The 115,343-nt window shown below is 49.2% G+C and carries 112 protein-coding genes, 1 pseudogene, 1 riboswitch and 1 other annotated feature (1 of these 115 cut by a window edge); of the genes and pseudogenes, 49 read left to right on the top strand and 64 right to left on the bottom strand.

What is annotated here, in order from left to right:
- Positions 1–136 precede the first annotated feature (136 nt).
- From purB to rluE, 5 genes are all read right to left on the bottom strand, one after another.
- Positions 137–1,507 carry an adenylosuccinate lyase gene (gene purB / locus DUT67_RS11770; protein WP_048260383.1) on the bottom strand — a complete coding sequence of 457 codons (1,371 nt, stop codon included), beginning with the start codon at positions 1,505–1,507 and terminating at the stop codon, positions 137–139.
- Positions 1,508–1,698: 191 nt separating this feature from the next.
- Positions 1,699–2,337: a high frequency lysogenization protein HflD gene (gene hflD, locus DUT67_RS11765; RefSeq protein WP_011093994.1), complete on the bottom strand. Its 639-nt coding sequence runs from the start codon at positions 2,335–2,337 to the stop codon at positions 1,699–1,701.
- 2 nt (positions 2,338–2,339) lie between these two features.
- Positions 2,340–3,446: a tRNA 2-thiouridine(34) synthase MnmA gene (mnmA, locus tag DUT67_RS11760; RefSeq protein WP_010275749.1), complete on the bottom strand. Its 1,107-nt coding sequence runs from the start codon at positions 3,444–3,446 to the stop codon at positions 2,340–2,342.
- A 138-nt stretch (positions 3,447–3,584) separates the two neighbouring features.
- Complete coding sequence (locus tag DUT67_RS11755; RefSeq protein ID WP_113625871.1) at positions 3,585–4,031, bottom strand: NUDIX hydrolase; 447 nt, start codon at positions 4,029–4,031, stop codon at positions 3,585–3,587.
- Positions 4,024–4,680, bottom strand: a complete 657-nt coding sequence (gene rluE, locus DUT67_RS11750; RefSeq protein ID WP_113625872.1) for a 23S rRNA pseudouridine(2457) synthase RluE — start codon at positions 4,678–4,680, stop codon at positions 4,024–4,026. Before rluE ends, DUT67_RS11755 begins: the two co-directional genes overlap by 8 nt.
- A gap of 101 nt (positions 4,681–4,781) precedes the next feature.
- On the opposite strand from rluE, the gene icd reads away from it, so the two are divergent.
- On the top strand, positions 4,782–6,035 hold the full coding sequence (icd, locus tag DUT67_RS11745) for an NADP-dependent isocitrate dehydrogenase (RefSeq protein ID WP_113625873.1): 1,254 nt from the start codon (positions 4,782–4,784) through the stop codon (positions 6,033–6,035).
- A gap of 117 nt (positions 6,036–6,152) precedes the next feature.
- Here the strand turns inward: icd and DUT67_RS11740 are convergent, their stop codons facing one another.
- From DUT67_RS11740 to DUT67_RS11730, 3 genes are all read right to left on the bottom strand, one after another.
- Positions 6,153–7,262: a 4Fe-4S binding protein gene (locus DUT67_RS11740; RefSeq protein ID WP_113625874.1), complete on the bottom strand. Its 1,110-nt coding sequence runs from the start codon at positions 7,260–7,262 to the stop codon at positions 6,153–6,155.
- A 498-nt stretch (positions 7,263–7,760) separates the two neighbouring features.
- Entirely contained in the window at positions 7,761–8,111 is a 351-nt protein-coding gene (locus tag DUT67_RS11735) for a Mor transcription activator family protein (protein ID WP_113625875.1), read from the bottom strand.
- A gap of 449 nt (positions 8,112–8,560) precedes the next feature.
- Positions 8,561–9,295, bottom strand: a complete 735-nt coding sequence (locus DUT67_RS11730; RefSeq protein WP_048260370.1) for a helix-turn-helix transcriptional regulator — start codon at positions 9,293–9,295, stop codon at positions 8,561–8,563.
- A 393-nt stretch (positions 9,296–9,688) separates the two neighbouring features.
- Between DUT67_RS11730 and DUT67_RS11725 the strand changes: the two genes are divergently transcribed.
- From DUT67_RS11725 to ihfA, 20 genes are all read left to right on the top strand, one after another.
- On the top strand, positions 9,689–9,946 hold the full coding sequence (locus DUT67_RS11725; RefSeq protein WP_048260367.1) for a hypothetical protein: 258 nt from the start codon (positions 9,689–9,691) through the stop codon (positions 9,944–9,946).
- A 392-nt stretch (positions 9,947–10,338) separates the two neighbouring features.
- Entirely contained in the window at positions 10,339–12,507 is a 2,169-nt protein-coding gene (locus tag DUT67_RS11720) for an EAL domain-containing protein (protein ID WP_113625876.1), read from the top strand.
- Positions 12,508–12,654: 147 nt separating this feature from the next.
- Positions 12,655–14,397 (top strand): sensor histidine kinase, encoded by a 1,743-nt coding sequence (locus DUT67_RS11715; protein WP_113625877.1) that lies wholly within the window; start codon positions 12,655–12,657, stop codon positions 14,395–14,397.
- On the top strand, positions 14,394–15,143 hold the full coding sequence (locus DUT67_RS11710) for a LytTR family DNA-binding domain-containing protein (protein ID WP_113625878.1): 750 nt from the start codon (positions 14,394–14,396) through the stop codon (positions 15,141–15,143). Before DUT67_RS11715 ends, DUT67_RS11710 begins: the two co-directional genes overlap by 4 nt.
- A 184-nt stretch (positions 15,144–15,327) precedes the next feature.
- A complete protein-coding gene (locus DUT67_RS11705; RefSeq protein ID WP_113625879.1) occupies positions 15,328–16,551 on the top strand; it encodes an OFA family MFS transporter in 1,224 nt (407 codons plus the stop codon).
- Positions 16,552–16,880: 329 nt separating this feature from the next.
- A complete protein-coding gene (gene ugpB / locus DUT67_RS11700; protein WP_262983462.1) occupies positions 16,881–18,170 on the top strand; it encodes a sn-glycerol-3-phosphate ABC transporter substrate-binding protein UgpB in 1,290 nt (429 codons plus the stop codon).
- Positions 18,171–18,200: 30 nt separating this feature from the next.
- Positions 18,201–19,049 (top strand): glycerophosphodiester phosphodiesterase family protein, encoded by an 849-nt coding sequence (locus DUT67_RS11695; protein WP_113631926.1) that lies wholly within the window; start codon positions 18,201–18,203, stop codon positions 19,047–19,049.
- A 164-nt stretch (positions 19,050–19,213) separates the two neighbouring features.
- Positions 19,214–20,095 (top strand): protease HtpX, encoded by an 882-nt coding sequence (gene htpX / locus DUT67_RS11690; RefSeq protein WP_048260355.1) that lies wholly within the window; start codon positions 19,214–19,216, stop codon positions 20,093–20,095.
- 342 nt (positions 20,096–20,437) lie between these two features.
- Positions 20,438–21,604 (top strand): oligogalacturonate lyase, encoded by a 1,167-nt coding sequence (gene ogl / locus DUT67_RS11685; protein WP_039322626.1) that lies wholly within the window; start codon positions 20,438–20,440, stop codon positions 21,602–21,604.
- 214 nt (positions 21,605–21,818) lie between these two features.
- Entirely contained in the window at positions 21,819–22,610 is a 792-nt protein-coding gene (gene kdgR, locus DUT67_RS11680; protein ID WP_048260353.1) for a DNA-binding transcriptional regulator KdgR, read from the top strand.
- Between the two features lie 184 nt (positions 22,611–22,794).
- Positions 22,795–23,058, top strand: coding sequence for a YebO family protein (locus DUT67_RS11675; protein WP_113631927.1), 264 nt, complete (start codon positions 22,795–22,797; stop codon positions 23,056–23,058).
- Between the two features lie 113 nt (positions 23,059–23,171).
- Positions 23,172–24,578 carry an amino acid permease gene (locus DUT67_RS11670; protein ID WP_113631928.1) on the top strand — a complete coding sequence of 469 codons (1,407 nt, stop codon included), beginning with the start codon at positions 23,172–23,174 and terminating at the stop codon, positions 24,576–24,578.
- A 259-nt stretch (positions 24,579–24,837) separates the two neighbouring features.
- Positions 24,838–26,766, top strand: a complete 1,929-nt coding sequence (gene thrS, locus DUT67_RS11665; RefSeq protein WP_048260347.1) for a threonine--tRNA ligase — start codon at positions 24,838–24,840, stop codon at positions 26,764–26,766.
- A 2-nt stretch (positions 26,767–26,768) separates the two neighbouring features.
- Positions 26,769–27,311, top strand: coding sequence for a translation initiation factor IF-3 (infC, locus tag DUT67_RS11660; protein ID WP_011093973.1), 543 nt, complete (start codon positions 26,769–26,771; stop codon positions 27,309–27,311).
- A 95-nt stretch (positions 27,312–27,406) separates the two neighbouring features.
- Positions 27,407–27,604, top strand: coding sequence for a 50S ribosomal protein L35 (rpmI, locus tag DUT67_RS11655; protein WP_005968897.1), 198 nt, complete (start codon positions 27,407–27,409; stop codon positions 27,602–27,604).
- Between the two features lie 43 nt (positions 27,605–27,647).
- Entirely contained in the window at positions 27,648–28,004 is a 357-nt protein-coding gene (gene rplT, locus DUT67_RS11650; RefSeq protein ID WP_005968887.1) for a 50S ribosomal protein L20, read from the top strand.
- Between the two features lie 104 nt (positions 28,005–28,108).
- Positions 28,109–28,233, top strand: a sequence feature (Phe leader region).
- On the top strand, positions 28,115–28,159 hold the full coding sequence (gene pheM / locus DUT67_RS11645) for a pheST operon leader peptide PheM (RefSeq protein WP_106120997.1): 45 nt from the start codon (positions 28,115–28,117) through the stop codon (positions 28,157–28,159). Its footprint overlaps the feature before it by 45 nt.
- Before the next feature lie 89 nt (positions 28,234–28,322).
- Positions 28,323–29,306 (top strand): phenylalanine--tRNA ligase subunit alpha, encoded by a 984-nt coding sequence (pheS, locus tag DUT67_RS11640; RefSeq protein WP_011093972.1) that lies wholly within the window; start codon positions 28,323–28,325, stop codon positions 29,304–29,306.
- Between the two features lie 14 nt (positions 29,307–29,320).
- Positions 29,321–31,708 carry a phenylalanine--tRNA ligase subunit beta gene (gene pheT, locus DUT67_RS11635; RefSeq protein ID WP_113631929.1) on the top strand — a complete coding sequence of 796 codons (2,388 nt, stop codon included), beginning with the start codon at positions 29,321–29,323 and terminating at the stop codon, positions 31,706–31,708.
- Positions 31,709–31,712: 4 nt separating this feature from the next.
- Entirely contained in the window at positions 31,713–32,009 is a 297-nt protein-coding gene (ihfA, locus tag DUT67_RS11630) for an integration host factor subunit alpha (RefSeq protein WP_009112984.1), read from the top strand.
- 41 nt (positions 32,010–32,050) lie between these two features.
- Here the strand turns inward: ihfA and DUT67_RS11625 are convergent, their stop codons facing one another.
- The 4 genes from DUT67_RS11625 to nadE form a co-directional block, all read right to left on the bottom strand.
- On the bottom strand, positions 32,051–32,485 hold the full coding sequence (locus DUT67_RS11625; protein ID WP_072062032.1) for a nitrous oxide-stimulated promoter family protein: 435 nt from the start codon (positions 32,483–32,485) through the stop codon (positions 32,051–32,053).
- A gap of 134 nt (positions 32,486–32,619) precedes the next feature.
- Positions 32,620–34,338: an ABC transporter ATP-binding protein gene (locus tag DUT67_RS11620; protein WP_113631930.1), complete on the bottom strand. Its 1,719-nt coding sequence runs from the start codon at positions 34,336–34,338 to the stop codon at positions 32,620–32,622.
- A 114-nt stretch (positions 34,339–34,452) separates the two neighbouring features.
- The gene (gene yddG / locus DUT67_RS11615; protein ID WP_113632008.1) at positions 34,453–35,340 is read right to left on the bottom strand and encodes an aromatic amino acid DMT transporter YddG; all 888 of its coding nucleotides are present in this window, start codon (positions 35,338–35,340) and stop codon (positions 34,453–34,455) included.
- Positions 35,341–35,484: 144 nt separating this feature from the next.
- Positions 35,485–36,309 (bottom strand): ammonia-dependent NAD(+) synthetase, encoded by an 825-nt coding sequence (nadE, locus tag DUT67_RS11610; RefSeq protein WP_113631931.1) that lies wholly within the window; start codon positions 36,307–36,309, stop codon positions 35,485–35,487.
- A 226-nt stretch (positions 36,310–36,535) separates the two neighbouring features.
- Here nadE and osmE point away from each other — a divergent pair, with 226 nt between their 5' ends.
- Positions 36,536–36,865, top strand: coding sequence for an osmotically-inducible lipoprotein OsmE (osmE, locus tag DUT67_RS11605; RefSeq protein WP_048260337.1), 330 nt, complete (start codon positions 36,536–36,538; stop codon positions 36,863–36,865).
- A 110-nt stretch (positions 36,866–36,975) separates the two neighbouring features.
- Here the strand turns inward: osmE and DUT67_RS11600 are convergent, their stop codons facing one another.
- From DUT67_RS11600 to DUT67_RS11550, 11 genes and pseudogenes are all read right to left on the bottom strand, one after another.
- Positions 36,976–38,370, bottom strand: a complete 1,395-nt coding sequence (locus DUT67_RS11600; protein WP_113631932.1) for an L-cystine transporter — start codon at positions 38,368–38,370, stop codon at positions 36,976–36,978.
- A gap of 177 nt (positions 38,371–38,547) precedes the next feature.
- The gene (locus DUT67_RS11595) at positions 38,548–39,123 is read right to left on the bottom strand and encodes a metal-dependent hydrolase (protein ID WP_113625889.1); all 576 of its coding nucleotides are present in this window, start codon (positions 39,121–39,123) and stop codon (positions 38,548–38,550) included.
- Between the two features lie 110 nt (positions 39,124–39,233).
- Positions 39,234–40,196 carry a pectin acetylesterase PaeX gene (paeX, locus tag DUT67_RS11590; RefSeq protein ID WP_113631933.1) on the bottom strand — a complete coding sequence of 321 codons (963 nt, stop codon included), beginning with the start codon at positions 40,194–40,196 and terminating at the stop codon, positions 39,234–39,236.
- A gap of 338 nt (positions 40,197–40,534) precedes the next feature.
- Entirely contained in the window at positions 40,535–41,263 is a 729-nt protein-coding gene (locus tag DUT67_RS11585) for an oligogalacturonate-specific porin KdgM family protein (RefSeq protein WP_039472925.1), read from the bottom strand.
- A gap of 248 nt (positions 41,264–41,511) precedes the next feature.
- On the bottom strand, positions 41,512–42,801 hold the full coding sequence (locus DUT67_RS11580) for an ABC transporter substrate-binding protein (protein ID WP_048260327.1): 1,290 nt from the start codon (positions 42,799–42,801) through the stop codon (positions 41,512–41,514).
- Between the two features lie 15 nt (positions 42,802–42,816).
- Complete coding sequence (locus tag DUT67_RS11575) at positions 42,817–43,944, bottom strand: ABC transporter ATP-binding protein (protein ID WP_048260325.1); 1,128 nt, start codon at positions 43,942–43,944, stop codon at positions 42,817–42,819.
- A 13-nt stretch (positions 43,945–43,957) separates the two neighbouring features.
- On the bottom strand, positions 43,958–44,863 hold the full coding sequence (locus DUT67_RS11570; RefSeq protein ID WP_048260323.1) for a carbohydrate ABC transporter permease: 906 nt from the start codon (positions 44,861–44,863) through the stop codon (positions 43,958–43,960).
- Positions 44,856–45,746 (bottom strand): carbohydrate ABC transporter permease, encoded by an 891-nt coding sequence (locus DUT67_RS11565; RefSeq protein ID WP_005968854.1) that lies wholly within the window; start codon positions 45,744–45,746, stop codon positions 44,856–44,858. Before DUT67_RS11565 ends, DUT67_RS11570 begins: the two co-directional genes overlap by 8 nt.
- Before the next feature lie 45 nt (positions 45,747–45,791).
- Positions 45,792–47,423 (bottom strand): pectate disaccharide-lyase PelW, encoded by a 1,632-nt coding sequence (pelW, locus tag DUT67_RS11560; protein WP_113631934.1) that lies wholly within the window; start codon positions 47,421–47,423, stop codon positions 45,792–45,794.
- 273 nt (positions 47,424–47,696) lie between these two features.
- The gene (kduD, locus tag DUT67_RS11555) at positions 47,697–48,458 is read right to left on the bottom strand and encodes a 2-dehydro-3-deoxy-D-gluconate 5-dehydrogenase KduD (RefSeq protein WP_048260318.1); all 762 of its coding nucleotides are present in this window, start codon (positions 48,456–48,458) and stop codon (positions 47,697–47,699) included.
- An 81-nt stretch (positions 48,459–48,539) separates the two neighbouring features.
- A pseudogene (locus DUT67_RS11550) lies at positions 48,540–48,722 on the bottom strand (5-deoxy-glucuronate isomerase); the annotation flags it as partial.
- Positions 48,723–49,034: 312 nt separating this feature from the next.
- Between DUT67_RS11550 and DUT67_RS11545 the strand changes: the two are divergent.
- Positions 49,035–49,367, top strand: coding sequence for a cupin domain-containing protein (locus DUT67_RS11545; protein ID WP_048260592.1), 333 nt, complete (start codon positions 49,035–49,037; stop codon positions 49,365–49,367).
- Between the two features lie 81 nt (positions 49,368–49,448).
- Here DUT67_RS11545 and hxpB read toward each other — a convergent pair whose 3' ends face one another.
- Positions 49,449–50,114 (bottom strand): hexitol phosphatase HxpB, encoded by a 666-nt coding sequence (gene hxpB / locus DUT67_RS11540; RefSeq protein ID WP_113631935.1) that lies wholly within the window; start codon positions 50,112–50,114, stop codon positions 49,449–49,451.
- A 307-nt stretch (positions 50,115–50,421) separates the two neighbouring features.
- Between hxpB and DUT67_RS11535 the strand changes: the two genes are divergently transcribed.
- The gene (locus DUT67_RS11535; protein ID WP_113625895.1) at positions 50,422–50,970 is read left to right on the top strand and encodes a YniB family protein; all 549 of its coding nucleotides are present in this window, start codon (positions 50,422–50,424) and stop codon (positions 50,968–50,970) included.
- Positions 50,971–51,041: 71 nt separating this feature from the next.
- Here the strand turns inward: DUT67_RS11535 and DUT67_RS11530 are convergent, their stop codons facing one another.
- The 5 genes from DUT67_RS11530 to DUT67_RS11510 form a co-directional block, all read right to left on the bottom strand.
- The gene (locus DUT67_RS11530) at positions 51,042–51,902 is read right to left on the bottom strand and encodes a fructosamine kinase family protein (RefSeq protein WP_113631936.1); all 861 of its coding nucleotides are present in this window, start codon (positions 51,900–51,902) and stop codon (positions 51,042–51,044) included.
- A 256-nt stretch (positions 51,903–52,158) separates the two neighbouring features.
- On the bottom strand, positions 52,159–53,016 hold the full coding sequence (locus DUT67_RS11525; protein ID WP_113631937.1) for a metal ABC transporter permease: 858 nt from the start codon (positions 53,014–53,016) through the stop codon (positions 52,159–52,161).
- The gene (locus tag DUT67_RS11520) at positions 53,013–53,876 is read right to left on the bottom strand and encodes a metal ABC transporter permease (RefSeq protein ID WP_113625898.1); all 864 of its coding nucleotides are present in this window, start codon (positions 53,874–53,876) and stop codon (positions 53,013–53,015) included. The genes DUT67_RS11525 and DUT67_RS11520 overlap by 4 nt, the downstream gene beginning before the upstream one ends.
- Positions 53,876–54,766: a manganese/iron ABC transporter ATP-binding protein gene (locus tag DUT67_RS11515; RefSeq protein WP_048260304.1), complete on the bottom strand. Its 891-nt coding sequence runs from the start codon at positions 54,764–54,766 to the stop codon at positions 53,876–53,878. The genes DUT67_RS11520 and DUT67_RS11515 overlap by 1 nt, the downstream gene beginning before the upstream one ends.
- Positions 54,763–55,677, bottom strand: coding sequence for a metal ABC transporter substrate-binding protein (locus DUT67_RS11510; protein ID WP_113631938.1), 915 nt, complete (start codon positions 55,675–55,677; stop codon positions 54,763–54,765). Before DUT67_RS11510 ends, DUT67_RS11515 begins: the two co-directional genes overlap by 4 nt.
- Positions 55,678–56,626: 949 nt before the next feature.
- Here DUT67_RS11510 and DUT67_RS11505 point away from each other — a divergent pair.
- From DUT67_RS11505 to rlmA, 3 genes are all read left to right on the top strand, one after another.
- Positions 56,627–56,743 carry a DUF2627 domain-containing protein gene (locus DUT67_RS11505; protein WP_085996916.1) on the top strand — a complete coding sequence of 39 codons (117 nt, stop codon included), beginning with the start codon at positions 56,627–56,629 and terminating at the stop codon, positions 56,741–56,743.
- A 41-nt stretch (positions 56,744–56,784) separates the two neighbouring features.
- Positions 56,785–56,994 carry a transcription antiterminator/RNA stability regulator CspE gene (gene cspE / locus DUT67_RS11500; protein WP_005968829.1) on the top strand — a complete coding sequence of 70 codons (210 nt, stop codon included), beginning with the start codon at positions 56,785–56,787 and terminating at the stop codon, positions 56,992–56,994.
- A 127-nt stretch (positions 56,995–57,121) separates the two neighbouring features.
- Positions 57,122–57,952 carry a 23S rRNA (guanine(745)-N(1))-methyltransferase gene (rlmA, locus tag DUT67_RS11495; RefSeq protein WP_113631939.1) on the top strand — a complete coding sequence of 277 codons (831 nt, stop codon included), beginning with the start codon at positions 57,122–57,124 and terminating at the stop codon, positions 57,950–57,952.
- Between the two features lie 247 nt (positions 57,953–58,199).
- Here the strand turns inward: rlmA and mntP are convergent, their stop codons facing one another.
- The 5 genes from mntP to manX form a co-directional block, all read right to left on the bottom strand.
- Positions 58,200–58,772, bottom strand: a complete 573-nt coding sequence (gene mntP, locus DUT67_RS11490; protein ID WP_048260298.1) for a manganese efflux pump MntP — start codon at positions 58,770–58,772, stop codon at positions 58,200–58,202.
- A 428-nt stretch (positions 58,773–59,200) separates the two neighbouring features.
- A complete protein-coding gene (locus DUT67_RS11485; RefSeq protein WP_223254588.1) occupies positions 59,201–59,635 on the bottom strand; it encodes a DUF986 family protein in 435 nt (144 codons plus the stop codon).
- Between the two features lie 96 nt (positions 59,636–59,731).
- Positions 59,732–60,574: a PTS mannose transporter subunit IID gene (locus DUT67_RS11480; RefSeq protein ID WP_113631941.1), complete on the bottom strand. Its 843-nt coding sequence runs from the start codon at positions 60,572–60,574 to the stop codon at positions 59,732–59,734.
- A gap of 14 nt (positions 60,575–60,588) precedes the next feature.
- A complete protein-coding gene (locus DUT67_RS11475) occupies positions 60,589–61,386 on the bottom strand; it encodes a PTS mannose/fructose/sorbose transporter subunit IIC (protein ID WP_039291647.1) in 798 nt (265 codons plus the stop codon).
- A gap of 177 nt (positions 61,387–61,563) precedes the next feature.
- Complete coding sequence (gene manX, locus DUT67_RS11470) at positions 61,564–62,532, bottom strand: PTS mannose transporter subunit IIAB (RefSeq protein ID WP_113631942.1); 969 nt, start codon at positions 62,530–62,532, stop codon at positions 61,564–61,566.
- 569 nt (positions 62,533–63,101) lie between these two features.
- Here manX and DUT67_RS11465 point away from each other — a divergent pair.
- Complete coding sequence (locus tag DUT67_RS11465) at positions 63,102–64,658, top strand: TerC family protein (RefSeq protein ID WP_048260288.1); 1,557 nt, start codon at positions 63,102–63,104, stop codon at positions 64,656–64,658.
- 199 nt (positions 64,659–64,857) lie between these two features.
- Here the strand turns inward: DUT67_RS11465 and DUT67_RS11460 are convergent, their stop codons facing one another.
- Together DUT67_RS11460 and DUT67_RS11455 are read right to left on the bottom strand one after the other, a co-directional pair.
- Positions 64,858–65,688 (bottom strand): isochorismatase family protein, encoded by an 831-nt coding sequence (locus DUT67_RS11460; RefSeq protein WP_223254581.1) that lies wholly within the window; start codon positions 65,686–65,688, stop codon positions 64,858–64,860.
- 30 nt (positions 65,689–65,718) lie between these two features.
- Entirely contained in the window at positions 65,719–66,351 is a 633-nt protein-coding gene (locus tag DUT67_RS11455) for an NADPH-dependent F420 reductase (RefSeq protein ID WP_113631944.1), read from the bottom strand.
- A gap of 102 nt (positions 66,352–66,453) precedes the next feature.
- Between DUT67_RS11455 and DUT67_RS11450 the strand changes: the two genes are divergently transcribed.
- Positions 66,454–67,395, top strand: coding sequence for a LysR family transcriptional regulator (locus DUT67_RS11450; protein WP_113631945.1), 942 nt, complete (start codon positions 66,454–66,456; stop codon positions 67,393–67,395).
- 158 nt (positions 67,396–67,553) lie between these two features.
- On the opposite strand, the gene sdaA is transcribed toward DUT67_RS11450, so the two are convergent.
- The 3 genes from sdaA to pabB form a co-directional block, all read right to left on the bottom strand.
- A complete protein-coding gene (sdaA, locus tag DUT67_RS11445; RefSeq protein WP_048260281.1) occupies positions 67,554–68,918 on the bottom strand; it encodes an L-serine ammonia-lyase in 1,365 nt (454 codons plus the stop codon).
- 339 nt (positions 68,919–69,257) lie between these two features.
- On the bottom strand, positions 69,258–69,851 hold the full coding sequence (locus DUT67_RS11440; RefSeq protein WP_048260279.1) for a CoA pyrophosphatase: 594 nt from the start codon (positions 69,849–69,851) through the stop codon (positions 69,258–69,260).
- Entirely contained in the window at positions 69,852–71,306 is a 1,455-nt protein-coding gene (pabB, locus tag DUT67_RS11435; RefSeq protein ID WP_113631946.1) for an aminodeoxychorismate synthase component 1, read from the bottom strand.
- A gap of 130 nt (positions 71,307–71,436) precedes the next feature.
- Here pabB and DUT67_RS11430 point away from each other — a divergent pair, with 130 nt between their 5' ends.
- Positions 71,437–71,679 (top strand): YoaH family protein, encoded by a 243-nt coding sequence (locus DUT67_RS11430; RefSeq protein ID WP_048260587.1) that lies wholly within the window; start codon positions 71,437–71,439, stop codon positions 71,677–71,679.
- 29 nt (positions 71,680–71,708) lie between these two features.
- Here the strand turns inward: DUT67_RS11430 and DUT67_RS11425 are convergent, their stop codons facing one another.
- Complete coding sequence (locus tag DUT67_RS11425; RefSeq protein WP_113627566.1) at positions 71,709–72,053, bottom strand: RidA family protein; 345 nt, start codon at positions 72,051–72,053, stop codon at positions 71,709–71,711.
- Positions 72,054–72,248: 195 nt separating this feature from the next.
- On the opposite strand from DUT67_RS11425, the gene DUT67_RS11420 reads away from it, so the two are divergent.
- The 5 genes from DUT67_RS11420 (at position 72,249) to rnd (ending at position 79,061) form a co-directional block, all read left to right on the top strand.
- Complete coding sequence (locus DUT67_RS11420; RefSeq protein ID WP_113627565.1) at positions 72,249–74,168, top strand: ATP-dependent DNA helicase; 1,920 nt, start codon at positions 72,249–72,251, stop codon at positions 74,166–74,168.
- 114 nt (positions 74,169–74,282) lie between these two features.
- Complete coding sequence (gene tsaB, locus DUT67_RS11415; RefSeq protein ID WP_113631947.1) at positions 74,283–74,984, top strand: tRNA (adenosine(37)-N6)-threonylcarbamoyltransferase complex dimerization subunit type 1 TsaB; 702 nt, start codon at positions 74,283–74,285, stop codon at positions 74,982–74,984.
- Positions 74,985–75,108: 124 nt separating this feature from the next.
- The gene (locus tag DUT67_RS11410; RefSeq protein ID WP_189339481.1) at positions 75,109–75,711 is read left to right on the top strand and encodes a Slp family lipoprotein; all 603 of its coding nucleotides are present in this window, start codon (positions 75,109–75,111) and stop codon (positions 75,709–75,711) included.
- Positions 75,712–76,109: 398 nt separating this feature from the next.
- On the top strand, positions 76,110–77,795 hold the full coding sequence (gene fadD / locus DUT67_RS11405) for a long-chain-fatty-acid--CoA ligase FadD (protein ID WP_113632009.1): 1,686 nt from the start codon (positions 76,110–76,112) through the stop codon (positions 77,793–77,795).
- 141 nt (positions 77,796–77,936) lie between these two features.
- On the top strand, positions 77,937–79,061 hold the full coding sequence (gene rnd, locus DUT67_RS11400; RefSeq protein ID WP_113631950.1) for a ribonuclease D: 1,125 nt from the start codon (positions 77,937–77,939) through the stop codon (positions 79,059–79,061).
- Positions 79,062–79,281: 220 nt separating this feature from the next.
- Here rnd and minE read toward each other — a convergent pair whose 3' ends face one another.
- Genes minE through minC form a run of 3 tightly spaced genes read right to left on the bottom strand, consistent with a single transcriptional unit; the run spans position 79,282 to position 81,074 of the window.
- A complete protein-coding gene (gene minE, locus DUT67_RS11395) occupies positions 79,282–79,551 on the bottom strand; it encodes a cell division topological specificity factor MinE (RefSeq protein WP_011093926.1) in 270 nt (89 codons plus the stop codon).
- Positions 79,552–79,554: 3 nt separating this feature from the next.
- Positions 79,555–80,367 (bottom strand): septum site-determining protein MinD, encoded by an 813-nt coding sequence (gene minD, locus DUT67_RS11390; RefSeq protein ID WP_048260266.1) that lies wholly within the window; start codon positions 80,365–80,367, stop codon positions 79,555–79,557.
- A 20-nt stretch (positions 80,368–80,387) separates the two neighbouring features.
- On the bottom strand, positions 80,388–81,074 hold the full coding sequence (gene minC / locus DUT67_RS11385; protein WP_113631951.1) for a septum site-determining protein MinC: 687 nt from the start codon (positions 81,072–81,074) through the stop codon (positions 80,388–80,390).
- Positions 81,075–81,210: 136 nt separating this feature from the next.
- Here minC and DUT67_RS11380 point away from each other — a divergent pair, with 136 nt between their 5' ends.
- The 3 genes from DUT67_RS11380 (at position 81,211) to DUT67_RS11370 (ending at position 83,019) form a co-directional block, all read left to right on the top strand.
- Positions 81,211–81,468 (top strand): YcgL domain-containing protein, encoded by a 258-nt coding sequence (locus DUT67_RS11380; protein ID WP_048260261.1) that lies wholly within the window; start codon positions 81,211–81,213, stop codon positions 81,466–81,468.
- A 341-nt stretch (positions 81,469–81,809) separates the two neighbouring features.
- A complete protein-coding gene (locus DUT67_RS11375) occupies positions 81,810–82,466 on the top strand; it encodes a fumarylacetoacetate hydrolase family protein (protein ID WP_039300151.1) in 657 nt (218 codons plus the stop codon).
- Positions 82,467–82,572: 106 nt separating this feature from the next.
- Positions 82,573–83,019: a YcgN family cysteine cluster protein gene (locus DUT67_RS11370; protein WP_113631952.1), complete on the top strand. Its 447-nt coding sequence runs from the start codon at positions 82,573–82,575 to the stop codon at positions 83,017–83,019.
- A 75-nt stretch (positions 83,020–83,094) separates the two neighbouring features.
- Here DUT67_RS11370 and DUT67_RS11365 read toward each other — a convergent pair whose 3' ends face one another.
- Complete coding sequence (locus DUT67_RS11365; protein WP_053075312.1) at positions 83,095–83,505, bottom strand: hypothetical protein; 411 nt, start codon at positions 83,503–83,505, stop codon at positions 83,095–83,097.
- 365 nt (positions 83,506–83,870) lie between these two features.
- On the opposite strand from DUT67_RS11365, the gene DUT67_RS11360 reads away from it, so the two are divergent.
- A complete protein-coding gene (locus tag DUT67_RS11360) occupies positions 83,871–84,068 on the top strand; it encodes a DNA polymerase III subunit theta (RefSeq protein ID WP_010275471.1) in 198 nt (65 codons plus the stop codon).
- A gap of 95 nt (positions 84,069–84,163) precedes the next feature.
- Here the strand turns inward: DUT67_RS11360 and dsbB are convergent, their stop codons facing one another.
- Entirely contained in the window at positions 84,164–84,694 is a 531-nt protein-coding gene (dsbB, locus tag DUT67_RS11355) for a disulfide bond formation protein DsbB (protein ID WP_048260256.1), read from the bottom strand.
- 194 nt (positions 84,695–84,888) lie between these two features.
- Positions 84,889–86,469: a sodium/proton antiporter NhaB gene (gene nhaB, locus DUT67_RS11350; RefSeq protein ID WP_113631953.1), complete on the bottom strand. Its 1,581-nt coding sequence runs from the start codon at positions 86,467–86,469 to the stop codon at positions 84,889–84,891.
- A gap of 230 nt (positions 86,470–86,699) precedes the next feature.
- On the opposite strand from nhaB, the gene fadR reads away from it, so the two are divergent.
- On the top strand, positions 86,700–87,419 hold the full coding sequence (gene fadR / locus DUT67_RS11345) for a fatty acid metabolism transcriptional regulator FadR (protein WP_039300136.1): 720 nt from the start codon (positions 86,700–86,702) through the stop codon (positions 87,417–87,419).
- Between the two features lie 106 nt (positions 87,420–87,525).
- Here fadR and DUT67_RS11340 read toward each other — a convergent pair whose 3' ends face one another.
- The 8 genes from DUT67_RS11340 to DUT67_RS11305 all read right to left on the bottom strand — a co-directional run bounded on the left by DUT67_RS11340 (position 87,526) and on the right by DUT67_RS11305 (position 94,197).
- Positions 87,526–89,067 (bottom strand): SpoVR family protein, encoded by a 1,542-nt coding sequence (locus DUT67_RS11340; RefSeq protein WP_113632010.1) that lies wholly within the window; start codon positions 89,065–89,067, stop codon positions 87,526–87,528.
- A gap of 241 nt (positions 89,068–89,308) precedes the next feature.
- Entirely contained in the window at positions 89,309–90,208 is a 900-nt protein-coding gene (locus DUT67_RS11335) for a tagatose-bisphosphate aldolase (RefSeq protein WP_113631954.1), read from the bottom strand.
- A 36-nt stretch (positions 90,209–90,244) separates the two neighbouring features.
- Entirely contained in the window at positions 90,245–90,778 is a 534-nt protein-coding gene (locus DUT67_RS11330; protein WP_113631955.1) for an AAA family ATPase, read from the bottom strand.
- A complete protein-coding gene (locus tag DUT67_RS11325) occupies positions 90,775–91,212 on the bottom strand; it encodes a PTS sugar transporter subunit IIA (protein WP_113631956.1) in 438 nt (145 codons plus the stop codon). The genes DUT67_RS11330 and DUT67_RS11325 overlap by 4 nt, the downstream gene beginning before the upstream one ends.
- A 6-nt stretch (positions 91,213–91,218) precedes the next feature.
- Positions 91,219–91,497, bottom strand: a complete 279-nt coding sequence (locus DUT67_RS11320; protein WP_113631957.1) for a hypothetical protein — start codon at positions 91,495–91,497, stop codon at positions 91,219–91,221.
- A 64-nt stretch (positions 91,498–91,561) separates the two neighbouring features.
- Positions 91,562–92,899 carry a PTS sugar transporter subunit IIC gene (locus tag DUT67_RS11315; RefSeq protein ID WP_113631958.1) on the bottom strand — a complete coding sequence of 446 codons (1,338 nt, stop codon included), beginning with the start codon at positions 92,897–92,899 and terminating at the stop codon, positions 91,562–91,564.
- 13 nt (positions 92,900–92,912) lie between these two features.
- Positions 92,913–93,206: a PTS sugar transporter subunit IIB gene (locus DUT67_RS11310; RefSeq protein ID WP_011093910.1), complete on the bottom strand. Its 294-nt coding sequence runs from the start codon at positions 93,204–93,206 to the stop codon at positions 92,913–92,915.
- Positions 93,207–93,216: 10 nt separating this feature from the next.
- Complete coding sequence (locus tag DUT67_RS11305; protein WP_113631959.1) at positions 93,217–94,197, bottom strand: 6-phosphofructokinase; 981 nt, start codon at positions 94,195–94,197, stop codon at positions 93,217–93,219.
- Positions 94,198–94,944: 747 nt separating this feature from the next.
- Here DUT67_RS11305 and DUT67_RS11300 point away from each other — a divergent pair.
- The gene (locus DUT67_RS11300) at positions 94,945–96,198 is read left to right on the top strand and encodes a D-amino acid dehydrogenase (RefSeq protein WP_048260235.1); all 1,254 of its coding nucleotides are present in this window, start codon (positions 94,945–94,947) and stop codon (positions 96,196–96,198) included.
- 31 nt (positions 96,199–96,229) lie between these two features.
- Here the strand turns inward: DUT67_RS11300 and DUT67_RS11295 are convergent, their stop codons facing one another.
- From DUT67_RS11295 to yeaG, 4 genes are all read right to left on the bottom strand, one after another.
- Positions 96,230–97,429, bottom strand: a complete 1,200-nt coding sequence (locus DUT67_RS11295; RefSeq protein WP_101781238.1) for a multidrug effflux MFS transporter — start codon at positions 97,427–97,429, stop codon at positions 96,230–96,232.
- A 197-nt stretch (positions 97,430–97,626) separates the two neighbouring features.
- Entirely contained in the window at positions 97,627–98,037 is a 411-nt protein-coding gene (locus tag DUT67_RS11290; protein WP_048260231.1) for a hemerythrin domain-containing protein, read from the bottom strand.
- A 145-nt stretch (positions 98,038–98,182) separates the two neighbouring features.
- Positions 98,183–99,457 carry a YeaH/YhbH family protein gene (locus DUT67_RS11285; protein WP_048260579.1) on the bottom strand — a complete coding sequence of 425 codons (1,275 nt, stop codon included), beginning with the start codon at positions 99,455–99,457 and terminating at the stop codon, positions 98,183–98,185.
- Between the two features lie 36 nt (positions 99,458–99,493).
- Positions 99,494–101,428: a protein kinase YeaG gene (gene yeaG, locus DUT67_RS11280; RefSeq protein WP_005968768.1), complete on the bottom strand. Its 1,935-nt coding sequence runs from the start codon at positions 101,426–101,428 to the stop codon at positions 99,494–99,496.
- A 453-nt stretch (positions 101,429–101,881) separates the two neighbouring features.
- On the opposite strand from yeaG, the gene DUT67_RS11275 reads away from it, so the two are divergent.
- Both DUT67_RS11275 and DUT67_RS11270 read left to right on the top strand, forming a co-directional pair.
- Positions 101,882–102,631 (top strand): MipA/OmpV family protein, encoded by a 750-nt coding sequence (locus DUT67_RS11275; RefSeq protein ID WP_048260230.1) that lies wholly within the window; start codon positions 101,882–101,884, stop codon positions 102,629–102,631.
- A 136-nt stretch (positions 102,632–102,767) separates the two neighbouring features.
- On the top strand, positions 102,768–103,619 hold the full coding sequence (locus DUT67_RS11270) for an aldo/keto reductase (protein ID WP_113631960.1): 852 nt from the start codon (positions 102,768–102,770) through the stop codon (positions 103,617–103,619).
- Positions 103,620–103,700: 81 nt separating this feature from the next.
- On the opposite strand, the gene DUT67_RS11265 is transcribed toward DUT67_RS11270, so the two are convergent.
- Together DUT67_RS11265 and gapA are read right to left on the bottom strand one after the other, a co-directional pair.
- Positions 103,701–104,570 carry a D-hexose-6-phosphate mutarotase gene (locus DUT67_RS11265; RefSeq protein WP_113631961.1) on the bottom strand — a complete coding sequence of 290 codons (870 nt, stop codon included), beginning with the start codon at positions 104,568–104,570 and terminating at the stop codon, positions 103,701–103,703.
- Positions 104,571–104,677: 107 nt separating this feature from the next.
- Positions 104,678–105,673: a glyceraldehyde-3-phosphate dehydrogenase gene (gene gapA, locus DUT67_RS11260; RefSeq protein WP_048260224.1), complete on the bottom strand. Its 996-nt coding sequence runs from the start codon at positions 105,671–105,673 to the stop codon at positions 104,678–104,680.
- Positions 105,674–106,030: 357 nt separating this feature from the next.
- On the opposite strand from gapA, the gene msrB reads away from it, so the two are divergent.
- Together msrB and DUT67_RS11250 are read left to right on the top strand one after the other, a co-directional pair.
- A complete protein-coding gene (msrB, locus tag DUT67_RS11255; RefSeq protein ID WP_048260223.1) occupies positions 106,031–106,450 on the top strand; it encodes a peptide-methionine (R)-S-oxide reductase MsrB in 420 nt (139 codons plus the stop codon).
- A 132-nt stretch (positions 106,451–106,582) separates the two neighbouring features.
- On the top strand, positions 106,583–106,855 hold the full coding sequence (locus DUT67_RS11250; protein ID WP_048260221.1) for a YeaC family protein: 273 nt from the start codon (positions 106,583–106,585) through the stop codon (positions 106,853–106,855).
- Positions 106,856–106,975: 120 nt separating this feature from the next.
- Here the strand turns inward: DUT67_RS11250 and pncA are convergent, their stop codons facing one another.
- The 3 genes from pncA to sppA all read right to left on the bottom strand — a co-directional run bounded on the left by pncA (position 106,976) and on the right by sppA (position 110,618).
- Complete coding sequence (gene pncA / locus DUT67_RS11245) at positions 106,976–107,623, bottom strand: bifunctional nicotinamidase/pyrazinamidase (RefSeq protein ID WP_113627548.1); 648 nt, start codon at positions 107,621–107,623, stop codon at positions 106,976–106,978.
- 19 nt (positions 107,624–107,642) lie between these two features.
- Positions 107,643–108,662 carry an asparaginase gene (gene ansA / locus DUT67_RS11240; RefSeq protein ID WP_113627547.1) on the bottom strand — a complete coding sequence of 340 codons (1,020 nt, stop codon included), beginning with the start codon at positions 108,660–108,662 and terminating at the stop codon, positions 107,643–107,645.
- Positions 108,663–108,767: 105 nt separating this feature from the next.
- Entirely contained in the window at positions 108,768–110,618 is a 1,851-nt protein-coding gene (gene sppA, locus DUT67_RS11235) for a signal peptide peptidase SppA (protein WP_113627546.1), read from the bottom strand.
- A 268-nt stretch (positions 110,619–110,886) separates the two neighbouring features.
- Here sppA and DUT67_RS11230 point away from each other — a divergent pair, with 268 nt between their 5' ends.
- The 3 genes from DUT67_RS11230 to DUT67_RS11220 all read left to right on the top strand — a co-directional run bounded on the left by DUT67_RS11230 (position 110,887) and on the right by DUT67_RS11220 (position 113,744).
- Positions 110,887–111,438, top strand: a complete 552-nt coding sequence (locus DUT67_RS11230; protein WP_113627545.1) for an NAD(P)H nitroreductase — start codon at positions 110,887–110,889, stop codon at positions 111,436–111,438.
- 96 nt (positions 111,439–111,534) lie between these two features.
- Positions 111,535–113,460, top strand: coding sequence for a DNA topoisomerase III (locus DUT67_RS11225; RefSeq protein ID WP_048260205.1), 1,926 nt, complete (start codon positions 111,535–111,537; stop codon positions 113,458–113,460).
- Positions 113,457–113,744: a YnjH family protein gene (locus DUT67_RS11220; RefSeq protein WP_113627544.1), complete on the top strand. Its 288-nt coding sequence runs from the start codon at positions 113,457–113,459 to the stop codon at positions 113,742–113,744. The genes DUT67_RS11225 and DUT67_RS11220 overlap by 4 nt, the downstream gene beginning before the upstream one ends.
- A gap of 104 nt (positions 113,745–113,848) precedes the next feature.
- Here the strand turns inward: DUT67_RS11220 and xthA are convergent, their stop codons facing one another.
- Complete coding sequence (gene xthA / locus DUT67_RS11215) at positions 113,849–114,655, bottom strand: exodeoxyribonuclease III (RefSeq protein WP_113627543.1); 807 nt, start codon at positions 114,653–114,655, stop codon at positions 113,849–113,851.
- Between the two features lie 326 nt (positions 114,656–114,981).
- Positions 114,982–115,077, top strand: a riboswitch (glycine riboswitch).
- 21 nt (positions 115,078–115,098) lie between these two features.
- Between xthA and DUT67_RS11210 the strand changes: the two genes are divergently transcribed.
- Positions 115,099–115,343: the beginning of a trimeric intracellular cation channel family protein gene (locus DUT67_RS11210; RefSeq protein WP_113627542.1), read on the top strand. 382 nt of this gene lie beyond the right edge of the window; only the first 245 of its 627 coding nucleotides appear in the window; the start codon lies at positions 115,099–115,101; its stop codon lies beyond the right edge, outside the window.

The following is a 115,343-nucleotide window of genomic DNA, read 5'->3' as shown; positions in this document are numbered from 1 at the left end:
GGTCAAATTCGTTCCCGACGAGTTTGTCCTTCGCTTGCCGCCTACCTGAAACCCGAATTATTTAGAGTATGGTGAGCGAGAAAACTGGCGGGCAGGGCGCCCGCCAGAGGGAGTACGAAATTTTGTTTGAGAACGCTTATTTCAGGTCATCGACCATGGCGATAGCGCGGCCAATATAGTTGGCTGGCGTCATCGCTTTCAGACGCGTTTTTTCCGCTTCAGGTAATTCCAGACCATCGATAAATGCCTGAATACCCGTCGCATCAATACGTTTGCCGCGTGTCAGTTCTTTCAGTTTCTCGTACGGTTTTTCAATCCCGTAGCGGCGCATCACGGTTTGAATCGGCTCTGCCAACACTTCCCAGTTGTGATCCAGTTCGTCAGCCAGACGATCGCGGTTCACTTCCAGTTTGCTGATGCCTTTCATCGTGGCCTGATACGCAATCAGTGCATAGCCCACACCCACGCCTAAGTTACGTAGCACGGTAGAGTCGGTGAGATCGCGCTGCCAGCGAGAAACCGGCAATTTGCTGGCCAGGTGCGCCAGTACGGCGTTCGACAGCCCCAGATTGCCTTCCGAGTTTTCGAAGTCAATCGGGTTAACCTTATGTGGCATGGTAGAGGAACCGATTTCGCCCGCAATGGTTTTTTGTTTGAAGTGATTCAGTGCGATGTAGCCCCAGATATCACGGTCAAAGTCGATCAAAATGGTGTTGAAACGTGCGATGCAGTCGAACAGCTCAGCGATGTAATCGTGCGGTTCGATCTGTGTGGTGTACGGGTTCCAGTTGATGCCCAGCGAGGTAACGAAACTTTCGCTGAACTGATGCCAGTCTACTTCCGGGTAAGCTGCCAGATGGGCATTATAGTTGCCGACAGCACCATTAATTTTGCCCAGAATCTCAACCTGTTGCAGCTGACGATATTGGCGCTCCATACGGTAAGCCACGTTAGCGAACTCTTTACCGATGGTGGATGGCGTGGCTGGCTGACCGTGTGTACGGGAAAGCAGCGGGATATCGCGGTATTCCTGTGCCAGCGTTTTCAGCGCATCAATAATCTGGCGCCAGTGCGGCAGGATGACGTCGCGGCGAGCGGTATCAAGCATGAGTGCGTGAGACAGGTTGTTGATGTCTTCTGAGGTACAGGCGAAGTGGATGAATTCGTTAACGGCATGCAGTGCTGGAATAGCAGCGACTTTCTCTTTCAGAAAATACTCAACGGCTTTCACATCGTGGTTGGTCGTACGCTCGATCGTTTTAATGCGGGCCGCATCTTCTTCGCTAAATTCGGCGACAATTTTATCAAGGAAAGCGTTTGCGTCAGCGTCAAATGCAGGAACTTCCTGGATCTCTGCACAGGCTGCCAGTTTTTGCAACCAACGTACTTCAACCTGCACACGGAATTTCAGCAAACCGAATTCGCTGAAAATGGTGCGCAATGTGCTGACTTTATCGCCGTAGCGTCCATCAATAGGGGAAACGGCGGTCAGTGAGGATAATTCCATCGCAAGCAACTCCTGAGATTGGTTTCAATAACAATTATTTTCAAGAACAATTGGTTTTAAGAACACGTAGTTTCGATAATAACGAGTTTCAACAACTGACTGATTTTGAACCAGCCAGTTTTAGTACTAAATCGAGTATTGCAACGCTGGCCTTAATCACACCAGCGTCAGCTATAACGGCAAGAATACCATCAAACGGATGGGCAACGCGCCAATATCTGTTTCGCTTCTTTGACCAGTTGACTGCGTGAGAACATCAATTGTAAGCGCCCACCACCAATCTGTTGCCAGAGCACCGTAGAACGGATACCGGCCAGCAGCGCGGCACGGACTTTAGCTTGCACCTGGCTGTTTTTCAGCACTTCTGGTGAGCCAGTAACCTGAATACGTGGCCCCAGCGTACTGATGACATCCACGTAAATCGCGGCGAGCGCGCTAACAATCGTTTCGGAAAGCAGCTCAAAATGCTCCAGTTGGCGTTCCAACTGCCCGATGCGCTTACCTAATTCGTCAAGCGCAGCAGATTTCGCATTCAGCTTGCGTTCTAGCGCGATCAGACTGAAGGTATAGCGCGATAATTCTGCACCCGCGCCTTTGTTACTGCTGGTATTCAGAATACCCAATAGCGTTTCCAGCCCAACCTTCAGGTTTTGCTCGTCATTGCCGTAAACGGCCAACGTGGATGCCGGATTGAGGTTCAACACGCTGTTCAGCGAGGTATGCAGCACATCGTTATTACAGTTTCCCGTGTGGGCCAACTGCTGAACTAAATGTGCTGATTGGCAAATGCCTGCGAGCGCCAGCGTGATTTCATAATAATTCTTAGCCACGGTTACTCCTGTAAGCGTTCTTCGATGATGCCGCCGCCAAGGCAAACGTCGTCCAGGTAAAAGACAGCGGATTGGCCCGGAGTGACGGCAGCGACGGGCTCATCAAAACGCACGGTAATGCGATCGTCGCCAAGTGGGGTGACGGTGCAGGGAATATCCGCCTGACGGTAACGGGTTTTCACCGTGCAGCGTAATTCAGCGGTCAGCGGTTGGCGATCGACCCAGTGTAACTGCTGTGCGATTAAGCCGTACGACATCAGGCGAGGGTGTTCGTGACCCTGCGCGACATACAGAATATTGTTGGCTACATCTTTATCCACCACGTACCAAGGATCTTCGCCGCCGTCTTTGACGCCGCCAATCCCCAGTCCTTTGCGCTGCCCTAGCGTGTGGTACATCAGTCCCTGATGTTGTCCCATCGGTTTATTGTCGTCGACGGACAGAATCGGGCCGGGCTGTGCGGGAAGGTAACGCGCCAGAAAATCGGTGAATTTACGTTCGCCGATGAAGCAAATACCCGTAGAGTCTTTCTTCTTCGCGGTAGCCAGTTCAAGTTCTTCGGCGATCTTGCGCACCTGTGGCTTTTCCAGTTCGCCGACGGGGAACAGACTTTGTGCAATCTGTTCATGGCTCAGCGTATAAAGAAAATAGCTCTGGTCTTTGTTGCCATCCATGCCGCGCAGCAAACGGCTTTTGCCGTCAACGTCGTGACGACGGACATAGTGGCCTGTCGCGATATAGTCCGCCCCGAGATCCTCGGCAGCGAACTCCAGGAAGGCTTTGAATTTGATTTCTTTATTGCACAGGATATCGGGATTGGGGGTGCGGCCCGCTTTATATTCTTCAAGGAAGAGTTCAAAAACGTTATCCCAATATTCCGCGGCAAAATTGACGGTATGTAATTCGATACCCAGTTTGTCGCAAACGGCCTGTGCATCAGCAAGGTCAGTGGCCGCTGAGCAATATTCCGTGTCGTCATCCTCTTCCCAGTTCTTCATGAACAGGCCTTCAACATGATAGCCCTGTTGCTGTAACAGGTAAGCGGAAACGGAGGAATCAACACCGCCGGACATACCGACAATCACTTTTTTCTGGCTGTTATCTGACATGGGAGTCTCACGAACTGAAATTTACTGGCGCATTGATGCGAAAAACAAGCGGCATATTTTAGCATGTTGAACCGAGGGCTGCATCGCTATTCCTGCCGCGTGGTGGTTAGCTCACGCGTGGCAGGAATGGCAAGATGTCTAAAAAGGCCAGTTAAACGCGCCCAATACGGTTAACGGATAGCGTTCTGGCTGCTGATAGCAGCGAATACTTTCGGCCACTAGCGGTGAACGAAGCTGACGAGAATGCAGAATTTCTTCGGCGGTCACCCAGCGACAGCATTCGATGTCGCTGTCGTGCGGTTGGGTGTCGACCCGCTGAGGCAGATCGAGCGCGAAGCAAAAGCGTAAAAACGGTGTGTTATCTGGGGCAATCCATTGATGCAGACGCAAGAAACTGTGTGGCGCTGCCTGAATGCCGGTCTCTTCCCATAGCTCACGGCTCGCCGCCTGAATCAGCGTCTCGTCGGCTTCCAAATGGCCCGCGGGTTGGTTCCACAATAATTTGTCGTTAATTAACTCTTCGACGACCAGAAAATGGTTCTCGGCCTGTACCACACAGGCAACCGTTACATGGGGTTTAAACATCCGCTATCTCCTTCCATTCTCCGGGTAACAGGTTTTCTACGGTTTGATTGGCCATGCCGTATCGAATCAGACGCAGGGTAGGATACCCGATATTCGCCGTCATACGACGGACTTGCCGATTACGACCTTCATACAGCGTAATTTTTAGCCAGCAGTCAGGAATGCTTTTACGTTCGCGTATCGGAGGATTACGTAGCCACAGCCAGTCAGGTTCCGGCACGATCTCCGCGCCTGCAGGCAGCGTTTTACCGTCATTCAGTTCCAAACCGGTACGAAAGCGCGTCAGTGCGGCCTCATCAGGAATGCCTTCAACTTGAACATAGTAGATTTTGGCCGTTTTTTTCGTCGGCTGAGTTAGCCGTGCCTGAAGCTTGCCGTCATTGGTGAGAATCATCAGGCCTTCGCTGTCGCGATCCAGACGTCCAGCGGCATAAATGCTGCTAATCGGAATGTAATCTTTCAGCGTGCTACGCCCGGCTTCATCAGTGAATTGCGGCAAGACATCGAAGGGCTTGTTGAACAAAACAATCCGGCGCGGCGTATTCTCAGGCTGCCTTTTTCTTGCTGGCTGTGAGCTGAATCGTTTAACTTTGTGATTTTTAACAGGGAATTTATTCATCATCTTTATAGTCGCGGATAACAAAAGCATTATACTCGAAATGGTTTGCGATTGGCGCGGGCTAAATATTCAAGTAGTATTGACACGCATCTTACAAGTCATTAACAAAATTGCGCTCGAAGGAGAGGTTAATGGAAAGCAAAGTAGTTGTACCGACAGAAGGTCAGAAAATCACGGTTGATGTTCAAGGCAAACTGGTTGTTCCGAACAATCCGGTTATCCCGTTTATCGAAGGTGACGGCATTGGTATCGATGTAACGCCAGCCATGATCAACGTAGTGGACGCCGCCGTGAAAAAAGCCTATCAGGGCAAGCGCGCGATTTCCTGGATGGAGATCTACACAGGTGAGAAATCCACGCAAGTTTACGGTAAAGATGTCTGGCTGCCAGATGAAACGCTGGATCTGATCCGTGAATATCGTGTGGCGATTAAGGGCCCGCTGACAACGCCAGTCGGCGGTGGCATTCGTTCTCTGAACGTTGCACTGCGCCAACAGCTGGATCTGTATGTTTGCCTGCGTCCGGTACGCTACTACGAAGGTACACCTAGCCCAGTTAAACAGCCTGAACTGACTGACATGGTGATCTTCCGCGAAAACGCCGAAGACATCTATGCAGGTATTGAGTGGAAAGCGGGTTCTGCTGAAGCAGACAAAGTGATCAAATTCCTGCGTGAAGAAATGGGCGTTAGCAAAATCCGTTTCCCTGAGCAGTGTGGCATCGGCGTGAAGCCGTGTTCCGAAGAAGGTACCAAACGTTTGGTTCGCGCTGCGATCGAATACGCGATTACCAACGACCGTGATTCCCTCACGCTGGTACACAAAGGCAACATCATGAAATTCACCGAAGGCGCGTTTAAAGACTGGGGTTACCAGTTAGCGCGTGAAGAATTCGGCGGTGAACTGATTGATGGCGGTCCGTGGGTGAAGATCAAGAACCCGAACACGGGCAAAGAGATCGTTGTAAAAGACGTGATCGCCGATGCATTCCTGCAACAAATTCTGCTGCGTCCTGCTGAATATGACGTGATCGCCTGTATGAACCTGAACGGTGACTACATTTCTGATGCGCTGGCAGCACAGGTTGGCGGTATCGGTATTGCTCCGGGCGCAAACATCGGTGACGAATGTGCACTGTTTGAAGCCACGCACGGTACCGCACCGAAATATGCTGGTCAGGATAAAGTGAACCCAGGTTCCGTTATTCTGTCTGCTGAAATGATGTTACGTCACCTGCAATGGTTCGAAGCGGCTGACCTGATTGTTAAAGGCGTTGAAGGCGCGATCAAGAACAAGACCGTGACTTACGATTTCGAACGTCTGATGGAAGGCGCTACGCTGCGTAAATGTAGCGAGTTCGCGCAAGACATCATCGATAATATGTAATCTGCAGTTAAGCGCAGATGACTATCAGGGGCCGATTTGGCCCCTTAATTTTTCCCTCAGATTCCTTTCCCCAAAACTATCCTATTTTGTATTCATCACCGTTGGCCTAATTATCCTTTACGGGTGACCAATGCCCTGTGAACCGGGGATGAGCTGGAAGTACATCTGTTCTGGAATCGGGCTGTCCCAGCCTCCCGTATACATTGCGAAACCGATTATGCCGAAAAGGATGCCGAGCACGAGTACAGTCATCGCAATACCGGACAGTGCGGTTTGTCGCCATAGCGGTTTGGCTGCGTCACTGTCTTTTTCCTGCGATCCTGAAGGCTGAATCAGTGAGAAATGGAGCGTCGATGCCACCGGACAGGATTCGACGCAGGTCATGCAGGCTGTGCATTCTGCGGTTCTCACCTGAATTAGCTTATCCACTGGAATGTTAGAGGGACAGGCCTTCGCACATTTGCCGCAATCGATACAACTGGTGGTGTTGCGGCGGATCTTGAAGGGGGACAGCAGCGAAAATACGCCCAAGAGCGCACCATAAGGACATAGGTAGCGACACCAAAAATGACGGACAAACAGGCTGGCAAGCATAAAGAGAAAAATACAGACCAGCGTGACGGTGCCGATATTGCGGAAAAAACCGAGCATTTTGACGTCAGCGATCAGACCGTAAGGTGACATCAGAAACATATAAATGCCCTGCGCTGGCATTGATAAGGCGATGTAGAGGAAAAAACTCAATAATAGATATTTTAGGCTACGTAGCGGAATGTCCAGCCATCTTGGAAGAATGAAGTGGCGGCCAAACATTTTTTTCCCCAATGCACCTACCCACTCGGAAATCGTGCCGATAGGGCAGAGCCAGGAGCAGAACGATTTTTTCAGCAACAGGCTGGTGAGAATAAATGCGAGAAGTAATAGCATTGATGCAAGGTGGATAGGGGGGGAATTACCCGTTTCCCAGGTGAACTTAACGTTCATCAATCCTGCAATTGGCAGCCAGCCTTCGATACCGCCAGGCCTCGACATATAAAGCGTCGTGCCGCCAGTTTCAAAGTAACGTACCCAAAAATAGAAAGTGACGCCGATATAGACATTGACCGTCAGTAGCAGGATCTGTGTTGCTCTGCGCCAAGTCAGTGCGTTACGCCAGTCGTTCCAAGGACGTTTACCGCCGACGGTTCCGGGTCGGCGTTGCCACCGCTTTCTTACTTTCTCGCTCATTGCTTTCAATTGCCCCATTTATTTTTTTTCACTCGGCGTTTTCAACACGCCGAAGGGATCGTGGGGCAACGTTATCATGCTCTTAACGGTCAAAAATTGATTTGTGCATTACAAATGCATGTTTTTGAGGTTTTTAGCTGCTTGATTTGTATAAGAAGATAGGTAGTAACGTGAGCGACATTGCATATGTATTGAATGACTCAATATAGTGTTGGAGGGGTTTTTCTGAAAAAAAAACGGGGTGTTAGATATATAAAAATGATGGGCACGCAAGCGTACCCATTCTATTAATTACCTGGTGAAAATATAGTTGAATATATCTGTTATATTTAAAATTCCGTGCATTTCCTGAATCATCGAATAGAATGTCTTGTTGCATTCACTGCAACTTGAGTTTTTAATTAATTTTTAATTGAGGTTATAAGTTTTTTTTATTAAACTGTATTTTTATTTCTTTATTTAATTTCTGCGCGAAATTATAATTTATTATTCTTTATATTACGCTAGGTTTTTTTGCTTTTCCTGTAGCTCATCCTTTCTCATGGTTCTGACAATTTTATAAATCCATTGCAGTGAGACATTATATTTCTTCGCAAGAGCACTATGATTGCGCCCATCGAATTCTTCATATATTTGGAGATCCCGCTGAGAGGCACGCCAAGAAATCCCCATCGGGAAATAAACATTTTGTCCGCCCCATACGGTCATCATATGTTTGGCAACGGCATTGCCGACCAGTTCGGCGGTTTGTGGATCCAACTCAGTGACGTTTTTGACTGTATCGGCAACGTGTTGAGAAAGTTCGACCAGAAGCTCAGGGCCTTTACTGCGAAATTGTTGCTCAGTCATAAATCACCTTATCCTTAAAGAAAATAATTATTGCTTATGTGGGGATTTGTTCATTGCTATCTCTGGGATAGCAATCGCGTTACGTGTTCATTTAAAACTATAGTTGTTTTTGTGTCAACATCTTTAGTTTTAATTCGAGTTGTTTTTGGTTGTTAATGGAAGTGGGCGCAGTAACGCGATATGCAGACAAGAGGCCAACGAGCAGCAAAAAAAATCCCGCCATAGGGCGGGAAAGCAACACATAGACAGGAGGAATAACACAACATCAACAAGGGGTGATAAAACCATAACATGGTGATTGTATAAAACTGTTATGCGTGGGTAAGGTTATCTGGGAGAGGGTAAACGTTTTTGAAGTACGGAACAAAGCTGGTGTCCGCATTGGCTCACCGGCTTTGGTTAGATGAAAAACGCGATAGAGACGTAAGCGAAGAGCTATCTAAGCCGTGCTATAACAGTACCGAATACCAGAACACACGGCCGATGATTTCGACCTCGGATTCGTAGGCTTCTTCGTCAGCATCTCGGTTAAAGCTATGGATGACAAGGAGGCCGCCAGGCTTGCGGTAAAGTTGTTTGATTCGCTTGAGCTTATCGTTGCCACTGCCTTCCTGAGCAATGGCGTAGAGCTTTCCATCAATGATGCGTTTGTTGTTAGTATCAACTGCAACGGTGGTGCCATCCGGGATGATGGGTTCCATACTGTCACCCGCTGCCGGGAAACAAAGAACACCTGAACCGTCAGTATTTGCACCGACCTTACGCAGCGTGGCTTTGGAAAAACGGAGCTTAAAGCCGTTGTAATCCTCACTTTGAATGCGCCCGTCGCCGCATGCAAACTCAATATCCTTTAAAAAAGGCACTTCCACCTCGTCCTCTGATAGTTCTGTCGTGCTGTCCCAAGCGGATACGGTGCCCCATTTTGATGTTGGCGGAATGCTCGATTCCTGGAGTGATCGAACCACCCTGTCGCTACGCATTGGGCCTTCGCCATTTGCCAACCATTCAGGTCGAATATGTAGTGCATTGGAAAGCTCAACAATTTTGGTTGTCTGCGACGCTTTCCCCACCTCAATCTTCTGTATGGCGGCCTGAGATACACCAATCATGTCGCCAAGTGCTTTTTGGCTAAGCCCTTGTGCAGTCCTGGCGGTCTTTAATCGTTCTGCAAGTGTCGTTTTCATTCGTTCAATTTACAACCTAGGTTGTAATTTATCAAGTGGATATTAATCTTGTTTAAAAAAACCAAAGCTATGTATCGTTGGTGTGCGAAGGTCATCATAAATACAACCATAAAAACAATTTAAGTTGTTATTCCGCGAAGTGAAACCTGTGCGGATGTATGAGACAGCATCAAAATAATGCTATCGCCTGACTATCAAAAATTCTAATAAATGTCAGGCTGTCATAGTATCGTCTTATTCCATCTACTGATTTGACTTAAACATGTGTGTAGCTTGATCTAAATCACAATCTGACTGTATGCATTTTGCTCTTATGAAAATCCCGTTGTGGGAAATACAACCAATAAATTCGTTTCATTAAGCATGCGCATGACTGCGTGTCGCGGAGGATGTATGTCTGTAATTCGCACGTGTTTAAGTCTGTTTGGCGGTGATACGGTAATTGTCCGGTGTGCTAATACATTTGAAGTACAAATGAGTAATGGTGAACAGGAATCGATGACCGAAGAGAATAGTGCTACACAGGATTCTATTTTCCGTCATGCTGAAGGCGAAGTGTATTTAACCGTGCCTTATACAGGAACTTGGGATGTCGTTATTCGAGCAAAAAATGACACGCCTGAACACTCGATAACCTATTTTCCCGCCTGATAATCCCTTGGTTGGTTATATTCTGTTAATAACTTGATAATATATTGTCGTTATCCGGTAGTGAGTCTCTGAATATACCAACCTTCCCCTTTCTTTTCTGCCGGCATTGCTCAACGTTGTGAGTGCGTCGGTATCTTTCTATTTCGTTTTTCATCTATCATCTTAATTGATACGTCCATTTGTTATTATTAATGATTCTAAGGGATGATAGAGTCTGGATCTTTTGCCATACTCACACTCAGCCACCATGCGTCTTGGCTCTTGGCAAGAGAGGGAGCGTTGGTTTACTCATGCTGGCCTGTTGCTCTTGTCGTGCTCATTGCTGCAACATTTTGGATTTATAGCTAAATTTTGTCTAATCTGAACATTAATACGATGGGAGGGGGGAACCCATGAGCCGTGCCCCAATAAGCAAAGATGAAGACAAACGTCTTGCTGCTCTTCGTGAGTATGGCATTAAGAACGTATTATTTGACCCAGGTTTGAGTAACCTGATTAGCTTGGCCGCTAACATCTTTAGTGCGCCTATTGTTTTGGTATCGTTGGTAGAGGCTGAACGTCAACTGTTTGCCGCCAGCGTCGGGGTTCCTTTTTGTGAAACGTCTCGCGATATCTCTTTTTGTGCCCACACGATCCTAAAGAAAAAGATCATGGTGGTGCCTGATGCGCTCAACGATGCGCGTTTCAAAAATAACCCGCTGGTTGTAGGCATTCCCTACATTCGTTTTTACGCGGGCATCCCATTAATTACGCCGTCCGGACATGCTATTGGCACACTGTGCATTATCGATTTGAAGCCCAGAGCGACATTCACCAAGCGTGATGAGCACAATATGCAGGATCTGGCTTCATTGGTCATGGACAAGCTGGAAATGCGACGTCTTGAACTCGCGCGTAAAGCCAGTCAGATTCGTTTTGAAAATATCGCTAATACCTCACCTGATACGATTTTGTGTGTTAATGAGAAGGGGATGATTACCTTCTGGAATACCGCTGCGGAAAATATGCTGGGATACAGTGATGAGGATATTATTGGTCTCAATATTAATACCATTGTTCCTGATGCCTTTATCGTGCAGCTCAACCATTTAGTGACCGACCGTGATTCGCTGATGAAAGGTGTGACGTTGGAACTGAATGTGCAAGCTAAAAGCGGCAGCCTAGTACCGGTTGAATTGTCGGTTTCTATGTGGGAAGACAACGACAATGTTAGCTATGGTGCGATATTGCGTGACATCACAGAACGTCGCCGCAATGAAGAACGGCTGTTTTTGTTAGCGCACATGGATCCGCTTACGGGGTTGGCAAACCGGACATTATTAACATCCAATCTCGAAACCGCGCTAAAGAATGAACCTGCTGTCTGTATCATGATGGTCGATCTGGATGGATTTAAAGATGTTAATGACAGTCTGGGGCATTCCAGTGGCGATGATATTCTGGTGCACGTCGCTAAAAAAATAAAAGCGACGGTCCGTTCCGGCGATGTCGTGGCACGAATGGGCGGGGATGAGTTCGCACTGCTGTTTCCTGGCCTGAATGATAAAAGAGTCGCAGGAAAAATTGCCGAGCAAATTATTCATGAAATTTCTCAGGCGATGATTATTGACGATCACCAAATCAATATTAGTGCCAGTATTGGCGCAGTGCTGTATCCCGACTATGGATTGACGGTGCAAGATCTCTTGACCAGCGCCGATTTAGCGCTGTACCAAGCGAAGTCCGAAGGTCGAAATTGTTACCGTTTTTTCACGCGTGAGCTGCTTGAGGTGTTTCAAGCCAAGCATGCTTTTCAGCTCGAATTTGTGCGGGCTTACGAGCAGCATGAATTTGAAATGTTCTATCAGCCACAGGTAAAACTGGCGACAAATGAGATTGTTGGTGCGGAAGCACTGCTGCGTTGGCGTCACCCTGAAAGAGGATTGCTTGGCCCAGCCGCATTCCTCACCGCACTGGAAAATGGCCCGTGGGCGGAGCGAGTCGGCGATTGGATCGTAGAAACAGCATGTAAGCAGGCCGCAGAGTGGTGTCAGGCTAGCGACAAATATTTTCGTATCAGCATTAACCTTTTCAGTGCGCAGTTTCGTACCGGCCTTTTGGCGCAGAAAATTATGGATACCCTCACTCGAACAGGGTTGGAACCCAGCTCGCTGGAACTGGAGATTACAGAAAACATCATCCTGCGTTACGACGAGAATATGATGCAACCGTTAAAGACGCTGCGGGAAGCGGGAATCGGCATCGCATTTGACGATTATGGAACGGGCTATGCCTCTCTCAGCATGCTTAAAAACTACCCAGTGACTCGATTGAAGATCGATCAAACCTTTGTCAGAACCATGTGCGAATCTCCGCCGGATGCGGCGATTGTCAGGGCGATCTTGTATCTTGGAAAAAGTTTTGGCCTGGGTGTGATTGCCGAGGGTGTGGAAACATTAGAGCAGAGCGAGCGACTACGTGGCAAGGGGTGTGAGGAGGCGCAGGGATATCTGTTTGGGCATCCGATGCCTGCGGAGGAGTTCACTCAGCTACTGAAATTGAATAAGCCGATAGACGTGTAAATGGTCGTACTGTGCCAATCTTCCTTAAAAGCCAGCGTCTGCTGGCTTTTATACTTTGCGCTTCCTACTCGGTTAACAGACTAAAAAGTGGAATGTGGATCACATTTTTTCTATAGTGCTGGCTTGTAACCCAGTACCGGATGTCCCGTGCACGAAATATTTGAAATGCTCCTTGCGGTCTTTGACCGCGCTGCCCTGATGCTGATTTGCCTATTCTTCCTGACAAGAACGCGCCAGTTCCGGCAATTACTGCAAAAAGAGCAACATTCGCCGAGAGAGCGAGTGACGGTGACGGCCATCTTTTCTCTGTTTGCTTTGTTCGGTACGTATTCCGGAATTAATGTTGAAGGATCGCTCGTCAACGTGCGGGTGATTGCCGTGATGTCTGGCGGTATTCTCTTCGGCCCTTGGGTGGGGATCGCGACGGGTATCATTGCGGGAGCACACCGTTATTTAATTGATATTGATGGCATTACCTCTGTACCTTGCCTGATTACCAGCATCATCGCGGGTATCACTTCCGGTTACATCAATAAGAAAATCAAAAAAGAGCAGCAGTGGAGTATCGGAATTCTGGGCGGAATGCTGTGTGAGTCATTAACCATGCTGCTGGTTGTTGCATGGGCGACGCCGATCGAGTTAGGGCTGGATATTGTTTCAAAAATTGCCGTGCCGATGATTCTTGGCTCCATCTGTATTGGCCTGATTGTACTGCTGGTGCAGAGCGTCGCGAATGAAAAAGAGGTGATTGCTGCTAGGCAGGCCAAACTCGCGCTGGATATCGCACACAAAACACTGCCGTATTTCCGCAACATTAACAGCGATTCACTGACGGCTATTTGTAGGATCATTCGTACTGAAATTAATGCGGACGCAGTGGCGATAACGAACACGCAGCACATTCAGGCCTATGTGGGGATTGGAGAAGACAAATATAATATCGGCCACGACATTATCAGCCCGATGACACAGCAGGCGATCCATGACGGTAAAATCATCATTAAAAATAATGATGAACAGCATCTTACGCCGGAAATTCATTCGATGATTGTCATCCCGCTGTGGGAACACGGGCAGGTGACTGGCACGCTGAAAATCTATTATCGCCATGCCCATAAAATTACTTATTCATTACGCGTGATGGCTGTCGGCCTATCGCAAATCATGTCAACGCAAATTGAGGTTTCTCGTACAGAGCAACTGCGTGATATGGCAAATAAGGCGGAACTGAGAGCGCTGCAAAGTAAAATCAATCCGCACTTTCTTTTTAATGCTCTGAATGCGATTTCCTCGTCCATTCGTATTAATCCCGATACGGCGCGCCAGTTGGTCATCAATCTGTCTCGCTATTTGCGCTATAACCTCGAACTCAACGACGATGCGCTGATTGATATAAAAAAAGAGCTGTACCAAATTCAAGATTATATCGCGATTGAACAGGCGCGGTTTGGCGCGAAGTTGACGGTGATTTACGACATTGACGACGATGTGGCGTACAAAATTCCTAGCTTATTAATTCAGCCGCTGGTGGAAAATGCGATAGTGCATGGTATTCAGCCTTTCAAAGGGAAGGGAACCGTGGTGCTGTCCGTGAAAGATCAGGGCGATAAGTTGCTGGTGGCGGTAAAAGATACGGGCCACGGCATCAGTCAGGAAACGATGGATCGCGTTGCGCGCAATGAATTGCCGGGGAATAAAATCGGCCTGCTGAATGTTCATCACCGGGTCCGGCTGCTCTATGGTGATGGCCTGCATATTCGCTGTTTGGAACCCGGGACTGAGATTTATTTCTACATCCCACGAGACGATAAAACCCCGTCGGCGCTGCCGGATGCCGTGCAAGTGCCGTCATCAAGCTATGCTGCTGAGCAAACAGGAGGCAACCCATGAAAGCCATCATTGTTGAAGATGAGTTCCTCGCGCAGCAAGAGCTGAGTTATCTCATCAAGCAGCACAGTGATATTACGATTGAGGCAACATTTGATGACGGGTTGGATGTCCTGAAGTATCTGCAACATAACGAAGTCGATGCGATCTTTTTGGATATCAATATTCCGTCGCTAGACGGCGTTTGGCTGGCGCAAAATATCAGCAAATTCGCGCACAAGCCTTACATCATTTTTATTACGGCGTACAAAGAACATGCGGTCGAGGCATTTGAAGTCGAGGCTTTCGATTACATTCTCAAGCCGTATCATGAATCTCGCATCATTACGATGTTGCGTAAGCTGGAAGCGACCTGGCAACAGCGGCAAATTGCACCCGCCGTTGAAGCAGGCGCGCATTCGAGCGCACCAAGAGGCGCACAGCAAACGATTAATTTAATGAAAGACGAACGGATTATCGTCACGGATATTAACAATATCTACTACGCTGCCGCGCAAGAAAAGGTCACTCTGGTTTATACCCGCCGTGAGGAATTCATCATGCCGATGAATATTACGGAGTTTTGTAGTCGCCTACCGGAAGACTATTTTTTCCGCTGTCATCGTTCTTACTGTGTCAACCTGACGAAAATCCGTGAAATTGTGCCGTGGTTTAACAATACGTATATCCTGCGTTTGAACGATCTGGATTTTGAAGTCCCGGTCAGCCGGAGCAAAATAAAGGAGTTCAGGTCATTGATGCGCCTTTAAAGGCATTTCATTCCGCGTTTCAGGCATCTCATTCCCCATTCGATCAATCACTGTCAGCCCGCTTGTATACTGGCCTCAGCCCATAAGCTGACAGTGTTTTGATGGCTTTTCTCTTCTCCACATCAGCTTATATTTTTTAGCGTGCCGAGTGAATCGGACCCATTTTTGATGTAGGGGAAAACCCATGAATACTAAACCTGTTAATCGGGGATTGATTGTCCTCGGTACCATTATCACCCAAATGGGACTTGGCACGATTTACACCTGGAGTTTATTCAACCAGCCGCTGGTGGACAAATTTGGCTGGACGTTGAGTTCCGTTGCAACGACGTTTTCAATCACCAGTTTCTGTCTGGCATTTGCAACGCTATTTGCCGGTAAATTTCAGGAACGTATTGGCCTGCGCCGCTTGACCATGATCGCCGGCATCGCGCTGGGTGTCGGTCTGATGGCGAGTGCAGTGAGTCCGTCGCTGACGCTGATTTATCTGCTGGTAGGGGTTGTTGTCGGTTTTGCTGACGGCACGGCTTACATTACGACGCTGTCCAATTTGATCAAATGGTTCCCCAATCGCAAAGGGCTAATCGCGGGCATTTCGGTTGGCTCATTCGGTACCGGAAGTCTGTTGTTCAAATATGTAAACAGCTTTTTGATTTCGGAAGTGGGTGTATCAGAAACCTTTTTCTACTGGGGAATTATCGTTATGGCGATGATTCTGGTCGGGAGTTCATTGCTGAAAGAGCCTGCTGCGGTGCCGGTACAGCAAGCTGCGATTCAGGGACAGGCACGCGATTTCTCGCTGGCTGAGATGTTGGCAACCAAAGAGTCGTATTTGCTATTTATTATCTTTTTCACTGCGTGCATGAGCGGTCTGTATTTGATCGGTATTGTGAAAGATATCGGTGTGCAAATGGCAGGAATGGATATGGCAACGGCGGCAAATGCCGTGTCTGCGATTGCGATTTTTAATACCGTTGGGCGTATTGTGCTTGGGGCGCTTTCCGATAATGTCGGGCGTATGCGGGTTATCACCTTTACGCTGTTTGTGACAATTCTGGCTGTGTCCGTGATGACGTTCCTGCCGCTTAATCCAATTCTGTTCTTTACCTGTGTCAGCGCGATTGCCTTCTGCTTTGGCGGCAACATCACGGTGTTCCCAGCGATTGTTGGTGACTTCTTCGGCCTGAAAAATCACAGTAAAAATTATGGCGTGATTTATCAGGGATTTGGTATCGGCGCGTTGTCTGGCTCGTTTATCGCCGCACAACTCGGTGGATTCCAGGCGACATTTATGGCAATCATCATTATGTCAGTCATCTCTCTGCTGATTACCTTGTGGATTAAACCGCCTAAACATCAGCCTGTTGCTGCCTCAATGCGCGCTGATATGGCGCACGCACAGAGCTGATAGAACGCCACGTTAACAGAACATTGCGCTGGGCCTCATATGTTGCCCAGCGCAAAATACTTCCTCTTTTCTGCCTCAAAATCTCTTCCCTTTAGTTGCTGAAATATCGCGATACAGTTCATCACTTTCCCAGTCATCCACGTGTCACAGGCGAACCCTAGCGTCGTTATCGGCACGTCTTTTCCCTGAAGCGGGCTTCCTTAAAAACAACCGATCTTAAAAATGACGTCCTTTAAAAATGACGTCCCTTGAAAATGAGAATAGTAACCGGAGAAAACACCATGATGATTCGGTTTAGGTTCACATCTGTTTTTTTGATGCTGTTGAGTATGGTTTTACTTGTCCCGCTGTCTGCCAGAGCGGCCGTTGAACTGACATTTTGGCATGGCATGGACAGCAACCTGAACACGGAGTTGATACGGCTGGTCAATCGGTTTAACGAATCTCAGACGACGTACCACGTTGAACCTATCTATAAGGGCAGCTATGAGCAGACGCTTGCCGCTGGCATTGCCGCCTATCGCACCGGTAACGCGCCGGATATTTTGCAGGTTTATGATGTCGGTACGCCGAATATGATGCACAGCGGGGCGATTGTCCCAGTGTATGACCTGTTCAAACAGGTTGGTATCGATAATGACGAAAAAGCCTTTCTGCCCGCCGTGGCGCTGTTTTACAGCGACAGCCAGACTGGGCATCTGATTTCCCAGCCGTTTAATAGCTCAACGCCTGTTCTCTACTACAACAAAGATGCGTTCATCAAAGCGGGACTCGATCCCGATAAACCTCCACGTACCTGGAATGAGCTAGCGTACGATGCGGCACGACTGCGTCAGAGTGGGATGACATGCGGCTATACCAATGCAGGACAGCAGGGGTGGGTATTATTGGAGGCTTTTAGCGTATGGAACGGGCTGCCGATTGCGACGAAAAACAATGGTTTCGATGGTGTTGATGCGCATCTGTTGGTGAACGGCCCGTTGCAGGTCGCGCACATTGCTCAGCTTGCAGAGATGATGAAGAAGAAGGAATTCAGCTATTTCGGCCGCAATGACGAGGGCACTACCCGCTTTTATAACGGCGATTGCGGCATATTGACCACCTCATCGGGTGGGCTACGCAAGATTCAGAACTATGCCAAATTCCATTACGGTGTAGGGATGTTGCCTTACAGCGAAGAGGCTAAAGGCGCGCCGCAGAATACGTTCATCGGAGGGGCAAGCCTCTGGGTTATGAAAGGCCAAACGGCCTCTCATTATCAAGGGATTGCTGAATTCCTGCATTTCCTTACGCTGCCGGAAAATGCTGCCGAATGGCATCAGATGACAGGCTATTTGCCGGTGACGCAGCCAGCCTACGATCTGACGCGCGAGCAGGGGTTTTATGCCAGATACCCCGGCAGTGATGTTGCCATGAAACAGATAACCAATAAGCCACCATTGCCTTATACGCGCGGGTTTCGATTAGGCAATATGCCGCAAATTCGTACCATCATGGACGAAGAGTTGGAGAAAGTTTGGGCAGAACAAGAAACGCCCCAGCAGGCGCTGGATAATGTGGTTTCGCGCGGTGATCTTCTGTTGCAGCATTTTGCGCAGTCGGTGTCCCGTCATTCGTGATATATCCCGTTTATGTGGAGTTTTCGACTGATGACAAAGCAAGGTAAAGGTATAACTCAGGAATTAATTACGGCGCAAAACACGGCGGTTCTGGCAGTAGCACATCGCGGTGTTTGGGCATCGGCGCCGGAAAATTCGCTGGCGGCGCTGCGAGAAGCTATTCATCTGGGTGTGGATATCGTGGAGATCGATGCGCAATTAACGGCAGATAGTCACGTTGTCGTGATTCATGATGATACGCTTGATCGCACGAGTAATATGAGCGGCCGCATTGGCCAGATGACGCTGGAGGAGATTCGTCAGGCGCGCTTACGTGGGAGTGACGGCGGTTCGGCATGGCCGCTGAGTAACGAAAAGGTCCCACTGTTATATGAGATTCTCGAAGAGGCGCGAGGGCGTGTGATCATCAATGTAGATGTGAAGCACGATCGCGAATGTGGTGTGATCGCACGCGATATTCGTGATAAAGGACTTAGCGCGGGCGTAATCATGAAAAGTCCGGTTAATCTTTCTTCAGCCTGTTTTCCTATCTTATCGCCGTCTCAGGATACCCAGATACCGTATATGCCGTTGATTCACCTTCAGCGGGGGATAACTGTTGATATTCTGAGGCAGGTTGACGATTTCGGCGTTGCCATGGTGGAAGCTAATTTTGACTACATTGAGGCGTTGGTTGAGACGTCTGCTGAATTTCAACGACTTGGCGTACGAATTTGGGTGAACTCGCTGGATTGCGCGCATTCGCTCGATTATAACGATACGCGAGCCTTAGCCGATCCTGATGCGGTATGGGGAGCATTAATTCGCGCTGGCGTGGGTGCAATTCAGGTAGATCACGCGGCAGCATTTATTGATTTTCGGTCAACGCTGTCGCGCTGATGCATAAGGATTATCAGTAGGCAGGGGGCCGCTTTCCTTTTGAAAAGTGTAAAGTTATGTGGATTTAGTAACTGAAAAGTTAAGAATGCTTGAAAATGCCACGGCAACCCATACGATGTAGGTGTTGCAAACTTTATCTTTCTGCGAGAGGAAATCAGACTTTTATGATGCGTATTGCGCTTTTCCTGATCACCAACCTGGCGGTGATGTTGGTTTTCGGGCTGGTACTCAGCCTGACGGGAATTCAGTCCAGCAGTGTCCAGGGCTTAATGATTATGGCTGGGCTGTTTGGCTTTGGCGGTGCGTTTGTTTCACTGCTGATGTCTAAATGGATGGCGTTACGGTCCGTTGGCGGTGAAGTCATTGAACAACCACGTAACGAAACCGAACGTTGGCTGGTGGAAACCGTGCGTTCACAGTCACAGCAGGCTGGGATCGCGATGCCACAGGTGGCAATCTACCATGCACCTGACATTAATGCGTTCGCAACGGGAGCCCGTCGTGATGCATCGCTGGTGGCAGTAAGCACCGGTTTGCTGCAAAACATGAGCCGTGATGAGGCCGAAGCGGTTATCGCGCACGAAATCAGCCACATCGCGAATGGCGACATGGTGACGATGACGTTGGTTCAGGGGATAGTAAACACCTTCGTTATCTTTATCTCTCGTCTGATCGCTCAGGTTGTTTCCGGCTTTCTTTCTGGCAACCGCGATGAAGGTGAAAGCAGCAACGGTAATCCGTTGGTTTATTTTGCTGTCGCAACCGTGCTTGAGCTGGTGTTCGGTATTCTTGCCAGCATTATCACCATGTGGTTCTCACGCTACCGTGAATTCCATGCGGATGCCGGTTCTGCCAAGCTGGTGGGGCGTGAGAAAATGATTGCTGCACTACAACGCTTGAAGACCAGTTATGAGCCGCAGGAAGAAGGCAGCATGATGGCCTTCTGCATTAACGGCAAATCGAAGTCCTTCAGCGAACTGTTCATGTCACACCCGCCGTTGGATAAGCGTATTGAAGCGTTGCGCTCCGGCGAATACTTGAAGTAATTCACGCTATTATCTTCCCAAAGGCCCATTCGGGCCTTTGTTATTTCTGCGGTTGCTGATTCACCAATCCTGTACTTTCTTCGTCTGACTGTTTTCATTAGATCTGAAACAGGTGGTGAAAATATGAAGAATGTTTTATAAAATAAAACCACGATCACGGAAAAATGAAACATTGTTTCTATAATGCCGATATAACAGGCGTCTCGCGTGAGATTGGTGGCCTGATTTTTGAACAACCGCTGTCGGGGTGACCGATTGGTCGGACGATCAGGAATGTCAGGTTATCGGAGAGTATGCGCGTGTGGCGTCAAATTCTTCATGATAAGTTCTAAGGATTTACGGATGGCCAAAGGTAACAAGATCCCCCTAACGTTTCATACCTACCAGGATTCAGCAACCGGCACCGAAGTTGTGCGTCTAACCCCGCCCGATGTTATCTGCCACCGCAATTATTTCTACCAGAAGTGTTTCTTCAATGACGGTAGCAAACTGCTGTTTGGCGCTGCATTTGATGGCCCATGGAACTACTATCTGCTGGATTTAAAAGAGCAGAACGCCACACAGTTGACGGAAGGCAAAGGCGACAACACCTTTGGTGGTTTCCTGTCTCCGAATGACGATGCGCTGTATTACGTGAAAAATACCCGCAATCTGATGCGTGTTGATTTGGCTACTCTGGAAGAGAAAACGATTTATCAGGTGCCTGACGACTGGGTCGGCTACGGTACTTGGGTTGCCAACTCCGATTGCACCAAAATGGTCGGTATTGAGATCAAGAAAGAAGACTGGAAGCCACTGACCGATTGGAAAAAATTCCAGGAGTTCTACTTCACTAACCCTTGCTGCCGTCTGATTCGCGTCGATTTGGTAACGGGCGAAGCAGAGACTATCCTTCAGGAAAACCAATGGCTGGGTCACCCAATCTACCGTCCAGGTGATGACAACACGGTTGCTTTCTGTCACGAAGGCCCGCATGACCTGGTTGATGCCCGTATGTGGTTCATCAACGAAGATGGTACCAACATGCGTAAAGTGAAAGAGCATGCTGAAGGCGAAAGCTGCACTCACGAATTCTGGGTGCCAGATGGTTCAGCGATGATTTATGTCTCTTATCTGAAAGACGATACCAACCGCTATATCCGCAGCATCGATCCCGTTACGCTGGAAGATCGCCAACTACGCGTCATGCCGCCGTGTTCTCACCTGATGAGTAACTATGATGGCACTCTGTTGGTCGGTGATGGTTCCGATGCACCGGTCGACGTGCAGGATGATGGTGGCTACAAAATTGAGAACGATCCGTTCCTGTATGTTTTCAACCTGAAAACGGGCAAAGAACATCGTATTGCGCAGCACAATACATCCTGGGAAGTGTTGGAAGGGGACCGTCAGGTCACTCACCCGCACCCATCTTTCACGCCGGATAATAAACAGGTTCTGTTTACTTCTGACGTAGATGGAAAACCAGCGCTGTATCTGGCGAAGGTTCCTGATTCAGTCTGGAACTAATAATACTAATAAATCCGCGTCACGTTTCATGGCGCGGATTATTTTAAAATATTTACTTACATATTACTTTATTAAGTCTCTGACGCGGTTATTTCTCAAACTTAACTTGATTATCGTTATTGCTCCATTGCCATAATCAAAGCGTTCCCTTTATACTAAAACCATTGTTCTATTTTTTTTAAAACAAAAAAACCTGAGTAGGGTAACCACAAAAATGGCTATTGCAGATTTAGATAAACAACCCGATTCCGTGTCGTCCGTTTTAAAGGTTTTTGGTATTTTGCAGGCATTAGGTGAAGAGAGAGAAATTGGTATTACCGAGCTTTCTCAGCGAGTCATGATGTCTAAGAGTACCGTTTACCGCTTCTTGCAGACGATGAAATCCCTGGGCTATGTCGCGCAGGAAGGTGAATCAGAGAAATATTCGCTGACGCTCAAGTTGTTTGAACTTGGTGCAAAAGCATTGCAGAACGTAGATTTAATCCGCAGTGCGGATATACAGATGCGCGAGTTGTCTGTGCTGACGCGGGAAACGATCCACCTTGGCGCGTTGGATGAAGACGGCATCGTTTATATCCACAAGATTGATTCTATGTATAACCTGCGCATGTATTCGCGCATTGGTCGCCGTAATCCATTGCACAGTACCGCAATTGGTAAAGTGCTGTTGGCGTGGCGCGATCGTGGTGAAGTGGAAGAGGTTCTGTCTACTGTCGAATTCACGCGTAGTACGCCGCACACGCTGTGTACTGCTGAAGATCTTCTCAATCAGTTGGATGTCGTGCGCGAGCAAGGCTACGGAGAAGATAAAGAAGAACAGGAAGAAGGGCTGCGTTGTATCGCTGTGCCAGTATTCGACCGTTTTGGCGTGGTGATTGCTGGCCTCAGTATTTCTTTCCCAACGATTCGTTTTTCGGAAGACAATAAACACGAATATGTGGCCATGCTGCACACCGCAGCCAGAAATATCTCTGAGCAAATGGGCTACCACGATTACCCTTTCTGATATTCCCTATCGATTCTTGAGCCTGTCTTTACCGACAGGCTTTTTTTTATTTTTGTACCAGTACCATAGCGATGTGCATCAACATGATGCGGTTAACGGATGGGTTTGGGTATCGAACTTGGCTATGCCACGGTGTTAAGATAGCCGACAGGTACTGTCATAGGTGGTTATAAGTGGAGTCGTTGTGAACATATTAGAAGTGGTTTTTGTCTTGCTGGTTGTGTTGTTGGCGGCGCTGGTCTGGTTTTTTGTCAATCGGGCGAGTGTCAGAGCGAATGAGCAAGTGAAATTGCTGCAAGAGATCGTAGAGCAGCAACGTCAGCAGTTAGCATTATTGAAGAAATTGCTGCCCCATAATGTAGAGAAAAGTGAGCCTGAAACGCTTGCTGCCGAGCTCGATAGTGATGATGTGGAGCTAACGTTTAAAAGTGTCATCCCTGAACGTTAATGGCTCAGTCACTGTGTCGCGCCTTTGCCTGTTTACGCCATCTTTCATGCTGATGATGCGAACAGGTATTGAGATAAAAAGAAAGAAGGCTTTACAGGAAGCTCAAAAATAACATGGCAAATGCTCAAAACAACATAGCAGATGATCAACAGGAAATGGTTTTAAAACGAGGGTTAAAAAACCGACATATTCAGCTGATTGCGCTGGGTGGTGCGATTGGTACTGGATTGTTTCTAGGAATATCGCAGACTATCCAAATGGCAGGGCCGTCCGTTTTATTGGGCTACGCTATCGCCGGAATGATTGCGTTTCTGATTATGAGACAGTTGGGTGAGATGGTGGTGGAAGAGCCCGTTGCGGGTTCGTTCAGCCATTTTGCCTTTAAATACTGGGGTGACTTTGCAGGATTTCTGGCTGGCTGGAACTACTGGGCGATGTTTATTCTGGTCGGGATGGCTGAGCTGACGGCCGTAGGGATTTACATCCAATATTGGTGGCCTGAGACACCGACCTGGCTGTCCGCAGCGATATTCTTCGTGCTGATTAACCTTATCAATCTGGTTAATGTGAAGATGTTTGGGGAAACAGAATTCTGGTTCGCTATTATCAAAGTGCTTGCCATCGTCGGGATGATTGTCTTCGGCAGTTGGCTGTTGCTGAGTGGTAATGGCGGCGAAACGGCAACGGTACGTAACTTATGGATCCATGGCGGATTCATGCCGAATGGTGCAAGCGGATTGATCATGGCAATGGCAGTGATCATGTTTTCATTCGGCGGTTTGGAGTTAGTCGGGATCACGGCTGCTGAAGCTGCCGACCCGAAACGCTCTATTCCTCAGGCAACCAATCAGGTGGTATATCGCATCCTGATTTTCTATATCGGCGCGCTATCGATTTTATTATCGCTCTATCCATGGGGAAATGTGGTTGGCGGCGGTAGCCCGTTTGTTCTGATTTTCCATGCACTGAACAGCAACATAGTGGCAAACGTACTTAACGTTGTGGTGCTGACGGCGGCGCTATCGGTGTATAACAGCGGTGTATATTGCAATAGTCGGATGCTGTACGGCTTGGCAAAACAGGGCAATGCGCCGAAATCTCTCGCCAAGGTCAATGCACGTGGTGTTCCCGTTCGTTCTATCGCGCTATCAGCGCTAGCGACTTCACTGGGTGTGGCGATTAACTATCTGATGCCGGGTAAAGCCTTTGAACTGTTGATGGCGCTGGTGGTTTCAACGCTGGTGATTAACTGGATCATGATCTGCTTTGCACACCTGCGTTTTCGTCAGGCAATGATAGAGAAGGGGATTGAGCCTGCGTTTAAAGCCTTCTGGTATCCGTGGGGTAACTATCTGTGTCTGGCGTTTCTGGCGGGGATTTTGGTGATTATGCTGTTGTCGCCGGGGATTCGCATTTCGGTATTGTTAATTCCGTTCTGGATTGCTGCCATTTGGCTTGGCTTCCGGTTCTCCCGCAAAAATAGTGCTAGTGCTGCGTTGAAGTCGACTCAAACGCAGTAAACCGTCTTGTGGCCTGTTCGTCACGATGCAAAGGTGAGCAGGCTACCCATCCGGCTTTAACACACAACTTATAAGGTGTATTATTGCCTCGACGTTATCCATGTCACGCTAGTGCGCGCCTGTCGTCGTGTGCATCATGTGTATATATTTCGCAGAGTACAGAGAAATAGCATGGTTAACACTTTTGATTTTCAATTGATATGCGATTTTTTGCATGTGAGCTTTCGTGTGGCTCACCACTGTAAATAAGGGAATTATAATGCCAGTTATCACCCTTCCTGATGGAAGTCAGCGTCATTACGACCACGCCGTTTCTCCACTGGATGTTGCACTTGATATCGGTCCCGGTCTGGCAAAAGCCTGCATCGCGGGACGCGTCAATGGCGAGCTGGTTGACGCCAGCGATAAGATCGACACCGATGCGCAGTTAGCCATCATCACAGCTAAAGATGACGCAGGTCTGGAAATTATTCGTCACTCCTGTGCGCACCTGCTGGGTCATGCGATCAAGCAACTATGGCCAGATACCAAAATGGCGATTGGTCCGGTTATCGACAACGGTTTTTACTATGACGTTGACATCGACCGTACCCTGACTCAGGAAGACATCGAGCTGCTCGAAAAGCGTATGCACGAGCTTGCTGACACCGACTATGACGTAATCAAGAAAAAAGTCAGTTGGCAGGAAGCGCGCGATGCGTTCGCTGCACGCGGTGAGACCTACAAAATTGCGATTCTGGATGAGAACATCAGCCACGACGATCGTCCAGGTCTGTATCACCATGAAGAATACGTCGATATGTGCCGTGGTCCGCACGTACCGAATATGCGTTTCTGCCACCATTTCAAATTGCAGAAAACCTCCGGTGCTTATTGGCGTGGCGACAGCAAAAACAAAATGCTGCAACGTATCTACGGCACAGCATGGGCGGATAAAAAGCAGCTGGCTTCTTACCTGCAACGTCTTGAAGAAGCGGCTAAGCGCGATCACCGCAAGATAGGCAAACAGCTTGACCTGTATCATATGCAGGAAGAGGCGCCGGGTATGGTGTTCTGGCACAACGACGGTTGGACGATCTTCCGCGAGTTGGAAGCGTTTGTGCGTATGAAGCTGAAGTCGTACCAGTATCAGGAAGTAAAAGGTCCATTCATGATGGATCGTGTAATGTGGGAAAAGACCGGTCACTGGGATAACTACAAAGAAGCGATGTTCACGACTTCATCAGAGAACCGTGAGTACTGCATTAAGCCGATGAACTGCCCAGGCCACGTACAGATTTTCAATCAAGGATTGAAATCCTATCGCGATCTGCCGCTGCGTATGGCTGAGTTCGGTAGCTGCCACCGTAATGAACCGTCAGGCTCTCTGCATGGTTTAATGCGTGTGCGCGGTTTCACTCAGGACGACGCGCACATCTTCTGTACGGAAGAGCAGGTTCGTGATGAAGTGAACAGCTGCATCAAGATGGTGTATGACATGTACAGCACCTTCGGTTTTGAAAAAATCGTGGTGAAACTGTCTACGCGTCCTGAAAAACGTATTGGTAGCGATGAGATGTGGGATCGCGCTGAAGCCGATTTGGCAGCAGCGTTGACTGAAAATAATATCGAATTCGACTATCAGCCGGGTGAAGGGGCGTTCTACGGCCCAAAAATTGAATTTACCTTGCACGACTGTTTGGATCGCGCGTGGCAGTGTGGTACGGTGCAGCTCGACTTTTCATTACCGGGTCGTCTGAGCGCGTCTTACGTTGGCGAAAGCAACGAGCGTCAGGTACCGGTTATGATTCACCGGGCTATTTTGGGATCAATGGAGCGTTTCATCGGTATTTTGACCGAAGAGTTCGCTGGCTTCTTCCCAACTTGGTTAGCTCCGGTTCAAGTGGTGATTATCAATATCACAGATAGCCAGTCTGATTATGTCAACGAATTGACTCAAAAACTGCAAGAAGCGGGCATTCGTGTAAAAGCAGACTTGAGAAATGAGAAGATAGGCTTTAAAATCCGAGAACATACTTTACGGCGTGTTCCCTATATGCTGGTTTGTGGCGACAAAGAGGTCGAGGCAGGAAAAGTTGCTGTCCGTACTCGTCGTGGTAAAGACCTGGGGAGCCTAGACGTCAGTGAAGTTATCAGTAAGCTGCAGCAAGAAATTCGCAGCCGTAGTCTTCATCAATTGGAGGTATAGGTATTAAAGGCGGAAAACGAGTTCAACCGGCGCGTCCTAATCGCATCAACAGAGAGATTCGCGCAAATGAGGTACGCCTAACTGGCGTCGAAGGCGAACAGCTGGGCATCGTAAGTCTAAATGAAGCATTAGAAAAAGCCGAAGAAGCAGGTGTTGATTTAGTTGAAATCAGTCCGAACGCCGAGCCGCCGGTTTGCCGAATTATGGATTACGGCAAGTTCCTTTATGAGAAGAGTAAGGCTACAAAGGAACAGAAGAAAAAACAAAAAGTTATTCAGGTCAAGGAAATCAAATTCCGACCTGGTACCGATGATGGTGACTATCAGGTCAAACTACGCAACCTGATTCGCTTTCTGGAAGATGGTGACAAAGCTAAAATCACACTGCGTTTCCGCGGTCGTGAAATGGCACACCAACAGATTGGTATCGAAGTGCTTAACCGCGTTCGTGACGATCTGAGTGAACTGGCAGTTGTCGAGTCCTTCCCATCGAAGATCGAAGGCCGCCAGATGATCATGGTGTTAGCACCGAAGAAGAAACAGTAAGGCATTCAAGTAGCAATGCCGTGGGGCCTCTGTGTCGTGCGGTTTTGTTCGCCTTATCTGATTCGTTTTATTAACAATGCGAAGTGGAAATAACAATGCCAAAGATTAAAACAGTACGTGGCGCCGCTAAACGCTTTAAAAAAACCGCCGGTGGTGGTTTCAAGCGTAAGCATGCTAACCTGCGTCATATTCTGACCAAAAAGTCGACTAAGCGTAAACGTCATCTGCGTCCTAAAGGTATGGTTTCCAAAGGGGATCTGGGCCTTGTGATTGCATGTCTGCCGTACGCATAAGTAACCTTTTTTTAATTCAGAATAAGACTTTAGGAGAGAGCATATGGCTCGCGTAAAACGTGGTGTAGTTGCCCGTGCACGTCACAAGAAAATATTGAAACAAGCGAAAGGTTACTACGGTGCCCGTTCGCGCGTTTATCGTGTTGCCTTCCAGGCAGTAATCAAAGCTGGTCAGTACGCTTACCGCGACCGTCGTCAACGTAAACGTCAATTCCGCCAGCTGTGGATTGCACGTATCAATGCAGCAGCCCGTCAAAATGGCTTGTCTTACAGCAAATTCATCAATGGCCTGAAAAAAGCCTCTGTTGAAATTGACCGTAAGATCTTGGCTGATATCGCAGTATTCGACAAGTTAGCGTTCAGCGCTCTGGTCGAAAAAGCGAAAGCGGCACTGGCGTAAGTCAGTTGAAAGAGGGAGCTTTGGCTCCCTCTTTTCGTCAAGCTCTATCGTCAAACACCACTGTTTTTGTATTAACAGACTTTTTATTTACAAGACAAGGTAACGCAAGTATGAACGCTGCTATTTTCCGTTTCTTTTTTTACTTTAGCGCCTGAACTCAGGGGGCTTTGCGCATAAGAAAAGAAACGAAAAGTAGCGCTTAAGCCTCCCTCAGGGAGGCTTTTTTGTTTATAATTATCGGTTTTTACTATCGTTTTTAGTAAAACGACATTCTTCAATCATGACCGTTGGCCGCATAGGCAGAAAAAGAGGAACACAATGCCACATCTCGCAGAGCTGGTTGCCAAAGCCAGAACAGCTATAGAAGAGGCTCAGGATGTTGCCGCACTGGAAAATGTGCGTGTCGAATACCTGGGTAAAAAAGGTCACTTAACCCTTCAGATGACCTCGCTGCGCGAGTTGCCGGCTGAAGAACGCCCTGCCGCTGGCGCTGTTATAAATCAGGCCAAGCAAGATGTTCAGGACGCGCTGAATGCGCGTAAGCAAACGCTGGAATCCGCTGAGCTAAATGCGCGTCTGGCGCAGGAAACTATCGATGTATCTTTGCCGGGACGCACCATTGAGAATGGTGGTCTGCACCCAGTGACGCGTACCATCGATCGTATCGAGACTTTTTTCGGCGAGCTGGGTTTTTCCGTAGTAACCGGGCCAGAAATCGAAGACGACTACCACAACTTTGATGCGTTAAATATTCCAGGTCATCACCCTGCACGTGCCGACCATGACACATTCTGGTTCGATGCTAAACGCCTGCTGCGTACACAGACTTCTGGCGTTCAGATCCGCACCATGGAAAAGCAGCAGCCACCTATTCGTATCATCGCACCGGGCCGCGTTTATCGTAACGATTACGATCAGACCCACACGCCGATGTTCCATCAGATGGAAGGATTGATCGTCGATAAAGACATCAGCTTCACCAATCTGAAAGGCACGCTGCATGATTTCCTGCGTAATTTCTTTGAGGAAGATTTGCAGGTTCGCTTCCGTCCGTCTTATTTCCCGTTTACCGAGCCATCCGCAGAAGTGGATGTCATGGGTAAAAACGGCAAATGGCTGGAAGTATTGGGTTGCGGCATGGTGCACCCGAATGTCCTGCGTAATGTCGGTATCGACCCAGAAGTGTATTCCGGTTTCGCGTTCGGTATGGGTATGGAGCGTCTGACGATGCTGCGCTATGGCGTGACCGATCTGCGTGCATTCTTCGAAAACGATCTGCGTTTCCTCAAACAGTTTAAGTAAGGCGGGTATACATCATGAAATTCAGTGAACTCTGGTTACGCGAGTGGGTAAACCCGGCAGTCGACAGCGAAACGCTATCCGAACAAATCACGATGGCCGGGCTGGAAGTGGACGGTGTTGAGCCCGTTGCTGGCGCATTCCACGGTGTGGTTGTCGGTGAAGTGGTTGAATGTGGGCAGCACCCAAATGCAGATAAACTGCGTGTGACGAAAGTCAATGTAGGCGGTGAGCGCGTGCTGGACATCGTCTGCGGCGCGCCGAACTGCCGCCAAGGCCTGAAAGTGGCGGTAGCGACAGTCGGTGCCGTGTTGCCGGGTGATTTCAAAATCAAAGCAGCCAAACTTCGTGGCGAACCGTCTGAAGGCATGCTGTGCTCATTTTCCGAATTGGGTATTTCCGACGATCACGATGGCATCATTGAACTGCCAGCAGATGCACCGATTGGCACGGATATTCGTGACTATCTAAAGTTAGATGACAACGCGATTGAAATCAGCGTGACGCCAAACCGTGCGGATTGTTTAGGCATCATCGGCGTGGCACGTGATGTCGCTGTGTTGAATCAGTTGGCGCTGAATGAACCGGTTGTTGAGCCCGTTGCCGCGACGATTCAGGATACTTTCCCGATTCAGGTCGACGCACCGCAGGCATGTCCGCGTTATTTAGGCCGTGTAGTTAAAGGCATCAACGTTAAAGCGGCAACGCCATTGTGGATGCGTGAAAAACTGCGTCGTTGCGGTATTCGTTCTATCGATCCCGTGGTTGACGTGACTAACTACGTTTTGTTGGAACTCGGCCAGCCGATGCATGCATTCGATCTTGACCGTCTCAACGGCGGCATTATTGTGCGTATGGCAGAAGAAGGTGAAACGCTAACGCTGCTGGATGGCAACAAAGCGACGCTGAATGCGGATACGCTGGTTATTGCTGACCAACAGAATGCGCTCGCAATGGGCGGCATCTTTGGCGGCGAGCATTCTGGCGTCAACGAAGAAACGCAAAATGTTCTGTTGGAATGTGCCTATTTTAACCCGCTGTCGATTACCGGACGCGCACGTCGTCAAGGTTTGCACACCGATGCTTCCCACCGCTACGAGCGTGGCGTCGATCCGGCGTTACAACACAAAGCGATTGAACGCGCCACTCGTCTGCTGATCGATATTTGTGGTGGCGAAGCAGGTCCGGTCGTTGATGTCACTAGCGACACTGATTTGCCAACGCGTGCAACGATTACGCTGCGTCGTGAGAAACTGGATCGTCTGATTGGCCATGTGATTGCCGATGAGCAGGTGAGCGATATCCTGCAACGTCTGGGCTGTAACGTGGTGAAAACCGACGCGGGTTGGCAGGCGACTGCACCTAGCTGGCGCTTCGACATGGAAATTGAAGAGGATTTGGTTGAAGAAGTCGCGCGTATTTACGGCTACAACAACATTCCGAATATTCCTACTCAGGCTCCATTGATCATGACCTCGCATCGCGAAGCGTCGCTGTCATTGAAGCGCGTGAAGACATTATTAGTCGATCACGGCTACCAAGAAGCAATTACTTACAGTTTTGTTGACCCGAAAATTCAGGGACTAATTCATCCGAATGAGGCGTCACTGAGCCTGCCGAGCCCGATTTCCGCAGAGATGTCGGTGATGCGTTTATCGCTGTGGAGCGGCTTGCTGAGCGCAGCAGTGTATAACCAAAACCGTCAACAAAGCCGCCTGCGTCTGTTTGAAAGCGGTCTACGTTTTGTACCGGATGTGGGTGCTGACCTGGGTATTCGTCAAGATCTGATGCTGGCGGGTGTGATTACTGGCTCGCGTTATGAAGAGCATTGGGATCTGGCGCGTCAGGCCGTTGACTTCTATGATTTAAAAGGCGATTTGGAGGCGGTACTCGCGTTGACGGGTAAGTTGTCTGAGGTTGAATTCAAGGTCGAAAACAATCCGGCATTGCATCCAGGGCAAAGTGCTGCTATTTATCTGTGCGGAGAACGCATTGGATTTATTGGCGTTATTCACCCAGAACTGGAGCGCAAGTTGGATCTTAACGGGCGCACCGTGGTGTTCGAATTGTTGTGGGATAAGGTCGCAGACCGCGTATTGCCTGATGCGAATGAGATTTCCCGCTTCCCTGCGAACCGTCGCGATATTGCCGTTGTGGTCGCTGAAAATGTCCCTGCGGGCGACATTTTGGCTGAGTGTAAGAAAGTTGGCGCAAATCAGTTAGTTGGCGTAAACTTATTCGACGTGTACCGAGGGAAGGGCGTAGCGGAAGGTTATAAGAGTCTGGCTATCAGCCTGACCCTGCAAGATACCACGCGTACACTGGCAGAAGAGGAAATTGCCGCTACCGTTGCAGAATGCGTAGCAGCATTAAAACAGCGATTCCAAGCATCCTTGAGGGATTGAACCTATGGCGCTTACTAAAGCTGAAATGTCAGAATACCTGTTTGAGAAGCTCGGGCTGAGCAAACGGGATGCCAAAGAGCTAGTCGAGCTGTTTTTTGAAGAAGTTCGTCGCGCTTTGGAAAATGGCGAGCAGGTCAAGTTGTCAGGTTTTGGCAATTTTGATTTGCGAGACAAGAACCAACGTCCGGGGCGTAACCCAAAAACTGGCGAAGATATTCCGATTACGGCGCGCCGTGTGGTCACGTTCCGTCCGGGGCAAAAGCTAAAAAGCAGGGTAGAGAACGCCTCTCCCAAAGAGTAACCGTGTCACCCAAAAAGGCCGCGCAAGCGGCCTTTTCCTATCTATACACTTTTCACTTTATCAGCGTCATTGTCTGCTGATGCAGCATGCCGCGCGGCTAAACGAACGGTTCGTTCGGTTGCCATCTTTGGCGATGTTTCTCTTTTGGGGTAATCCGGCACTGGTCGATGATCGTCAATTAAATGGCGTATTGCCAGAATCGGGTGACGTAGCAACATCCGTGGTCCCGACCAGCGCATAATCGCTTTGATCGCCTCGCGTTTTGCGGGTTGGTAGCAGTGAATAGGGCAATGCTTACACGCGGGTTTATCTTCACCGAAATGACAACGCTCCAGACGTTTGATGGCGTAGCTGAATAAGTCCTTATACTGTGCACTCGCTCCGGTTTCAGGGTGATGTTTTTCATACAAATCGATCATCAATCCGACGGTACGGATCTCCCGCTGTCGATATTTTCCCAGGGGTTTTCTCGCCATGTTCGTCATGTCCTGATGAAATCACAATAGGTGTATTTTAAATGCAATTTATTGCAAGGGAAACCACTGAAGTCACATCTATGTTTAAAAGGAAGAGGAAAAAGGCGAGGTGGACCCTCGCCGAAAGTAGGTAATCAGGCCTGACCGAACTGTGCCTGATGCAATCTGGCATAGATACCACTTTGTTCCAGCAGCGTTTGATGGCTACCTTGCTCAATGATACTGCCGTTATCCACCACCACAATGCGTCCCGCGTTCTGTATGGTTGCCAGTCTGTGGGCGATGATTAACGTGGTACGGCCCGTGGAAAGCTCACTGAGCGACTGCTGTATCGCCTGCTCCGTTGCTGTATCCAGTGCGGATGTCGCCTCGTCTAGAATCAGGATCGGCGGATTTTTTAGGAAAATACGCGCAATAGACAAACGCTGTTTTTGCCCGCCTGACAGCTTAACGCCGCGCTCGCCGACCACCGTATCCAGCCCTTCAGGTAAATTCTCGATCAACTCATCTAAGCGGGCTCGTCGTGCGGCTTCCATGATTTCCCCGTCGCTGGCACCCAGCTTGCCGTAAGCGATATTTTCCCTAATGGTGCCGCCGAACAGGAAGACATCCTGTTGTACGATACCGATTTGGCTACGTAACGATGCCTGCGTCATCTGGCGGATATCCATGCCGTCAATGGTGATGGCACCATGGGTTAAATCGTAGAAACGGGGTAGCAGAGAACAAAGCGTGGTTTTGCCTGCACCGGATGGGCCGACAAACGCCACCGTTTCCCCCGCGCGAATCGACAGGTCGATATTGCGTAGAATCGGGCGATCGGCGGAGTAGCCAAAGCTTACCTGATTAAACTGGATGTCACCTTTCAACGGACCGGCATCACGCGCATTGGGTGCATCGGTAATTTCAGGAACCGTATCGATCAGTTGAGTAAAGCGCTTGAATCCCGCAATGCCCTTGGGATAGCTCTCTAGCACGGAGGTAATTTTGGCGACCGGGCGGAAGAATACTTCAATCAGCAGCAGGAAGCCGATAAAACCGCCATAGGTGAGTTCGCCCTGAATGACATACCAAATACCGGCTAGCATCACGATAAGCTGTATCAGGCGCGTGCTGAGGTAGCTGAGCGTCATGCTGGCTGTCATGATGCGGTAGGCCTGCAATTTGGTACGGCGGTAGTTTTCGTTATCGTGAGAGAACAGTTTCTTCTCATGGTCTTCATTGGCAAAAGCCTTAACGACACGGATACCGCCCACACTCTCTTCGATTCGGGCGTTGAAATTGCCCACCTGACCGAAGAGTTGGCGCCAGGTTTCCGTCATGCGTGCGCCATAGCGGCTGACGAGGTACCCCATGAAAGGCACGATAATAATCGTCAGCAGCGCCAGATTCAGGTGAACCGTTGCCATCAGAATGAACGCGCCAATAAACGTCATGATAGCGAGGAAGAGGTCTTCCGGGCCGTGGTGGGCGATTTCACCGACTTCTTCCAGATCTTTGGTGACGTGAGTGATGATATGCCCGGTCTTCATATTGTCGTAGTAACGGAATGGCAAATTTTGCAGATGCTCAAATGCCTGTCGACGCATGTCGGTTTCAATCCCCACACCCAGCGCATGTCCCCAATAGTTGACGATGGCCATCAGTGCGGTATTTAGCAGATAGACCGCCAATAGCGCCACCGACGCTAACAGGATCAGAGACCAATCCTGAGCCGGCAGCAGTTTGTCGATGAACGCTTTAATCGCCATCGGAAACCCTAGTTCAAGCAGGCCTGCGATAATGGCGCAGCCAAAATCGAGGACGAATAACCCTTTGTAAGGGGAGTAGTACGAAAAGAAACGCCTTAACATGTATGACTTTTTTAGGTAACGAAATGTGAGGGTGACTATAACAGGTTAGTGAGAGGAATGTGACCGCGGGCAGATTAAGGTTTTTATTGGCTGGGAAGCCCAGCCGAAAACGGATCAGCGTGTGGGCGACCGTGTCGCATACCAGCAAAGCAGTGAGCCTATTGTGACCATTGCGACGCCTTGCCAGAATGAAAGGGCGGGCGTGATGTTGAGCCAGATTGCCGCCAGCAATGTAGAAAGCACGGGCGTAAAGTAAGAGGCGGTTGCCAGCAAGGTCAGATTGCCATATTGAATACCGGCATTCCATGCTGAATAGGCCAATGCGGCTGAAGCCCCCATAAAGATCAATTCCAGCGAACTTGGCAATGTTAATGAAATTGGCCCTTCGGCACTGAAGGAATACTGAATCCATAACACGAGTGACGCGATGAAAAAGAACAGCGATACGCCACTTTTCCCCTGCCCATAACGCTTGGTAATATTGCAGTATAGCGCCCAGGTCAAGGCCGCAGAGAACGCCAAACTGTAGGCTAAGGGGTTAGCAAGAATGTTGTTCCACAGTAGCCCAGGTGTCCAGTCGCTTTCTCCTTTCATAATCCACACAATGCCGCCCAGCGCGAGCGCAAGGCCGGGCCAGAGTAGAAAGCGGCTTTTCTGCTGATTGATAAAAAGAGAAAAGAGTATGGTCAAACTGGGCCATAAATAGTTAATCATTCCGATTTCCATCGCCTGCATACGGCTATCGGCTAATCCGATGGACAGGGACAGAAATATTTCATAGCAAACGAATAATGCGCCACCCGCGAACAAATAGATTCTGGGTAACGTTTTAATACGTGGAAGACCATAAAAGATCAGGAGACACAACGTGCTGGTGGAGTAAATCATCGCTGCGCCGCCAAGAGGGCCTAGCACTTCGGTCAGGCTACGAATAAGCCCAACGGATGTGCTCCATAGGACGATAGCCAGTAGGCCCGTGAGTGTGGCGCGCTGTGGCGTCATGTTTATACCCGTCATGCTTCACGTTGCCTGTACGTTGGTTTTTCTGCTACTCGAATGATGAAGGGATCGATGAAGAGTGCGCAGAAGGAATTAATAGCAAGCCGGACGCCATTATCCGCGTCCGGTGATGGTCATAGCGATAGTTTACTGCCAGAAGTCATCAAAAACAGTAATGGGTGGACGACGCTTGTGCTCGGTTTTGCGATACCAGTTTTCGATAGTCGCCGCATCATGAGCATCGATCTGTTGGCCTTCCAGATAATCGTCGATCTTTTCATAGGTGACGCCCAATGCGACTTCATCGGGGAGCGAGGGTCGGTCTTCTTCCAGATCGGCGGTTGGGGCTTTGGTATAAAGATGAGAAGGGCAGCCAAGTTCGCGCAGCAGCGCTTTACCCTGACGCTTATTCAGTCGGAAAATCGGATTGATATCGGTACCGCCATCACCGTACTTGGTGAAAAAACCCGTTACCGCTTCCGCCGCATGGTCGGTACCCACAACAAGTCCGGCATTCATGCCTGCGATGCTGTACTGCGCCTTCATGCGTTCTCTGGCTTTCTCGTTGCCTTTTACAAAATCGGAAAGCTCCAAGCCAATGGCACGTAAGGTGGCTTCACTGGCCTCGATAGCGGGCTTGATATTTACGGTTAATACGCGGTCAGGTTGGATAAAGGCGATGGCATCTTGGCAGTCAGCTTCATCAGCCTGCACGCCGTAAGGCAGTCGAACGGCGATGAACTGATAGCCAGAATTCCCGGTTTCATTACGTAATTCCGTGATAGCCGTCTGGCACAACTTTCCTGTTAACGTAGAATCCTGACCGCCGCTGATGCCCAAAACTAACGACGTAACGAACGGGTGAGCATTCAGATAATTCTTTAAAAAATCAACGCTAACACGGATTTCCTGTGCTGGATCGATGCTACTTTTCACACCCAACGCAGTGATAATGTCGTTTTGTAATGACATGCCATCTCCCTCCTGAACCTATTGATACTGCAAAAGAATTATTATGATTACTTGAGTGTAAAACGAATCGACGTGAAGAAAAAGGACAAGCTGTCAGGTAGTCGTTTTCCCTATAGATAACCCGTTTTAGACTATCGGCCAATATGTTACATACCCGCGTTATGATTTGAAAAAGTGGTCGCAGCCGACTAGCCTTAGTGTGACCCATTAATAATGAGGTGATGAAATGAAGAATAACAGATTACTGATGTGTATTGCGGCAGCAGGTGCTGTCATGTTGGCGGGATGTTCGGCTTATAACAAAGCAGAAAGCTATGTCAATGAGCCTGTGGTGAAAGATGTGAAAGTGGGAATGACGAAGCAGCAGGTGCATCAACTCGCAGGCAGCGGAATGGAAAAACGGCTGGTGAATGCCAAGGGAACCTGTAGTGATTATCTGCTGAAAAACCGCGATGGGACTGCGCAGAACTATTTCGTGAGTTACAACGACACGGGACATGTTCTCAATAAAGGTTTCCAGACCTGCCAGGCTTATGACACAAATCCACAGCGCTAAGTAACCTGATTGCTCGAAATTGTCATCAAAAAGAGCATATGAAGACGTTATAAATAAAAAACGCCGACAGCATCAGCCGTCGGCGTTTTCTTTTGTGCGGCAAGCGCAGCTTAGCGGTGTGTCAACTCCGCGTCATCCTGTGCGTTGAAAACCGTTTTATCCGTTTGCTTCATCAACTGGCTGGTGACGGTACCGGCTGTCATCGAGCCGCTAACGTTAAGCGCAGTACGACCCATATCGATAAGCGGTTCAATGGAGATCAGCAACGCGACGAGGGTCACTGGCAGCCCCATCGCGGGCAGGACGATTAACGCGGCAAAGGTTGCGCCGCCGCCCACACCGGCCACACCGGCAGAACTGATGGTGACGATACCTACCAGCGTCGCGATCCAAACAGGATCCAGCGGGTTGATTCCCACCGTTGGTGCGACCATCACAGCCAGCATCGCCGGGTAAAGTCCCGCACACCCGTTCTGACCAATAGTGGTACCGAAAGAAGCCGCAAAGCTGGCGATAGATTGCGGTACGCCAATACGGCGTGTTTGTGCCTCAATGCTGAGAGGGATCGTTGCGGCGCTGGAGCGGCTGGTAAACGCGAACGTCAGTACTGGCCATACTTTGCGATAAAAACGCGCTGGATTGATGCCCGTGAAAGACAGGATCAATGCATGGACACCGAACATAATCGCCAGTCCCAGATAGGACGCGACAACGAAGCTGCCCAACTTGAGGATATCTTGCAAGTTAGAGCTGGCGACCATTTTTGTCATTAGCGCCATAACACCATAAGGTGTCAACTTCATCACCAGACGAACAAGTTTCATCACCCAAGATTGTAGTGTGTCAATCGCGATTAACACACGTTCGCCTTTCACTGCGTCATCTTTCAGCAGTTGTAGCGCAGCAACGCCAAGGAAAGCGGCGAAGACGACAACACTGATAATAGACGTTGGGTTTGCACCGGTCAGCTCAGCAAACGGGTTTTTAGGAATGAATGACAGGATAAGCTGAGGAACGTTAAGGTCGGCGACTTTACCGGCATAGTTGCTTTCAATCGCTGTTAATCTCGCGGTTTCCTGCGCACCCTGCACGAGTCCGGTTGCCGTCAAACCAAACAAGTTGGTGACAAAAACGCCGACCAATGCAGAAATTAGCGTGGTGATCAGCAGGGTAGACAGCGTCAAGACGCTGATTTTCCCCAATGATGAGGCATTATGCAGTTTGGCAACGGAATTAAGAATGGAAATAAATACCAGCGGCATCACGATCATTTGTAATAGCTGCACATAGCCATTACCGACGATGTTAAACCATGAGATTGACTGCTTAACAACCGGGTTGTCACCGCCATAAATCAGATGCAGCACCAGACCAAATAACACCCCAACAACCAACCCTAACAACACTTTCTTCGCCAGACTCCAGGATGGGTTGCGACTGGCGTAACCTAATCCGAGTAGTAATGCGACAAATAGCAGAATATTTATGAGTAGCGGAAAATTCATCCGGCTTTGCTCCCTATCAGTGAATCGCTTTGCGTCACACTATCTACGGATGTGCAATGACGCACAGTGCCGTAAGCGACAGCCCGATCTTTCGCGATAAAAAATAACAAAGACGCACAGAATAACAGTTCTTTTGCCATCACGTTACAGAGATATGTCTGACGGCGACCAACGCTGTTATTTCATGTATTGAAAGAGGTACGTTTGTGCCGACTGGAAAAAGCGAAATGATTGCTCGTAGGTGCAGCAATCCAAATTTTTTTGCGGTTGATACAGTGAAAAGCCGATGCAGGCAATACACAGAAAGCGTTCTAATTGGTTACCTTTTTGACTGTTTAAAATCGGCAAACGGAAACGCCACCGGCAGGGCCAGAGCAGGGGGACACCGGAGGGGGTCAACATATCAGCGAGAATGTGGCTTAGATAGCCGACAATCATGGCATGGTAGGCATCCGTCGGAATCGGCCAATCTTGCGGCAGACGCGTCTGAATAAAAAAAATACCCGCGGCGATAGCAAGAAAACTGTGGGTAAAACCTCGATGTCCGAAGAGGCGGGCGATCGGCGCGGAAAGCCACTTCAGGCGTTGTCCGAGAACGGATTTTGGGTGATCGATGTCGGGCAGCAGCGCGGTAAGGAGTGCTCCGGGGATAATGTGCCACCAGTCTCCGGCAGCCAGCGCTGGCGATAGCTCAACTTTTTTAGCCAGAATCGCGCAGGCAACAGAAAACAGCAGGTGTCCTTCCGCAGTCATGAAACTTCTCAAATAAAACTGTTATTTTATACAGTATAAGAGATTATCCCTGCCTGCGGAAGCGGTGACGGCGTAACGATTTATTTCGGTTACGGTGTTCGCTATACCTTTTATGGCGCGGCTTTCGGCAATTCGTTGCTTGCAGGCAACGCGCGCAGCCAGTTATCCAACAGTTGAGGCCAAGCAGCGGCAGGAAGCCCCTTAGTACCGCGTAGACCAAAACCGTGTTTACCTTTCTCAAAGAGATGCATTTCTACCGGAATCTGCTTTGCTCGCAGCGCGCTAAACATCACTAGGCTGTTATCAACCGACACTGACGGATCGTCAACCGCATGTACCAAAAACGTGGGGGGAGTCTGATCGGTAACCTGCTTCTCAGGAGAATAACGCACCACTTGTGCTTCCGTGGGTTGCTCGCCGATTAACTGTTTGCGCGAACCGGCGTGCGCAATATCCGCCTGCATAGAAATAACGGGGTACATCAGCACCATGAAGTCAGGGCGTGCGCTGACGCTATCAACGGTGTCCATCGCGGGGTAAACGGACTGTGCGAATCGAGTTCCAAGGCTGGCTGCAACGTGACCACCCGCGGAGAATCCCATGATACCGATACGCTGTGGGTTAATGTGCCACTTTTCGGCGTTGGCTCTCAGGGTTCTGATGGCGCGTTGGGCATCGGCTAGCGGGGCGTCAGCGCCTTCTTTATGGCCTTCACCGGGCATGCGATAAGTCATCACGAAAAGGGTGTAGCCCTGTTGATTAAAGAAAGGCGCTAGATCGCTGCCTTCTTTGTCCAGCACGACGCGTTGGTAAGAACCGCCTGGCGTAATGAGCAATGCCATGCCATTAGGTTTCTCTGCCTGATAAACGGTAATTTCAGGGCTTCGAATGCCCGTTGCGGCTCGATCGGGAAGAGATGGATCTTTACTCCGTTCGACCACTTGCGGCTGTGACGTTGAAGAAGAGGCACCCGGTGCTTCACCGTGTGGCCAAACAGGAAAAACAGGTTGGGCGTAACTTAATCCATTTACAGACATCATAATGGCCCCGACAAGCAGAGAACGAACAATCATGATAGATCACCTGACAAAGGGAATGAGGGGGGAGTCGTTGGACGGTGGTAAAAATAGGGTAGCCATCACATCGGAGAAAAAATGACTACCCTGAACCGCAAATTTTAATAAAGAAATAACATTCATACACGAAGAGGGTAAATCAGACACAGCAATTCCAACTGCTAAAACACATGTTGCTAAATCAGATATAACAAAGAAACGTAACTAACCTGCTTAACCTACGACGGACATCATAATAAAGGGATGTTAATGATAAAAATGAAACTGAATAAATCGATTAACAATAACATCCCTTTTTCCAACTAATAACGCTTATTTAAATAACAAGATCATTATTAGAAGCTGTACTGCACACCAACACGGTAACGAGTTTGACGCTCGTCGGTATTCTTATCGCCGACAACGTTACCAACTGCCATATAAGGCTTCCAGTTTTTGTCTAACTTATAAGCCAGTTTGACATCGTGTTCGATCTTCCAGTTTTCTTTGTCTGCTTGAAAACCGCTCGGTCCTGCTTTGTTGGCTTTTTTGTAGTCCAATTCGTAATCAATCTGATAATCTTTCAGGAATTTGTAGCTAACAACGGCTGTTAAATTATAACCCGTTTCTTGGGTATAGTTGCTTGCTCCAGTTTTATTCGTATTCCCGCTTTTTCTTAAATAATAAGGACGATAGCGAAGGGAAGTTGACAAATCGTCAGTAATATTTACTTTACCACGCAGGTAAGGGCGGTAGTTGTTGGAATCAGAGCTTGAATCTAAAGAGAAACCTGGTTCCAGAGAGAAGGTTTTGTTGAAGTTGTAAACATAGCTGGCGACAACTTCAGTGCCATTGCTGACGGTTTCATTAAATGGCTTATTCGGTGTATTGTCAGAACCGGATTGTTTCCATTTTGCTTCAGCAGATAAACCGAAACCATTAGCGAAACGGTGAGACATTGAAAGACGATCTTTATGGTCGTTTTTGACAGTGTCTTGCATTTCATGACGATAATCAATTGTTACGGCCATTGCATTTACACTAATTAATGACGTAACAGCCAGAGCTAATAATTTAAATTTCATTGTTATATTCCCTATTGGTTAGGTTGTCGCTTAATAAAAAACACGCATTATGCTTTTTGGGACAAGTTCTATTCTATTTATTATTAAATTACGTTCTGTGATCGAGATCGGTTTGAGTAACAAAAAGTAAAATAGGGTTTCAAATTGTGAGGGAGATCGAGTTGAATATAGCGGGTGTTTTAATTTAAATGAAAAATCCCTGCCGGCAGTGCGGCAGGGATGAATTACAGGATAAATCGAGGTCTACATTATTTCATTGCACGTTTCAGAATACGCTCTGATTGACGCTGGAAATATTTCGCTGCGTCTTCAACAGATTTCTGACCGTAATCGATAGACTGGATGGTATCACCAAACAGAGAAACGATTTGTGGGTCGTCGAAATAAGGAGAAACAGCAACGTCATGTGGCAGAGACAGCGCCAGCTTCAACCCGGCAACAGCTGGAGCATCATCTTTGATGACGCCATCAGCAGTCAACTGAGCCACTGCCGCTTTACTCAACGGTACACCACGTTCCAGACCCAGAGCCTGAGCACCTTCTTTGCTATTCAGCAGGAAGTTGATCAGCTGAGCAGACTCTTTAGGATGCTTGGTTGACTTACCAATAGACAGCATCTGTGCAGGTTTGAAGAACAAACCAGAGTCTTTCGCGCCTGGCAGCATTGGGTAGTTACCCAATTCCAGTTTTGCTGGTGGTTGCAGGTTGTCAGAGTACTTGGTAATAGTGGAGTTCCACATGTAAGTACCAGACCATTCACCATTGATCCATGGCTTCATCTCATACATGTTGCTCTTACCGAAAGAAGCATAGTATTTCGCATCAGGCATGACATGGCTGTCGATCAATTTCTTATACATGCCAAAGAATTCAACCCATTGTGCATCGGTATAGGCGAATTTCTGACTTTTAACATCAATAGCTGGAATGTTGTATTTCTGAACCATGTAAGAGTTCAGCAGTGCCAGAGAATCCTGATGCTCCAACACGATAGGGTAGTATTGGTCGCCCAGTTTTTCTTTGAACACTTTACCGGCAGTCAACAACTCGTCCCACGTCTTAGGATATTCCAGACCTGCTTTTTTCCAGCTTTCGGTGTTGAAATAGAACACGCGAGCGGTAACAGAGATTGGAATACCATTCAGTTTGCCGTTAACTGTGGTGTTTTGCAGTTCTTTTGCATCGAACTGGGTCAGATCCAGAGAATCTTTAACCTTGTTCAGATCGTAAAAACCATCGCCGTTTTTGGAGAAAATCGGCAGCCAGTTCCAGTTGGTCTGCATCACATCTGGCTCAGTGTTACCGGCAATCTGTGTTGTCAGACGAGACAGGTGACCATCCCACCCGGTGTATTCCGCTTTCACTGTGATGTCTGGGTGCTGCTTATGGAACTCTTCAATTGCCTTGAGCGTCTGTTGGTGACGGCTGTTGCCGCCCCACCAGGACATTCTCAACTCAACCTGATCGGCTGCCAGAGATGGCATTGCAACTAATGCCAAAGATGAAGCTATTAACGTGTGTAGGATCGCTTTTTTCATCGGTTACTACTCCTGTTAAAGAGAGATATTTTTTTCTGTTTTTGCATCAAAAATATGGCATTTTTCCATGTCGAACTGGAAATATACCGGACGATGCAGTCCCTTCTCGATAATCAGCCGACCTTCGTCATAAGGAATGCGGCTGGTTAATTCAAAGCCATCGACTTTAATGTACATAAAGAATTCGTGACCCATGTTTTCTACGCGAACCAGTTCACCCTGTGAGTGGTTGCCTTCAAATGGCGTATCTGACACGGAAACATAGTCTGGGCGAACACCGAAGAATACGTCTTGTCCTACATAGCTACGGACTTTGTCTTGCTTCTCGCTGTTCAATACCAGCGCGTTATTACCCACAACAACGCCAATCTGACCGTCTTTCTCGACCAGTTTGCACGGCTTAATGTTCATTTCTGGTGAGCCAATGAAGCCAGCAACGAACATGTTGACTGGGAAGTGGTACAGGTTATCCGGCGTATCGACCTGCATGATGTGACCGAGTTTCATCACGCAGATACGGTCACCCATGGTCATGGCTTCAGTCTGGTCGTGGGTAACATATACCGTCGTTGCCGCTTTACCGCTTTTCTTCAACTGCTTATGCAGGTCAGAAATACGGATACGCATGGAAGCACGCAGTTTGGCATCCAGGTTAGATAACGGTTCGTCAAACAGGAACACATCCGGCTTTTTAACGATGGCGCGCCCTACGGCCACACGCTGTGCCTGACCACCAGACAGCTGGCGTGGCAGACGATCCATTAGGTCTTCCAGTTCCAGAATTTTGGAAGCTTCAGCGACCTGCGCTTCAATTTGCTCTTTAGGCATTTTGCTCAGTTTCAGACCAAACGCCAGGTTCTCTTTTACCGTCATGTGAGGGTAGAGGGCGTAGTTCTGGAACACCATGGCAATCCCGCGATCTTTCGGCACCAGGTTGTTAACAACGCGCTCACCGATACGTACTTCACCGCCGCTGATGGTTTCCAGACCCGCCAGCATACGCAGCGTAGTGGATTTCGCACAGCCAGACGGGCCGACGATAACCATGAATTCACCGTCTTTAATCGTCAGGTCGATGCCGTGAACGGCTTTGAAACCGTTGGAGTATACTTTTTCCAGTTTATTGAAAATAACTTCAGCCATGATAAATCCTCTATTAACCTTTAATTCCGCTGCTGGTCACGCCTTGTACGAAGTAACGCTGTGCCAGGAAGAAAACAATAATGGATGGCAGAATGGAGATGCTGGACATGGCCAGGATTTCATTCCACGGAGCGCCTTCAGTAACGTCGATAGACATTTTCAGCGCCAGCGCAATCGGATATTTATCCACGCTATAGACATAAATCAGCGGACCGATGAAGTCGTTCATTGACCACATGAACTGGAACAGCGCAACAGAGATGATGGCTGGTTTCAAAATCGGTACGACCACATACCACAGTACCTGGAAGGAGTTACAGCCATCGATCTGGGCCGCTTCTTCCATATCACGTGGTACACCACGCAGGAACTGGATCAGCATGAACACAAAGAACCCTTGTGTTGCAAACGCCAGCGGTAAGTACAGTGGCAGATAGCTGTTCAACATGCCCATTTCGCGGAACATGAGGTACTGCGGAATCAACAGTACGGTGCTTGGCAATAGCATGGTGGTGATCAGTGTCGCAAACCAGAAGCCCTTCCACGGAATGTCAAAGCGAGCGAAGCCATAAGCCACAATCACCGAGGAAATAACGGTCAGAGCCACTTTCGGAATCACGTACTGGAAAGTGTTAATCATGTAGTGACCGAAATTGTATTCCGTACCGGTTTTCCAACCGTTAACGAAACCGTCCCATGTGGCGTGTTCTGGCCACAGGCCTAGTGTCGTGAAGATCTCATTGTTCGGTTTGAACGAGGCTGAGAACATCCACGCCAGTGGGTAAAGCATCAGTAAACCAACGAACAGCAGTATCACGTAACGGATAACGGCACTGATTTTTTCTTTACGCAGCGTGCGGCGTACTTCTGCAGCAGCAATTTCTTGTGCTGTAGTCAGGTTTGAATGCATGTCAGCCATTTTTTCCTCCTTTATCAGCGGAGTAGAACACCCAGTATTTCGACGACTTAAAGGAGATCGACGCAAATACTGCAACAACCAGGAACAGAACCCATGCTAACGCAGCACCATAGCCCATATCGAAATACTTGAACGCCGTATCATAGATATAGAGTGAGAACAGGTAGGTGTAGTGCGTTGGACCGCCGCCGGTAATGACGTAAGGTGCCGTAAACTCCTGGAATGCCTGAGTGGTCTGCATGATAAAGTTAAAGAAAATAACGGGTGTAATTAGCGGTACTGTTACTTTCAGGAACATTTGCCATTTGGATGCACCGTCGATCATGGCGGCTTCATACTGTGATTGCGGAACGTTCTGCAATGCAGCCAGGAAGATAACCATCGCGGAACCGAACTGCCATACGCGCAGCAGGGTTACCGACATCAGTGCCAGCGAAGGTTCACCCAGCCAGTTGATGGCGTCAAAGCCAAACACACCGAGGAAGCTGTTTAACAAACCATCGATGGCGAACAGTGCACGCCACAAAACGGCGATTGCCACGCTGCTGCCCAGAATAGAAGGCACATAGTAAGCAGTACGGAAGAAACCGATACCACGTAATTTGAAATTAAGTACAAACGCAATTAACAGCGCGAAGATTAATTTCAGTGGAATGGTCAGAAATACATAGGCAAAGGTGACGCCCATTGATTTCCAAAAGAGATCATCCTCCAGGAACATGCGGTGATAGTTTTCTAGCCCCGTAAATTCAGGTGGATTTATCAAATCATACTCAGTAAAACTGAGGATAAATGACGAAACAAAGGGGAAAGCGGTAAAAACTATCAGCCCTATAATATAGGGGGAGATATAGGCTAACCCCAGCATTCTGTTTTCATTCATAATGCTTACCTATTTGTAATTGTGAATCATTAAAAAAATATAAAATTAAGCCGTTAATAACTCTGGATAAATTAACTCCACGTCATAAACAATTCTATTTTCCCCGTTAACGCAAAAATCACCGTGAACATATCCACCTTGCGTCAAGAACGGTGGAATAGCGTTTAATTTGTTGCGACAAGCGGCAACGAAAGTCAGTAGAGCCAGCGGATAAGTATCATCCAGACGAACATAACGATGCTGTGCAGAGCGAACAAACAAGCCACGATGGAAATGTTGTTCAAACAGAACGCCAGCCAGCTGCGCGGCGTAATGTGCCCAGGATTCTGATTGCTTGTGATCGGCCAGTTCGATAACGGTCAACAAAAGCAGCGGACTGGCGATGTGCTGAATGTCTTCTTTATTCAGCCGTGTCAGCATGGTGTTAACCAGTGCGTACAGATCTTCATCACCACTCAAGCGATAAGCGCGAACCAGCGGTAATAAATAATCGCCTTCTAATGCGAACGGTTTTAGTTCCGTTCCCGCTTTGCCGTAATAGCCATCGCGTTTAAAGCGGTAGCCTGTCATGTCCTGGCCGTTGTTCCACATCGGGCGCAACGTATTGCTGGTGACATCGTAGGCGTACTGATAGTAATTTTTTAACCCTGAAATAACCCAGTTCAGCATTTCTGCATCAGGCTGCGTGCGGAGGATATCCAGCATCGCCAGCGGGTTATCAATCAGCAGTGGACGCATATCGCGGAACAGCACATTGGCTTCACGCGCGATTTCACCGAACTCTGGGCCAAACTGGCGTTGAGCACGATCGCCAAACCAGGACTGCGTCTGGTTGTCGTCTTCCGGTACCGGTTGACGCTGCTGTGGTGAACTGAATTGATATACCGGCATACCGGTTTCTGGGTTGCGCGCCAGAACGTATTGGTGATAAAGATGTTTACCCCATGCTGCGGCATGGCTATCGCCCGTGTACTCTGCATATTTGAACGCGGCGTAAATCAGATCCGTGCCAGCATTAACAAACGTCAGTCCTTTCGTTAACGGCAGAACGGGCCACTGTGCTGGATCGACGACATCATGGCGAGCATGCAGGAAAACATTAGGATCGCGTTTTTTGCTGTAATCGCCATGACGACCCAGATCCAGAGAATCCCAGTCTTCAACGTGCGCGTTCCAGAAACCCTGAAAGAAATTCAGCGTCTTTTCCGCATTAACACGATGCAACAGCGCGTAATAGGGCAGGTGATGTTTTAATTCATGCACCTTAGCTTTGGATTCTGGCCCTTCGCCTTCCAGCGTATCCAGATTAATAAAGCGGTGACCGCCCCAGTAGAACAGGCCGCTATTATCATCAACGAAGTGATCCAGGAAATATTCGCTTTGTGCGATAGCGTGCTGTTGGTAACTATCATCACCCGTAACGACACTCATGGCGCACAGTGTTCTTAGCCAATTCTGCTGGCTGGCAAAATTAGAAATAGGTGCGCTGTGCCCATCTGGGAATTGCCATACGGCTGGCGCATAATTTTCCACATCAAAACCATCAGCCAATAATTGCGTTGGTTTACTTTGGCTGCGGCCTTTTTCCTGAACGCAGGCTATGTGGCTATCTAGTGCTGCAACCCATTCGTCGAGCTGCGATTTCCTGCTGGTGTATAAGTTTTCAAAAATACTCATGGAGTACCTTCTTATGGAACCGTGCGAACAGTTCCTTATAAATAGAAACACTGTTTTGATTGATTATATTGCGCTATTAACCTTGTCGTCATGCACGCAATCTCGAAAGTGTGATCAAAGTCGGAACGTTGTTTTGATTTTTTTTAAGAAAGGATTTTGGCAGGAGAAAGAATGATGAAAAATGAAATAAGAAATTGAAAAATAAATAAAAAGCACAACCTAAATTGTGCTTTTTATCGAAAATTGGCGAAACGCCGCTAAGAAAAATTACACTTAGCGAGCCAGCCAACCACCATCAACGGCAATTGTGTAGCCATTAATGTAATCAGATGCGCTGGATGCCAGGAAGACGGATGGGCCCATCAGGTCCTGCGGTAAACCCCAACGGCCAGCCGGGATACGATCCAGAATCTCTTTGCTGCGGTCTTCATCGGCGCGCAGTTGCTGAGTATTGTTGGTTGCCATGTATCCTGGAGCGATGGCGTTAACGTTGATACCGTGTTTTGCCCACTCGTTAGCCAGCAGACGGGTTACACCCATTACTGCGCTTTTTGATGCGGTATAAGAAGGCACGCGGATACCGCCCTGGAAGGACAGCATAGACGCGATGTTGATGATCTTGCCGCCTTTACCTTGTTTGATGAACTGGCGCGCAACGGTCTGAGACATAAAGAAAACACTCTTAATGTTCAGATTCATGACGTCGTCCCAGTTTTTCTCGCTGAAATCGATCGCGTCTTCACGACGGATGATACCGGCGTTGTTGACCAGAATGTCAACGTGGCCAAATTCAGCAACGGCTTTTTCTACCAGCTCGGCATGACCAGACACGTTGCTCATGTCAGCGGTCAGGCTGAGGAAACGGCGTCCCAGTGCAGTGACTTTTTCGATAGTATCTTTCGGTTCAACGATGTTGACGCCGACGATATCACAACCAGCTTGCGCCAGACCGATAGCCATACCCTGACCCAAACCCGTATCACAACCTGTGATAAGAGCAACTTTACCTTGCAAATCAAAAGAATTTAAAATCATAGCTGTAATCTCTCTGTAAGCGACAATACTTAGTCGTTAGCTGTTACTGTAGGGAACACCGGTAATTCCGGTTGAAAGCGATTAACGTAACTCGCTAACCTTGACGTGATCCATGTCACCGAAAACTTGATTCTCGCCAACCATGCCCCAGATAAAGGTGTAGCGTCTGGTGCCAACACCGGAATGAATCGACCAGCTCGGTGACATCACCGCCTGCTCATTTTTTATCACTATGTGACGGGTTTCCTGCGTTTGTCCCATCATCCATCATTCCTGGCGAAAGCGCCGGGCGAAACAGATGATGCCGCGTGGCAGTGACAACGTCACCTGTTCCTCAACATGCCCGGTTCTTTCTTGTTATGCGGGATGATAGTTTGGATGGGATGTTAATTCAATAAAAATGAAATAATGTTTTATTTATTTCTTGAGGGCCGTCATGGTTTTGCTTATTTTATGTTTCTTCTGGTACTGATGTGGCTAAAATGTCGCAATCCATAGCCATACATTCATTGTCGTGCACGGTTTGTTGACGCAATAGAAGGTATGGGCAATAAAAGCGTTAGAGGAGAGATGATGATGAGAAGATACTTTATTGATGATGAAACGCCATGGGAAGAACTGGGCGGTGGCATTAAGCGTAAAATCATGACCTGGAGCGATGAGCTGATGATGGTTTACGTGCACTTTGATAAAGGTGCAATTGGTACGCCGCACTTCCATGAGATTCACGATCAGATTGCTTATGTTGCCGCTGGCAGCTTTGAAGTTGTGATCGAAGGTGAGAAACGTATCCTGAAAACGGGCGACGCCTATCTGGCGGTGAAACACGAGATGCACGGCGTGGTGTCGCTGGAAGACGGTAGCGTACTGATAGATGCTTTCTCGCCTAAGCGAGCTGATTTCCTGTAATTCCTCAAAGCGTGGCCGGGATATACGTCGGCCACGCTTTCGTCATATCTTGCGACGTCTGCTTTTCTATTCTTCTTATTCCTACACTAAATGTTCAGCAGTCAGTTGATTCAGAGAATCCAACTGATAGTCAGCCAGCACCCAGCGTGCGTCAGCGCGAAACTCAGCCTGTGGAATAACGATGGAACGCATGCGCGCTGCTTTGGTTGCGATCATGCCATTCACCGAATCTTCCAATGTCACGCATTGCGCAGGAGATACGCCGAGTCCGTTTGCTGCATTTAAATACACTTCGGGGTGAGGCTTACTGTACGGCAGCGCCTCGGCAGACATCAGGACATCAAAATAGTGTTCCAGATTAAACATACGCAGGACCTGCTGCTGCATGTGGAGCGGCGAAGCTGAAGCGAGTCCAATCTTGAGATTCTGTTCACGACACAGTTGCAGCGCATGTTCGACGCCAGGCAGAAGAGGACGCTGCTCGGCAACGAGTTCGATGGCGCGATCGATAATACGTCGGACAACCTCATCCCGACTCGGGGTAGCCCAGGGAGAATGCTGATACCAGAGCTCGACAACCATATCGATGCGTAAACCCAGCGTATCTTTCATTGCGTGTCGTAACGAAATATCTACGCCCAGTGAGGCGATAACCTCCAGCTCGGCCTTATCCCACAATGGTTCTGAGTCGATCAGCAGCCCATCCATATCGAAAATTGCCGCGCGTATAGAAGAATTAAAGGACATACCACTGGCTCCGTCCGCAAAGAAAAAGAAAATTTAAGGGTAAACTATACCCTAATAAATCGAGTTGCAGGACAAAACGCTAGCGTTTTGAACAACGCGAAGTGTTGACCCGTCAGGGCGAGGCTATGGAAGGACTGCGTAATACAGTTAACACACGTTGCGTGAAGTATGGCGGGTATGACGTTGCTATTGTGGCTTATCAGGCGGTGCGGGAGATAAAGTATTGACTGCACGTAAACTTACAGTAGGCTACCCGTCGTACTAAAACGATACATTACTAATGTTGCGTCGCTAAGAAGGGGTTCTCATGACGTATCAACAGGCTGGCCGTATTGCCGTCGTTAAACGCATTGCCGGATGGATCCTTTTTATTCCTGCGCTGCTTTCAACGCTCGTCTCGCTGGCTAACTATCTCTACGCTTATACCCAGAAAAAACAGGGCATCGATGCTGTTCTTCTGGATTTTCTGCATCTAATGGTCGACATGGTGCGCTTTAATACGTCTTTCCTGAACATTTTTTGGTACAACTCGCCAGTACCGGATTTTACGCGTTTTTTCAGTGCGGCGACGCTGATGTTTTGGCTGATCTACATCCTGATTTTCATTGGCCTGGCGTTGCAGGTATCGGGTGCTCGGATGTCTCGTCAGGCGAAGGCAATTCGGGAAGGTATTGAAGATCAACTGATTTTAGAGAAGATGAAAGGTGATGCAGGAAACACGCGTGAGACGCTGGAGTCTCGAGTTGTGGTTCCTGGGCACACGATTTTTGTGCAATTCTTTCCGCTTTACATCCTACCGGTGATTATCGCGGGTGCTGGCTATATGGTATTACGCCTACTCGGGTTGCCAGTCTGAATGACGGTCTGGCGCAACTTTTTGCGCCAGATGCTGAAATACCCTACCTGCCTTAGATCAAACATCTCACATTAGATCAAAAGCTGTCGCTCTATAAGCTGTTGTGCCTCAACAATGTGCTTGCCGCCGAAAAGATTGGCGCGGTTAAGCAGATAGTAAATCTGGTAAATGGGTTGGCGATCGATAAAGCCTTTATCCAGCGGCCATACGCTCTGGTAACCATCATAAATCTGCGCGGGTAGGGACGGATAGCGTGGCAACATTGCCAAATCGCACTCTCTGTCTCCCCAATAGCAGGCCGGATCGAACAGATACGCCCCGTCCTGACTATTCGCACAATTATCCGGCCACAGGTCACCGTGCAAGAGGGACGGCTGTGGCTGATGCCCAGCGAGGCGTTCATCGACACGAGCGATCAGTGTTTCAATGTGGCCAAAATGCATCCCTTTTTCCGCCGCTAGCTGCAATTGCCACCCGATTCGCTGTTCGGCAAAAAAGGTCGCCCAGCGTCGCTGCCAGCTGTTTGGCTGTGGCGTTGTCGAGAGGTCATTATCTAAATCCAACCCAAATTGTGGCTGATCGCTCCACTGGTGTAGACGTGCTAATTGTTCGCCCAAACACCAGGCACTGTGGGCATCCAACGGTTTGACCGGAAGATATTGCAGAAGCAGGAAACTGTAATCGCGTGAACTCCCGACACCATAGACCTTGGGCACGCGAACGGTATTACTGCGGCTCAGTAAGTGAAGCTGATCGGCTTCAGCAGTGAATTTAGCCAGCATTTCACGACTATCGCATTTTACGAAGACGTCATGCTCGCCGTAGCGGACGTACCAGGCTGGGTGTATTTCACCGCCGGGTAATTCGCGGTGTTCCTGAATATCCGCAGTACCGTGATGCTCTTCCAAAAGTCGGCTGATAGCTTGCCACATAAGGTCATCCTCCCGTTGATGTTGCCCGATAACGATGCTGTTCACTGGGGTGATTCGTTTACGGTAACCCATTGAGCGCAATAAAAATGGAAAGTGAGAACCGATAGGTTGAGATAGCGAGAAACAAGTATAGTCGGAATTAACAATAGCGGAGTTAGGATGACGCTCAATCCGGCAGATAAGGCAGTGAAATAAAGCATTTAATGACGTAACCGACGGCTATTTCCGGTTACGCCATGCTAAAAGGCTGAGGATATTACAGCGCGTCGGTGACAGCCTGAGATGCCGCCTGACGACGCTGTTTAAGCTGGTGGTAAGTCAACGCCAGTGTGAAGAACACCGCCTGAACGATGACGATGCAAGGGCCGGTTGCGCCATCAATATAGAAACTAATCAGGGTGCCAGCAATACAGGAAACGACGGAAACTAACGTGGCGACAAGCACCATGCGTTCGAAACGTTTACAGACCATGAAGGCAATAATGCCCGGCGCAATCAGCATCGCGATAACTAAAATAACGCCGACGGCCTGTAAGGATGCGACGATGGTCATCGCCAGCAGGCTCAGCAACCCGTAGTGCAGTAGCTTAACAGGGAGGCCAATGACGCGAGCATGATTGGGATCGAAGCAGTACAGCATGAAATCTCGACGCTTTAACAAGATGATAGCCAGCGTCACTCCGGCGATCAGTAATATTTGCGTCAGTTCTTGCTGAGTGATGCCCAGAACGTTACCAAACAGAATATGGTTCAGATGCTGATCGGTATCGATGCGCGCAAACATAACGAGCCCTAGCGCAAACATGCCAGAAAAGATAATCCCCATTACGGTATCTTCTTTGACCCGGCTGTGTTCTTTCACGTATCCCGTCGCTACCGCACAAAAAATACCGGATACGAAAGCCCCAATAACCAACGGGATCCCCAGCAAGAAGGCGACAACGATGCCGGGCAGCACGGCATGAGAAATGGCATCGCCCATTAGCGACCAGCCTTTCAGCACCAGATAGCATGACAACACCGCACAAACGGTTCCTGTTACCACAGCGGCGAGTAGCGCACGCTGCATGAACGGGTAGGACAGGGGATCAATTAGCCAGCTAATGAGCGTCATAATGCATCTCCTGATTGATCGCGTAACCGCAGGCGGCGCGATGCGAGTAACCCATGCTTGGGTGCAAAGACAAACGCCAACAGGAAGACGATGGTTTGTAAGGTGACAATCACGCCGCCAGTTGCACCATCAAGGAAGAAGCTCAGATACGCGCCTGCTGCGCTGGTGATAGCGCCGAGTGCAATAGAAATCACAACCAGACGACCAAAGCGGTCGGTGAGCAGGTAAGCCGTCGCACCCGGCGTAATCACCATCGCGATGACTAAAATCGCCCCGACGGTTTGCAGCGCTGCGACAGTGCAAGCACTCAGCAGCGTAAAGAACAGAATTTTCAGTTTCAGCGGGGAAAGACCAATCGAGCGTGCGTGGTTCTCATCAAAGAACACGGCCAGCAGATCCTTCCACAGCAGACAGAGAATCACGAACGTCACGCCGATAATGATTTCAACTTGCAGGACATCTTCGTCGGCGATGCCTAAAATATTGCCAAAAATGATGGACTGCACGTTAACCGATGTCGGATTGAGCGAAATAATCAGCAGGCCGACAGCAAAAAACGTTGAGAAAATAAAGCCGATAATCGCATCTTCGCGTAATCGGGTAATGTGGCGGATGAGAGTCATTGCCAAGGCTGCGAGCATACCGGTAAAAAACGCACCGGCCGCGTAGGGCAGGCCCAATGCATAGGCACCAGCAACCCCAGGAACGACGGAGTGGGAGAGTGCATCACCCATCAGCGACCAGCCTTTCAGCATCAGGTACGCTGAAAGAAAAGCGCACACGCCGCCGACTATCGCGCTGACCCAAATCGCTTTGACCATGTAGTTATAGCTGAATGGCTGCAACAGGATATCGATCATCAGGGCTTTTTCTCCTCCGGTATCACGCGTGACGCTGGAGGGTCGCTCTTGGTCGAACCATAGAACACGGCCGGACGCTCATCATCTGTCAACACCGTCACAGAGCGGACATCGTCGTCATCGTGAAGGTGAGCTCCCCCGAGGTTAATGTGCCGTAGAACGCCGCCGAACGTTTTCTCCAAATTGCTTTGGGTAAAGGTACTGTGCGTCGGTCCTGCGGCTAAAACGGTGCGATTGACCAAAATAACGTTATCGCAAAACTCGGGAACGCTGCCGAGGTTATGCGTTGCCACCAGAATCAAATGCCCTTCGTCGCGCAAGGTGCGAAGCAGATCGATGATCGCGTTCTCTGTTTTGACGTCTACACCGGTAAAGGGCTCATCCAGCAGCAAAACACTGCCCTGTTGAGCCAATGCCCGCGCCAGGAAAACGCGCTTTTTCTGCCCACCGGACAGTTCACCGATCTGGCGATGTTGCAGCGATGAAAGTCCGACACGCTCCAACGATTCCGCCACAATCGCACGGTCTTGTTTACTGGGAATACGCAGGAAATTCATTCTTCCATAGCGTCCCATCATGACCACATCGGAAACCAAAACGGGGAAGTTCCAGTCCACATCCTCTGTTTGTGGAACATAGGCAACCAGATTCTGTTTCAGCGCTTGATAAATTGGTTGCTGATTGAGCAGTACCTGCCCTGAGGTTGGTTTGACCAACCCCATGATGCTTTTGAACAACGTCGATTTTCCGCTGCCGTTTACGCCAACCAAGGCGCAAATCGTTCCGCCAGTCAGAGAAAATGAGGCGTGGCGAATGGCTTGATGCCCGTTGCTGTAGGTAACCGAAACATCATTGACTTCTAATGACTGTACTGCTCGATCACTACTCATTGATTAAATCCTTTAGCGATGGTTTCCACCGTCACTTGTAACAGGTCGATATAGGTCGGCACGGGGCCTTTTTCTGTAGAAAGCGAATCAACATACAGCACGCCGCCATATTTCGCCCCCGTTTCTTTGCTGACCTGTTTTGCTGGCTTATCGGAAATCGTGCTCTCGCTGAATACCACAGGGATAGCTTTTTCACGCACGGTGTCAATTACTCGGCGTACCTGCTGAGGTGAACCCTGCTCATCGGCATTGATTGGCCAGAGGTAAACTTCATTGAACTGATAATCCTTCGCCAAATAGCTGAATGCACCTTCACTGGTGACTAACCAACGCTGCTGCTCTGGGATACGGGCGAGACGTTCACGTAGTGGTGCGTCGAGAGCCTTAATTTTTTCAGCATAGGCTTTCGCGTTACGGTTGTATGTCTCTGCATTAGCCGGATCGGCTTGAACCAGACCTTTGCGGATATTTTCAATATAAATTAACGCATTGGAGGGTGACATCCAGGCATGCGGGTTCGGATTGCCATTATAGGCACCTTCACGGATAGGAAGCGGGGTGATGCCTTCCGTTACCACAACGGCGGGGACATTTTTCACATTCTCGAAAAAGCGCGTAAACCAGCGTTCGAGATTCATACCGTTCCACAGCACCAGTTGTGCCGACTGTGTCTTCACGATATCGCGCGGTGTCGGTTGATAATCGTGAATCTCTGCGCCGGGTTTGGTAATGGACTCAACGGTTGCGGCATCGCCTGCGATGTTTTGTGCGATATCCTGAATGATGGTAAAGGTGGTGATGACTTTAAGTTTTTCAGCCGCCTGAGCGGATGTGTTGGCTAAAAGCAGCAATGCGCACGGCAGCGCAACACGGCGAAACAGAGCGGACAAAGGGAGGTGAAAGCCAATCATGCGGATATCCTTACAAACCGTGAAAGAGTTATATGAGAATAATTATCAATATCATTTAAGTCAAGAGGCAGAAAAGAGCGGGGAGTTAATATTGAAGGGTGTCTCATGACACAAGAAATCACTGTTCGCAGGCTCGCAGCACGCGCTTGCGTAGGTAAGGAACGCATCATGCTCCTTTAGTAACAGAAATGTTGCTTTAATTTAATGAATCGTACTTAAGGTTACAACGAAAGTCTAACGGTAACAGTAGTGAACTGTCTTGCAACTATACATAGCTATACACATGGTGAAATTTACGCCAAAAAGCGAGATAAATCTTCTATAGGCTTAAGAAAATTCTGATGCTTGCCGATAAACCATAAAGAATGTGAGAGATGTCTCTATTTTATACAAAAGGATTGTCAGTGATATGAGCACAAAATCAGAACGACGTTGGAAGTTGGCAAGTTTGGTCTTATTGACTTTTTTGATGGTACTAATAGCACTGCTGGTTCAAGCAAGTTAATTTCCAGCATAATGAAAGGTTAGGCTATAAATAATTTCTATTATGTAATGTATTAATGCAAAAGATATAGATAGCATAAAAATGACAATCGATTTTAAACATTGATATAAGCGTGGTCGATGTCTGGCTCGCTTTTCGCTAGTGGTCAATATCTCTTCATATAAGAACGTTAATTATAGCTTTTTGTTATGATTGCATGGGCGTTTTGGCTCGAATTGCGACAGTCGTCGCGTATTTTTTTACATAATAGAATCTGAAATTCACTTATTGCTTAGCGTCAGAAGGTGCATGTGAATATAGGCAGACAGACTGCGTTATCGCGTATTAATGAACCAATGATGATGTGAATTTGTGCGGCACATCCACGACTGATAAAAAAGCCCTTGCCATCGTTTACATAGTGTGTAATAACGCTTCTGGGTAAAACGAGGTACAGTTCTGTATATGAATGGCATTTTCAGTAAAGAAGACTTAAGTACAACCTTTAGCGTTGCATGTTGCTTCTCTGCCGATCCTTATCTTAGTGCCTCAAGCAGTAACGACTTTGGTTTGTCTGTATAACGCCTTTTTGGCGGTTTAAACAATTAAAGGAAATATTTGAAATGGCAAAGATTAAAGGTCAGGTTAAGTGGTTCAACGAGTCTAAAGGCTTTGGTTTCATCACTCCTGCTGACGGCAGCAAAGATGTATTCGTACATTTCTCTGCAATTCAAGGCAACGGCTTCAAAACTCTGGCTGAAGGCCAGAACGTAGAATTCGAAATTCAGGATGGCCAGAAAGGTCCTTCCGCAGTAAACGTCACTGCGCTGTAATTTACAGCTCTGTTGCAAAACCCGCCATGGTGCGGGTTTTTTGTTGTCTGCGTTTTATATGCACTCGTGATACTTTTATCTACACCCGTAATACGATAAAGACGTTTTTAATGAGGAAAATGTGCCGATGAGTTATCAGTGTCCGCTATGCCAGTTACCTCTGGAGCGACACCCGCGGCAATGGACGTGCGGTAAACATAGCTTTGACTGTGCGAAAGAAGGGTACGTCAACCTGTTGCCAGTACAGTTTAAGCGTTCGAAACAACCCGGCGATAGCGCGGAAATGATGCAAGCCCGGCGCAACTTTCTGGAAGCCGGCCATTATCAACCGCTGCGCGATGCAGTCTCACAACATATTGATAATATTGTTGTGGATGATGCCGCTGCGTTGCTGGATATCGGCTGTGGGGAAGGGTATTACACCGCAGAGCTTGCACATCGTCTTACATCGCGCAGGGCGATGACGATATATGGGTTAGATGTCTCCAAAGCAGCGATTCAGCGTGCGGCAAAGCGGTATGACAACGTTGAGTTCTGTGTTGCTTCCAGCCAGAGGTTGCCTTTTCGCGATCAATCTCTTGATGTTGTGGTAAAGATTTATGCGCCGTGTAATGACGCGGAGTTGCAGCGTACGATTAAGATTGGCGGCTGGGTGGTGACGGTGTCTCCGGGGCCACGGCATCTTTATCAACTGAAGTCGGAAGTCTACGACGAGGTGCTGTTGCACCCGAGCAAAGATGAAGTGCTCGCAGGCTTTCAACTGATGGATCGGCAGACGCTCGCGTACCCCATGCAGTTATCTGGAAGTGAGGCTGCTGCGCTATTGCAAATGACACCTTTCGCCTGGCGGGCAACACCTGACGTGAGCGAGCTGTTGCAGGCAACCACAGCGTTTAGTTGTGAAACGGATTTTATTATTCGCCTGCATCAGCGTGTTGAGAGCGATGTTGACGCGTGATCGGGAAGAATAAAAACGGGCAGCGCGGTAGTGGGCTGCCCATTGCTTTTATACCCTAAATAATTCGCGTTGCGTGACAAAACGCTAGCGTTTTGAACAACGTCAAAGCGTTGGCCCTCTAGGGCAAGGCTCATTTATGGGCCTTGTAACGCGGCAACTGCGCGAATCCCCAGGAGCTTACATAAGTAAGTGACTGGGGTGAGTAAGGGCTGCCAACGCACAAGCAACGTGAAGTATGACGGGTATATCAGGCGGCGTAGCCGAGATGTTCGTACAGGATATTACAGCCGATACCAATCAGAACCAGCCCACCTATAATTTCTGCTTTTTTACCGAGAATTGGACCGATATAGCGGCCAATCATCATCCCAATCGTAACCATAATCATGGTGGCGCAGCCAATAACCATCGCAGTATGGAAGATATTGACTTGAAGAAATGCTAAACCGACGCCAATTGCCATGGCATCCAGGCTAGTGGCGATCGCAGTACAAACTAACAGCGCCAAACTATGATTTTTGACTGGTTCGCAGCGACAGTCTGAGGAACCTTTAAATCCTTCAACGACCATGCGGCCACCGAGAATCAATAACAGCGTAAAGGCAACCCAGTGATCCCATTCGAGAATATATTGGCTGGCAAAAAAACCAAGCGCCCAGCCGATGAGCGGGGTAATGGCTTCGATAACGCCAAAAATGAGACCAGTACGGATCGCATCACGGAAACGAGGATTATGCAGGACGGCACCTTTACCGATTGACGCGGCGAAGGCATCCATTGACATACCAAATGCTAGGATAAGTGTTGCTGACATATTCATTGTAAAATAGCCTCGGCTGGACGATTAACCATATACACGCAGATCATCCCCAACCCGAATGATGATCTTACGTGTCTATGGTCTCGCCTGCCAATCACGCTTGGCCGCCCGCACCACGTTTTATACCCCAGTAATATGGATATAGAACGAGTATGTTGATACGAGCATTTCTGAAAGGTTACTAATGAGTATTTACTAATCAGAAATCGGCTACTCCCCAATGACGGCGCAACCTTACCATATTATTTATGATGCAAACAACACTAAAAGTTTTAAGTGTTAACAATGCAATTGATAATTATTTTCATTTGCTTGTCGGTGACGAGGGATCGTATAAAATAACGACAATGTTATTGGGGTTAAAATACCATCAAAATATAAGGTGTATATCTGAAGATATTTTAGATAATTTGAAAGGTAAATTTACCTCATTGATTTTCAATCATAAATTTATATATTTTTTCTAAATCATCGAGCTGAGTAACCTGTATCAATAAACGGCGTTTCTCAAGATCGATAACTAACACCCCATCTTCAGATAAATTCATATTTTTAATTCTGGTATAAGGAATGAATATATTTGCATAAAAGAAACCGGTCGATTTAAAAAGTAGTTTGGGACGGCGAATATAGGCCAGATAGCATGCCATGAAGGCTAGGGAAATCAAAAGATAGGTTGTGATAATGGCACCATTACTCATCACATTCTGATAAATAAGAATACCCACTAAACCAATGAAAATCAGCGTGTCGAGCCGGTTCATCCGCTTTAAAGGAACGAGGAGTTTTGTTTTCCCTTTAAGTTTATCCATGATGAATTCGTCATAGATGGCATACGTCAGTGCTAAAGCAATCAGTACCACTAGTGCGATGTCCGTTATCGTCATCCGTATTACCTTTGTCGGTTCGTATCAGTGAATAAAAAACAGCCGGACGCATTGACGCCCGGCTGTTGGATTCTACACGCCTAGCAGGCCGATCCAGTATCCGAAGATACCAATGGCGAAGAAGCCCATAATCAGCCACAGCGCGTTCACCTTGCGCCGTAACAGCCACATACAGCCGAACGTCAGCAGCAGGGGAACGAGCCCCGGCATGAGCTGGTCAAGAATGGATTGAACCGTGGTTACCGTGGTTTCCCCGTTCTGGTTCGTCACTGTCGACACCACCATCGGTATATTGACGTGGGTCCATTTATTGACCAATGCCCCCATGACAAACAAGCCTAGGATTGACGCCGCTTCGGTCATTTTTTGCAGGAAGCCGCCGCCCATATCACTGACGATATCGATCCCTTTGCGGTAACCGTAGGCGACGCCATAGTAACGCACCAACAGGCGAATCAGGTTAAACAGGACAAAGAAGAGAACCGGCCCCAGCAGACTGCCGCTCATGGCAATCCCCGCGCCTAGCGCAGCGAATACCGGACGTGCGGTGCCCCAGAATATCGGGTCGCCAACGCCAGCCAATGGCCCCATCAGCCCGACTTTTAGGCCGTTTATCGCTGCGTCATCAATGGGGGCACCGTTAGCTCGTTGCTCTTCCATTGCCATGGTTACGCCGAGTATCGGAGCGGCAACAAAAGGCTGTGTGTTGAAGAATTCGAGATGGCGCTTGATCGCTTGCTTACGCTCTTCCGAATTTTCAGGATAAAGACGACGAATCACTGGCACCATGGAAAAACAGAAACCGAGTGCCTGCATACGTTCAAAGTTCCAGGAACCTTGAAATAGGTTGGAACGGATAAACACCGCGCGGATGTCGCTGTCAGTGAGTTTTTTGACATTCTTATTTTCGACCATTTTTCTCACTCCTGTTAATCCAGTTCGTTATCAAGACCGTTATTGCCTGATGTAACAGACTGGCCTTGAACCTTGTTATATTTCGGGCTGAGTTGGATATACAGCACCGCCATCACAATACCGATTACGCCCAGAGCGACCAGGTTGAACTCAGTGAACGCAGCGGTAACGAAGCCAAGATAGAAGAACGGCATCAGGTAGCCCGCACGCATCATGTTGATGACCATCGCGTAACCGACGACAACAATCATCCCACCTGCGATATTCAGGCCATTGGTGACAACGTCTGGGATGGAGTTCAGCAGGGCGTGAACGGCGTCAGTACCGACAGAGACTGCGACAATAACCGCAGGAATCGCGATACGCATCGCCTGAAGTAGCAGAGCAGAAACATGAATCCAACTGATAGCCGTCAGGTTACCTCGCTCTGCCGCACTGTCTGCCGCATGTTGGAACGCGACGGTGATGGTACGAACAATAATGGTCAATACTTGCCCAGCGGCAGCGAGTGGAATCGCCAGAGCAATCCCTGCACCAATCCCCTGACCACCAGCAATCACCAGAATGGTTGAGATAATGGAAGCCAGCGCCGCATCGGGTGCGACTGCCGCACCGATGTTCATCCAGCCTAATGCGATCATTTCCAGCGTACCGCCAATAATGATCCCGGTTTTTAAATCACCTAATACTGCGCCAATCAGCGTACAAGCAACGAGTGGACGGTGGAACTGAAATTCATCGAGAATTGAACCCATCCCCGAAACACACGCGACGATAAATATCAGCACAATTTGAAGTGTGGTAATCTCCATCGTACTTCTCCTATAAAATGCGTCTGAGTAAAAATAAATCGCCATCCCCATTGATTTTCTATGTCGACATAAAGCTTTTCAATATCGACATAAATGCATATTTTGAAAATCGCCAGGTCTATAAAACTATTATTGATGGTGATGTTAACGTTAATAGCCTTCGTATCGAGACAGGCATCAACGCGGCATTTTGTTAATCAAGTCCATCATTTTAATCCGGGAATCGGTTGATACTTTCCGAACCTCCAATTCAATACCGCGTTTATCTAATTCACGAAATGCCACAATATCCTTCTCATCGATAGAAACGGCATTATTTACCTGCGTTTTCCCCTGTTTGAACGCCATGCCGCCAATATTGACCGAGGTGATTTTTACGCCATTTTCGATCAGCGTTAATACATCCGTCGGATTGGTGAACAGTAACATCACACGATCGGTGGCATATTTCGGGTTGTCATAAACACGAACGGCTTTTGCCACATCCACCACGTGTGCGGTAACGCCCGGTGGCGCAACCTGAGTCAGCAACGTTTTACGCACGTGATCGGCAGCGACTTCATCGCTGATAACAATAATACGCGAAACATTGGTTTCTTTCGTCCAACGGGTGGCGACCTGACCATGAATCAGACGGTCGTCGATGCGTGCCAACCCAATCTTCATATGTTCGCCGGGACCTGCCGGTGTAGGTACAGCGTTGGCTTTGGGGGGCGGTGGAGGAGAAAGAGGGGGGGCTTTGGGTTTTTCCTGATGCTTCAGCGCCTTGACGCCATCTCTGCCAGCTTCGAGTGCAATAGAAACCAGATCGGAGAAGGACGGATTATCATCCCGAGCCATAAAGGTTTCCGCCAGCATGGGGATATTCACGCCGGCGATAACATCATGGTTTTCTTTATCTGTGACGAGGCGACTGGCGGCGTTAAACGGGCTGCCACCCCAGGTATCAACGAGAAACAGCACGCCTTGCGATGTGTCTAAGTGCGTGAGTTTTTCCTGATATTTTTCTATCAATGTTTCGGCGTTTTCTCCGGGAACGAAATCAATCCAGGCGACATTACTTTGTTCACCAAGAATCATTTCTGCTGTCTTTAACAGCGGTCCCGCAGTGGCGCCGTGAGTGCATAACATGATTGCAATACTCACTTGCTACCTCCTCACGTTCACGATCAAAAAGAGTCAATGTGTCAGGAAACAGAGTTAACGTTCCGGTAGTGAAAACGTTAACCGTCGCGGTATTAGTATGGCTGCAAGAAAAAATTTTACCGTGGATTCATGACATTCACTGTATTCCTCCAGGTTGTCAGGCGAGAAATCGTGACTGACGGATTTATTTTACTTATCGAAAAAATAAATAGTGTGATGATGCTCTAATGCTGACCAGTTAAGCAGGGGACTAAAATGGCGCGGAATAGGAAAATTTGAACGTGTTATCAATGCGAAGCGGGTCTACGAAATTCTTTGTGAAAAATGGTAACAACCTGTTAGAGTAAACATCCCAATAATTGCTTAGGAGCACCGGGCATCAGCCCTTCCCATGGACTGTCACCGACAAACTGTTCTCTGTTTCCCCGCTAATGCTGGCGGTTTTCTGTACTCAGCTGGTCACTCCGACCACATTCAGAATCTCTCTGATTCACACCAACTCTTTTTATTACCATTCAATGCGGCTCATGCATTGATGTCATCTGCTCGTTCATTTTCTGGAGTCTGACATGGAATTTTTGCTAGATCCTTCAATCTGGGCAGGCCTATTGACGCTGGTGGTACTTGAAATTGTTCTGGGTATCGACAATTTGGTGTTTATCGCTATTTTGGCGGATAAATTACCCCCCAAGCAGCGAGATAAAGCCCGCATTATCGGTTTAAGCCTGGCGTTGTTCATGCGTCTGGGCCTGTTGTCTTTGATTTCCTGGATGGTCACACTGACGCGTCCATTGTTTAGCGTTGGCGATTTCAGCTTCTCGGGTCGTGACCTGATTCTGCTGTTCGGTGGGGTATTCCTACTATTTAAAGCCACAGTGGAGTTGCATGAACGGCTAGAGAATAAAACGCACGATGGCAATGGTAATCGCGCGCATGCCAGCTTCTGGGCCGTGGTTGCGCAGATCGTCGTGCTGGATGCGGTGTTCTCGCTGGATGCCGTCATTACCGCGGTGGGGATGGTGGATCACCTGGGCGTCATGATGACGGCAGTGATCATTGCTATGGGCGTCATGCTGATTGCTTCTAAACCACTGACCAACTTCGTCAACGAGCACCCAACGGTGGTTGTCCTGTGTCTCAGCTTCTTGCTGATGATTGGTCTGAGCCTGATGGCGGAAGGTTTTGGCTTCCATATTCCGAAAGGCTACCTGTATGCAGCGATTGGTTTCTCTATCCTGATCGAATTGTTTAACCAAATTGCCCGTCATAACTTTATGAAGCATCAGTCGCACCGTCCTTTGCGTGAACGTACCGCAGAGGCCATTCTGCGCCTGATGGGCTCACGGAAAAACATGGACGATGTGGATGCGGATGAACCGCAGAAGAAGCTCACGACAGAAGAATTTGCTGAGGAAGAGCGCAATATGATCAGCGGTGTGCTGACATTAGCCTCGCGTTCGCTGCGCAGCGTGATGACGCCGCGTACTGAAATTTCCTGGGTAGATAGTGGCAGTTCTGTTGAACAGATCCGGATGCAATTGCTGGACACGCCTCATAGCCTGTTCCCAATATGTCGCGGCTCTCTGGATGAAATTATCGGTGTCGTCCGCGCTAAAGATCTGCTGGTGGCGCTGGAAACTCAGACCGATGTGGAAAGCTTTGCCGCCGCTAACCCGCCAATTGTGGTGCCGGAAACGCTGGATGTGATAAACCTGCTGCCTGTTCTGCGTCGTGCTAAAGGTAGTCTGGTTATCATCGCCAACGAGTTTGGTGTGGTGCAAGGGTTGGTGACGCCGTTGGACGTGCTGGAAGCGATTGCGGGTGAATTCCCGGATGAAGACGAAACGTTGGATATCATCCCAGACGGCGAAGGCTGGTTGGTGAAAGGCGGAACGGACCTCCACGCTTTACAACAGGTAGTGGATAGCAGCGTTCTGGTTGATCCGAAGGAAGAGTATGCTTCACTAGCGGGGATGCTGCTGGCACATAGCGATGAGTTCCCGAAAGTCGGTGCCATCATTGAGTTGTACAACCTGCGCTTCCATATCATTGAGGTTTCCGAATACCGTATTGAACTGGTGCGTGTAGAACGTATCGTCGATCGGGAAGAGGATGAAGACGCGTAATTAGCGCTTTGCGGGGCGATTGTAGAATAAAGCTCCGCCAATGATTTGGTGTAATGCCAGTCGGTTGAGTGTATTGGTACGTTTCTGCGAGTCATAAACAATCTGGAATCAGGTCTCTGATTCCAGATGAACGGCGTGATGATTACACCCTGTGAGCAGTGCGCTGACAGGGTGTTTACTCGCTTGGTTCGGATGTCTATTACTTCACCACTTTGAACGGGTCTGGAACGGTATGTTGGTTAGCATTGTTCCAATAGTTCTGTAATACCCAGCCATATTCTGGCAATCCATTGATAAATGGTGGAAGCATCGCGTCAGCAGTTGGGTTTTTCCAGTCTGCCTGCAGCTCTGCACCAAGTGCAAACACGCTTTCAAGCTCAGCGCCTGCCGCAGTCATTCTCTGCATCGCGGCATCTGCTTCGTATTTGCTCCATGCGCCAGATGCATCAACAACGGGATACACTTGGTACCCATCATTTATCATTGCCAACGTCGGTAAGGTTACACACGTTCCCAATGTGACACCGGAAATGATAATGTGTCGACGCCCAGTTTTAGCCACTAAATCTTCTAAAGCTTTACGGAACGTCGGATCTTCATAAGCATTGATAATACCCGTACGACGGTAAATCGGCTGATCTTTGAATATTTCTTTCAATTCCGGCAGCGTATCGCCATTTTGCCATTGCGCATTGGAACTTGTAATTAATACGGGAATATTCAATGCCTTCGCCATCTGCGCTAAGGCAATAACATTGTTTTTATAGCCTGATGCCTGTTGAAAATCTCGAACGCTAGCCATCAAACCTACTTGGTGGTCGACAAATAACATAATGCTATTTTCAGGCGTCGGTTTATCATAAGCCACGCGACCCGCTTTACGTGCGTCTGAAGGGCTTGTTTTATATGGCAAAACTTTGTCCGTAATAGGACTAACAATATCGGTTGATTTCTGTTCCGCAAAAGAAAATGAAGAAACGCAAAGTATTGTTAAAGCGAGAGAGAGTTGAGTCAATTTTGTACGTGGCATAGTTATCCCGAGAAAATAATAAACAGTGATTTAAATACGACTAATCCAAGTCGGCGCAATTTGAGTGCCTTTATTTGCACCGTACCCAAAATAAATATTGAGTCCGCCAAGCGGCTCCAGATAACGTGAGTTTTTTAGGCCACCCGAATATATTGGAGAGAACCCTATACTTTCGATTAATTCGCGGACAGATTCTTTGGCGGATTCGCTATCTGTGGCATAAAAAGCAGGGACAGTGGCATTCTGGGCAAAATTTGCCCCTTCTGACAAAACTTGAGCAAAAATGGTGTTAAATGCTTTAACAACAATAGCCTCCGGAACCATTTTTGCGATTTCTTCTCCTGCTGAGGTGTTATGCCCAAGGGTTAGTCCCATGTAATCGGCTGTGAGTGGGTTGGTGATATCCACAATCACTTTCCCTTTTAGATCGCCAAGCGAGCGTAATGCGGAGTGCGCATCGTTGTAACCTACCGCCAAAATCGCTATGTCTGAATCGCGCAACGCGTCACCAGACTCGACTGCCACAGCCCCCGGATATTGAGCTGCAAGCGCTCTGGCTTTTGTGAGATCGCGCGCGGTTACACGGACTTCATGCCCAGCTAACGTAAGTTGCTTGACGAACCCTTGTCCCATATTTCCAGTACCTATAACGGCAATTCTCATTGTGTAATCCTCGTGTAATAAAAGTATCCACGACACTTTATTAGTAATGCTGATAATGATAAATAAGGGATAAATAGATATATTGTCTCTCTGGAGGAGACTATGGATAAATTACAAGCGATGACGACCTTTGTTGCCGTAGTTAAGGCAGGAAGTTTTGTCAAAGCGGTGGAAAGTACGGGGTTTTCTAAACCGGCAGTATCACGCCAGGTTATTGAACTTGAAAAGTTTTTGGGGGTGAGGTTACTTCACCGTACCACCCGGCGTATTTCTCTGACGAGTGAGGGGCAGACTTATTATCAACGCTGTAAAGAGGTGTTATCGGTTATCGAGGAGGCCGAAAACCAAGTTTGCGCACGAGCCAATCAAGCACATGGGCGTTTGCGAATCGGTGTACCGCAGGATTTCGGTGTACTTCAATTGGCTCCGCTATGGGGACAGTTTATGGATAGAAATCCGAAAGTTGAGCTCGATATTGTTCTTTCTGATCGTAACGTCGATCCAGTGGAAGAAGGCTACGATTTAGTGGTTCGCATCGGCAATTTACCTGATTCAACGCTGGTATCCTCTCTGTTGGCAACAACGCGTCTGATATTGTGCGCCTCACCCGAATACCTTCGCTTACGGGGGACACCAACACACCCGACAGACTTAGATAAACATGTAGTCATTGCTTATAGTTATAACGCCAGTGGCAACGAATGGTTATTCTGTAAGGAAAAAAGAGAACAGATAAAAGTTAGCACCCATCCGCGTCTCAATGTTAATAGCGGCGCAACATGCCGACTTCTCGCTATCGAAAGCCAAGGGATAATCTTGCAACCAGATTTTCTGGTACACAGTGATATTATAAAAGGGAAATTAGTCGAAATTATCCCGGAATGGCAAGCGCAAACACTGGAAATACATGCCCTTTACCCTACACGCGTCCTATTGCCCCTCAAAGTGCAGCTTTTACGTGATTTTTTATCGGACTCTTTACGTCCCAAGCCATGGCTATCGCCCGCTTATGACCCGTGGGAAAAATTGTTAACAGGAAACTGAATGTTCAATCATTGAATATCTGCCTATTACGACAAATAGCGCTTAGCGCTTTATGATTAAGAAGGCTTTATTAAATAAATTGAATTTTCAGAGGTAGCCAGAAGATGTGGGAAAGGATGGCGGGGACACCCCGCCTCCTGTTCGATCGCCTAGTTCTTTTAATCACATTGGACTTTGATCGCCAGCCCGCCTCGTGAGGTTTCACGGTATTTGGCGTTCATGTCTTTACCCGTCTCGTACATGGTTTCAATGACCTTATCCAGCGATACACGGGCTTCACTGGTGCGGCGGGTAGCCATGCGAGCGGCGTTAATCGCCTTAACGGAGGCAATCGCGTTGCGTTCGATGCACGGAACCTGTACTTGGCCCGCAACCGGATCGCAGGTTAGGCCCAGATTGTGTTCCATCCCGATCTCGGCAGCGACGCAGACTTGTTCTGGGCTAGCGCCCATCAGTTCTGCCAGCCCAGCGGCTGCCATGGAGCAGGCTACGCCCACTTCACCCTGACAGCCTACTTCAGCACCGGAGATAGAGGCGTTCATTTTGTACAGAATGCCAACTGCGCCTGCCGCGAGGAAATAACGAATATAAATGGTTGGGCTAACCGGCTCGATGAAGTGGTCGTAATAGGCGAGGACGGCTGGGACGATACCGCATGCGCCATTCGTTGGTGCGGTTACCACACGGCCCCCCGCGGCATTTTCTTCATTCACTGCCAGCGCGAACATATTAACCCAGTCCACCACGTTCATCGGGTCGTTGGATAGCTTATCGGAAGACACCAGTATACGACGCAGCGCTGAAGCGCGACGAGGAACGCGCAGCGGGCCGGGTAAAACGCCTTCGGTGTTCATGCCGCGATCGATACAGGCACGCATTGTCTGCCAAATGTCGGCAAAGTACGCGTCAATATCCTGTCGGCTATGCAGTGCCAGCTCGTTCCGCATCACCATCCCGGAAAGCGACAGACCATTCTGTTTACAGTGGTCCAGCATCTCTTTGGCAGAATTGAATGTATAAGGAACGGAGACGTCGTTGGCGGCGTCTTTGCCAAAATTCTCGGCATCAACGATGAAGCCACCGCCGATAGAGTAATAGGTTTTGCTATAAATTTCTTTATTGCTGGCAAAGGCGGTGATGGTCATACCATTTTCATGCAACGGTAAATTTTCGCTGCGGAAAACCATCCCACCTTCGCGTGGGAAATCGACCTCGTGCTGTCCGTTAGCCAGCAACAGGCGTCCGCGTTGCTCAACATCGCGGATAAAGCCGGGAATCGCATCAATATCAACGGTGTCCGGCATGTTACCCGCCAGGCCCATGATGATGGCGATATCCGTATGGTGCCCTTTACCTGTCAGCGACAGCGAGCCATACACATCGACGGCAATACGCGTAGTCGCGGTCAGTAAATCCTGATTGATCAATTCATCGACAAATTGCTTACCGGCTTTCATCGGTCCAACCGTATGAGAGCTAGAGGGGCCAATACCGATCTTAAACATGTCGAAAACGCTTATCACGCGAAACTCCTTAAAGACTCAGGATCGTACCCGCAATTCTCTGGTCGCCTGCTTTTAGTTCTGGCGAGACATGACCTGAATTGTAGTGGATATATACCCAAAGATTAGAATAAAACTCGTCAAATCGCGCTATTGTAGTGTGGAATATGTTGCATAGCTTTCTTTTTCGCATGAAATAAACTTATGCCTATGCATAATTTAACTTATCTCAAATATGACCTAAGTCATTGTAAATGTTATGTCTGAATGATTTTTATTCGGTAAGGACGCTTTTAATATGGGGATAATTAGTGGGGGAAAAGAAGTGTCGAGACAAAAACTGCCGAATGTGGCCCGTGCTTAGGGCCTGTCGGAAATTTGTAAAGCAAGCTGGTGGATGATGGCGGCGGTCAGTCCCCAGACAAACTGCTGCTGATACCAGGAGAGGTAAACCCGGTGCCGCTGCTGTTTACGCTCGATATCCAGTGGGTAATAGCGTGTCAACGCAAAAGCCTCGTCCAGCGGCATTTCAAACAGGTCGGCGACTTCATCTTCATTAGGGTGGAAACGAGTCTGTGCGGCGATCAGCCCGACGACGGGCGTCACCTGAAAGCCACTAACGCTGTCCAACGGCGGTAAGACACCCAACACCTGTACATTCTCCGGTGGGATAGCCACTTCTTCCTGCGCTTCACGCAGCGCTGTTTCGATGATAGAACGATCCGTTTTGTCTGCCGCACCGCCGGGAAAGGCAACTTGTCCGGCATGCTTACGGAGATCGGCAGAACGGCGAGTCAATAATAGCGTGGGTGTCGGGTGACAAATAATCGGCACCAGAACCGCCGCCTGCCGTTGTTGATGAACGGGGCGTAGCGGTGGTGGAAGCTGTAGCTGAAAGCGCGTGATAAAGTCGTTCAGCGCAAACGCCGTTGGCGGCAAGGCGATCTCACTCATTTACTCGGTACCTGAATTGTTGGTCTGGGAACCATCCAGCAGGGGAAGAATGCGGCCCACTTTATCAAACGTTTCCTGATATTCAGCCTGTTCCTGACTGTCGGCGACGATGCCGCCACCTGCCCAACAGTAGATTCTGCCGCGTTCGGTTAATAACGTTCTGATGGTGATGTTGGTGTCCATGGTTCCACACACGCTAATGTAACCGACACTACCGCAGTAAGCATTGCGACGCTGAGGCTCTAGTTCCTCAATAATCTGCATCGCGCGGATTTTTGGTGCACCGGTAATCGAGCCTCCAGGGAAACAAGCGCGTAGCAGCGTGGTGGCAGGGCAATTTTCCGGTAGCTGTGCTTCAATCGTGCTGACCAGATGATGTACCGCGGGAAAAGGTTCGACGACGAACAGTTCAGGTACGCGAACGCTGCCCGGAACCGCGACGCGGCCAATATCATTGCGCAGAAGATCGACAATCATCAAATTTTCAGAGCGATCTTTCTCGGAGCTGGCGAGCCTCACGGCCTGTCGTTTATCGGCATCTGGGTCTGCGAGGCGCGGTAATGTCCCTTTAATCGGGCGCGTTTGAATATGATTGTTTTCCAGCCAGAGAAAGCGCTCTGGCGATACGCTGATTATCGTATTTTCCGGCAGACGCAGGAAAGCAGAAAAAGGTGCTTTATTGCCTGCGGACAGTCGTAAAAATGCCTGCCATTCATCGCCTGTATAAGCCGCAGAAAAACGCTGCGCCAGATTGACCTGATAGCAATCGCCCGCCAGAAGGTAGTCCTGTATTTTGCGGAATTTTTCGCCGTACTTATCACGTGACATATTCGGCTGCCAGGCGCTGGCGAGACTGAAGTCGGCTTTCGGGGCATCAACGGGCGGATTGGCTAACCAGTCGAGCCGTGCCTGAAGGGAATGATGTACGATCAGCGTTAATGTTTGCCGGTGATGGTCGGCAACCAGTGCCCAGTCGTATAAACCAATCGCCATATCCGGCAGGTCGATATCCTGTTCTGCCTGTGTGGGTAGCGTTTCAGTCTGACGCCCCAAATCATAGCCGAACAGGCCAAGTGCGCCGCCCTGAAACGGGAAATCAGCGTGCGTCTCGGTAGTCAGCGCCAATGCATCCAGCTGTTGTTGCAGAAGATCAAACGGGTCACTCTCTGAGGTATTGGTTACACCGTCACTTGTGGTTTCCGTCTTGCCGCCGCGTGTGCACAGCGTGGCTAGTGGGTCAGCGACCATGATATCGAAACGATTGTGCGGATGATCGGCAAACCCAGAATGCAGCAACATAGCCCACGGCTGTTGGGAAAAGGGCGCAAAGCGATCGAGCAGCACAGTCGGATAATAAGGCAGCGCGTGATAGAGAACGGCGGAGCCCGTTGCTGTGGCCGAATCGCTTATAGAATCTCTTTTATTAGTGACGTGAGTCGTATTGGCGGCAGTCATGTTTTTCGTGTTGTGTCTACTATTATGGTGTCGATTTTACTGACCACAGCGTACCACAAAGCAGAAATGCTGGTGTATGCCGAAGCGGGCATGCGATGATACGTGCGAATTTATCAACCAGGAAACAATCATGATTGCAGGTATGCCCGCGCTGACACACAAGCAGCAACAAGATGCCGTAGAGCGCATTCAGGAATTGATGTCTGAGGGCATGAGTAGTGGACAGGCTATCGCGCTCGTCGCGGCAGAAATTCGCGAAAACCATAAGGGTGGCAACGTCGCGATGATGTTTGACGAAGACGATGATGACATGGTTAATGATAGCGATGAAGAGCATCATTTTGACGATGGTGAAGAAGAGGAAGAACAGTAAGCGCGCTTCCCCTGCAAGACGTTGGTGGCTTATACCGCCGCGATTGCTTTTATTTCGACTTTAAATTTCGGATGCATCAACTTCGCCTGCACGGTGCAGCGTACAGGCGCGCTGCCAGCCACGACCCAGGCATCCCACGCGGCGTTCATCGCGGCAAAATCATCGGCGTCGGCGAGAAAAATCGTCACGTCCAACAGCTTGCTCTTATCCGTTCCCGCCTGTTTTAGGATCGCATCTATCGCGCTTAGCGCGTTTTCCGTCTGCGACTGAGCGTCGTCATCCAGATTTTCCGGCACGCTGGTGTAATAGAGCGTGTTGTTGTGGATGACAGCATCTGACCAGCGTGCTTCAGGATTAATTCTTGTGATCGCCATGGGTGAGGTTTCTCCTAACGTAATAAAAGCGAATCGCCAAGCCTAACACAGTAGGTGTTGGCACGTGTTCCTGATTTAGGGTGGTAGCGGCGGGTGACTCTTGGCATAATCAGCGCGATATTTTGCCGCGACCTGAAACGGTTAGGGGCTTATAGATTTTATAAATAAAGCATTCCTTTGAAAAAGAGAGCAGGCGTGACGAACGATCGGGTAATCGATGATTTTGCTAATGACGGCGCGCTGGCGAAAGCGATCACAGGCTTCAAGCCTCGTGAACCACAGCGGCAGATGGCGCAGGCTGTCATGCGCGCCATTGACGACAAAACGGCGCTGGTGGTGGAAGCAGGAACCGGAACGGGTAAAACCTATGCTTACCTTGCGCCTGCGTTGCGTTCAGATAAAAAAGTCATCATTTCGACCGGGTCGAAAGCGCTACAGGATCAGCTCTATAGCCGTGATTTGCCGACGATTGCACAGGCGCTCAAGTACAAAGGCAAATTAGCGCTGTTGAAAGGCCGCTCGAACTATCTCTGTCTGGAACGGCTTGAACAGCAATCGCTGGGAGGCGGTGATTTACCCGGCGAAACGCTGAGCGAACTGGTCAGGCTGCGTGGTTGGTCGTCGGAAACAACGGAAGGCGATGTCACGACCTGTGCAGGCGTGGCAGAAGACAGCGCGATTTGGCCATTAGTGACCAGCACCAACGATAACTGTCTGGGCAGCGACTGTCCGCATTATAAAGAATGCTTCGTAGTGAAGGCGCGTCGCAAAGCGATGGATGCCGATATCGTGGTGGTCAACCATCATCTTTATCTGGCTGACATGGTGGTGAAGGAGACGGGTTTTGCGGAGCTGATTCCTGAAAGCGATGTCGTTATTTTTGATGAAGCCCATCAGATACCCGATATCGCCAGCCAATATTTTGGCCAACAGCTTTCCAGCCGCCAACTGCTGGATTTGGCAAAAGACATCATCATTGCCTACCGCACTGAAGTACGTGATGCCTCTCAACTACAAAAAAGCGCCGATCGCCTGACGCAAAGTACGCAGGACTTCCGGCTGGCGCTGGGCGATCCAGGGTTTCGCGGCAATCTCCGCGATGTGCTTGAGCAGCCGTCGCTTCAGCGTGCGTTGCTGTTGCTGGATGATGCACTGGAACTGTGTTACGACGTCGCGAAACTGTCGCTCGGGCGTTCTGCGCTACTGGATATTGCCTTTGAACGCGCCACTCTTTACCGCAACCGTCTGAAACGGCTGAAAGACGTCCAGTTGCCGGGTTATAGCTATTGGTATGAATGCAATTCGCGTCATTTCGTGTTGGCGCTGACGCCGTTGTCCGTCGCCGATCGCTTTCGTGAATTGATCAAAGAGAAGCCCGCAGCCTGGGTGTTTACCTCCGCGACGCTGTCTGTTAACGATCAACTCTTTCACTTCACCGATAGGCTGGGTTTGGATAACGCCAAGACGCTCCTGTTACCCAGCCCGTTTGATTACGCCAATCAGGCACTGCTCTGCGTTCCTCGTAACCTGCCGGAAACTAATCGTCCCGGTGCGGCGAAAAGGCTGGCAGCAATGCTGCGGCCGTTGATTGAAGCGAATCAAGGACGCTGCTTTATGCTGTGTACCTCGAACCAAATGATGCGCGATTTGGCTGCCGAATTCCGTGCCACGCTGACGTTACCGGTGCTGTTGCAGGGGGAAACTGGCAAAGCACAATTGCTATCGCAGTTTGTATCGGCGGGTAATGCCTTACTGGTGGCGACGAGCAGCTTCTGGGAAGGCGTGGATGTGCGCGGCGATACGCTCTCTTGCGTCATTATTGATAAACTGCCGTTTACCTCACCAGACGATCCGCTGCTGAAGGCGCGCATAGAAGACTGTCGCCTGCGCGGTGGTGAGCCGTTCGACGATGTGCAGGTTCCTGATGCGGTGATTACCTTGAAACAAGGCGTGGGGCGTCTCATCCGTGATGTTGAGGATCGTGGCGTGATTGTGATTTGCGATAATCGGTTGGTGATGCGGCCGTACGGCGCAGTGTTTCTTAACAGTTTACCGCCGACACCGCGTACCCGTGATATTCAGCAAGCGATTACTTTCCTGACGCGTAACACATAATCCCCGTTGACGATTGCCGTATGGCCTGACCGATGGTGGGAAGGGCTGCTGCACGGCAGGGGCTTATGCTATGATACGGGTTATTAAGATTTATTTATCCTGCCTGAGGTTGGCATGTCTACGCGAATTCTAGCGCTTGATACCGCAACGGAAGCCTGTTCCGTCGCACTCTGGAATGAAGGCGAAATTCATTCTCTGTTCGAAATTTGTCCCCGTGAACACACACAACGTATTCTGCCGATGGTTCAGCAGGTGCTGGCTGACAGCGGCCTGACGCTCAAGGATCTTGATGCACTGGCCTTTGGTCAGGGGCCGGGAAGTTTTACCGGTGTGCGGATTGGCATTGGTATTGCGCAAGGGCTGGCGCTGGGGGCGGATTTACCGCTGCTCGGCGTATCGTCACTGGCGGCCATGGCGCAGGGCGCTTTCCGCCTGACGCAGGCGACGCAAGTGCTGGCTGCTATTGATGCGCGGATGGGAGAAGTGTACTGGGGCTGTTATCAGCGTGACGCTGACGGCGGCTGGCAGGGGGAATCCGAAGAGGCCGTATTAAAACCTGAACAGGTGCAGGCGTTAACTACCGCGCTGTCAGGCGAATGGGTCACGGTAGGAACTGGGTGGGAAACCTACCCTGAACTGGTCAATCATTCCTCGCTGGTGTTAGCGAAGGGTGACGTGCTGTTGCCACAGGCGCAGGACATGTTGCCGCTGGCCTGTCAGCTATGGCACGCAGGAAAAGCGGTCAGCGTTGAAAATGCGCAACCGCGTTATCTGCGCAATGAAGTGACCTGGAAAAAACTACCTGGCCGCGAGTAGCTAAAACGCACATTTTTCATAAAGTATAACGGGAATAAACAGCAACTTATTCGATGCTGAGCAGTCTAACGATCAGATATCTGAAGAGGGTTGTGCCATGCGTGTACAGATAAAAAGTATGCAAATGAAAAGTCTGCATCTGAATCAGAAAAAAGCACGCTTCTGTATGGTGGCGGCGACAGTGCTGCTGCTTTCAGGCTGTGTCACGGTGCCGGATGCCATCAAAGGCACGTCGCCAACGCCGCAGGACGATCTCGTTCGTGTGATGAATGCACCGCAGATTTATGTCGGGCAGGAATCTCGCTTTGGCGGACGGGTGGTCAGCATCCGCAATGACGTGAATAAAACGCGCCTTGAGATAGCCAGTATGCCGCTAGATAGCGGGGCGAAACCACGGCTGGATATGCCGTCAGAAGGGCGCTTTATTGCCTATGTGAATCGCTTTCTGGAACCCGTCGATTTTAAAGACCAACTGGTAACCGTTGTTGGGCCGATTATCGGCACCGAACAGGGGGCTATCGGTGATAAACCTTATCGCTATGTTGTGATCGATGCGCAAGGCTACAAACGCTGGAATGTCGTGCAACGTCTGATGGTGCCGCCCGGTGGTTATGGTTATGGGCCGTGGGGATGGCGCGCGGGTTATGGCTACGGTTGGGGCCCCGGATGGGGATTTGACGGCGGTTGGCACGGTCCGGCACGGATTGAGAATATCGTGACAGAATAAGAATAGGGCTATTTTACTTGTCATTTTGAACCTGGGCAGTGCTCAAACAAACGCAATTGCGTTTGAACGCCACTTAGGGCGGCCCGTAGGGTGAGCGTAGCGAATAATCCTCACGTACTACGTGTACGCTCCGGTTTTTCCGCGCTGTCCGTGTCCAAACTGACTGCGCCAATAACGCCCTATGGGGTAGGCTCTAAAATTATTTAGTTGGACATAAAGAGATCAGGCGACGCAGGTCGCCTGATTTTTTTTTGAATAAAGAATAAATTAGTGATCGTTCTCGCAACCTTAACATTGTTTGTTAGCTAACTGGTAGGCTGAGTTAAAATTATGTTAATAACAATATGCCTCTGAGGGCGACGACGATGCCACTAAAAAAATATCTCGGGAGTGACGTCTTGGAAAAAATTTGGTTATCACGCTATCCGGCGGATGTACCGGCGGAAATTGATCCAGACCGCTATTCGTCGTTGATTGACATGTTTGAAAATAACGTAAAGCGTTACGCCGATCGACCTGCATTCATCAACATGGGTGAGGTGATGACGTTTCGCAAGTTGGAAGAGCGGAGCCGAGCGTTTGCGGCCTATTTGCAAAATCAGCTTAAATTGCAGAAAGGCGATCGCGTGGCGTTGATGATGCCCAACCTGCTGCAATACCCCGTTGCGCTGTTTGGTGTGCTGCGTGCGGGTATGGTGGTCGTCAACGTTAACCCGCTGTATACGCCACGGGAACTGGAGCACCAGCTAAAAGATAGCGGAGCCAGCACGATTGTTATTGTCTCCAACTTCGCGCATACGCTGGAAAAAGTTGTTCATAACACGGCGGTGGAGCACGTTATCCTGACCCGTATGGGCGACCAGCTATCCACGGCAAAAGGCACTCTGGTTAACTTCGTCGTGAAATACATTAAGCGACTGGTGCCCAAGTATCATTTGCCGGATGCAATCTCGTTTCGTCGCGTGTTACAGGAAGGGCGACGTCAACAGTACGTTCGGCCTGATATCATCAATAGCGATCTCGCCTTTCTGCAATATACCGGTGGCACGACGGGCGTGGCGAAAGGTGCAATGCTCACGCACCGCAATATGCAGGCAAATGTGGCACAGTGTCTTGCCGCTTATGGTCCGGTGTTGAAGGAAGGGAATGAATGGGTGGTAACGGCGTTGCCGCTGTACCATATTTTTGCTTTGACGGCTAACTGTCTGCTGTTTTTTGAACTGGGCGGGCAGAATCTGTTGATCACCAATCCTCGAGATATCCCTGCGGTGGTAAAAGAACTGAAACAGTATCCTTTTACTGCGATTACGGGCGTCAATACGCTGTTTAATGCGTTGTTAAATAATAAAGAATTCCACGAGCTTGATTTCTCGACACTGCGATTATCCGTTGGTGGAGGCGCGTCGGTGCAACGGGCCGTCGCGGAACGTTGGGAGAAGCTAACGGGTAAACATTTGCTTGAGGGATATGGATTAACAGAAAGTTCCCCTCTGGTGGCCGTGAACCCCTACGATCTCAAGCATTACAGCGGCAGCATCGGGCTGCCCGTGGCATCAACGGATGTCAGGATCATTGACGATAACGGCAACGATGTGGGGTCGGGCGAATCCGGTGAACTGTGGGTGCGCGGGCCGCAGGTGATGTTAGGGTACTGGCAGCAGCCTGCTGCCACGGATGACGTATTAAAAGACGGCTGGCTAGCGACAGGTGACATTGTCACGGCTGATGACGAAGGATTCCTGCGGGTGATCGACCGCAAAAAAGACATGATTCTGGTTTCCGGTTTTAACGTCTATCCGACGGAGATTGAAGACGTGATCAGCCGTCATCCAAAAGTCTCCGAGTCGGCGGTGATTGGGGTCGAGAATGAGGTATCCGGTGAGGCGGTAAAAGCCTTTGTAGTCAGACGCGATAACTCGTTAACGAAAGAGGAACTTATTACGCACTGTCGTCGTAATCTTACAGGCTATAAAGTGCCGAAAGAGATCGAATTCTGTGACGATCTGCCAAAATCTAACGTCGGAAAAATTCTGCGTCGTGAATTACGTGACGATAAGACAACAAAGAAAGACGCTGCCGCCTGACGATTTTCCGCGAAAAACGACTGCCAGAGAGAGGCAGGACGCGATATGATGTTTTCACGCCGGTTTATCCGGCGTTCTTTTTTATGGCGATATGGATTTGACCCAGAACCGTAAAGTAAAAACAACCAAGAGAATGACGTTTTGAATTATCAGTTGATCACTTCCGACATCGGGTTACAACAGGTTTGCTCTCAGGCGCGACGCTTTCCGCAGGTGGCATTGGACACGGAGTTCGTCAGAACCCGCACGTATTACCCGCAATTAGGGTTGATTCAATTGTATGACGGCGAACAGCTTTCACTTATCGACCCGTTAACAATTACAGACTGGGCACCCTTTCAGGCGTTACTGCGTGACGAGCAGGTCACTAAATTCCTTCATGCAGGCAGCGAAGATCTGGAGGTGTTTCTCAATACGTTTGGAACATTGCCGACGCCTTTCATTGACACTCAGATTCTGGCCGCATTTTTGGGTAAGCCGCTTTCTTATGGTTTCGCTGCGCTGGTGGCTGACTACATGGGCGTATCGCTGGATAAAAGCGAGTCGAGAACGGACTGGCTTGCCCGACCGCTGAGCGAAAAGCAGTGTGACTATGCCGCTGCCGATGTGTTCTACCTGCTGCCGATGGCCATTCAACTGGTGGCAGATACGGAAACCGCAGGGTGGATGAACGCCGCGCTGGACGAATGTCTCCTGCTCTGTCAGCGTAAACAGGCTATTTTAGCCCCGGAGCTGGCCTATCGTGAATTTGGCAATGCCTGGCAGCTACGTGGCCGGAATCTGGCTTGCCTTCAGCGTCTGGCTGAGTGGCGTTTGCGCAAAGCGCGTGAGCGGGACAGCGCGGTGAATTTTGTCGTACGTGAAGAGAACCTCTTGCAGGTAGCGCGCTGTCTGCCTTCTTCGCTGGGAGAGTTAAGTTCACTAGGGCTGAGCGGCCCAGAGATCCGCTACCACGGGAAAACGTTGCTGGATTGTGTGGCGCAGACAGAAGGTATCTCTGACGCGGATTGTCCTCCGCCAGTGATTAATTTGGTCGACTATCCCGGCTATAAAAAAGCGTTTAAAGATATCAAGGCATTGGTGCAGCGTGCGAGCGAGCAGAGTAGATTATCCGCCGAATTGTTGGCATCACGTCGCCAAATTAATCGCCTGCTGAACTGGCACTGGAAATTAACGGGGCAAGATGCGAGTACGCCGGAAATGTTGTCCGGCTGGCGTGGGCAGCTATATGGCGCTGAGCTGCGTGAAATTGTGCAGAGCTATTAATCACTGGGAAATGAGTATTCTCAATACGCCTTATTTGTTGTGATGCTTCAATTATGGAAATGCAGCAAATAGGGTGACGAGAATATGGCGAAAAAACAAAATAAGAGAAATATAACTGGCTAAATATACAGTTATATTGTGAAGCGAAACGCATGTGATTTGAAGTATGACGGGAATAGATATCCCCTGCGTCAAAGCAGGGGATATTACAGCAGAAAAATCATTTAGGCGTTTCTTCCGCTTCCGGTAATGTAACGTTCAACTCAAGCACGGAAATATCATCTCCTTTTTGCTCTAGTTGAACTGTCACCATCTCAGGATCAATCTGTACATATCTACAGATAACCTCAAGAATGTCTCGCTTTAATTGCGGCAGATAATGAGGCTCGTTATCACCCCGGCGTCGCTCCGCGACAATAATTTGCAGCCGTTCCTTGGCAATATTGGCTGTCGTTTTTTTGCGGGACAGAAAGAAGTCCAGTAAAGCCATAATTTATCCCCCAAAAAGTCGTTTAAGGAAACCCTTCTTCTCTTCTTCAATAAAACGGAAAGGACGCTCTTCGCCAAGCAAGCGTTCAACGGTGTCTGCGTAGGCTTTACCAGCGTCAGCTTCAGCATCCAGAATCACGGGCTCGCCCTGGTTAGAGGCGCGAAGTACGGATTGATCTTCAGGAATAACGCCAATCAGCGGAATCCGTAGGATCTCAAGAACATCTTCCATACTCAGCATGTCGCCGCGGCTTACCCGTCCTGGGTTGTAACGCGTCAACAGCAAATGCTCTTTGATTGGGTCTTCAGAACGCTCCGCGCGGCGTGATTTTGAGGACAGAATGCCCAGAATACGGTCGGAGTCGCGAACGGAAGAGACTTCTGGGTTGGTGGTGATAATCGCTTCGTCGGCGAAATAGAGCGCCATCAACGCACCTGTTTCAATCCCAGCTGGCGAATCACATACGACAAAATCGAACTCCATATCGCCCAAGTCGTTGAGTATTTTTTCAACGCCCTCATGCGTTAACGCATCTTTATCACGCGTTTGTGATGCGGGCAGAATGTAGAGGTTGTCTGTTCTCTTATCTTTGATCAGCGCCTGATTCAGCGTGGCATCACCTTGAATGACGTTCACGAAGTCATAGACCACGCGACGTTCACATCCCATGATCAGGTCGAGGTTACGCAGACCAATGTCAAAATCGATGACAACGGTCTTTTTTCCTTTCTGGGCTAAACCGGTAGCAATGGCCGCGCTTGATGTGGTCTTGCCAACGCCCCCTTTACCCGATGTAACAACAATGATGCGTGCCATAAATGTTTCCTTGGGAGATTCTAGTCTAGAGGTTTTATCGTTAAAACATTGTCCAGCTGGTTCAGGTTGATCCGCGCTGGCTGCCCAAAATATGCTTCCGGTATCTGGTCGCTTAGCCAGTAACGACCCGCGATAGAAACCAGTTCTGCGGCCAGATGCGTACAGAATACCTGGCTCTGAACATCGCCAGAAACGCCTGCGAGGGCTCGGCCGCGCATCATGCCGTAAATATGAATATTGCCATCGGCAATCACCTCAGCCCCTGCGCTGACGCTGCCCATGACGATTAAGTCACAGTTCCGAGCGTAAATCTGTTGGCCGGAGCGAACAGGGGTGTTGATAATTTTCGTTTTCACCGCAGCAGGAACGGCGGCGACGGGTTCGACTACCCGGCGTTGTGCTTTACCTTCGCTCAGGAGGGGAAGCCCCGCCTGTGCAATGATTTTCTTTAATGCGTCATCGGTACATCCGCTGACGCCAACGACATGCAGGCCCGTTGACGAAATAGCCTGCTGCAATTTTATCCAGTCGGTTTCCGCTGTTAATGCAGCAACATTAATGACAACGGGGGCATTTTTCAGGAAAGCAGGCGCTTGCTCTATTTTTTCCTGTAGTGCCTGGTAAATTACCTCGGGTTGGGAATCATGCAAATGAACAACCGATAAGGTAAAGCTGCTGCCTTTTAGCTCTATTGGCGTTTGTGACATCTATCCTGACTCAGTTTCAGCATCTTTTAATCCCTAGAGTAACATTTAAGGCATGATATTCCAGAGCGCTGTAAGCATGTTATAGTCACAATTATATACAGGCAAGATGGCATTCCCATCAAATAGAGTAAAAAAAATGTTTTGTGTGATCTATCGAAGTGCGAAACGCGATCAGACCTATCTTTATGTTGAAAAAAAAGACGATTTCTCACGTGTGCCGGAAGAATTAATGAAAAGCTTTGGCACGCCGCAGCTAGCGATGCTCTTACCGTTGAATGGACGTAAAAAACTGGCGAATGCCGATATAGAAAAAGTGAAACTGGCGCTACAGGAACAAGGTTTTTATCTGCAAGTTCCACCTCCGATCGAGAGCTTATTAAACACGCCCGTGTAAGTGTAAAGAAATAATACCAAGACGTACTTTCAGATAAAGCCGCAAACATAATTTGGCGTGGAATATCTCGACCATTAACATGATATTCCGCGCGATAAATATTCACCTTTTGAGTTTTACTCCGCCCTAATTTAATTGTTTCCATTTTTGATGCGTGATGACGTCGTCTTCAGACCACGCGATTGCCAGCCCGCGCTCCTGAAATCTGTTGGGGTAACCCCCGTTGCGATGATATAACGATGGTTTTGCACCATCGTGTTCTTATATAGCTGTTTTCCTTTTGGGCGAGTTCTGCGCCATGAAGGCAGCGATAATCCAACAGACAGGGCAGGAGAATACCCATGTATCAACACAGAGACTGGCAGGGCGCGCTACTTGATTTCCCCGTAAATAAAGTCGTTTGCGTCGGAAGCAACTACTCAGAACACATCAAAGAAATGGGAAGTGCGACCCCAAGCGAGCCAGTTTTATTCATCAAGCCTGAAACCGCGCTGTGTGATTTACGTCAACCCGTCGCTATTCCTAAAAATCTGGGATCGGTTCACCACGAAGTCGAACTGGCAGTGCTGATCGGTACGCCGTTAAAGCAGGCGAATGAAGAACGCGTTGCTCGCGCAATCGCGGGTTATGGCGTGGCGCTGGATTTGACACTGCGTGATTTGCAGTCTGAATTTAAAAAAGTGGGCCAGCCGTGGGAAAAGGCCAAAGCCTTTGACGGTTCCTGCCCGATCTCCGGTTTTATTCCGGTTGCCGAGTTTGGCGATCCGCAGCAAACCGATCTGGGTGTAAAAGTGAATGATGAAGTGCGCCAGCAGGGCAACACGCGTGATATGATTACGCCGATTCTGCCGCTGATTGCCTATATGAGCCGTTTCTTTACGCTACGCGCTGGCGATATTATTTTAACGGGTACGCCAAAAGGGGTCGGCCCGATTCTGTCAGGCGATATGCTGACGATTACGGTCAATGACCGGACGCTGAGCACGCGTATTATCTAACGCTCTGGCTGCCCGTGTTGAACAACGGGCAGCAAAACTTCCCCGCAGTGCCTGCCAGAATCACGCATCTTTTTTACAACGCTATCGATTTACAACAGGAAGAAACATGACTGAACGCCCTTTTTGGCAGCAAAAAACGTTGTCTGAGATGTCTGACGATGAATGGGAGTCGCTGTGCGATGGCTGCGGTCAGTGCTGTTTGCATAAACTGATTGATGAGGATACGGAGGAGATCTACTTTACCAACGTCGCCTGTAATCAACTCAATATTAAAAGCTGTCAGTGCCGCAACTATGAGAAACGCTTCGAGTACGAACCGGATTGCATCAAGCTGACGCGTGAAAACCTGCTGACGTTTAATTGGCTACCGGCGACCTGTGCCTATCGTTTGATTCATGAGCGCGAAGATTTACCGCAGTGGCATCCACTGGTCTGTGGCACGAAGACAGAATTGCACCGCGAGCGTATCTCAGTCCGTCATATCGCCGTGCGTGAGAGTGAGGTGGTGGACTGGCAAGAGCATATTTTGAACAAACCTTCGTGGGCTAGGTGAGGCCGTAAAGTAAAGAGATTGTCACCGTGATGTGGGTAGACGCCACGGTGACGTGTTGCTGTGCGGTATTAAGTCCTACTGCTGTGCGGCGATTTTATCGTTTATGATTTTTGCTCTGTCTATCGACTGCTGATTCCTGTCAATTTCCTGTTGCACCAACTGATTTTGTTGTGACTGTTGATAGCGAATGGCGTCGGCCTCTGCTTCTTTTTGTTTGAAAGCAATATACTGATTTTGCAATTCAATTCTTGCTTCCAGATCATCCATTTCCCCTTTGTCCACTTTTTTTCCCAACACTTTTGCGTTTAAGACATAGAGTTTCAGCCAAGGTGTTGAAGCGAGTATGGGCTCTTCTTTTATTGAGTAATCCAGACAGGTCGCCATATCGCTGAGGCGAGGGTACCGCTTTTCGCATGCAGATTGGAGCTCGCTTGTTGTTGTACACGACGTCAACATCAGTGGAATAATGGCAAAAAGATATTTCATTACAGACTGCTTCCTTGTGAAAAACCACAGTAATTTTAAGTGATTATACTGTAATGAATGGCGGTTTTCTTCTTCATATTTTTAGGTTACGGCAGTGGGGATTTACACTATCGATAGCGATAAATAAGTAGGCATTGCAGGTATTGAATTGTAAAACTGTAACCCGCATCACAATGTTTCATTAATGATGTTAATCTGCTGTTTTCTAAGTCTATCTTCCATACTCCATTCAAGTTTTTGCTAGGAATTAATGTATTTTTCTTCTTTTCGGCAGAAGTCGAGTGGCGGAGGCTGAGGGCTTCCCTGTGTTATTGCTAGCGTGTTGTATAATTTTAAAGCAATCAAACCAGCAGGAGGGAGAGCATGTGATTAACTTTGAGAAAATCATTCTTGAGTACAGCGAGCAGTACACCGACTTTGCTGCCTCCACCATTGCTTTTATGGAAAGTCAGGAAAAAAAGATCGACGCAGATGAAATATCACGAAGAATTCCGCAGGAAAAGAGACCTTTTTTCAACGAACGATTAGGCCATTATCGCGATATCTACAGACCACAGCAGTGAGGGTTGGCACAAGCCTGTGAGGCGTAGAAACAGTTACCAGAAGCCCGACAATCGTCTCGTCGGGCTTTTCGGTCTATTTCTTAACAGATTATGTACTAGCGGCTGAAGAGGTCGCGTCGCTTCGGACGGAAAGGTTGAGCGATCAACACCAGCACGGCAATCACCAGATAAGCGGCGAAGATGCCAAGTAGCCATTGTGGCATTTCCATAGAGAGAAATTCCCACTGACGTACTGAACAATCACCTGTCGCATTGAAAATGGCTGGGAGCCATTTGTCTAAAGGCAACCATGACGGGAAGCTGACAAAGAAATCACAGGTGGTAAACGGCGACGGATTCAGCAGAATATCCGTGTGTTTCCAAGCCAGTCGAACCCCTTCGTAAGCACTGTATATCCATAACGCGATGGCCGGGTAACGTAATGCGGTTGATGGCGCGACGGCACCAACAATACCTGCCGCGAAGACGCCCCACAGCGCACAGCGTTGGTAGATACACAACACGCAGGGTTTTAATAACATAACGTGCTGGAAATAGAGCGCAGTCAATTCTAATGCTAAAGCAGTAAACGCCAGCAGCAGCCACGCACCACGTCCGCGTGAGCAACGATTAAGAAATCGCAACATAAAAATATTCCATGCTAAACATGACTAAAGCAGCAGTGTAAACCGTTCAGGTTTCACTGCCATCATTTCACTGTGCAAAACGTAACAATATGTTTATTTGATGCTTTTCTATCATTTTACGGCGGCGAAACTGCTATTGATAACGTCATCAAGACGGAAATTGTCGCCACCGTGATTACTATACACGATCGTGATTATGAGTGACTGCCCGATATGGTCAAATTTGGCAAAGAAATCCAATGATTATTCATCAAAAACTCAGTAAACGGCACGAGCGTGAACTCAACACAAAGTAACCCGACCAGCGTCATGACAATCGTGTAAGGCAGCGCCATGATCACCATGCGTCCGTAAGACAGGCGGATAAGCGGAGCCAGCGCGGAGGTCAGCAGGAACAGAAACGCGGCTTGCCCATTTGGTGTGGCGACGGAAGGCAGGTTAGTGCCGGTATTGATCGCCACGGCGAGCAGCTCAAATTGGGGTAACGAGATTTTGCCATTCTCAAACGCATTGCGCGCCTCGTTGATATAAACCGAACCAACAAAGACGTTATCCGATATCGACGATAGCAGGCCATTGAACAGATAAAACTGTGTCAGCTGGGCACTATCAGAAGATTGTAAGACGTAATGGATAATCGGTGAGAACAACTGCTGATCGATAATGACGGCGACGATGGCAAAGAAGACCGTCAGCAGTGCGGTAAACGGCATGGCATCCTGAAACGCTTTGCCGATAGCGTGTTCTTCGGTCACGCCACAGAACGTTGTGGCCATAATAATCACGGAGAGGCCAATTAACCCAACTTCGGCCAGATGAAATGCCAGCGCAATAATGAGCCAGACGCCAATCACGGCCTGCACGAGTAAACGCACTTTATCCTGCGGCGTGCGCTTTTCTGTCATGTCCCGATCGTAATCCTCAAGCACGCGGCGCACGTTATCCGGCAGGTTTACCCCATAGCCGAACAGCTTGAAGCGTTCGACCAGCACACAGGTCAGAACGCCGCAGATAAAGACGGGCACGGTCACTGGTGACATGCGCAGGAAAAAGCTGACGAAATCCCAGCCTGCGCTTTTCGCGATAATCAGGTTCTGAGGTTCGCCAACCATCGTCATCACCCCACCCAGCGCGGTACCGACGCCTGCGTGCATCATCAGGCTACGCAGAAATGCACGGAATTGCTCCAGCGTACGATGATGTTCCTCGCCGTTTAACGCGCTGTCATCGCTGATATCGGCTTCGTCTTCACCTTGTTGAGAGGCGAAGCGGTGGTAAATACCATAAAACCCGATAGCGACGCTGATGACGACGGCAATCACGGTCAACGCGTCTAAAAAGGCAGAGAGAAACGCAGCCGCCATACAGAAGGCGAGTGAAAGCAGGGGCTTAGAATGGATGCGCAGCAGCAGTTTGGTAAACACAAACAGCAGCAGTTGCTTCATGAAGTAGATGCCTGCCACCATAAACACCAACAGCATCAGAACTTCAATATTTCCCGTGACTTCATGCCACACCTGTTGTGGGCTGGTCATGCCTATGAGTATCGCCTGTAGTGCCAGCAGGCCACCAGGCTGTAGCGGATAACATTTTAGCGCCATGCCGAGCGTAAAAATAAACTCCATGACCAATAACCAACCGGCCCAAAACGGGCTGACAAAATAGAACAGCAGCGGATTAATCAGTAAGAAAGCAAAAATAGTCAGTTTGTACCAGTCTGGCGCGTATCCCAGAAAGTTTTTTAACAGCGCACGGTGGAAGGGCATGGCGATCATAATGGGAGGGGAATCCTTATTCGTTATAATAGTTTGATGGTTTTTATCATATAGTAAAAACTTTACAAACGGCCATAAGTCTACCGTTCTACGCTGTAAGAGAGCGGTTTGCAGTCACAATTTTTCATTGAAATGGTTCGAGGTCTGAGTACGGCGCTATATCATGATTCTTTCGTCTGGTATTATGATTCGGCTTTTTTCGGCAATCACCGCTACGGATTATCAAACACATGGTTATAAAGGCGCAAAGTCCGGCTGGATTCGCGGAAGAATACATTATCGAAAGTATATGGAATAACCGTTTTCCTCCTGGCTCTATTTTGCCCGCGGAAAGAGAGCTTTCCGAACTGATCGGCGTGACCCGTACTACCTTGCGAGAGGTGCTTCAGCGCTTAGCGCGCGATGGCTGGCTGACGATACAGCACGGGAAACCGACAAAGATTAACAACTTTTGGGAAACATCCGGCCTCAATATTCTGGAAACGTTGGCCCGACTCGATCACGATAGCGTGCCACAATTGATCGATAACCTGCTGGCTGTGCGCACCAACATCGCCGCCATCTTTATTCGGACGGCGTTACGGCATAATCCGGAAAAGGTACGTGATGTGTTGACCCAGTCAAACGCGGTGGACGACAGCGCAGAAGCCTTTGCGCAACTTGACTACAACGTGTTCCGTGGTTTGGCGTTTGCCTCCGGCAACCCGATTTATGGCCTGATCCTGAACGGTCTGAAAGGATTATATATTCGCGTAGGGCGATATTATTTCTCCAACCCAGAAGCCCGCAAACTGGCGGTGAACTTCTACAGTCGGTTGGAAACGTTGCGTAGCGAAGAGTTGTACGATCAGGTTATGGATGTCGTTAGACATTATGGTAAAGAAAGTGGAGCGATCTGGCATTCTATGCAGAGCGCGATCCCGCGAGATATCGCGGAAGTGCGCCGCTAAGACGTCATACGCTTCAGCGCGAAAGCGTGAAAAGGGGATTCAGGTATTGCCTGAATCCCCTTTGTCTTTTATCGGCGAGATTTTTCACCAGTGTAACGGCGTTCTGCTATGCAGATGCCGCTCCGTTACGCGGCGGGCAGCGTTCAATCAGCTCAATGCTCCCATCTGCGTTAGCCTGCTCCAGATAAACGTCAAAACCCCACAGGCGATGAACGTGTTTCAACACTTCCTGGCTGCTTTTATCCAACGGTGCGCGGTTATGTGGAACATAGCGCAGCGTCAGCGCCCGATTGCCGCGCAAATCCACATTCCAGACCTGAATGTTTGGCTCCAAATGGCTCAGGTTGTACTGTGCGGACAGCTCCTGTCGAATCAAACGATAACCTTCTTCGTCGTGAATTGCGGCAATTTCCAGGTAGTTGTTTCGATCATCGTCCAGCACGGTGAATAGCCGGAAATCACGCATCAATTTAGGCGATAAGAACTGACTGATGAAGCTCTCGTCCTTAAAGTTCTGCATCGCGAAATGCAGTGTATCGAGCCAATCTTTACCCGCAATATCAGGGAACCAGTAGCGATCTTCATCCGTTGGCGACTGACAAATACGCTTAATGTCCTGAAACATCGCGAAGCCCAGCGCATACGGATTGATGCCGCTGTAATACGGACTGTTATACGGCGGCTGATAAATCACGTTGGTATGGCTGTGCAGGAATTCCAGCATGAAGCGCTCGGAGACACGCCCTTCATCATAAAGATGGTTGAGAATGGTGTAGTGCCAGAAGGTAGCCCAGCCTTCATTCATCACCTGAGTCTGCTTCTGCGGATAGAAATACTGACTGACTTTCCGCACTATGCGCAACACTTCTCGCTGCCAGGGTTCCAGCAGCGGGGCGTTTTTCTCCATAAAGTAGAGCAGGTTTTCCTGCGGCTCTTGTGGAAAGCGTCTTGCTTGTTCCGTTGCGGCACCCTGTTCGCGGCGCGGTAAGGTTTTCCAGAGATCGTTCACCTGACTTTGCAGGTAGGCTTCACGACTTTTCTGGCGAGATTTTTCCTCTTCGAGCGAGATTTTTTGCGGACGTTTGTAGCGGTCAACGCCGTAGTTCATGAGAGCATGACAGGAGTCTAGCAGTCGCTCTACCTCGTCCACGCCATAACGCTCTTCGCATTGTGCGATGTATTGTCGGGCAAAGAGCAAGTAATCGACGATGGAGCTGGCATCGGTCCAACTGCGGAACAGATAGTTGCCTTTGAAGAAGGAGTTGTGTCCGTAACAGGCGTGCGCCATGACGAGCGCCTGCATCGGCAGCGTATTCTCTTCCATCAAGTACGCAATACAGGGATCGGAGTTAATAACGATTTCGTATGCCAATCCCTGTTGCCCATGTTTGTAACGTTGTTCGGTTTCAATAAATTTCTTTCCGAACGACCAGTGGGAATAGTTAATCGGCATACCTATGCTGGAATAGGCATCCATCATTTGTTCTGAGGTGATTACTTCAATCTGGTGAGGATAGGTCGCCAGACGGTACAGCTTGGCTACCCGATCAATCTCGTCGAGATAAACCCGCAATAACTCAAATGTCCAGTCCGGTCCATCACTCAGGCGAAGTGTTTTTTTTACCTGATTATCCGTCGATATAGCCATCAGCGCGCCCCCTAACATAACAAGCCTGTACGTGAGATCCCGTTTACTGCTTTCCCGCTGGCTCCTGTCAAAAAATCATCGTGGTTCATTTAGTTATAGCTGAGCTTTGGACACGCGGCAATTGACGAATTGACCGTATTCAATGGATAAAGATCGCTGATGGGATAAAAAAGACGTGTGTTTGCGCTGTCTATCAATCGAGAAGTGCGCTCCCCTGAGAGAGCGCAACATACCGTCTGAACTAGGGGCGTTGGTACCGTTTTAACAGTGCCTGAATATCGTTAAGGCGGGAGACGGCAACCGTGGATAGCTTCTCTTTAGAAACGTTGCGATCGAGCGAGATGCAATCCTTCCACAGAGAACGACCGGCAATCACGCCAGAAGCGCCATTTTTCAACGCGCTCTCTACCTGAGGCAGAAAGGTGGCGTGATCGACGCCCGCAGACAGAACGGCCCAGGGTATTTCACCGCAGAGTGTGGTCACGCGCGCACAGGCTTCATCCGACCCAGGATAAGGAATCTTCAAGACTTTCGCGCCTTGATCGATACAGGCCTGACAGCCCGTCGGAATGAGTTCAGGCAGGAGGCGGGTATAGGCGTCGCGAGATTCATTTTCCAGAGAATAGGTTAGGAACTCGACGACGAGCAGTAAATCCTCCTGCGCAAAATCCTGAATCACGGTACGGAGTGTTGCAAGGTTACGCGTATTGGCTTCTGGAATATCCGGGCGAAGGTAGATCATGATTTTTCCACCGGTGGCCCCCCATTCGCGCACTTTACGGGCCGTAACGCCCTCAACCATTGTGGAGATCCGATAACCTTCCGGACTCGTTTCCCAGCCTGAAGCATCAAGCCCGATGAGCAGGCCGGTATCGCGGGGTAACACATTTTCGTCTATCAGACCCGGTATGGCACAGATCGGATCGACCAGTACACAGCCCGCCTCAGCTGCCAGATAGCGAGTGATGTCATATTTTGTTTTTCCTAATGTTTCATTGGTAATTGCAGCCTGCGCATCAGAGGTCGGTGCTAATAACGTTCGCATACCGCCACGTTGATCGCAGGCAATAACCATCATCGCGCCCGTCGCGTTACAAATTAATTGATATCCCCGGTGCTCCGCTGTTGTCATGGTGTTCATGATAATTACCCTCATAAAATTAATGTAAATAAGCGATTAATCCAGGTGTGTTTTGATCCATTGAATTAATTCCTGATGATTAATTTCCTTATCCTGATCAACCGTGTAACACTTCCCAATGCACATTGGCTGTGCCTGATGTGCGAGTGAAATTAATTCCGGGAGATACTCATCACCGGGATGGCCTTTTATTCTTTCATTCATTCTGGCTTGATATCGTTCTGCCACCCGATCAGATGAGATGGCATTCCATATTTCAAGCGGGTGTTCGATATCACACGAGGTCAGATATTCCTGTAATATCGATTTTTCGCGAAAGCCGAACCAGGCATCGAGAATAAAAATACTATTATTAGGCGCTTGCCTAACGATGTTAAACATCGCCTGATATGCGGCGCATCCCAGTTTTCTATTTAACGATCTATCGATGATGTCGCAGAACTGCATCATGAATGGCTCTTTTATTTCATCGAGGCTTAACCGTGGGAGATGCAATTCATCAGCAATAATACGCGCTACCGTGCTTTTCCCTGATGCGGGTATGCCATTTACTAAAATAATTTTTTTCATAATACCCCGACAATATCATCTGACGTGGTGGCACATCGAATCCGAGAGAGCATGTCATCCTGCTCCAATAGATTGACGATGGAGGCGATGCCTTCTGTAATATGAGCATCACTGTTAACGCCACCGAACATAATTAAAATATCTACCGGTTCGCTTCCCTGAATAGAAAGTGGTGTGCGTAACGTCAATAAGCTGAAGCAATTCTCAATAACGCCACACTCAGGGCGTGCATGTGGAATAGCGATGCCTTCATCAAAAACATAATAAGGGCCGTATTCCTTCGTGCTTTCGATCACCGCAATGGGATAGTCTTCCGTAATACACCCTGCGTTGATTAATGGTTGTGCGGCACAATAAATAGCCTCTTCCCATGTTTTACATATCATGCCGAGTTGAATGCAATTGTGCTGCAAAAGGAAATTTTTTATGCTCATAAAGCCTCATATATTTTTCCGAATGGTGTTTCTGAGTTCATCGATCTGAATGAAAATAGTATCAACGCGATTCCGGTAATCAGGATGAGAAGAAAATAATTGGATGGCCTGATTGTATTTAATCATTAACGTTTTTTGTGTTTCACTATGCGTCGGATCTTGTGCTAAACGAGATTCAAGCTCCGTTAATTCCTCCTCAATTTCCCTGACGCGATTGTCATTTGTATTATCACGGTGACCGGAAGACGGGGCAGGCGATAAAAAACGTTTGAGTAGAGAAAACATAGTGACTCCTTAGCAATTGACACAATGACATTAATGACGACAGGCCATACGACGTGTTTATGCGCTATTGCGATAGTTTACGATTCGCAATAAAGGCAATGGCTGCAACGAACGCGACAAATGCGGCGACAAATAACCAGTCCTGCTGGAAGGCGTGTCCTAATATCAGGCCAGTACCGATGACGTCAGAATCACTGAAGGTGACGCCAGTAAATCCGAAGACTTCCAGTAATGGCACCAGAATGGCAGGCAATAAGGTAATGAAAAGACCATGAACCACACCGCCGATAATTGCGCCGCGCCGTCCTCCCATGGCGTTACCGAAAATACCTGCCGTGCCGCCCGCAAAGAAGTTGGTCAGTAAACCTGGCAAAATCATCGCCAGCCCAAACATCGGGAAAATCAGCATTCCCAGAATAGAACCGACGGTGGTGGCGAGGAAGCCAACAATCACAGCGTTGGGTGCATAAGGGAAGAGCACCGGGCAATCCAACGCGGGTTTAGCGTTAGGCACCAGGCGCATGGCGATACCTCGAAATGCGGGAACCAACTCATTAAGCAGCAGACGGACACCGCTGTAGAGAACGAAAACGCCCGCCACAAACTGCATGGACTGCATAAACGAATACATCAGATAGTTGACGCCGTTGGCATATTGCGCGATGTATTCCGGTCCTGCAGTCACGGCGGGGATGAGGTACATTGGCACCATAACGACGGCCATCGACAGGTAGGTATCCTGCAAGAATTTGAAGTTATCGGGCAGCGTTAAATCTTCTGTAGATTTGGAGTTTTTACCGACTAGCCGAGCGACGGCGGCCTGTACCAGATACCCGATGGTACAAAAATGCCCGAGCGCAACATCATCGGAATTCGTGATTTTACGGACAATCGGCTGTGCCAGCGCAGGCATCAGCACGGCCATAATACCGCCAAATATTCCTCCGGTGAGGATCAGCGTCGCGCCGGTCAAGCCCGACTTATAGCCGATCACGGTACCGATTGTTGCCATCCACAGCAGAGCCTGTCCCGTCAGGAAGATATATTTAAAGGGGGTAATTCGTGCAATCAGGATGTTGACGGCAAAGATCACCATCAGCGTTAACGCGACTTCTGAGCCGAGTTCGCGGTTTGCCAATCCGGCGATGGCGGCGACATCGGTGATGTAGCCCTTCATACCGAAACCGTGGGTAAAGATACTGTTCAAATATGTCAGGGCATCGACGATGATGTTAATCCCCGCCATCATGATGAGGAAACCAAGCAGTGTCTTGAATGTCCCCTCTGCAATTTTCCCTACCGACTTCTTCTGTAAAATCAACCCGATCATGGCGATCAGCGCGATTAATATGGATGCCTGGCCTAATAAATCTTTCACAATGAAATTGATAACGGTGTTCATTTTTCACCTCATGCTATTTATGAGCCTGAATATACGCTAAAATTTTTTCTTCTATTTCATCTTTGTCGGTAAGTTTATTAAGAATGATGACCCTTTTTTTCTCATCTTCACTGGCATCGCTATTCAGAATGTCAGCAAATATTTTCTGGGTTAGGATGACGTCATAATTGAAGGCAGAGGCTTCTGAAATCGTGGTGTGATTGATTTCCGCATCAATGCCCAGCTTTTTTAGTACGGATTTCGCACTCATTTCGATAGCGAAACTGGAGCCTAATCCACAGCCGCAAACGCAAAGTACTTTCAACATAATAATGGCCTCATATAAGATGATGAGTTTTCGCGAGCTTATAAACGTGACTTTCGACATCAACCAAGCGTCGTTCAGAATCCTCCAGATCGATAGGGATCGCTTTGTTGTTATTATTGATAATGATAATTTTATTAGTCAGGCCAGCGTTAATACACCGAACCATTTCTTCTGCTAACAGGGTGCCCTGAATAATTTCTTCCCCGGTGGGCGCGCCATTTCGTAAGCCGTATCCTAAAATGGTTTTTCGGATACGGATTCCAACCTTATGTTCGAGTTTCTTGATAATAGTATCGATAGCGCCCTGAAAGCCGGGAGTGTATTCATGGGTGTAGCCTTCAGAGCATAAAATGATCACGCTATTTTGTTCTGCGATTTTATCCCGAATACATTGTGCTAACGCATCAATATCCCACGGTGATTCTGGAATGAGTGCGATATCGGCATTACTCTTTAATGCCGCCTGTAGTGTTAATTCACCACAATAGCCACCGAGTAATTCAATCATGAATATCCGACCTTGTAATCCACGGCCCGTATTACGCAATTTCTCTACTTCACTCATTACTTGTTCGCAGGCAGTGGAAAAACCAATCGTATAGCTATTCCCTGAGATATCATTATCAATCGTCATTCCTACGCCGTAGCAATGAATACCGTAGTGGCTTAATTTTTTTAGAAATTGAAATGATCCATCTCCTCCCGCCATAATGAGTGCGTCGAGTTTTTGTTTTTGGATGTTTTTAACAATTTTCTCGTAGTCTGTTTTTCTACACTTTCCGGTTTTTCTCCCTGATGTAATCAAGGGCATTGATGCGAGTGAATAATCCACCAGATCGCGGCGAGTGAGGGCTTTACAGCAGTTATCGATAAGGCCATTAATTCCACCATCGAAAATGACGATGTCAGAGGCAGTCATTCTATTCACCTGAAAGATGAAGTTATTTATTCCGCTAACGTCGCCGCCGCTAATGACTAATCCAATTTTCATCGTCGCCCTCTAAAAATATGAATAACCATCGTGTGAACACAATGTTATTAAATTGATGAGGTGTTTTTTTGATGAATGTCGCAAATTTGTATTTAACTATGCGGAGACTTGGCTTGACAGTGATGTCGCTGGTTCTATTGCTGTGATGGTTATCACGATTTAAAAATAAGCAATCTGACTAACTTGTTAATTAGTTTGAGATTTAACATTTTCATCTTTTTTATTTTTTCAGTCCTTTTCTGCTAAAAAACGAATACATATTTTGTGAATGATTTCACAGTTATTTCGTTACGATCTCAATGATGAATCGAAGAGAGAAAAATATACCCTAAATAATTCGAGTTTCAGGAAGGCGGCAAGTGAGGGACAAATTCGTCGGGAACGAATTTGATCAGCCAACGGCTGGCCTCCGGTGAGAGACAGGATGTCTCTCATTTCATCCCGATGAGATTACTCAGGTAAGTGATTCGGGTGAGTGACAAACCTGCCAAAGGCAGGTTTGAACGCTGCTTGCAGCGGCTCCCACGGAGCGAGACACACGTGTGTGTCGAGTAACGCAGCCAACGCACATGTAACTTGAAGTATGACGGGTATAAAGAAATGTTCTCGCTGAGACGAGTGACAATTCCCTCCCAAATGCTAGAGTAGTCTTCAGTTTTACCTTTTAACTAGTGTTTTATTCCATTAAATAAGCATTTTTCCAGCAGATTAGACGGTCTTTAACGGAAAGGAAGGGAGAGCGGTAGCATGCGGGTTGTAATTCTGGGAAGTGGCGTAGTTGGTGTAAGTACCGCCTGGTATCTTGCGCAGGAAGGGCATGATGTTACCGTTATCGACAGGCAGCCGGAGCCTGCGTTAGAAACCAGCGCCGGGAATGCCGGACAGATTTCCCCCGGCTATGCCGCACCGTGGGCTGCACCGGGCATACCGCTAAAAGCGATAAAATGGATGTTTCAGCGCCATGCGCCGCTGGCCATTCGGCCAGACTTCACGGCCACACAGCTTTGCTGGATGTGGCAAATGTTGCTCAATTGCGATGCCCGCCACTATAAAACTAATAAAGCACGAATGGTGCGTCTGGCTGAATACAGCCGTGATTGCCTACAGCAGCTGCGGCGAGATACAGATATCCAGTACGAAGGTCGACAAGGTGGAACGCTGCAACTGTTTCGCACCGAACAGCAATATGACAATGCGACACGAGATATCGCTGTACTCGAAGAGGCTGGGGTACCGTATCAATTGTTGGCTCGCCATGAGCTTGTCTCCGTCGAACCCGCATTGGCGAATGTAGTCGGGAAGCTAACCGGCGGACTGCGTTTGCCGCATGATGAGACGGGCGATTGCCAACTGTTCACCCGCCAATTGGCGGCGATGGCTGCTGATGCTGGCGTCACCTTTAAACTGGGGCGTAACGTCCGTCAACTACGGGTCGAAGGGCAGAACGTCACAGGTGTGCAGTGCGACGACGGTATGATCGTGGCAGATGCCTATGTGATGGCTTGCGGTTCCTATTCAACAGGGCTATTGCGGCAGTGGTTCGATATTCCGGTTTATCCGCTGAAAGGCTATTCACTGACGATTCCTCTGGCGGATGACGCCTCAGCACCGGCGTCTACCGTGTTGGATGAAACGTATAAAGTGGCGATTACGCGTTTTGACAATCGCATTCGCGTTGGTGGCATGGCAGAAGTGGTGGGCTTCAACACCGATCTGAATCCCAAGCGTCGAGAAACGTTGGAAATGGTGGTGCGCGATCTGTATCCCCATTGTGGGCCGATTGAGCAAGCGACATTCTGGACAGGACTGCGTCCGATGACGCCAGACGGCACGCCGCTGGTGGGGCGCTCACCGCTGAAAAACCTGTATCTGAATACCGGTCACGGCACATTAGGTTGGACGATGGCCTGCGGGTCGGGGAAATTGCTGGCGGATATTCTGTCGGATAAATCACCGGAGATTGAAGCCGATGATTTATCCGTGTCTCGCTATACTCGTTAGAGTATCTGTATTCTGCATTCGGTGTTTTGAATTAGCTGCGGGGCAGCGACGTAATGCTGCTCTTGTGGTGACGCGTGAGCAGACGGGCGCGTATCGCCAACAGGGCTGCACAGAGCATAACCAGCGCCAGTGATATTTTTGACGGCAGAGGAATGGCCATCGCACCCAGTCCCAACGCCGCACCGCCTGCCATCTGCACAAAGCCTACCATCGCCGATGCAATACCCGCTTCATTGGAATAAGGCTCCAGCGCATAGCTGGTGGACGGCCCGATCAAAAATGCCAAGCCCGCACAGGCCAGTGCGACGGGCAACATGTAGGTTGGCCAAGTATCTTGCATCGCTTCGGGTAAGAGCGCGACACCGGCAAGCAGCGAAAGAAAACCCGCCCCCATCAGCAGGCTACCGATAGCCAGACAACGTGGCCGACCGACTTTACGGATAATACGATTCGCGAAGAAGCTGACCAGCATGATCCAAAAACCGTTCGCGCCGAAGGCAATAGAAAACTCAAGCGGCGTGAGTTGCGCCTGATTCATTAACACCACGGGGGAAAAGGTGACGTAGGTTAATGCCATCCCCATCGCGCCTGCATTGACTGATGCGAACCCCAGAAAGTGGCGATCGGATAAAAGGCGAGCATATTGGCGCAGCGGCAAACCGTGGACAGGTAAGGTTGAATCTGGGCGTGTTTCTGGCAGAAAGCGGATAACGAGTGCCAGCACCAAAACACTGTAACCAGCAAGGAACCAGAAGGGCGCACGCCAGCCGAAGGCTTCGGCCAAAAGCCCGCCTAATAGCGGTGCCAGCGCGGGTACAATGTTCAGCGTGCCGTTAAGAAAGCCATAAGTTCTGGCAGCATCATCGCCGTTCAGTTTGTCACGCACGCTGCTGAAAATGGCAACGGCGGTGCAGCACACGGCGATGCCCTGAAAAAGACGTGAGAGGATGAACAGCGTCGCGCTGGTGGCCAGTGCGCCCATGATCGCTCCGATGATGTAGATCACCACGCCTGCCAGCGCCATTGGACGGCGGCCATATTTATCTACCAGCGGTCCAGCCAGAAGTTGACCTAATCCCATAACCAGAATAAAGAGGGCGACGGTGGACTGAATCAGCGATTCTGGGCTGTTCAGCGCCACGGCAATGGCGGGAATAAGCGGTAAATAGATGTCAATGCCCAGAGGGCCGAGTAGAACCAGAGTCAGTAAAATCAGAACAAATCGTTGCATAACAATACAGAAATCTATGTTTTATGGGTTCGACAGGGTAATGCGCACACTGGCGGAAAGGAAGTGTTATCTTTGTGACGGTGTCACAAGTGTGTGACAGGAATGTGTTTACGAGATCGAGTACGGGCAGTTATTAACAGGGCGGAGCGTCGTTTATCAGAGGTTCTCCGCCCTTTAGTCAGGCGTGTTTAATGCACTCAGGCCGTTTCAATACGAGGATAAAAATCATGATTCTCGCGCTGCATGCGTTCATAGACCTTACGCAATACGTGATTGGCGTCAGCCCGGAAATCGCGGTCGTGACCAATCAACTGTGAAGCCGTATTCCAGCGTCGGGAAAATGCATCGTAATCTGCGGCAATGGTCTGCATTTCGTTCTGATAATGCTGGCTCATTTTCGTTAATTGTTCATCACCACTGCGCTGAAGAGAAGGGTAAAGCACGCGATCTTCTGCCGAAAGATGCAGTTTGATGGTTGAGCTCATGGCAACAATGGCGCGAGCGATATCAGTGGCGTTCTCCGTCACGCCTTCCCGCGACAGGCGGCGTAGGGTATCAATGCTATCGAGGATTGCGGTGTGCTGGTGTTTGAATTTATCAATATTCATGAGCGATTCTCTGTGCAGGTATAATGCCATTTATAATACATGTATTTTAAATGCATGTTTATGGAAAAGTGCCTAGAGAGAAGAAATTAGCCAGCTAACTGTTAATTATTAACAACTAACAGATAACTGGCTAATTGAGGTGTGCTCAATGTCCTACGGTTTGTTTACGGAAGAGTTCACGGAAGACAGGGTAGATATCATCCTGATCGCGAATATGCTGCATGGCGAAGTTGTCGAACGTATCGCGCAGCGTTTCATATTCACGCCAGAGCGTCTGGTGTGAACGTCGGGTGATTTCAATATAACTGTAGTAACGCACCATCGGCAGAAGCTTACTCGCCAGAATCTGATGACACAGCGGCGAATCATCAGCCCAGTTATCGCCATCCGATGCCTGTGCCGCGTAGATATTCCACTGTGATGGATCGTAACGCTCACGCACCACTTCCTCCATCAGCTTTAACGCACTGGAGACAATGGTCCCGCCGGTTTCCTGAGAGTAGAAGAACTCCTGTTCATCGACCTCTTTGGCCTGCGTGTGGTGGCGAATATAGACAACGTCGACGTTTTTGTAATTTCTGCTGAGGAACAGGTACAGCAGAATATAAAAGCGTTTCGCCATGTCTTTCGTCGCCTGATCCATGGAACCGGACACGTCCATCAAACAGAACATCACGGCCTGACTCGATGGTTCAGCCCGGCGCTCGTAGTTCTTGTAGCGCAGGTCAAACGTATCGATAAAAGGCACGCGTGCGATTTTCTGGCGCAGTTCAGCGATGTCTTGCCGTAACCGTTCTTCTTCCAGCAATTGTGCCGGTTCGGTGTGCGCCAGCTGTTCTAACGATTCTTCCAACTCATGCAGCGTACGGCGTTTTCCCGCTGTCATCGCCATACGGCGCGCCAGCGAATTTTGCAGCGAACGTACCACGCTGATATTGGCAGGAACGCCGTTAGCGGTGTACCCAGCACGGTGCGTTTTGTACTCGTTCATCTGTCGATGCTGCGTCTTCTTCAGATTCGGCAGTGCCAGATCTTCAAACAGCAGGTCCAGATATTCGTCTTTGGAGATCTGAAAGACAAACTCATCATCGCCTTCGCCGTCTTTACTGGCGTCACCCTGACCGGAGCCACTGCCGCCACCTCCTTGTGGCCGCTCGATTTTGTCGTTCTGTACGAAGTGATCGTTACCTGGGTGGACGCGATGGCGGTGGCCTCCGCGCCCCTGATGGAACATCGGTTCATTGATGTCTGCATTGGGGATCGAGACTGACTCCCCGCTTTCGATGTCGGTCACCGAACGCTTATTAATGGCCTCGGAAATCGACTGTTTTATTTGCGACTTATAGCGGCGCAGAAAGCGTTGGCGGTTCACCGTGCTTTTGTTTTTGCCGTTCAGCCGTCGATCAATAAAATAGGCCATGTTTCCCCCAAACGCTGTTGCCAGCATCGTGCATCATTATGATGATTTCCTCACCCGCAGATACCATTCGCACAGCAAACGAACCTGCTTCCGGGTGTAGCCTTTCTCCATCATGCGATCGACGAAGTCATCATGTTTTTTCTGCTCATCCGTTGAGGTTTTGGTGTTAAACGAAATCACAGGTAGCAACTCTTCCGTGTTGGAGAACATCTTCTTCTCGATAACCGTGCGCAGTTTCTCGTAGCTGGTCCAGTTCGGGTTGCGGCCGCTATTGCTGGCGCGGGCGCGCAGAACGAAGTTGACGATCTCGTTACGGAAGTCTTTAGGGTTACTGATGCCCGCAGGCTTCTCGATTTTTTCCAACTCGGCGTTCAGCGATTCACGGTCAAACAGCTGGCCCGTATCTGGGTCACGGTACTCCTGATCCTGAATCCAGAAATCCGCATAGGTAACATAACGGTCAAAAATGTTCTGTCCGTATTCGGAATAGGATTCGAGATAGGCAGTCTGGATCTCTTTACCGATAAATTCGGCGTATTTCGGCGTCAGATAGCCTTTCAGGTGCTCCAGATACTTCTCTGCCAGCTCCTGCGGGAACTGCTCGCGTTCGATCTGCTGTTCCAGTACGTAAAACAGATGTACCGGGTTGGCGGCGACTTCGCTGTGATCGAAGTTGAAGACGCGTGACAGAATCTTAAAGGCGAAGCGGGTCGACAGACCGTTCATCCCTTCATCCACGCCCGCGTAGTCACGATACTCCTGATAGGATTTGGCCTTCGGGTCGGTATCTTTCAGGCTTTCCCCGTCGTAAACCCGCATCTTGGAGTAGATGCTAGAGTTTTCAGGATCTTTCAGGCGCGACAGAATGGAGAAGCGAGCCAGCGTTTCCAGCGTGCCGGGTGCGCAAGGCGCATGCGTCAACTCGCTGTGATCCAGCAGCTTGTCGTAGATTTTGACCTCTTCGGACACACGCAGGCAGTACGGTACCTTCACGATATACACGCGGTCGAGGAACGCTTCATTGTTTTTGTTGTTACGGAACTGCACCCACTCAGATTCGTTGGAGTGCGCCAGAATAATCCCGTTGAACGGCAGGGCAGCAATGCCTTCCGTCCCGTTATAGTTGCCTTCCTGTGTAGCGGTCAGCAGCGGATGGAGCACCTTGATGGGTGCTTTGAACATCTCGACGAACTCCATAATGCCTTGGTTCGCGCGGCACAATGCACCGGAGTAGCCGTAGGCATCGGGATCGTTCTGGGCAAAATGCTCCAGCTTGCGGATATCGACTTTACCGACCAGTGCTGAAATGTCCTGATTGTTTTCATCGCCCGGCTCGGTTTTCGCGATCCCGATTTGCGCCAGAATCGATGGCCACACTTTGACGACTCTGAATTTGGAAATATCACCACCGAAATCCTGTAGGCGTTTTGCCGCCCACGGCGACATGATCGTGCCGAGATAACGTCGCGGAATCGTATACTCTTTCTCGAGTATTGCGGCATCTTCCTGCGGATTGAACAGGCAGAGCGGATGATCATTGACTGGGCTACGCTCGCCGTTGGCGCTGAGGATGTAAATGGGCACGCGCTGCATCAGCGCTTTCAGGCGTTCAGCCAGAGAAGATTTTCCGCCGCCGACTGGCCCCAATAGATACAGAATCTGTTTCTTCTCTTCCAAACCCTGTGCGGCATGTTTTAGGTAAGAGACAATCTGCTCGATAGCCTCTTCCATACCGTAAAATTCTTCAAAAGCAGGGTAGCGAGCAATCACCCGGTTAGAGAATAGGCGCGACATTCGTGATTCTTGGGCGGTATCCACCATTACAGGCTCACCGATAGCCGTTAACAATCGTTCAGCCGCGTTTGCATAAGCGTTGCGATCCTGCTGACAGATGGTAAGGAATTCCTGCAGAGTGAACTCTTCGTCCTTGGCAGCGTCGTAGCGCTGGCGGTAGTGATCAAATATGTTCATAGCGATGCCCGTCCTTCGTCGATTAGCACAGATTAAGAGAGCGTGTGGAATATATGCCTATTAATGTATTGCCCTCCGAAAGAAGAAGTCTTTGAGTCCAGCAACCCTTATGCCAACTTGTAGCCTCAGGGCGTCGTAATTTTATTCATACCTGCTGGTCAGTAAGACGTCACCTTCTGTATTAAAGCGTAGTTTGCATCCGTAAAATTTCCTCTAGTCCACAGACGTATTTTTAAGATATTTCAATGACTCACTTTCAGGAAAATCCGTGTAACATTACCGTTAATAGGCTCTCAGCCTTAAGAACACTGCCTATTACCGACGTTAGCGCACGTAAAACCTATCGAATATATCGGTTATTCGTTAATGTTATTTTTATATAACCTGAACGCGAACGTGTGTAATTGGCTATCATGTTTCATGATGTTTATCTGTAATAGGAAATAGAAAACTGTGAAAAAACCTCAACTATGTGTGCTGGCCGCGCTGATTTCTGGTGCTGTGGTCCTGCCTTCAGCCTATGCCGCCGATGTTTCTCTGGGCCTCGGCGCTGCGGGCTCAACGTCCGTGTACCGTGGTGTTGATAATGATGTTTATCCGCTTCCTGTACTGAATTATGAAAGTGAAAGTTTTTATTTCCGCGGGCTGGGTGGTGGATACTACCTGTGGAATGACGGCGCAAATCGTTTCTCTTTAACGGCTTACTACCTGCCTTTAGGCTTTAAGCCAGGAGATAGCGACGATCAGCGTATGAAGCAGTTGGACAAACGCCGCGGTACGCTAATGGCTGGTGCAGCTTATCGTCATACTGCTGACTGGGGTGAGATTCGTACCGTGTTGGCAGGCGATACGCTGGATTACAGCAACGGCTTCGCGTGGGATACCGCTTACCTTTACCGTTTCTCAATGGGCGATCTGAGCATCACCCCTGGTATTGGTGCAACCTGGTTCAGTGAAAACATGAACCAGTATTACTACGGTGTGAGTGCGCAAGAATCTTCGCGTTCTGGCTTTAACCAATACAGCCCTGGTGATGGCTGGGCTCCGTATCTTGAACTGAGCGCAGGCTATCAGATTAACGAAAGTTGGAGCGCCTGGGCGGTCGGCCGTTACACGCGTTTGTCTGACGAAATGAAAGACAGCCCTATCGTTGATAGTAATCACAGCATCTTAATGAGCGCAGGCGTCAGCTATCGCTTCTAATGCTTTTCGTTAGCATAGTGCATCTGCCGTACAATAATGGGGTGATATCACCCCATTTGCACGTTTATGGTGCGCCGAATGCCATGTTAGGTTGACGGTAAACTCGTTGCGTTGACGGAAAACAAGGGAAAGATTCATGACAAAAGCGATTCATTTTCCAGATGATACTCGCGTACCGGCAATCGGTCAGGGAACGTGGTATATGGGCGAAGATGCCCGAATGAAAGCGCAGGAAGTGACCGCGCTGCAAGCGGGCATCGACCTTGGATTAACGTTGATTGATACCGCTGAAATGTACGCAGAAGGCAGAGCGGAAGACGTCGTCGGGGAAGCGATACGTGGCCGTCGCGATAGCGTTTATCTGGTATCGAAAGTTTATCCGCACAATGCGGGAGGCGAAAAAGCGATACAGGCGTGTGAACGCAGTCTGAAGCGACTGAAAACCGAGCATATTGATTTGTATCTGCTGCACTGGCGCGGCGGTATCCCGCTAGTTGATACGATTGCAGCGATGGAACGGTTGCAACAGGCAGGTAAAATCGGGCAGTGGGGCGTATCTAATCTCGATCTTGAGGATATGCAGGAGCTGTGGTCGCTAAGCGGCGGGCAGCGCTGCATGACTAATCAGGTGCTATACCATTTGGCATCACGCGGTATTGAATTTGATTTGTTGCCGTGGTGTCAGCAACAGCAGCTTCCCGTGATGGCGTATTGCCCGCTGGCGCAGGCGGGGCGGTTGCGTGATGGATTATTCTCACATCCAGTGGTGAATCGCATTGCGCGCGAACACAATATTACGCCAGCTCAACTTTTATTGGCATGGGCCATCCGTCAGCCGGGTGTGATCGCGATTCCAAAAGCAAGTGCTGTAAAGCATGTTCAGGAAAATGCGAAAGCGCTGGACGTGTTGTTGTCTGCGGAAGATCTCGCGCAGTTAGATCAGGCATTTCCACCGCCAACGCGCAAACAGCATTTGGATGTGGTGTAGCGGAAGCTAAGGGATTTGTAGAGAAGGGTGTATGGCATCATCAGCCATACACCAAGATATTTAGGGTATATATAGCAGTAGTTATTTCTTGATGCGGATAACCGTCGTCAGACGAGCCGGAGCCTTGGCGGACGCGACAAACGGTTGATTAATCCGCGCAGTTTCCACACACACGAACGTTTTATATCCCTCATCTGGCATATCGCCAATTGTACGGGAGAGTTCTGCGCCGGGGTTCCATGACACTACATCGCTATGGTGTGTATGGTGGACTTCAATGGTGCGTTTCAGTACGGCATCATGCACCACACTAGTGTCCTGCGGCTGGGTATAGATACGGTCTGTACGATCGGTAAAGACCAGATCGCCTTGCTGCGTTGCCAGTTTGCCCTGATCGACCTTATCAATGAATGACTCACCCAGACCGGCAATGCGAATATCGCTGATGTCGCCGATGTTGAAATAGGTGTGCAGCGCACTGGTAATGCTGTAATCGCCATGTGCTTCTAACTCAATACCGCATTCCTTGCCCAGTTTGAAACGGGCGATGAGTGTGAATTCATGCGGCCAGCTCTTACGCGTTTCTTCATTATCGCGCAGTGTGAATGTGAGTTGTACGCCATGCTCATCTTCGCTGTGGGCGGTAAATTCCCACGGCAGCAGACGGGCAAAACCGTGGTTAGGTTCGGCGAAAGGCCCAAACCAAGGGAAACAGATAGGGACACCGCCGCGAATAGCAACGTGATGAGTAAAAGGCGTATTGTCGCTCAGCCAAAGCACCGGCTCTTCGTTTGTCGGCTGCCAACTGAGCAGGTGCGCCCCTTGTAGTGCTACTGCTGCTCGAACTTCAGGATGATCAACGACGATGACGGGTAATTGATCCAACTGACGTTGGCTGAGGGTGGCGCTAATTTGCTTAGTGACGGGGAGTGAGAAAATTGTGTTATGCATGATAGTGCCTTTTTTTGATTGTTTTTCGTTGTAAAAAGAAATCTGCAGTTAACAATAAAAAAGGGCGACATCACGTCGCCCTTTTTTCACCGAATCATCGCTGACGCTTATTTAGAAATGTGAGCGATCAGATCCAGAACCTTGTTTGAGTAACCCGTTTCGTTGTCGTACCAAGAAACCAGTTTCACAAAGTTATCGCTCAGTGCGATACCGGCTTTAGCATCAAACACGGAAGTCAGTTTTTCACCGTTGAAATCGGTAGAAACCACTTCGTCTTCGGTGTAACCCAGAACGCCTTTCAGCTCGCCTTCAGAAGCGGCTTTGATTGCTGCACAGATTTCTTTGTAAGAAGCTGGTTTTTCCAGACGTGCAGTCAGGTCAACAACAGAAACGTTCGGGGTAGGAACGCGGAACGCCATACCAGTCAGTTTGCCGTTCAGCTCAGGGATAACTTTACCTACAGCTTTAGCTGCACCGGTAGAAGATGGGATGATGTTCTGTGCTGCGCCGCGGCCGCCGCGCCAGTCTTTGTGAGACGGGCCATCAACGGTTTTCTGCGTTGCAGTCGTTGCGTGAACGGTGGTCATCAGTGCTTCAACGATACCGAAGTTGTCGTTGATGACTTTTGCCAGCGGAGCCAAGCAGTTAGTGGTGCAAGAAGCGTTAGAAACGATTTCTTGGCCAGCGTAAGTTTTGTGGTTTACGCCCATAACGAACATTGGGGTGTCATCTTTAGATGGACCAGTCAGAACGACTTTCTTCGCACCAGCAGCGATGTGTTTACGTGCAGTGTCGTCAGTCAGGAACAGGCCAGTTGCTTCAGCAACAACGTCCACGTTGACTTCGTTCCACTTCAGGTTTGCAGGATCGCGCTCTGCGGTAACACGAATGGTTTTGCCGTTAACAACCAGGTGGCCATCTTTAACTTCAACGGTGCCGTTGAAACGACCATGAGTAGAGTCGTACTTCAGCATATACGCCATGTATTCAGCGTCTAACAGGTCGTTGATTGCAACGATCTCGATGTCAGAACGTTCTTGTGCAGCGCGGAAAACAATACGGCCGATACGGCCAAAACCGTTGATACCTACTTTGATAGTCATATATTCCACCAGCTATTGGTTTGTGAATAGAAAATTTGTGAATAAAAGGTTGGTTGTAAAATTACAAAAACCTTGCTGAGCGTCAAGCGGAATCGTGTCAATAGTTGCTGTAAGTCAAACCTATGACCAAACTTTGTGCGAAAACCGCTCGACCCTGTAACTAAGTAACATCTAAGACTGATATGAGGGCGGAATGCATCATATAAAGCCTGTGTTATCCCGATATGTGACGTGTGTCACAATTAAATATTCGTGCTAATAACATTCATAATATTAGGCCAAAACGGCCTGTTAGGTTGTTAATTTTTTGTTATAATCAATGATTAATTGAATAGCTAACACCGCTGTGAGACTTCCATGACTAACGACTCTGCTTCGCATACCCCATCCGACAATACTGAAATGACAGAGATGCAGCGCTATGTCACCCAGCAACGCGGTACTGAGCCTGCGTTTTCAGGCAAATTGCTGCATAACAAGCGTACAGGCGCTTATCACTGCCTGTGCTGCCAGGCTCCGCTGTTTTATTCCGACAGCAAATATGATTCTGGCTGTGGCTGGCCGAGCTTCGATCAGCCCGTCTCCTCAGAGGCGATTCGCTATCTGGAGGATGAGTCACACAACATGCGCCGTATTGAGATCCGCTGCGGGCAGTGTGATGCGCATCTGGGGCACGTTTTCCCTGATGGCCCGAAAACTACTGGCGAACGCTACTGTGTGAATTCTGCTTCGCTGAGCTTTATCGACGACGTTGATGGCGAACGCGTTGACGGGTAATCTGTCTGCGATAAGTGCGATGACGATAAGCTAGATAATATCTTGCTTTAAACGATTCAGCTACTAAAGATCGCTGTCAACACAGGAATCCAGTAATAATAAACCTGATCTTTCTCGGAGCAGAAACCGGATATGGAACTCAATGATCTGATCGACGTCATGACGCCAGAGATTTATCAGCGGTTAGTCACGGCGGTAGAGCTGGGCAAATGGCCAGACGGTGTCGCGTTGACGGCTGAACAGAAAGAAAACTGCCTGCAAATGGTGATGATGTGGCAGGCTCGTCATAACGAACAGGCTGAGCACATGACGATTGGCACTAATGGGGAAATCGTGATGAAGAGCAAGCAGGAACTGAAGCGCCAGTTTAACGGTTCTGATGCGATTGTTACGCTTAAACCCTAGTTGCTCTTAAACTCAATGACTCTTACATCTGGTTGCTCAAACCTGGTTACCCTGAACCCGACGGGTAACCTGTGAGCTGGCAGCCTTAACGGCTGCCGTCATTTTAGGCTGTGAATGGCGCTAGCGTGCTGACGAGAGTGTGGTAAGAAACTGCGTCATGTCTGTAAGCGTTGCTCCACGCTGCACCATTTCTTGCAATGCGGATTCACTGTCGCCGGGCGAAAGGTTAACGCCACGACAGCCATCCACCAGGACTTCGGTGTGATAGCCCAGAGCAATCGCATCCAATACGCTGAACTTGACGCAATAATCGATCGCCAGCCCCAGAATAGTCAAATGGGTGATGTGATTGGCGTGTAGCCACGCATCCAATTCGGTTTTAACCCGATGCCCGTTATCGAAAAAAGCGCTATAGCTGTCGATTTCCGGCTGGGTTCCTTTTTGTACGATCCACTGAATAGCCGATTGATTCAGTGCGGGATGAAAATCAGCCCCAGTGGTTCCCTGCACGCAGTGAACGGGCCACCAGATCTGCGGCCACCCGTTTAACTCACCGATTTCTCCGACCTTGGTATTCGCATTCACGGCAAAACTGCCGTGGTTAGCCGGGTGCCAATCCTGACTGGCAATCACCGCGACGCCAGCGGCCACGCAGGCTTCAATAGCACGGTTGGCAACCTCAATGACGCGGTCGCCTTCGTTAACGGCCAATGCGCCAGCGGGACAAAAATCATTTTGTAAATCAACTAATAGCAATGCTTTTTTCATTACCTACTCCGTGATTAACTCAATCTTTATCGCTCAATTCCCCATGCAGATTTTGCTGCATCAACTGGCGAATGTCATCTGCGCTTAAATCTTGTTGGCTCAATAAATAGTGCAGTTTGGTCAACGCAGCCTCAACGGTCATGTCAAACCCACTAATCACCCCCGCATGCGCCAGCGCATTGCCTGTCGCATAGCCGCCCATATTCACACGCCCGGAAATACACTGAGTCAGATTAACGACCACAATGCCGCGTGCGGAGGCTTCACGCAATTCGTGCAGCAGCCCAGGGCTTTGCGGCGCGTTGCCAACGCCGTAGGAGCGCAAAATCAGCGCCTTCACGGGCTGACGGAGGAAATTGCTGATGACATCGGCAGAAATGCCAGGGTAAATCGTAATCACCCCGATAGGCTGCGGCGTAATGTGATGGACTTTCAGCGGTGGACAGTTGCTGCATTCCACGGTGGGCGCCAGCCGACGAATATGGATACCGGCTTCCAGCAGCGGTGGATAGTTGGGGGAGGCAAAGGCATCAAAACCATCTGCATGGGCTTTGGTCGTGCGGTTGCCGCGTAGCAGTTTGTTATTGAAGAAGAGGGTGACTTCATTAATCGGATGATTAGCGGCAACGTATAGCGCGTTCAGCAGGTTTGTCTGGCCGTCCGAGCGCAATTCCGCTAACGGAATTTGTGACCCTGTCACGATCACCGGTTTGGCAAGATTTTCCAGCATGAATGAGAGCGCGGATGCGGTGAACGCCATCGTGTCAGTGCCATGTAGAATCACGAAGCCGTCATAATCATCGTAGTGGGCTTGAATGTCGTCCGCGATGGATTGCCAATCTGCTGGCGTCATGTCGGACGAATCGATCAGCGGTGCGTATTCATTAATCGTGAATGACGGCATTTCTTCGCGGTGGAATTCGGGCATTTTTGCCAGTTGCTGCTGTAAATGACCAGATACCGGCACATAGCCATTGGCGGAACGCTGCATACCGATGGTGCCGCCCGTATAGGCGACATAAATGGATTTCTTTTGCATGGTGGTGTGAGTCAGGATTAAAAATCAAGTATAGAGGGAAAAACAGCCCGACAATATCATCATAAGCAATGACTATTACCGGGCTATTTGAGACTTATGTAAACGCTACCGGACTTCTCCGCAGGTGAGACAAAATGCGTATCGGTTCTGCGGGTCGTTCAGGTTATTCATGATGGACGGCTGTGAGCGCACGACTTCCGCCAACTGTGCGACTGGTGCTGGCAGCATGGACTGAACAGCAACCGGCAGCAGGGCATAAACAGAGGCGTTCACCTGATTCAACATGGTATCGAGCAGACCCGGCTGTTCGGCATACCAGTTCAATTGATATTGCCCCAGTTTTGCCAGTTCAGCGGCTTTCTTCACGGCATCATCAAAATCACCGATCTGATCGACCAGACCATTTTCTTTCGCATCGCTACCGACCCAGACGTGTCCTTGCGCGATTTCATTGATTTGCTCTGGCGTTTTCTTACGTGCCTGCGCCACGATATCGATGAAGTTCTTATAACCACGTTCGATACTCAACTGCATCATCTGCGAGAATTCAGGCGGCAGTGATTTAGTAATCGACAGATCGGCCAGCGGTGAGGTGGCAACGCCATCCGTGTGGACGCCAAGGTTTTCCAGCGAATCTTCGAACGTGGTAATCACGCCAAAAATACCGATAGAGCCTGTTAGCGTACTGGCACTGGAGATGATCGTGTTCGCCGGCGTTGATATCCAGTAGCCACCCGATGCCGCCATACCGCCCATGGATACCACGATCGGTTTACCCGCCAGACGGAGTGCCATCAGTTCTGAGCGAATCAGTTCCGATGCCGTGACGCTACCGCCAGGGCTATTGACGCGCAGTACCAGCGCTTTCACTTTAGGATCGAGGCGTGCGGCACGAATTTGTGCAGCCGTGGTATCACCACCGACCATTCCTGGCGTTTCCGGTCCGTCAATGATGGCGCCATTGGCAAAGACAACCGCAATCTGGTTGTTATTTTGCACCGGCGGTTTAACGACATAGTCGTAAATGCTGATGAAATTAAAGTTGTTCTTCTGGCTATTCCAGCCGAACGTTTTCACCAGCGATTGTTCAGTCACGGAACGTGATGCCACTTCATCGACCAGCTTGTTATCCAACGCATAGCGTGCGGTGTCACCCTGAACAGCCTGCAAGCCCGCAATAATGTTGGTTGCACCAGGGAAGAGTTGCTGAGGCGTAATCTGACGGTTAGCGGAAACCGTATTTAAATACTGCTGCCACAGCGCGTTGATCCAACGGCCATCGGCATCACGCGCAGCAGGCGACATATCATCACGCAGATAGGGCTCAACGGCTGATTTATAGGTTCCCACACGGAAGATATTGGTGGTCACTTTCAGCTTATCGAGCATGGATTTGAAGTAGAGGTTGTTGGTCGCGAAACCGTGCAGATCAACACTGCCTTGTGGCGTCAATGACACCGTATTGGCAAAACTGGCCAAATAGTATTGAGACTGGTTGTAGCTGTCACCAACGGCATAAATGGGTTTACCACTATCGCGGAATTCACGCAGCGCCTTGCCAATATATTGCAGAGACGGCTGATCGGCACCGGTAAAATCGCTGAGATCCAGCACCATTCCGGTAATATTGTCGTCGCCTTTTGCCTGACGAATGGTGTCGACGATATCAAACAGTGAGTTTTCCTGGCGGCGATTATTCGACGCGCCGAAGAATTCGCGCCCTAATTGACGCAGCTTATTGTTGACGGTCGGCTGATCAACCACCACTCCCGTCAGATCGACCAGCAGTGCCCCCTTCGTGGCCTCTTCCGGCGTCGTTTTTACCTGTGAGTAGATCCCAACGCCAACTAAAATCAGCGCGATAAGGAAAATATTGAGAATAAATTCTCTGATAAAATTAAGCAGACGCCATGTCCACTTAAAAAATCCGCTAAAAATTCGCCACAATGTGCGCATGATATCTCCATGAACGGGTAAACAGCGTGTGCCCTACGTCCTTCAACTCGCCTTCTGGCAAGTGGTGAAGCACAAGGAGTGATAGTATCCTAATGAGCGGACAGTAAAAAGTCAGCATTAAATCACCGTGGTAGCGCGCCCTGTCGGGGTTATCTTGTAACAAAACTTCTACTTGTGCTAACGTGGCGCGCAACGTTGCCGTACCGCAGTTTCTTTCGGAGAAACGGGGTGTACCGCAGAAATTATATTGCCAGACAGGAGATGTGCGATGGATGCTCTTGAATTGCTATTGAATCGTCGTTCGGCCTCGCGCCTGACCGCGCCAGCACCGACAGGTGACGCATTGAATAACATTATCCACGCCGGTATGCGTGCACCGGATCATGGGGCGATGCAGCCGTGGCGCTTTTTTATGATCGAAAATGAGGGTCTGGATCGTTTTAGTACATTACTGACCCGTGCTGCACAGCAAGAAGGGCTGGACGACGCTGGTGTCGATAAAGCACGTCAGGCTCCTTATCGCGCCCCGCTGATCATCACCGTTGTCGCGCATTGTGAAGATAGCCCGAAAGTCCCGCTCTGGGAGCAAATTGTCTCCGCAGGCTGTGCGGTTCAGGCGATGCAGATGGCGGCATTGGCGCAAGGCTTTAATGGCATCTGGCGTAGCGGTGCCTGGACGCACAATACTCTGGTGCGTGAAGCATTCAACTGCCGCGAACAGGATGAAATTGTCGGTTTCCTCTATCTGGGGACACCACAGCTGAAAGCATCGACCACGGTCACGCCGCTTGATACCGACGCATTTGTTCACTACTTCTGATCGCCGTCTTTTGAATAATATCGATTTCCCACCCGTTTTACAGCGTGCTTTCCCGCGAGTTGCGCGGGAAATGCCCAGTCTGCTTGATGGTGAATAATGCGACTTTTTATTGCCGAAAAGCCCAGTCTTGCGCGGGCGATTGCAGACGTGTTACCCAAACCGCATCGACGCGGTGATGGCTTTATTGCTTGCGGTCAGCATGATGTCGTGACGTGGTGCGTAGGGCACCTGCTGGAGCAGGCGCAGCCGGATGTTTATGATGCGCGCTACGCCCGCTGGTCTCTCGCCGACCTACCTATCATTCCTCAAAAATGGCTGTTACAACCGAGACCCTCGGTCAGCAAGCAGTTGAACGCGATAAAGAAACTCCTGAATGATGCCAGCGAAGTGATTCATGCGGGAGACCCCGATCGTGAAGGACAGCTGCTGGTTGATGAAGTACTGGAATATCTTTCCCTACCGGAAGAGAAGCGTCAGCAGGTACGTCGTTGCCTGATTAACGATCTCAATCCACAGGCGGTAGAGCGTGCCGTTTCTCGCTTGCGTGAGAACAGAGAGTTCATTCCTTTGTGCGTTTCGGCATTGGCGCGTTCCCGTGCCGACTGGCTCTACGGTATTAACATGACCCGAGCCTATACGATATTAGGGCGCAACGCTGGCTATGATGGCGTGCTGTCGGTTGGCCGTGTGCAAACGCCGGTGCTGGGGCTGGTGGTACGACGAGATGAAGAGATAGAAAACTTCGTTTCCAAAGATTACTTTGAAGTTAAAGCTCACATCGTGACGCCAGCCGATGAACGCTTTGTTGCTATCTGGCAGCCCAGCGAATCCTGCGAGCCTTATCAGGATGAAGAAGGGCGTCTACTGCACCGTTCTCTGGCAGATCACGTCGTTAAACGCATCGAAGGTCAGCCTGCGTTCGTCACCAGCTATAATGATAAACGGGAATCGGAAACGGCGCCGCTGCCTTATTCGCTCTCGACGCTACAGATTGAAGCCGCGAAGCGTTTCGGGCTGAGCGCGCAGCAGGTGCTGGACGTGTGTCAGAAGTTGTATGAAACCCATAAGCTGATCACATACCCGCGTTCTGACAGTCGCTATCTGCCAGAAGAACATTTTGCCGGACGCCATGCCGTCTTGAATGCGATCGCCGTGCACCAGCCTGATCTCTTGCCACAGCCAGTTATGGATATCGACCGGCGCAACCGCTGCTGGGACGATGGTAAGGTTGATGCTCACCACGCGATTATTCCCACTGCTCGCAGTGCAAGTGCCTCGCTGACGGAAAATGAACGCAAGGTGTATGGTTTAGTCGCGCGGCAGTACATCATGCAATTCTGCCCGGATGCCGTGTTTCGTAAATGTGTTATTGAATTGGATATTGCGGGCGGTAAATTTATTGCCAAAGCACGATTCTTGGCCGAAGCCGGGTGGCGAACGCTGTTAGGCGGCAAAGAGCGTGACGAAGAAAACGAAGGTATGCCGTTGCCCGTGGTGGCAAAGGGTGATGAATTACTGTGTGAACGCGGTGAGGTTGTTGAGCGTCAAACTCAGCCGCCACGACCTTTTACCGATGCGACGCTGTTATCAGCGATGACGGGGATCGCACGCTTTGTACAGGATAAAGAATTAAAGAAAATCCTGCGGGCGACCGATGGTTTAGGCACGGAGGCGACGCGTGCAGGTATCATCGAGCTCTTATTTAAGCGGACATTTCTGTTTAAAAAAGCGCGCTATATTCACGCGAGTGAAGCGGGGCGAGCATTAATTCACTCGCTGCCTGCTAGCGCGGCGCATCCTGATATGACCGCACATTGGGAAGCCACGTTGACGCAGATTAGCGAGAAAAAATGTCGCTATCAGGATTTTATGCAACCGCTGACGAATTCCTTACAGGATCTGATTCAGCAAGCGAAACAAAACGGTGCGGTTAGAGCGTTCAAAGGGCTTTCTGCGCCGCCGTCGGGTGCCTCAAAGCGGCGCAAGCCTCAGGCTAAAAAAGCGAAGGAGCAGGATCAATGAAATCGTTAGTGTCTTTGTGTTTCGTCAGTGTGATGCTGGTGCTGCCCACACTGGCGCAGGCTAATCGCGGCGGAACGGATATTGTCGTTCCTGTTCCACCAGAAGTGTGGGGAGCCGGAGCGACGGTTCGTGAGCAAAGCAATAGTTGTCTGCGCTGCTGTGTGTATGAAAACCGTAATTATTCTGAAGGTGCGGTAGTAAAGGTCGAAGGGGTGATTCTGCAATGCGTGCGGGACAAGCAAACGCTGGGAACGAATAACCTGATATGGCAATTGGTTAAGTAGTAACCGTGAATTAAGAAAATATTACATTCGGCACGACTGTTGGTATTAATCACCGCTGTGGCTTTGATGCCCAGCGGTGATGTCATTTTTACCACTCACTCTTTTTAAAGCGTAAATTCCGCCCAGATTGGCGCATGGTCGGAAGGTTTCTCCATTCCACGAATATCGTAATCAATACCGGTGGCGATACAGCGTTCAGCCAGGAAGGTACTGGCGAGAATGAGATCGATACGCAGACCGCGGTTGTCATCAAATCCAGAAGAGCGATAGTCAAACCAGGAGAAACGATCGTTGTTCTCTGGATTGGCAGCACGGAAGGTGTCGATGAGCCCCCAACCTTGTAAACGCGCCATCCATTCACGTTCTTCCGGTAAGAAGGAGCATTTGCCGGTGCGTAGCCAGCGCTTGCGGTTATCTTCACCGATGCCGATATCCAGATCGGTAGGGCTGATATTCACATCCCCCATCACAATCAGCGGCTGTGTCGCACTATGGTGCTGTTCCAGATAGGTTTGCAGATCCTGATAGAAGCGTGTCTTAGCGGGGAATTTTATCGGATGGTCGCGGCTTTCTCCTTGAGGAAAATACCCGTTTACTACTGTAAATGTGCCGTGCTCGGTGGCGAAGTCCGCCATGATGATCCGACGCTGCGCATCCTCTTCATCCGTTGGAAAACCGCGACGAACTGCAAGGGGCTTATCTTTACACAGCATCGCGACGCCGTAATGACCCTTCTGTCCGTGATAATAAACGTGGTAGCCGTACTTGCTGACATCCTCTAACGGAAACATGTCGTCATGGACTTTCGTTTCCTGCAACCCGATCACATCCGGCTGGTGTTGCTCGATAATGGCGGCCAACTGATGAGGGCGCGCCCGCAGGCCATTGATATTAAAAGATACAACTTTCATGTTCGCTGCCATTCGCTAAAAAATGTGACCAGATGGTAGCAGAAAATGGCGCGTGGCGTCACGGCGAGGCTGCGCTTTCGGACTGAGTTGATAGGCTTATTGCTATGGCTTTACTGACGGGTGAGGCAGATAAAATCGTTGAAAATAAGATTCACTTATATTCAGTTGAACACGAGGCTTATCGACCGTTATACTCCGCACCTCGCAGGAGAGAGGGCGTGTACTCCAGCATACTTCAAGCTGCATGTATGTTGGCATAAAGTATAACGCTCCGCCGAAGGCGCAAACTCCCATAATCGCTCAGGCTACCCTAACTGCGAATTCCATTGAAGCCAACTGGAGAGAGGTTGCGATGCAACCCACCGAAGGGGCAAGCAGCTCTGCTGCGTAAACTCTCAGGTAAAGCGGACAGAGGGAGTGGCACATTTCACAGGATAACTTGTGTGCTGACTTACATCTATCTGATCGCGATTACGGCTGAAGGGATGTCCGGGGCGCTGGCCGCCGGGCGTCGCAATATGGATATTTTTGGCGTAGGCATGATTGCCTTTATCACCGCGCTTGGCGGTGGCACCGTTCGCGATATTCTTCTCGGTAATTATCCCATCGGCTGGACGCAGCATCCCGGCTATATTTACCTCACCATTGGTGCGGGTCTTTTCACGATTATTATTGCGCGCGTTATGCA

The organism is Pectobacterium peruviense (assembly GCF_003312355.2).
In the GTDB taxonomy this organism is placed as follows: Bacteria; Pseudomonadota; Gammaproteobacteria; order Enterobacterales; family Enterobacteriaceae; genus Pectobacterium; species Pectobacterium peruviense.
The sequence above is the reverse complement of the archived record's forward strand: the minus strand, read 5'-3'. Positions and strand labels throughout refer to the sequence as shown.

Bases quoted from the DNA above. Each gene is read 5' to 3' on its own strand.
- purB (WP_048260383.1), bottom strand. From the start codon at position 1,507: ATGGAATTATCCTCACTGACCGCCGTTTCCCCTATTGATGGACGCTAC.
- mnmA (WP_010275749.1), bottom strand. From the start codon at position 3,446: ATGTCAGATAACAGCCAGAAAAAAGTGATTGTCGGTATGTCCGGCGGT.
- DUT67_RS11755 (WP_113625871.1), bottom strand. From the start codon at position 4,031: ATGTTTAAACCCCATGTAACGGTTGCCTGTGTGGTACAGGCCGAGAAC.
- rluE (WP_113625872.1), bottom strand. From the start codon at position 4,680: ATGCTTTTGTTATCCGCGACTATAAAGATGATGAATAAATTCCCTGTT.
- icd (WP_113625873.1), top strand. From the start codon at position 4,782: ATGGAAAGCAAAGTAGTTGTACCGACAGAAGGTCAGAAAATCACGGTT.
- DUT67_RS11740 (WP_113625874.1), bottom strand. From the start codon at position 7,262: ATGAGCGAGAAAGTAAGAAAGCGGTGGCAACGCCGACCCGGAACCGTC.
- DUT67_RS11735 (WP_113625875.1), bottom strand. From the start codon at position 8,111: ATGACTGAGCAACAATTTCGCAGTAAAGGCCCTGAGCTTCTGGTCGAA.
- DUT67_RS11730 (WP_048260370.1), bottom strand. From the start codon at position 9,295: ATGAAAACGACACTTGCAGAACGATTAAAGACCGCCAGGACTGCACAA.
- DUT67_RS11725 (WP_048260367.1), top strand. From the start codon at position 9,689: ATGTCTGTAATTCGCACGTGTTTAAGTCTGTTTGGCGGTGATACGGTA.
- DUT67_RS11720 (WP_113625876.1), top strand. From the start codon at position 10,339: ATGAGCCGTGCCCCAATAAGCAAAGATGAAGACAAACGTCTTGCTGCT.
- DUT67_RS11710 (WP_113625878.1), top strand. From the start codon at position 14,394: ATGAAAGCCATCATTGTTGAAGATGAGTTCCTCGCGCAGCAAGAGCTG.
- DUT67_RS11705 (WP_113625879.1), top strand. From the start codon at position 15,328: ATGAATACTAAACCTGTTAATCGGGGATTGATTGTCCTCGGTACCATT.
- ugpB (WP_262983462.1), top strand. From the start codon at position 16,881: ATGGTTTTACTTGTCCCGCTGTCTGCCAGAGCGGCCGTTGAACTGACA.
- DUT67_RS11695 (WP_113631926.1), top strand. From the start codon at position 18,201: ATGACAAAGCAAGGTAAAGGTATAACTCAGGAATTAATTACGGCGCAA.
- htpX (WP_048260355.1), top strand. From the start codon at position 19,214: ATGATGCGTATTGCGCTTTTCCTGATCACCAACCTGGCGGTGATGTTG.
- ogl (WP_039322626.1), top strand. From the start codon at position 20,438: ATGGCCAAAGGTAACAAGATCCCCCTAACGTTTCATACCTACCAGGAT.
- kdgR (WP_048260353.1), top strand. From the start codon at position 21,819: ATGGCTATTGCAGATTTAGATAAACAACCCGATTCCGTGTCGTCCGTT.
- DUT67_RS11670 (WP_113631928.1), top strand. From the start codon at position 23,172: ATGGCAAATGCTCAAAACAACATAGCAGATGATCAACAGGAAATGGTT.
- thrS (WP_048260347.1), top strand. From the start codon at position 24,838: ATGCCAGTTATCACCCTTCCTGATGGAAGTCAGCGTCATTACGACCAC.
- rpmI (WP_005968897.1), top strand. From the start codon at position 27,407: ATGCCAAAGATTAAAACAGTACGTGGCGCCGCTAAACGCTTTAAAAAA.
- rplT (WP_005968887.1), top strand. From the start codon at position 27,648: ATGGCTCGCGTAAAACGTGGTGTAGTTGCCCGTGCACGTCACAAGAAA.
- pheS (WP_011093972.1), top strand. From the start codon at position 28,323: ATGCCACATCTCGCAGAGCTGGTTGCCAAAGCCAGAACAGCTATAGAA.
- pheT (WP_113631929.1), top strand. From the start codon at position 29,321: ATGAAATTCAGTGAACTCTGGTTACGCGAGTGGGTAAACCCGGCAGTC.
- ihfA (WP_009112984.1), top strand. From the start codon at position 31,713: ATGGCGCTTACTAAAGCTGAAATGTCAGAATACCTGTTTGAGAAGCTC.
- DUT67_RS11625 (WP_072062032.1), bottom strand. From the start codon at position 32,485: ATGGCGAGAAAACCCCTGGGAAAATATCGACAGCGGGAGATCCGTACC.
- DUT67_RS11620 (WP_113631930.1), bottom strand. From the start codon at position 34,338: ATGTTAAGGCGTTTCTTTTCGTACTACTCCCCTTACAAAGGGTTATTC.
- yddG (WP_113632008.1), bottom strand. From the start codon at position 35,340: ATGACGCCACAGCGCGCCACACTCACGGGCCTACTGGCTATCGTCCTA.
- nadE (WP_113631931.1), bottom strand. From the start codon at position 36,309: ATGTCATTACAAAACGACATTATCACTGCGTTGGGTGTGAAAAGTAGC.
- osmE (WP_048260337.1), top strand. From the start codon at position 36,536: ATGAAGAATAACAGATTACTGATGTGTATTGCGGCAGCAGGTGCTGTC.
- DUT67_RS11600 (WP_113631932.1), bottom strand. From the start codon at position 38,370: ATGAATTTTCCGCTACTCATAAATATTCTGCTATTTGTCGCATTACTA.
- DUT67_RS11595 (WP_113625889.1), bottom strand. From the start codon at position 39,123: ATGACTGCGGAAGGACACCTGCTGTTTTCTGTTGCCTGCGCGATTCTG.
- paeX (WP_113631933.1), bottom strand. From the start codon at position 40,196: ATGATTGTTCGTTCTCTGCTTGTCGGGGCCATTATGATGTCTGTAAAT.
- DUT67_RS11585 (WP_039472925.1), bottom strand. From the start codon at position 41,263: ATGAAATTTAAATTATTAGCTCTGGCTGTTACGTCATTAATTAGTGTA.
- DUT67_RS11580 (WP_048260327.1), bottom strand. From the start codon at position 42,801: ATGAAAAAAGCGATCCTACACACGTTAATAGCTTCATCTTTGGCATTA.
- DUT67_RS11575 (WP_048260325.1), bottom strand. From the start codon at position 43,944: ATGGCTGAAGTTATTTTCAATAAACTGGAAAAAGTATACTCCAACGGT.
- DUT67_RS11570 (WP_048260323.1), bottom strand. From the start codon at position 44,863: ATGGCTGACATGCATTCAAACCTGACTACAGCACAAGAAATTGCTGCT.
- DUT67_RS11565 (WP_005968854.1), bottom strand. From the start codon at position 45,746: ATGAATGAAAACAGAATGCTGGGGTTAGCCTATATCTCCCCCTATATT.
- pelW (WP_113631934.1), bottom strand. From the start codon at position 47,423: ATGAGTATTTTTGAAAACTTATACACCAGCAGGAAATCGCAGCTCGAC.
- kduD (WP_048260318.1), bottom strand. From the start codon at position 48,458: ATGATTTTAAATTCTTTTGATTTGCAAGGTAAAGTTGCTCTTATCACA.
- DUT67_RS11545 (WP_048260592.1), top strand. From the start codon at position 49,035: ATGAGAAGATACTTTATTGATGATGAAACGCCATGGGAAGAACTGGGC.
- hxpB (WP_113631935.1), bottom strand. From the start codon at position 50,114: ATGTCCTTTAATTCTTCTATACGCGCGGCAATTTTCGATATGGATGGG.
- DUT67_RS11535 (WP_113625895.1), top strand. From the start codon at position 50,422: ATGACGTATCAACAGGCTGGCCGTATTGCCGTCGTTAAACGCATTGCC.
- DUT67_RS11530 (WP_113631936.1), bottom strand. From the start codon at position 51,902: ATGTGGCAAGCTATCAGCCGACTTTTGGAAGAGCATCACGGTACTGCG.
- DUT67_RS11525 (WP_113631937.1), bottom strand. From the start codon at position 53,016: ATGACGCTCATTAGCTGGCTAATTGATCCCCTGTCCTACCCGTTCATG.
- DUT67_RS11520 (WP_113625898.1), bottom strand. From the start codon at position 53,876: ATGATCGATATCCTGTTGCAGCCATTCAGCTATAACTACATGGTCAAA.
- DUT67_RS11515 (WP_048260304.1), bottom strand. From the start codon at position 54,766: ATGAGTAGTGATCGAGCAGTACAGTCATTAGAAGTCAATGATGTTTCG.
- DUT67_RS11510 (WP_113631938.1), bottom strand. From the start codon at position 55,677: ATGATTGGCTTTCACCTCCCTTTGTCCGCTCTGTTTCGCCGTGTTGCG.
- DUT67_RS11505 (WP_085996916.1), top strand. From the start codon at position 56,627: ATGAATGGCATTTTCAGTAAAGAAGACTTAAGTACAACCTTTAGCGTT.
- cspE (WP_005968829.1), top strand. From the start codon at position 56,785: ATGGCAAAGATTAAAGGTCAGGTTAAGTGGTTCAACGAGTCTAAAGGC.
- rlmA (WP_113631939.1), top strand. From the start codon at position 57,122: ATGAGTTATCAGTGTCCGCTATGCCAGTTACCTCTGGAGCGACACCCG.
- mntP (WP_048260298.1), bottom strand. From the start codon at position 58,772: ATGAATATGTCAGCAACACTTATCCTAGCATTTGGTATGTCAATGGAT.
- DUT67_RS11480 (WP_113631941.1), bottom strand. From the start codon at position 60,574: ATGGTCGAAAATAAGAATGTCAAAAAACTCACTGACAGCGACATCCGC.
- DUT67_RS11475 (WP_039291647.1), bottom strand. From the start codon at position 61,386: ATGGAGATTACCACACTTCAAATTGTGCTGATATTTATCGTCGCGTGT.
- DUT67_RS11465 (WP_048260288.1), top strand. From the start codon at position 63,102: ATGGAATTTTTGCTAGATCCTTCAATCTGGGCAGGCCTATTGACGCTG.
- DUT67_RS11460 (WP_223254581.1), bottom strand. From the start codon at position 65,688: ATGCCACGTACAAAATTGACTCAACTCTCTCTCGCTTTAACAATACTT.
- DUT67_RS11455 (WP_113631944.1), bottom strand. From the start codon at position 66,351: ATGAGAATTGCCGTTATAGGTACTGGAAATATGGGACAAGGGTTCGTC.
- DUT67_RS11450 (WP_113631945.1), top strand. From the start codon at position 66,454: ATGGATAAATTACAAGCGATGACGACCTTTGTTGCCGTAGTTAAGGCA.
- DUT67_RS11440 (WP_048260279.1), bottom strand. From the start codon at position 69,851: ATGAGTGAGATCGCCTTGCCGCCAACGGCGTTTGCGCTGAACGACTTT.
- pabB (WP_113631946.1), bottom strand. From the start codon at position 71,306: ATGACTGCCGCCAATACGACTCACGTCACTAATAAAAGAGATTCTATA.
- DUT67_RS11430 (WP_048260587.1), top strand. From the start codon at position 71,437: ATGATTGCAGGTATGCCCGCGCTGACACACAAGCAGCAACAAGATGCC.
- DUT67_RS11425 (WP_113627566.1), bottom strand. From the start codon at position 72,053: ATGGCGATCACAAGAATTAATCCTGAAGCACGCTGGTCAGATGCTGTC.
- tsaB (WP_113631947.1), top strand. From the start codon at position 74,283: ATGTCTACGCGAATTCTAGCGCTTGATACCGCAACGGAAGCCTGTTCC.
- DUT67_RS11410 (WP_189339481.1), top strand. From the start codon at position 75,109: ATGAAAAGTCTGCATCTGAATCAGAAAAAAGCACGCTTCTGTATGGTG.
- minE (WP_011093926.1), bottom strand. From the start codon at position 79,551: ATGGCTTTACTGGACTTCTTTCTGTCCCGCAAAAAAACGACAGCCAAT.
- minD (WP_048260266.1), bottom strand. From the start codon at position 80,367: ATGGCACGCATCATTGTTGTTACATCGGGTAAAGGGGGCGTTGGCAAG.
- minC (WP_113631951.1), bottom strand. From the start codon at position 81,074: ATGTCACAAACGCCAATAGAGCTAAAAGGCAGCAGCTTTACCTTATCG.
- DUT67_RS11380 (WP_048260261.1), top strand. From the start codon at position 81,211: ATGTTTTGTGTGATCTATCGAAGTGCGAAACGCGATCAGACCTATCTT.
- DUT67_RS11375 (WP_039300151.1), top strand. From the start codon at position 81,810: ATGTATCAACACAGAGACTGGCAGGGCGCGCTACTTGATTTCCCCGTA.
- DUT67_RS11370 (WP_113631952.1), top strand. From the start codon at position 82,573: ATGACTGAACGCCCTTTTTGGCAGCAAAAAACGTTGTCTGAGATGTCT.
- DUT67_RS11365 (WP_053075312.1), bottom strand. From the start codon at position 83,505: ATGAAATATCTTTTTGCCATTATTCCACTGATGTTGACGTCGTGTACA.
- dsbB (WP_048260256.1), bottom strand. From the start codon at position 84,694: ATGTTGCGATTTCTTAATCGTTGCTCACGCGGACGTGGTGCGTGGCTG.
- nhaB (WP_113631953.1), bottom strand. From the start codon at position 86,469: ATGATCGCCATGCCCTTCCACCGTGCGCTGTTAAAAAACTTTCTGGGA.
- fadR (WP_039300136.1), top strand. From the start codon at position 86,700: ATGGTTATAAAGGCGCAAAGTCCGGCTGGATTCGCGGAAGAATACATT.
- DUT67_RS11340 (WP_113632010.1), bottom strand. From the start codon at position 89,067: ATGGCTATATCGACGGATAATCAGGTAAAAAAAACACTTCGCCTGAGT.
- DUT67_RS11335 (WP_113631954.1), bottom strand. From the start codon at position 90,208: ATGAACACCATGACAACAGCGGAGCACCGGGGATATCAATTAATTTGT.
- DUT67_RS11330 (WP_113631955.1), bottom strand. From the start codon at position 90,778: ATGAAAAAAATTATTTTAGTAAATGGCATACCCGCATCAGGGAAAAGC.
- DUT67_RS11325 (WP_113631956.1), bottom strand. From the start codon at position 91,212: ATGAGCATAAAAAATTTCCTTTTGCAGCACAATTGCATTCAACTCGGC.
- DUT67_RS11320 (WP_113631957.1), bottom strand. From the start codon at position 91,497: ATGTTTTCTCTACTCAAACGTTTTTTATCGCCTGCCCCGTCTTCCGGT.
- DUT67_RS11315 (WP_113631958.1), bottom strand. From the start codon at position 92,899: ATGAACACCGTTATCAATTTCATTGTGAAAGATTTATTAGGCCAGGCA.
- DUT67_RS11310 (WP_011093910.1), bottom strand. From the start codon at position 93,206: ATGTTGAAAGTACTTTGCGTTTGCGGCTGTGGATTAGGCTCCAGTTTC.
- DUT67_RS11305 (WP_113631959.1), bottom strand. From the start codon at position 94,197: ATGAAAATTGGATTAGTCATTAGCGGCGGCGACGTTAGCGGAATAAAT.
- DUT67_RS11300 (WP_048260235.1), top strand. From the start codon at position 94,945: ATGCGGGTTGTAATTCTGGGAAGTGGCGTAGTTGGTGTAAGTACCGCC.
- DUT67_RS11295 (WP_101781238.1), bottom strand. From the start codon at position 97,429: ATGCAACGATTTGTTCTGATTTTACTGACTCTGGTTCTACTCGGCCCT.
- DUT67_RS11290 (WP_048260231.1), bottom strand. From the start codon at position 98,037: ATGAATATTGATAAATTCAAACACCAGCACACCGCAATCCTCGATAGC.
- DUT67_RS11285 (WP_048260579.1), bottom strand. From the start codon at position 99,457: ATGGCCTATTTTATTGATCGACGGCTGAACGGCAAAAACAAAAGCACG.
- yeaG (WP_005968768.1), bottom strand. From the start codon at position 101,428: ATGAACATATTTGATCACTACCGCCAGCGCTACGACGCTGCCAAGGAC.
- DUT67_RS11270 (WP_113631960.1), top strand. From the start codon at position 102,768: ATGACAAAAGCGATTCATTTTCCAGATGATACTCGCGTACCGGCAATC.
- DUT67_RS11265 (WP_113631961.1), bottom strand. From the start codon at position 104,570: ATGCATAACACAATTTTCTCACTCCCCGTCACTAAGCAAATTAGCGCC.
- gapA (WP_048260224.1), bottom strand. From the start codon at position 105,673: ATGACTATCAAAGTAGGTATCAACGGTTTTGGCCGTATCGGCCGTATT.
- msrB (WP_048260223.1), top strand. From the start codon at position 106,031: ATGACTAACGACTCTGCTTCGCATACCCCATCCGACAATACTGAAATG.
- DUT67_RS11250 (WP_048260221.1), top strand. From the start codon at position 106,583: ATGGAACTCAATGATCTGATCGACGTCATGACGCCAGAGATTTATCAG.
- pncA (WP_113627548.1), bottom strand. From the start codon at position 107,623: ATGAAAAAAGCATTGCTATTAGTTGATTTACAAAATGATTTTTGTCCC.
- ansA (WP_113627547.1), bottom strand. From the start codon at position 108,662: ATGCAAAAGAAATCCATTTATGTCGCCTATACGGGCGGCACCATCGGT.
- sppA (WP_113627546.1), bottom strand. From the start codon at position 110,618: ATGCGCACATTGTGGCGAATTTTTAGCGGATTTTTTAAGTGGACATGG.
- DUT67_RS11230 (WP_113627545.1), top strand. From the start codon at position 110,887: ATGGATGCTCTTGAATTGCTATTGAATCGTCGTTCGGCCTCGCGCCTG.
- DUT67_RS11225 (WP_048260205.1), top strand. From the start codon at position 111,535: ATGCGACTTTTTATTGCCGAAAAGCCCAGTCTTGCGCGGGCGATTGCA.
- DUT67_RS11220 (WP_113627544.1), top strand. From the start codon at position 113,457: ATGAAATCGTTAGTGTCTTTGTGTTTCGTCAGTGTGATGCTGGTGCTG.
- xthA (WP_113627543.1), bottom strand. From the start codon at position 114,655: ATGAAAGTTGTATCTTTTAATATCAATGGCCTGCGGGCGCGCCCTCAT.